General features: G+C 39.5%; 76 protein-coding genes, 2 pseudogenes, 1 riboswitch and 1 other annotated feature. Of the genes and pseudogenes, 26 read left to right on the top strand and 52 right to left on the bottom strand.

Annotated elements, in window-relative coordinates:
* Positions 1-175: 175 nt before the first annotated feature.
* From RU93_RS08085 to RU93_RS08070, 4 genes are all read left to right on the top strand, one after another.
* Positions 176-664: a TVP38/TMEM64 family protein gene (locus tag RU93_RS08085; RefSeq protein WP_071875112.1), complete on the top strand. Its 489-nt coding sequence runs from the start codon at positions 176-178 to the stop codon at positions 662-664.
* Positions 665-681: 17 nt separating this feature from the next.
* On the top strand, positions 682-1,050 hold the full coding sequence (locus tag RU93_RS08080; RefSeq protein ID WP_071875111.1) for an iron chaperone: 369 nt from the start codon (positions 682-684) through the stop codon (positions 1,048-1,050).
* Between the two features lie 127 nt (positions 1,051-1,177).
* Positions 1,178-2,248: an LLM class flavin-dependent oxidoreductase gene (locus tag RU93_RS08075; protein WP_071875110.1), complete on the top strand. Its 1,071-nt coding sequence runs from the start codon at positions 1,178-1,180 to the stop codon at positions 2,246-2,248.
* Positions 2,249-2,258: 10 nt separating this feature from the next.
* Positions 2,259-2,825 carry an NADPH-dependent FMN reductase gene (locus RU93_RS08070; protein ID WP_071875109.1) on the top strand — a complete coding sequence of 189 codons (567 nt, stop codon included), beginning with the start codon at positions 2,259-2,261 and terminating at the stop codon, positions 2,823-2,825.
* A 75-nt stretch (positions 2,826-2,900) separates the two neighbouring features.
* On the opposite strand, the gene RU93_RS08065 is transcribed toward RU93_RS08070, so the two are convergent.
* From RU93_RS08065 to RU93_RS07985, 17 genes are all read right to left on the bottom strand, one after another.
* Positions 2,901-4,283: a M24 family metallopeptidase gene (locus tag RU93_RS08065; protein WP_071875108.1), complete on the bottom strand. Its 1,383-nt coding sequence runs from the start codon at positions 4,281-4,283 to the stop codon at positions 2,901-2,903.
* 149 nt (positions 4,284-4,432) lie between these two features.
* Positions 4,433-5,224, bottom strand: a complete 792-nt coding sequence (locus RU93_RS08060; protein ID WP_071875107.1) for a MurR/RpiR family transcriptional regulator — start codon at positions 5,222-5,224, stop codon at positions 4,433-4,435.
* Positions 5,225-5,483: 259 nt separating this feature from the next.
* Positions 5,484-6,257 carry a DUF1295 domain-containing protein gene (locus RU93_RS08055; protein WP_071875106.1) on the bottom strand — a complete coding sequence of 258 codons (774 nt, stop codon included), beginning with the start codon at positions 6,255-6,257 and terminating at the stop codon, positions 5,484-5,486.
* Positions 6,254-8,008: a DAK2 domain-containing protein gene (locus RU93_RS08050; protein WP_245785389.1), complete on the bottom strand. Its 1,755-nt coding sequence runs from the start codon at positions 8,006-8,008 to the stop codon at positions 6,254-6,256. The genes RU93_RS08055 and RU93_RS08050 overlap by 4 nt, the downstream gene beginning before the upstream one ends.
* Positions 8,009-8,046: 38 nt before the next feature.
* Positions 8,047-8,460: a DUF2177 family protein gene (locus RU93_RS08045; RefSeq protein WP_071875104.1), complete on the bottom strand. Its 414-nt coding sequence runs from the start codon at positions 8,458-8,460 to the stop codon at positions 8,047-8,049.
* A 198-nt stretch (positions 8,461-8,658) separates the two neighbouring features.
* Positions 8,659-9,699, bottom strand: a complete 1,041-nt coding sequence (locus RU93_RS08040) for a GGDEF domain-containing protein (RefSeq protein WP_071875103.1) — start codon at positions 9,697-9,699, stop codon at positions 8,659-8,661.
* Positions 9,700-9,836: 137 nt separating this feature from the next.
* Positions 9,837-10,913 (bottom strand): histidinol-phosphate transaminase, encoded by a 1,077-nt coding sequence (gene hisC / locus RU93_RS08035; RefSeq protein WP_071875102.1) that lies wholly within the window; start codon positions 10,911-10,913, stop codon positions 9,837-9,839.
* A 13-nt stretch (positions 10,914-10,926) separates the two neighbouring features.
* Entirely contained in the window at positions 10,927-11,247 is a 321-nt protein-coding gene (gene hisE / locus RU93_RS08030) for a phosphoribosyl-ATP diphosphatase (RefSeq protein ID WP_071875101.1), read from the bottom strand.
* A complete protein-coding gene (gene hisI / locus RU93_RS08025; protein WP_071875100.1) occupies positions 11,240-11,566 on the bottom strand; it encodes a phosphoribosyl-AMP cyclohydrolase in 327 nt (108 codons plus the stop codon). Before hisI ends, hisE begins: the two co-directional genes overlap by 8 nt.
* Entirely contained in the window at positions 11,563-12,324 is a 762-nt protein-coding gene (gene hisF, locus RU93_RS08020; RefSeq protein ID WP_071875099.1) for an imidazole glycerol phosphate synthase subunit HisF, read from the bottom strand. Before hisF ends, hisI begins: the two co-directional genes overlap by 4 nt.
* On the bottom strand, positions 12,321-13,037 hold the full coding sequence (gene hisA / locus RU93_RS08015; RefSeq protein WP_071875098.1) for a 1-(5-phosphoribosyl)-5-[(5-phosphoribosylamino)methylideneamino]imidazole-4-carboxamide isomerase: 717 nt from the start codon (positions 13,035-13,037) through the stop codon (positions 12,321-12,323). The genes hisF and hisA overlap by 4 nt, the downstream gene beginning before the upstream one ends.
* Positions 13,034-13,642 carry an imidazole glycerol phosphate synthase subunit HisH gene (gene hisH / locus RU93_RS08010; RefSeq protein WP_071875097.1) on the bottom strand — a complete coding sequence of 203 codons (609 nt, stop codon included), beginning with the start codon at positions 13,640-13,642 and terminating at the stop codon, positions 13,034-13,036. The genes hisA and hisH overlap by 4 nt, the downstream gene beginning before the upstream one ends.
* Positions 13,643-14,230 carry an imidazoleglycerol-phosphate dehydratase HisB gene (hisB, locus tag RU93_RS08005; protein WP_071875096.1) on the bottom strand — a complete coding sequence of 196 codons (588 nt, stop codon included), beginning with the start codon at positions 14,228-14,230 and terminating at the stop codon, positions 13,643-13,645.
* The gene (gene hisD, locus RU93_RS08000) at positions 14,227-15,513 is read right to left on the bottom strand and encodes a histidinol dehydrogenase (RefSeq protein WP_071875095.1); all 1,287 of its coding nucleotides are present in this window, start codon (positions 15,511-15,513) and stop codon (positions 14,227-14,229) included. The genes hisB and hisD overlap by 4 nt, the downstream gene beginning before the upstream one ends.
* Positions 15,494-16,159, bottom strand: a complete 666-nt coding sequence (gene hisG, locus RU93_RS07995; protein ID WP_071875094.1) for an ATP phosphoribosyltransferase — start codon at positions 16,157-16,159, stop codon at positions 15,494-15,496. The genes hisD and hisG overlap by 20 nt, the downstream gene beginning before the upstream one ends.
* On the bottom strand, positions 16,152-17,348 hold the full coding sequence (gene hisZ, locus RU93_RS07990) for an ATP phosphoribosyltransferase regulatory subunit (RefSeq protein WP_071875093.1): 1,197 nt from the start codon (positions 17,346-17,348) through the stop codon (positions 16,152-16,154). The genes hisG and hisZ overlap by 8 nt, the downstream gene beginning before the upstream one ends.
* A gap of 215 nt (positions 17,349-17,563) precedes the next feature.
* A complete protein-coding gene (locus tag RU93_RS07985; RefSeq protein WP_071875092.1) occupies positions 17,564-18,373 on the bottom strand; it encodes an aldo/keto reductase family protein in 810 nt (269 codons plus the stop codon).
* A 213-nt stretch (positions 18,374-18,586) separates the two neighbouring features.
* On the opposite strand from RU93_RS07985, the gene RU93_RS07980 reads away from it, so the two are divergent.
* Complete coding sequence (locus RU93_RS07980) at positions 18,587-19,738, top strand: cobalamin-independent methionine synthase II family protein (protein WP_071875091.1); 1,152 nt, start codon at positions 18,587-18,589, stop codon at positions 19,736-19,738.
* Between the two features lie 194 nt (positions 19,739-19,932).
* Here the strand turns inward: RU93_RS07980 and RU93_RS07975 are convergent, their stop codons facing one another.
* The 5 genes from RU93_RS07975 to RU93_RS07955 form a co-directional block, all read right to left on the bottom strand.
* Positions 19,933-20,760 (bottom strand): MetQ/NlpA family ABC transporter substrate-binding protein, encoded by an 828-nt coding sequence (locus tag RU93_RS07975; RefSeq protein WP_071875090.1) that lies wholly within the window; start codon positions 20,758-20,760, stop codon positions 19,933-19,935.
* 91 nt (positions 20,761-20,851) lie between these two features.
* Positions 20,852-21,078, bottom strand: a binding site (T-box leader).
* 178 nt (positions 21,079-21,256) lie between these two features.
* Positions 21,257-22,549 carry a coiled-coil domain-containing protein gene (locus tag RU93_RS07970; RefSeq protein ID WP_071875089.1) on the bottom strand — a complete coding sequence of 431 codons (1,293 nt, stop codon included), beginning with the start codon at positions 22,547-22,549 and terminating at the stop codon, positions 21,257-21,259.
* A gap of 22 nt (positions 22,550-22,571) precedes the next feature.
* On the bottom strand, positions 22,572-23,087 hold the full coding sequence (locus tag RU93_RS07965) for a hypothetical protein (RefSeq protein WP_071875088.1): 516 nt from the start codon (positions 23,085-23,087) through the stop codon (positions 22,572-22,574).
* A 462-nt stretch (positions 23,088-23,549) separates the two neighbouring features.
* Positions 23,550-23,810: a hypothetical protein gene (locus RU93_RS07960; protein WP_071875087.1), complete on the bottom strand. Its 261-nt coding sequence runs from the start codon at positions 23,808-23,810 to the stop codon at positions 23,550-23,552.
* 231 nt (positions 23,811-24,041) lie between these two features.
* The gene (locus RU93_RS07955; protein WP_071875086.1) at positions 24,042-25,520 is read right to left on the bottom strand and encodes a DEAD/DEAH box helicase; all 1,479 of its coding nucleotides are present in this window, start codon (positions 25,518-25,520) and stop codon (positions 24,042-24,044) included.
* Positions 25,521-25,808: 288 nt separating this feature from the next.
* Between RU93_RS07955 and RU93_RS07950 the strand changes: the two genes are divergently transcribed.
* From RU93_RS07950 to RU93_RS07940, 3 genes are read left to right on the top strand one after another with little or no spacing between them, the layout of a single operon-like run.
* Positions 25,809-26,246 (top strand): MarR family winged helix-turn-helix transcriptional regulator, encoded by a 438-nt coding sequence (locus RU93_RS07950; protein ID WP_071875085.1) that lies wholly within the window; start codon positions 25,809-25,811, stop codon positions 26,244-26,246.
* A 40-nt stretch (positions 26,247-26,286) separates the two neighbouring features.
* Positions 26,287-28,050: an ABC transporter ATP-binding protein gene (locus RU93_RS07945; protein WP_071875084.1), complete on the top strand. Its 1,764-nt coding sequence runs from the start codon at positions 26,287-26,289 to the stop codon at positions 28,048-28,050.
* A complete protein-coding gene (locus RU93_RS07940) occupies positions 28,043-29,803 on the top strand; it encodes an ABC transporter ATP-binding protein (RefSeq protein WP_071875083.1) in 1,761 nt (586 codons plus the stop codon). The genes RU93_RS07945 and RU93_RS07940 overlap by 8 nt, the downstream gene beginning before the upstream one ends.
* A 54-nt stretch (positions 29,804-29,857) precedes the next feature.
* On the opposite strand, the gene RU93_RS07935 is transcribed toward RU93_RS07940, so the two are convergent.
* The 9 genes from RU93_RS07935 to RU93_RS07895 all read right to left on the bottom strand — a co-directional run bounded on the left by RU93_RS07935 (position 29,858) and on the right by RU93_RS07895 (position 40,666).
* Positions 29,858-30,775: a prenyltransferase gene (locus tag RU93_RS07935; protein ID WP_071875082.1), complete on the bottom strand. Its 918-nt coding sequence runs from the start codon at positions 30,773-30,775 to the stop codon at positions 29,858-29,860.
* 201 nt (positions 30,776-30,976) lie between these two features.
* A complete protein-coding gene (locus RU93_RS07930) occupies positions 30,977-32,407 on the bottom strand; it encodes a glycoside hydrolase family 1 protein (RefSeq protein ID WP_071875114.1) in 1,431 nt (476 codons plus the stop codon).
* A gap of 28 nt (positions 32,408-32,435) precedes the next feature.
* Positions 32,436-34,325, bottom strand: coding sequence for a beta-glucoside-specific PTS transporter subunit IIABC (locus RU93_RS07925; RefSeq protein WP_211272573.1), 1,890 nt, complete (start codon positions 34,323-34,325; stop codon positions 32,436-32,438).
* Between the two features lie 6 nt (positions 34,326-34,331).
* Positions 34,332-35,174 carry a BglG family transcription antiterminator LicT gene (gene licT / locus RU93_RS07920; protein ID WP_071875080.1) on the bottom strand — a complete coding sequence of 281 codons (843 nt, stop codon included), beginning with the start codon at positions 35,172-35,174 and terminating at the stop codon, positions 34,332-34,334.
* Between the two features lie 346 nt (positions 35,175-35,520).
* Positions 35,521-35,886 (bottom strand): cupin domain-containing protein, encoded by a 366-nt coding sequence (locus tag RU93_RS07915; RefSeq protein ID WP_071875079.1) that lies wholly within the window; start codon positions 35,884-35,886, stop codon positions 35,521-35,523.
* 19 nt (positions 35,887-35,905) lie between these two features.
* Positions 35,906-37,051: a glycerate kinase family protein gene (locus RU93_RS07910; protein WP_071875078.1), complete on the bottom strand. Its 1,146-nt coding sequence runs from the start codon at positions 37,049-37,051 to the stop codon at positions 35,906-35,908.
* Positions 37,052-37,073: 22 nt separating this feature from the next.
* Complete coding sequence (locus tag RU93_RS07905) at positions 37,074-38,039, bottom strand: D-2-hydroxyacid dehydrogenase (RefSeq protein WP_071875077.1); 966 nt, start codon at positions 38,037-38,039, stop codon at positions 37,074-37,076.
* A 15-nt stretch (positions 38,040-38,054) separates the two neighbouring features.
* On the bottom strand, positions 38,055-38,957 hold the full coding sequence (locus RU93_RS07900; protein ID WP_071875076.1) for a sugar phosphate isomerase/epimerase family protein: 903 nt from the start codon (positions 38,955-38,957) through the stop codon (positions 38,055-38,057).
* Between the two features lie 23 nt (positions 38,958-38,980).
* Complete coding sequence (locus tag RU93_RS07895) at positions 38,981-40,666, bottom strand: thiamine pyrophosphate-dependent enzyme (protein ID WP_071875075.1); 1,686 nt, start codon at positions 40,664-40,666, stop codon at positions 38,981-38,983.
* 158 nt (positions 40,667-40,824) lie between these two features.
* On the opposite strand from RU93_RS07895, the gene RU93_RS07890 reads away from it, so the two are divergent.
* On the top strand, positions 40,825-41,583 hold the full coding sequence (locus RU93_RS07890) for an IclR family transcriptional regulator (protein WP_071875074.1): 759 nt from the start codon (positions 40,825-40,827) through the stop codon (positions 41,581-41,583).
* Positions 41,584-41,614: 31 nt separating this feature from the next.
* Complete coding sequence (locus RU93_RS07885; protein WP_071875073.1) at positions 41,615-43,216, top strand: PucR family transcriptional regulator; 1,602 nt, start codon at positions 41,615-41,617, stop codon at positions 43,214-43,216.
* A gap of 107 nt (positions 43,217-43,323) precedes the next feature.
* Here RU93_RS07885 and RU93_RS07880 read toward each other — a convergent pair whose 3' ends face one another.
* Genes RU93_RS07880 through RU93_RS07870 form a run of 3 tightly spaced genes read right to left on the bottom strand, consistent with a single transcriptional unit; the run spans position 43,324 to position 47,654 of the window.
* Positions 43,324-44,562, bottom strand: a complete 1,239-nt coding sequence (locus RU93_RS07880) for an L-lactate MFS transporter (protein WP_071875072.1) — start codon at positions 44,560-44,562, stop codon at positions 43,324-43,326.
* 39 nt (positions 44,563-44,601) lie between these two features.
* On the bottom strand, positions 44,602-47,028 hold the full coding sequence (locus tag RU93_RS07875; RefSeq protein WP_071875071.1) for an FAD-dependent oxidoreductase: 2,427 nt from the start codon (positions 47,026-47,028) through the stop codon (positions 44,602-44,604).
* A complete protein-coding gene (locus RU93_RS07870) occupies positions 47,025-47,654 on the bottom strand; it encodes an NADPH-dependent FMN reductase (RefSeq protein WP_071875070.1) in 630 nt (209 codons plus the stop codon). Before RU93_RS07870 ends, RU93_RS07875 begins: the two co-directional genes overlap by 4 nt.
* A gap of 254 nt (positions 47,655-47,908) precedes the next feature.
* Here RU93_RS07870 and RU93_RS07865 point away from each other — a divergent pair, with 254 nt between their 5' ends.
* Entirely contained in the window at positions 47,909-48,847 is a 939-nt protein-coding gene (locus RU93_RS07865; RefSeq protein WP_071875069.1) for a LysR family transcriptional regulator, read from the top strand.
* A gap of 42 nt (positions 48,848-48,889) precedes the next feature.
* Here RU93_RS07865 and RU93_RS07860 read toward each other — a convergent pair whose 3' ends face one another.
* Positions 48,890-49,816 (bottom strand): FAD:protein FMN transferase, encoded by a 927-nt coding sequence (locus RU93_RS07860; protein ID WP_071875068.1) that lies wholly within the window; start codon positions 49,814-49,816, stop codon positions 48,890-48,892.
* Between the two features lie 290 nt (positions 49,817-50,106).
* Entirely contained in the window at positions 50,107-50,472 is a 366-nt protein-coding gene (locus RU93_RS07855; RefSeq protein WP_071875067.1) for an ACT domain-containing protein, read from the bottom strand.
* 472 nt (positions 50,473-50,944) lie between these two features.
* Here RU93_RS07855 and RU93_RS07850 point away from each other — a divergent pair, with 472 nt between their 5' ends.
* Positions 50,945-51,229 (top strand): hypothetical protein, encoded by a 285-nt coding sequence (locus RU93_RS07850; protein WP_071875066.1) that lies wholly within the window; start codon positions 50,945-50,947, stop codon positions 51,227-51,229.
* 198 nt (positions 51,230-51,427) lie between these two features.
* Here the strand turns inward: RU93_RS07850 and RU93_RS07845 are convergent.
* Positions 51,428-51,613, bottom strand: a pseudogene (locus RU93_RS07845) (family 1 glycosylhydrolase); the annotation flags it as partial.
* Between RU93_RS07845 and RU93_RS11910 the strand changes: the two are divergent.
* The 6 genes from RU93_RS11910 to RU93_RS07815 all read left to right on the top strand — a co-directional run bounded on the left by RU93_RS11910 (position 51,581) and on the right by RU93_RS07815 (position 57,203).
* On the top strand, positions 51,581-51,937 hold the full coding sequence (locus RU93_RS11910; RefSeq protein ID WP_084131296.1) for a dihydrofolate reductase family protein: 357 nt from the start codon (positions 51,581-51,583) through the stop codon (positions 51,935-51,937). The pseudogene RU93_RS07845 and the gene RU93_RS11910 sit on opposite strands and share 33 nt — an antisense overlap.
* Before the next feature lie 133 nt (positions 51,938-52,070).
* Positions 52,071-52,172: riboswitch (TPP riboswitch) on the top strand.
* A 128-nt stretch (positions 52,173-52,300) separates the two neighbouring features.
* Complete coding sequence (gene tenA, locus RU93_RS07835) at positions 52,301-52,966, top strand: thiaminase II (RefSeq protein WP_084131293.1); 666 nt, start codon at positions 52,301-52,303, stop codon at positions 52,964-52,966.
* Complete coding sequence (thiM, locus tag RU93_RS07830; RefSeq protein WP_071875065.1) at positions 52,963-53,781, top strand: hydroxyethylthiazole kinase; 819 nt, start codon at positions 52,963-52,965, stop codon at positions 53,779-53,781. The genes tenA and thiM overlap by 4 nt, the downstream gene beginning before the upstream one ends.
* The gene (gene thiD, locus RU93_RS07825) at positions 53,774-54,580 is read left to right on the top strand and encodes a bifunctional hydroxymethylpyrimidine kinase/phosphomethylpyrimidine kinase (RefSeq protein WP_211272572.1); all 807 of its coding nucleotides are present in this window, start codon (positions 53,774-53,776) and stop codon (positions 54,578-54,580) included. Before thiM ends, thiD begins: the two co-directional genes overlap by 8 nt.
* A 1-nt stretch (position 54,581) precedes the next feature.
* Positions 54,582-55,259: a thiamine phosphate synthase gene (gene thiE / locus RU93_RS07820; RefSeq protein ID WP_071875063.1), complete on the top strand. Its 678-nt coding sequence runs from the start codon at positions 54,582-54,584 to the stop codon at positions 55,257-55,259.
* 471 nt (positions 55,260-55,730) lie between these two features.
* Complete coding sequence (locus tag RU93_RS07815; RefSeq protein WP_071875062.1) at positions 55,731-57,203, top strand: UDP-N-acetylmuramoyl-L-alanyl-D-glutamate--2,6-diaminopimelate ligase; 1,473 nt, start codon at positions 55,731-55,733, stop codon at positions 57,201-57,203.
* A gap of 98 nt (positions 57,204-57,301) precedes the next feature.
* Here the strand turns inward: RU93_RS07815 and RU93_RS07810 are convergent, their stop codons facing one another.
* Genes RU93_RS07810 through RU93_RS07790 form a run of 5 tightly spaced genes read right to left on the bottom strand, consistent with a single transcriptional unit; the run spans position 57,302 to position 63,216 of the window.
* Positions 57,302-58,273 carry a beta-galactosidase small subunit gene (locus tag RU93_RS07810; RefSeq protein ID WP_071875061.1) on the bottom strand — a complete coding sequence of 324 codons (972 nt, stop codon included), beginning with the start codon at positions 58,271-58,273 and terminating at the stop codon, positions 57,302-57,304.
* Positions 58,257-60,143, bottom strand: a complete 1,887-nt coding sequence (locus tag RU93_RS07805) for a glycoside hydrolase family 2 TIM barrel-domain containing protein (RefSeq protein ID WP_071875060.1) — start codon at positions 60,141-60,143, stop codon at positions 58,257-58,259. Before RU93_RS07805 ends, RU93_RS07810 begins: the two co-directional genes overlap by 17 nt.
* 25 nt (positions 60,144-60,168) lie before the next feature.
* The gene (locus tag RU93_RS07800) at positions 60,169-60,990 is read right to left on the bottom strand and encodes a carbohydrate ABC transporter permease (protein WP_071875059.1); all 822 of its coding nucleotides are present in this window, start codon (positions 60,988-60,990) and stop codon (positions 60,169-60,171) included.
* The gene (locus RU93_RS07795; RefSeq protein ID WP_071875058.1) at positions 60,987-61,865 is read right to left on the bottom strand and encodes a carbohydrate ABC transporter permease; all 879 of its coding nucleotides are present in this window, start codon (positions 61,863-61,865) and stop codon (positions 60,987-60,989) included. The genes RU93_RS07800 and RU93_RS07795 overlap by 4 nt, the downstream gene beginning before the upstream one ends.
* 58 nt (positions 61,866-61,923) lie before the next feature.
* The gene (locus RU93_RS07790) at positions 61,924-63,216 is read right to left on the bottom strand and encodes an ABC transporter substrate-binding protein (protein WP_071875057.1); all 1,293 of its coding nucleotides are present in this window, start codon (positions 63,214-63,216) and stop codon (positions 61,924-61,926) included.
* A 184-nt stretch (positions 63,217-63,400) separates the two neighbouring features.
* Between RU93_RS07790 and RU93_RS07785 the strand changes: the two genes are divergently transcribed.
* The 5 genes from RU93_RS07785 (at position 63,401) to RU93_RS07765 (ending at position 69,490) form a co-directional block, all read left to right on the top strand.
* Entirely contained in the window at positions 63,401-64,894 is a 1,494-nt protein-coding gene (locus RU93_RS07785) for a response regulator (protein ID WP_071875056.1), read from the top strand.
* A complete protein-coding gene (locus RU93_RS07780) occupies positions 64,891-66,576 on the top strand; it encodes a sensor histidine kinase (protein WP_071875055.1) in 1,686 nt (561 codons plus the stop codon). The genes RU93_RS07785 and RU93_RS07780 overlap by 4 nt, the downstream gene beginning before the upstream one ends.
* A gap of 277 nt (positions 66,577-66,853) precedes the next feature.
* Positions 66,854-67,534, top strand: a complete 681-nt coding sequence (locus RU93_RS07775) for a TetR/AcrR family transcriptional regulator (RefSeq protein ID WP_071875054.1) — start codon at positions 66,854-66,856, stop codon at positions 67,532-67,534.
* A complete protein-coding gene (locus tag RU93_RS07770; RefSeq protein WP_071875053.1) occupies positions 67,527-68,732 on the top strand; it encodes an MFS transporter in 1,206 nt (401 codons plus the stop codon). The genes RU93_RS07775 and RU93_RS07770 overlap by 8 nt, the downstream gene beginning before the upstream one ends.
* A 17-nt stretch (positions 68,733-68,749) precedes the next feature.
* Positions 68,750-69,490: an alpha/beta hydrolase gene (locus RU93_RS07765; protein ID WP_071875052.1), complete on the top strand. Its 741-nt coding sequence runs from the start codon at positions 68,750-68,752 to the stop codon at positions 69,488-69,490.
* A 119-nt stretch (positions 69,491-69,609) separates the two neighbouring features.
* On the opposite strand, the gene arsB is transcribed toward RU93_RS07765, so the two are convergent.
* Together arsB and RU93_RS07755 are read right to left on the bottom strand one after the other, a co-directional pair.
* The gene (arsB, locus tag RU93_RS07760) at positions 69,610-70,698 is read right to left on the bottom strand and encodes an ACR3 family arsenite efflux transporter (protein ID WP_071875051.1); all 1,089 of its coding nucleotides are present in this window, start codon (positions 70,696-70,698) and stop codon (positions 69,610-69,612) included.
* Between the two features lie 87 nt (positions 70,699-70,785).
* Complete coding sequence (locus RU93_RS07755; RefSeq protein ID WP_071875050.1) at positions 70,786-71,136, bottom strand: ArsR/SmtB family transcription factor; 351 nt, start codon at positions 71,134-71,136, stop codon at positions 70,786-70,788.
* Between the two features lie 211 nt (positions 71,137-71,347).
* Here RU93_RS07755 and RU93_RS07750 point away from each other — a divergent pair, with 211 nt between their 5' ends.
* The 3 genes from RU93_RS07750 (at position 71,348) to RU93_RS07740 (ending at position 74,523) form a co-directional block, all read left to right on the top strand.
* The gene (locus RU93_RS07750) at positions 71,348-72,544 is read left to right on the top strand and encodes a cation:proton antiporter (protein WP_071875049.1); all 1,197 of its coding nucleotides are present in this window, start codon (positions 71,348-71,350) and stop codon (positions 72,542-72,544) included.
* A gap of 118 nt (positions 72,545-72,662) precedes the next feature.
* Complete coding sequence (locus RU93_RS07745; RefSeq protein WP_071875048.1) at positions 72,663-73,073, top strand: universal stress protein; 411 nt, start codon at positions 72,663-72,665, stop codon at positions 73,071-73,073.
* A 22-nt stretch (positions 73,074-73,095) separates the two neighbouring features.
* Complete coding sequence (locus tag RU93_RS07740; RefSeq protein WP_071875047.1) at positions 73,096-74,523, top strand: SulP family inorganic anion transporter; 1,428 nt, start codon at positions 73,096-73,098, stop codon at positions 74,521-74,523.
* 76 nt (positions 74,524-74,599) lie between these two features.
* Here the strand turns inward: RU93_RS07740 and RU93_RS07735 are convergent, their stop codons facing one another.
* The 8 genes and pseudogenes from RU93_RS07735 to RU93_RS07700 all read right to left on the bottom strand — a co-directional run.
* Positions 74,600-75,493, bottom strand: a complete 894-nt coding sequence (locus RU93_RS07735; protein WP_071875046.1) for an SDR family oxidoreductase — start codon at positions 75,491-75,493, stop codon at positions 74,600-74,602.
* 380 nt (positions 75,494-75,873) lie between these two features.
* A complete protein-coding gene (locus RU93_RS12090) occupies positions 75,874-76,206 on the bottom strand; it encodes a hypothetical protein (protein WP_071875045.1) in 333 nt (110 codons plus the stop codon).
* Positions 76,207-76,299: 93 nt separating this feature from the next.
* Entirely contained in the window at positions 76,300-77,553 is a 1,254-nt protein-coding gene (locus RU93_RS07725) for a DUF2399 domain-containing protein (RefSeq protein ID WP_071875044.1), read from the bottom strand.
* On the bottom strand, positions 77,546-81,595 hold the full coding sequence (locus tag RU93_RS07720; protein WP_071875043.1) for a TIGR02680 family protein: 4,050 nt from the start codon (positions 81,593-81,595) through the stop codon (positions 77,546-77,548). Before RU93_RS07720 ends, RU93_RS07725 begins: the two co-directional genes overlap by 8 nt.
* Entirely contained in the window at positions 81,576-82,706 is a 1,131-nt protein-coding gene (locus tag RU93_RS07715) for a TIGR02678 family protein (protein ID WP_071875042.1), read from the bottom strand. Before RU93_RS07715 ends, RU93_RS07720 begins: the two co-directional genes overlap by 20 nt.
* On the bottom strand, positions 82,703-84,178 hold the full coding sequence (locus tag RU93_RS07710) for a TIGR02677 family protein (RefSeq protein WP_071875041.1): 1,476 nt from the start codon (positions 84,176-84,178) through the stop codon (positions 82,703-82,705). Before RU93_RS07710 ends, RU93_RS07715 begins: the two co-directional genes overlap by 4 nt.
* Before the next feature lie 306 nt (positions 84,179-84,484).
* Positions 84,485-85,768, bottom strand: coding sequence for a group II intron reverse transcriptase/maturase (ltrA, locus tag RU93_RS07705; RefSeq protein WP_071875040.1), 1,284 nt, complete (start codon positions 85,766-85,768; stop codon positions 84,485-84,487).
* 896 nt (positions 85,769-86,664) lie between these two features.
* A pseudogene (locus tag RU93_RS07700) lies at positions 86,665-87,093 on the bottom strand (hypothetical protein); the annotation flags it as partial.

The following is an 87,093-nucleotide window of genomic DNA, read 5'->3' as shown; positions in this document are numbered from 1 at the left end:
ATCCGACGACTTTAGTCGTGTGGAGTGTCAAATCCTTTACTGAAACAAGTCATGACCGATTCCGGCAATGAACAAAAGCTGCTCAGTGCCATTCGTTCCTATGGAAGCAAAGGTGTTTTCAGTATCATTGGCTTACAAGCGTTACAGGCGATTTTAGTCTTTGTGCCTTCTGGCAATGGTTCAAATTTTAGCGGGGCTTACCTATGGCGTTTTATGGGGATCAATCATGAGTTTAGTTGGTTTTGCCTTGGGGAACACGGTGATCTTTTTAGGCGTCAAACAGTTCCGCAAAACAGTCGAATTATTCTTTCCGACTCGCCTCAAAGAATCAAAGAAAAAACATGGTTGGCTTGATTTTGCTAAAATCAAAACAATGAAGCGACCCGAAATCTTTGTCTTTTTTTCCTATTTAGTTCCTGGTGTGCCAAATGGTCTTTTACCTTATGTCTTTGCGCAATCAAAAATCAGTTTACCGAAATTTATAGGAAGTCTGACCCTTGCAAGTGTTCCTTCCACCATCATGTGGACTTGGTTAGGAGATTCGGTTTTAAAGAAAAACTATACACTCATCGCGATTATTGTTGCATTATTCGTTCTGATTTTTCTCATTAGCCTCATCTTTAAGAAACAAATTCAAACGCAACTGAAACAATGGATGCAATAAAAAAGGAGGAACTCGCAATGACGATTTTCGAAGACTATTTAGCCACACTTGAAAAAAGTGAACAACGAGAAAAAATGGCGACACTCTTAACGTGGATCGCGCAACACTATCCAGATTTAACGCCGGTCATAAAATGGAAGCAACCGATGTTTATAGAACACGGAACCTATATCATTGGTTTGAGTGCTTCTAAGCATCACTTTTCCCTTTCGCCAGAAGCCAAAACGATTCGTCTCTTTGAAGACGAAATTAAGGCCGCCGATTATGAAACGACCATCAATACGATTAAAATTAAATGGACACAGCCGCTCGATTACGAACTTTTCAAAAAAATGATTGATTACAATCGAACCGATAAAAAAGAGATGACCCAATTTTGGCGCTAACACATGACCCTACGTCGTGTGTTTTTTTAATAAATATTACGTTTTCGAGATAAATTCAATTATTTGCAAAATATTCATATTCATTTTATGATTAGGGCGTTAAACAAAAGAAGGACGTGAATGATTCATGACAGAAAATTTAAACTACATCCCTCAATTTGATGCTTCAAAAGGGCTCGAATTTGGCTTATATACCTTAGGGGATCATTTAGCAGATCCTCACACTGGTACTTTAATTTCCCCGCAACAACGATTGCAAAATATCAAAGAAATGGCGGTTCTAGCAGAACAAGCTGGGCTTGATACGTTTATTGTCGGCGAAAGTCATCAAGATCACTTTGTCACACAAGCACATGCGATTGTGTTAGCTGCGATTGCCGAAGCAACCAAGACAATTACCTTATCGAGTGGTGCCACTATTATCAGTACATCTGACCCCGTACGCGTATTTGAAAACTTTTCGACGATTGATTTACTATCGAATGGACGGATTGAACTCGTTGCCGGACGCGCTTCACGTGTCGGATTATTTGAACTATTAGGCTACGACTTAGCCGATTATGAAGAATTATTTGAAGAAAAATTTGATTTACTTTTAAAACTTAATCAACAAGAAACGATTACTTGGGAAGGAAAGTTCCGTAAACCACTTCGTAATGCCCATATTTTACCGCGTCCCTTGAATAAACAATTACCCATTTGGCGAGCAGTCGGCGGCGGTCCTGGTAGTGCCGTTCGTGCAGGACGCGCGGGCGTTCCCATGTATATGGCGCACTTAGCTGGTGCAGCACAATCCTTTAAATATACGATTGATGCATACCGACAATCAGCCAATGATGCCGGTTTTGACGGCGATCATCTGCCAATTGCAACAGCTGGTTTATTTTATGTCGCTGACACGACGCAAGAGGCATTAAAAGAATACTATCAACATGTCAACGCTGGCTTAGTCTTAACCAACGGCCAAGGATTTCCAAAACAAGCCTTTGCACAAGCACCTGACAAACGCAGTATTTTAAACGTCGGTTCTCCGCAACAGGTCATTGAAAAAATTCTGTATCAGCACGAATTATTCGGACACCAACGCTACATTGCTCAGCTTGATTTTGGTGGTGTTCCTTTTGATAAAATCATGAAAAACATCGAATTGATCGGGAATGAGATTTTGCCCGCTGTAAAAAAATATACCGCAAAGTAGGTAACGCCTTATGAAAATCACCTTACTCTCTGGTTCTGTTGTGGGGACGAAAACCCAAACAACAATGACCATCATGCAAAAAAAAATACAAGAACAATATCCAGAAGCTTCCGTTACGTTGCTTGATTTAAAACAATTAACCCTTCAATTTAGTGATGGGCGCAACTACTTAGACTACACGGATGATACTCGTTTCGTCACGACAACCTTAATGGATTCGGACATTATTTTAATTGGTTCGCCGACTTTTCAAGCGTCTATTCCAGGTACGCTAAAAAATGTGTTTGATTTACTGCCACAAAGTGCTTTTGAAAATAAAGTCGTGGGGCTCGTCATGACAGCCGGTTCTGCCAAGCATTTTTTAGTCGCCGAGATGCACTTGAAACCAATCATTCACTACATGAAAGGAAACTTGGTATCAAACTATGTCTTTATTGAAGAACGAGATTTCCATCAAGCAACGATTGTGAATGACGATGTCTTATTGCGCCTCGATAAACTCATTGAAGATGCGATTGTGTTAACAAAAGCATATAAACAAGTATGGGCCGAACAAGAAGCATCTTACGATTTTTAAGACACATTGATTCTAAACAAATAAAAAGACGCTTGTGCCAAATGAGGATATTCATTTGGCACAAGCGTCTTTGATTTATGATGAGACCACTAAAGCTGCCTCTTGATTTAATAAGTACGGGCGAAGATAACCTAAAGTACTACACATTGGTAACACTTCTTCTTTTAAGTCGATTCCTAGTACCTCTTTCAAGTAACGACGACGTTCTACCATTCTGTCCCATAATTGCGGATATTGAGTTTGAATTTCCGCTCGCAACGACGCATCCGCAAGCACTAAGGTACTTTCTGCCGATACCCCATGATGCTTTGGATGAACCGGAATAAAATCTAATTGGAAAATCATCCCACTTTTAACGGTCGCGTTTGATCCTGAATAAAATGGCGAAGACAACCATTCCTCATCCGCCACAAGATGTCCAGGACACAACTCCCAGCCATGTGTTTTTTGCGGGAAGAACGTATTAAAGGCCGCAAAAAATTCGCCAGCGTTTGCGCCAATTTTTATTTGCTCTAACCAAAAATGATAGGCTGAAAAATAAGGCACCACCATTTCGGTGAAATAGCCTGGATCGACTTGTTCTAATTCTTCTTTTGTCTGAACCGCATAACCACTGCGACTAGACAATCCTCCTTTGTAAGCAACGGTTAACGCTACTTTATCGCCATGGGATAATGTTTTTTCAGTTGGATAAAGGTTCGCATGTGCAAAGCGTTCCCCAAAAGCCGCAATCGTGACAACGGAGTTATATTGACCCTCTTTATTTAATTGATCGCCTACTGTCGTTTCAGAAACACCAACTTCTAATTGATTCATGGCTGCTAAAACGCCATCGGATGCTAACGATGCCCCATACTCATAAAACGCAATTTCATTGGCATTGTTCACGACACGTGCCCCTTCACTTGCATCGATGAATAAAGCTGTCGCATTCCAGACCTTCTCTTCACCCACTACTTCTTTGATTCCAGACACAATCCATTCTGGAATATCAAACAATTGAACAAAATCTTCTAGCTGCGCTGAAAGTAACTTCCAGCCAACTAAACCAACCCGTTCGGATGCATCGATGTTCGCTTCCACTAAGTAATCTTTCATCGTCGCTGTAAAATCCATCGGTTGATTCGGAAGAGAAAAGAACGGGCATTTCACGCCTTTACTTGCAATTCGTGCGTATTTTACTTTATTAACATTTTCATTTCCTAACACAAGCGTGCTTGAACCATCACTATTTAAAACAAGAAGTGCTTCTTCAAAGCGTGGAATAAAGCCGGTTAAATATTCAAAGTTACTTCCATGTTCTTTATCCGCGTAGATTATGAGCGAACTGAATTGGTATTTTTTCATAAGCGCTAAAATTGCTTGCTTTCTTTTCTCAATCGTTTCATCAGATAAAAACACTCGTTTATTTTCATGATCGAATGCCGGTTGTGGAACTTTTTTTACGTCAATTTTCATCTTTTTTTCCTCCTTGAACGTTCGGTGTTGCATGACTGTTGAAAATACTTTTTGACAGTATCAACGGCCATTATGTTAGCCGCGTCATCACACTTACATAAATGAGTATACCAAATCTAAAAAAAAGAAATTGTTCAAATTTTGAACGACTACTTTTTAGGCATGAATTGAAAAAGATAGTATTCTGCAATTAAATCAAATAAATAGGTCATGCCATACTTGCCGTAGACACCCGAAAAATCATTCTCAATATGCTGCTGACTAATCCAGTAAATTTGGTCGTACGTTTGTTTAAAGCGTGGGTCGGTATTTCCCGTAATCAGGATTTTATGTCCAGGCAAGGATTGTAGCCATTGATTGGCTTCCAAGGCAAATGTCCCAGAAGTCGAGACTAATAGTAGCAAGGTTTCTTCATCGACCGCATTTAAACTATTATTCGCCGTATAAATATCAGAAACAACCGAGACAATTTTATTGGCAAACAGCAATTCTTGTTGAAAACGAACCAAATCGCCACTAGAGTTATTCGCACAAACGAGAATAACCCGTTCGTATTGATGAAGCAAAGTCGCAATCTCCCCAATTTGCTCATCGGTCATCACTGTATTGATATCGTCTACCATTGTTTGGATTTCGAAAGAACGCTGCTTTCGATAATCATGAATCGTTGAAAATTGACGATACGTTAAATTACTCGGGAAAATAATCTGAGTAATCGATTGTTTGAACTGGCTGAAATTATCATAGCCAATTCGTTGGCAAAAGCGGCGAACGGCTGAACGAGTCGTATATGCTTGATCAATGACTTCGTTCACTGAAAGATCTTGTACGCGGTCGATATTACGCAAAAGAAAAGCCGCCACCGCGTAATCATTATCTTGCTCACCATTATTGATAATGCCAAATAACGTATTTAATAGCCCAAAATTATTAATATTCATCTAGCACCACCGTTCCTAATCTTCTAATCACTTAAGATTATCTTAGAAAAGCGATTATTTCAAGCAAGACCCTGTTCGTTCATTCAAAAACGATAAGCCACCAACAAGAATGCATATTTAGTTCAAAGGACAACTATTCGCCCCCTTCACGATTGAGAGTTAGAAACGTTTTAAAGACAGAAAAAAGTGTTGAAGAATGATACGAATATCCATCTTCAACACTAACAGTTATAAAATCCTATTTTTTCTATCGTTTCAATTACAACCCTTTTTTTCCAATGATTGGGAAAAATTTGGGTGTTTTACTAGCATAAACTTTAAAATCTTCACGCTCTTTGTATTTCTCTTCAAGTAAAGGCACTCCTGAAACGAATACCAACAATAAATTGATCACAATTGGACTAATGATTAACCAACTATTTCCGAGACCTGTTAGCGAAATCAAGAAGATTCCCCACCAACAAATCGCTTCACCAAAGTAATTAGGGTGTCTAGTCAGTGACCATAAACCATCTGTTAATAGCTTCCCTTTATTTTGTTTATTCTTTTTGAAATTTTCTAACTGTCGATCACCCACTACCTCAAAGTAAAAGCCAATTAACCAAATCATGACACCTAATAGTTGCCACCACTGTAATCCAGTCGTTGCTTGTGTGAAACTATGCATGATTGGTAATGAGATAATAAATAATAAGACACCTTGAAGAACAAATACATTTATGAAAGCTTTTAAATGGACTAAAGTCGTTCCCCAGCTTTTTCGCATATTGACATAACGGTAGTCTTCTGGGCTATTCCAGTTTCTCTTCACTAGATGCCAAAACAGGCGTAGGCCCCAAAGAGATACAAATAACAAAATGATTGTTGTTTGTATGCGTAACTGTCCGCTAACAATCAAACTTGTCCAGCCAACAACCACGAAACCTAATCCCCAAGCAATATCAACGAGTCCGTAATTATTCTTGACTGTCGAAATAATGAACCAAGTGACAAAATAGGCAAGTAAAACCAACGCAACGGTCCAGTAAATCATGCGTTGTCCTCCTTTTTCACAATTCCAGCCACGGCAACACACCCAACGCCAGCACTAATAGCAATAGCCGCTGAACTCTCAACCACATTTACAGTAAGATTCGCTGGTGTTATAGCTAAACGCTTTTTGACGTCTTGTGCTTTTGGCGCATTGTCAGCGTGAGTAATCGCTAGCGCCTCAATCTGATCCTTCTTCAAAAGCGCATTCACTTTCTTCAGAATTTTCTTTTCAGTCCCTTTTTGACTAAACGCAATACCGCTCAATTTACCCTCGCCTTCTGGACTGAGACTGACAATCGGATATAAATGCAAGGCTTGAGCAATTTTTCCTAAACCTTTTGGAATTCGTCCCGATTGAACCATCGGCGCAATATCAGCAACCGCCACATAGATAAAGCAGCGCGCAATCGTATCCTCGACTGTTTGAATGACTTGAGCAAAAGAATCGCCTTTTTTAATCGCTTGAACGGCTGTTTCAACTAGCAATCCTTGAGCAACCGAATTTAATTTAGAATCGATGACCACAATGCGATCTTGCGCCATCGAACGAGCGGTAATCCGTTGTTTCAGTAATTGATACGTTCCACTTAATTTTGAAGAGACCGTGATGACTAAAATTTCCTCATATTTATCTTCTAAAAATGACAATAACGAATCAACACTTTGAATACTTGGTTGCGCCGTACTCAATTTTTGATTGTTTTTTATTTTATCATGAACAATCGAACTATCAATCGTGTATTTATCTAGATAGCTGGCTGAATCGTTTAAAATATTCATCGGTAGCACATGAATTTGCTCTTCTAATAGAAATTCTTTTGGCAAATCAGCAATCGAATCTGTGACAATCGCAATTTTGTATTTTGGCTGTTTTGTGACAGAAAACTGAAGTAACATATCGTCGACTTTTTGATGGGTAATTGTCCCATGCGTTTCTAATTCTTTTAAAACTTCTTGCGGACGATCCGTATGGATATGGACTTTCAGTTGTGACTTACTTCCCGCTAAAATTAATGAGTCGCCTTGTGATTGTAAGTGTTCTTTTAAAAATGGCAACTCAATCTGCACATCTTTTAATAAGAATTCTGAACAATAGCGATGTGTTGGTTCTTCGGTTAAGTACTCCACTTCTGAGAACTCCATCGTTGGCTTCGACATTCGATTGGTTAAAACAGATTTTTTTTCTTTATTACAGTAGGTATCCGTGAACCCTTCGATAAACCGATAAAAACCTTTAGCACCTGAGTCGACTAATTGATTTTTTCGTAACACACTTAGTTGAAATTCTGTTTGTTTGACCGCTTCATACGCTTTTTTCTCAGCAAAAATCAAGGCTTTTTCCAAAGTCCCTTCTTTCAAGAAACGTTCATACAACGATTCAGACCAGACGCGCATTACCGTTAAAATCGTTCCTTCTTTTGGTTCTAACAAAGCTTGATAGGCTTCTGGTACCGCTTTTTCAAAAGAAGAAGCAAAACCTAAGGCATTTTGTTCACCTTGCTCAAACATGCGCGCAACAGCATTTAAATACTGAGCAAAAATAATCCCCGAATTCCCTCGAGCACCTATTAAAGAAGCCGTGGCAACGCTATTTAATGTCATATTTACCGAAGGCGTATTCGGATCAACTCGGTCCAAGATAGCTTGCATCAATGAAGCCAGATTGCTTCCAGTATCCCCATCAGCCACGGGAAAAACATTGATTTTATTTAAATCATCTTTCTCCGCTAATAAATTTAAAGCGCCGCCCATAAAACTATCTAAAACGCGCTGATTGTCTAACTCCTCCACTAAATCTTTCCTCCTCCAAACAATAGGGTGTTTAGCCAATACACAATACCCGATGTCGCACCTGTCACAAATGCTCCCCAGACAAGGTCGATCACTGTCATGGTCACTGGCCATCCTTTAAGCGTTGCTAAATTGGTTAAATCATACGTCGCATAACACATTAGGCCAAACAAAGCACCTGAACCAATCACATACCAAATGTTGCCTCTTTCTATTCCTGGTAATAACACAAAGTATAAAACACCGACGATATACAGCAAATAAAAGATGATAGCAGGGCCCATACGAACTTCTCCGGTTAAATGACCAATAAATTGTTGATACATTTTCTTTGAAACAACTAATAACCAAAACAAATCAAAAACCAAAAATACAGCTGCACTTAACAAATATAAACGGATTACATTCCACATTCCAAACACTCCCTTATCAATTGATAAGTAATTCTAACATATGTTTTTAATGACGGTCTACCAAATTGCTCATTCGCCTCAGTCAGCCAAAGCTGCTGTCTTTTATACTTCTATTTTTTGCCAGTTATCGTTCTTATTTCCTTACGAATCAGGCAACTCTCCTTCTAAAAAAAAGAGATTTTACAACAAAAAAACACGCTAGCGATCCGATTGTAATTGGTTGCGTCCATTATTTTTTGCTTGATACAAATATTTATCCGCTCTTTGTAACGTTTGAGTTAAACTTTCTTCGTTTTGTTGAACTGCCTGACCAATTGAAAGTTGTACGGTTAGGATTTCGCCACCAACACTTACTTCAATATTACCAATCGCTTTTTGAACAGCTGAGATATAAGCCTGAATACTTTCTGGCGATTGATTAAAAAAAAGAATCGCAAACTCATCGCCACCGATGCGATAAATTCGTGTATTTTTCGTTGAGTAATGATTAAAAACAAAGCCCACTTCTTGTAAGATTTGATCTCCAACAGAATGGCCATATTGATCGTTATAATATTTAAAATGATCGATATCAATCATAATAATTGTCGCATCCTTCTCCGATGAATGCTTGTTAATCACTTCACGAAAAGTACGAACATTATGTAATTGTGTCAGATCATCAATTGTCGCGCCAACAAAAATCGTTTGCAATTCTAAAATGACGTAGTTGAGAAAATAAATCAACAGATAACTGACCAAAAGTAACAAGAATAAAATCCCCAATGGTTCCCACACTTTTCCCGTAGAATAAATTGCAAAAGGCGACATGATTAAGGCATTATAAGTAACTAATCCATAGAGCTGCTTATTCGGGCTGACTTTCTTTTCTAAGTAGGTCGTTAAAAAAGGTAAGGTGATTAATAAAACCATCGCTAAGAATAAATTGATCCAAGAGGCGAAGGAGCTGTCCAACATAAAACGACTAATGGCAATGAACAGGACGGCTGGACTCATGACCTTCCATCCTAAATATTTAAAACCTAAAGAAAATAAGACTAACCGCAAATCAAATCGTGTATTGCCAATAATGGTGGCATTGGTCATCAACCAAAAGCCCGCCAACGTCTCAAAAAAAATATAATAGATGATTTGTTTTCGCGTAAAATTTTCTTTATTTAAAGAACTTGGATTTATTTTAAAAATGACATAAATATTTAAAATAATGATACCGATATTAGCTACCAATCCAACTATCATTCATATCCTCCTAAATGAAATACCTGATTAAAACGATTAATTATATTTCAACATTTTTTATCCTCACCTCTATTATAGCGTAAATTTCAAAAAAAAGAGAAAAGAGTATAATCAATTTCGATTATACTCTTTTTTCCTTATAATAATTCTTCTAAAATCGTTCGGATCGCTTGGTTATCTGCTGCATGGCCAATCGTAATCCGTAACCATTCTGGTCGCAATCCTGCCCGTACAATAAATCCTCTTTGCATCAATTGATGAGCTAAGGCTTTACTATCTTGCTTGACATCAAAGAAAATAAAGTTCGCTTGCGAATGATAATAGGGCAATTGTTTTGCTTCAAGGAAAGTTTCCCACTTCGCTAATTCTTCCTGATTGACCGCTACGCTGTGTTCAATAAACGCTTGATCTTCTAAAGCCACAATCGCCGCTTTTTGGGCGATGGTACTCGTATTAAAAGGCGGTCGGACGATATCAAAAGCGCGACTAACTGTCGTTGGAATAATCGCATAGCCGATTCTTAGTCCGGCTAAGCCATAAGCTTTTGAGAACGTCCGCATCACGATGATGTTGGATAGCGTCTCTAGCAGTGGCAAACTCGTTGAAATGGCTTCGTCTGTCACATATTCCTGATACGCTTCATCACTTATCACAAGAACATCTGTCGGTACTTTTTCAATAAACGCGCGAATCAACGACTGAGGAAGGTACGTTCCCGTTGGATTATTTGGATTACACAACCAAATGATTTTTGTTTTTGCGGTGATGGCTTCAAGCATCGCTTCTAAATCCATTTCTCCCGACGATTGTTTTACCGGTACTTTCACGACTTTTGCGCCTTCAATCACTGCATGCAGTTCATATTGTGAAAATGTCGGATCCGCTACAATAATCTCATCCCCCGGGCTCAACAAAGAGCGCGAGATGATTTGAATCACATCATCTAGTCCGGCACCGACAAGAATTCGTTCTTCGGATACTTGGTTCACATTCGCAATCGCTTTTTTTAATGCTTTCGCCCCACCATCAGGGTAATACTCTAACCCGGTCAAAGACTGTGCCAGCGCTTCTTGCACTCGCTGAGAAAAGCCAAATGGATTTTCGTTTGAAGCAAGTTTTACGACCTTATCGAGCTTGAATTCTTTTTGAACGTCTGCAATTGGGCGGCCCGGGACATAGGGACTTAAGCTGGCTAAAGTTGCTTTTTCTTTCATACGTTGATCCTTTCTACAAATCCGTAATCGTCGCACGATCTTTGGTTTGACTGATTTTTCCTTGGCGACTTTCTAACTCGGCCTCGATTTCAGTTAACGAAACGCCTTCTTCCGCTAATAACACAAGGGTATGATAAAATAAGTCAGCTGTTTCGGCAATCAGCTCCTGTTTGTCATGATTTTTTGCTGCAATCACGACTTCTGTTGCTTCTTCGCCGACTTTTTTTAAAATTTTATCAAGTCCTTTTGAAAATAAATACGTTGTATACGATCCCTCTTTGGGCGCGAGTTGACGCGCAAGGATTTCATCATATAATTCCACTAAACTATGCATCTGCATCCACCTCTTTTACCTTTTGGAAAAAACAACTTCTTTCACCGGTATGACAAGCCGCGCCGGTTTGTACGACACGAATAAGTAAGGTATCACGGTCGCAATCGATGTCAATTCGTTTCACCGCTTGCGTGTGACCACTCGTTGCCCCTTTGTGCCAGAGTTCTTGACGCGAGCGAGAATAAAACCAGGTTTGATTCGTTTCGACCGTTTTCGCGTAACTTTCTTCATTCATATAAGCGAGCATTAAGACTTCATTCGTCTGAGCGTCTGTAATAATTGCTGGCACTAAGCCTTTTGAAAAATCGGGTGTAATCATCGGACAACAATCCCTTCTGTCGCTAATGCTTGTTTAATCGCGCCAATCTCTAATTCTCCATAATGGAAAATAGAAGCCGCCAACGCCGCGGAAGCCTGCGTTTGTTTAAAAACATCCACCATGTGCTGCACGCTCCCACAACCTCCAGAAGCAATAACCGGTACATTGACCGCATCGGCTACGGCTTTTGTTAAAGCTAAATCATACCCATCTTTTGTACCATCGCCGTCCATACTTGTCAGTAAAATTTCACCCGCACCAAGATCCACCGCGCGCTTTGCCCATTCAATGACGTCTAAGCCAGTATCGACGCGTCCGCCTTGACTATAAACATGCCAAGAATGCGTTGCTTCATCATATTTCGCGTCAATTGCCACCACAATACATTGATTGCCAAATTTGAGTGCACCTTCTTGAATCAACACTGGTCGTTTTAAAGCAGCCGAATTTAAAGAAACTTTGTCCGCGCCAGCTCTCAGTAATTCTTGCATATCGGCAACGGACTGAATGCCACCACCGACTGTTAACGGAATAAACACTTCCGCAGCCGTTTCACGAACCACATCGACCATCGTTTTACGTTCCTCCACGGTCGCGGTGATATCAAGAAACACGAGCTCATCTGCGCCCGCATCGGAATACGCTTTGGCAATTTCAACTGGATTGCCGATATCTTGTAAATCAACAAAGTTTACGCCTTTGACCACACGACCAGCCGTCACGTCTAAGCAAGGAATAATTCGTTTTGTTAAGGTCATTCGCCCACCTCCACAACATCTGTCATCGTGATATTACCATTGTATAAGGCTTTACCAGAAATCACACCGTACACACCTAAAGCTTTGACAGCTTCTAAATCTTCACGTGAACTAATACCACCAGACGCAATAATTTGTAAATCTGGGACTTTTGCCGCAATCGCTTGTAATTGTTCGAGATTCGGACCCATTAACGTACCGTCTTTTGCAATATCCGTAAAGATAATCGTTTTGACACCAAGTTGTGCCATTTGATCTGCCACGGTTAAATAATCTTGATCCGAAACAGCTAGCCAGCCACGTGTCGCAACGAAACCATCTTTGGCATCAATGCCAACCGCAATCTGATCGCCATATTGTTGGACTGCCTCAGCCACAAACGCGGGATCTTCAACTGCTTTTGAACCGATAATCACACGTGAGACGCCGGCATCAAGGTAACGCGCAACTTGAGCCATTGAGCGAATCCCACCACCTACTTGAATCGGAATCGTAATCGCAGCCAAAATCGCTTGAATCACTTGAAGGTTGGTTAAATCACCGCTTAACGCGCCATCTAAATCCACGATATGCAACGCTTTTGCTCCTGCTTTTTCAAATGCGATGGCTTGCTTAATCGGATCTGGATTCACAACCGTTTCTTGGGCAAAATCGCCTTGATAAAGACGGACACAACGCCCTTCTTTTAAATCAATCGCTGGATAAATAATCATGCTTCCACCACTTTCTTAAATGCTTTGAGTAACGCTTGGCCGACTTCACCACTTTTTTCGGGATGAAACTGCATCCCATATACATGATCCCGGCGCACAATTGCTGGAACGGCTACGCCATAGTCACTTGTTGCTAAGATAAATTCTGGTGCACAATCAACGTAATACGAGTGCACATAATAGACATATTGATCCACGACTGCTTCAGTCAGTGGTTGTGTATGATTCACTTGCAGTTGGTTCCATCCCATATGCGGAATTCGCAATTGGTTTTCTTTTGGAAAAGGCAACACTTGACCTGGAATCAGTCCAAGTCCTTTTGTTTCGCCATGTTCAAAACTCGTGTCAAAAAGCAATTGCATCCCTAAACAAATGCCTAAGAGAGGCGTTCCTTGCGCTACCGCTGCTAAAAGGGGTTCAATCAAGCCACGTTCTTCTAAACTTGTCATGGCTTTTGGAAAAGCGCCCACGCCAGGTAGCACAATGCCTTTTGCCTGCAAAATCAACGCAGGATCGGCTGAGATTACCGTTTCTAGTCTGATTTTTTCAAAGGCTTTACTTAAACTACGGGTATTTCCAGTGTCATAATCGACAATCACAATCATCTATAAAACTCCTTTAGTGGAATTAACCCCTTTAATATTGGGGTTAATGTCAATTGCTTGGCGTAACGCACGACCAAAGGCTTTGAATAACGCTTCGATTTTATGGTGCGTATTTTTCCCATACAAGACTTTTAAATGTAAATTCATTTCGGCATTAAAGGCTAGCGCTTGAAAGAATTCTTCGACTAATTCCGTATCGAAATCACCGACTTTAGGATTTCCTAAATCGGCATCAAAAACCAAATAGGAACGACCACTTAAATCTAATGCGACAAAACCTAAACTTTCATCCATCGGAACATATTCATGGCCGTAACGAGTAATCCCGACTTTATCGCCAAGTGCTTCTTTTAAACACTTCCCGATGACAATCCCGACATCTTCCACCGTGTGATGACTATCGACATCCAAATCACCATCTGCTTGACACTTAAAACTGATCCGACTGTGTCGTGCAAATAAGGTTAACATATGATCAAAGAATCCAACGCCTGTCTGGATTTCACAGACCGGATCGCTTTCGTCTAGTGCTAAATAAATGTTAATCGTTGTTTCCGCTGTTGTTCTTTCTAATGCTGCTTCTCTCATGACAGTTCCTCCTCAAAACGTACTTGGATTGCGCGTGCATGTGCCTCAAGCCCTTCTTCGCGAGCGAGCACCATTACGGCATCTTTTTCTAGAGCGAGCGCTTCTTTCGTATAGGAAATGAAGGCCGTTCGTTTGATAAAATCTTCCACTCCAAGTGGTGAAAAGAACCGAGCTGTTCCACTAGTTGGTAAGACATGGTTTGGTCCTGCTAAATAATCCCCTAAAGGTTCTGACGCATAGGCACCTAAAAAAACGGATCCCGCATGTTTAACCCGACTCAGATGACTCAACGGATCGTTCAGTTGAATTTCTAAATGTTCCGGTGCAATCTCATTCATCAACGCAAATTGTGTCTCGATATCTGCTACGACAAATATAGCGCTATGTTTTTCGATTGCTTGTCTGGCAATTTCCTCTCGCGGTAAGAGTGCTAGTTGCGTTGCGACTTCTGTTTGCACGCGTTGCGCCAAGTCTTGGCTAGTCGTAATTAAAATCGCTCGAGCCAACGTATCATGCTCTGCTTGTGAGAGTAAATCTGCCGCAATAAATCGTGGATTGGCTGATTCATCTGCCAGCACGACCACTTCAGAAGGGCCGGCAATCATATCAATGGCCACTTGCCCGAATAAGATTTTTTTTGCAGTCGCCACGAAAATATTCCCTGGACCCACAATTTTATCGACTTTAGGAATAGATTCCGTTCCATAAGCGAGTGCCGCAATCGCTTGTGCACCGCCGATTTGATAAATTTCATCTACACCGGCAATTTTTGCTGCTGCTAAAATGGCTGAAGGAATGCCTTCTGGTCCGCTTGGTGTTACCATCACAATCTGCTTCACGCCCGCAATTTGAGCCGGTAAAGCATTCATTAAGACGGAAGACGGGTAACGAGCAGTCCCGCCAGGCACATAAATCCCAACGGTTTCCATTGGCAAGACTAGTTGGCCACGAATCACTCCTGATTTTTCCGCATCGACAAAACCCGTTTGCTTTTGCTTTTCATGAAATGAGACAATGTTGGCTTTTGCGAGTTCTAGCGCCTCTATCACTTCAGGCGCCGTTTGCTGAAACCCATTTTCGATATCTGCCGCACTTAATCGGAACTCACTTAACGCCACATGATCAAATTTTTCGGTGTAACGCGCTAAGGCACGATCCCCATTTTCTTTCACATCCGCTAAAATCGCTTTAACAACTTCTTCCACTTGCGCTTCCTCAGATGCTAAGACTTGTTGTGCTAAATATTTTTTTGCAGTCGCTAAATCAGCTTGAACGATTTTCATTCGTAGCACTCACTTTCTTTTGTTGAATATGTTCTTCTAGTTTGTCGACGAGTTGACAAACGGCTTGTTTTTTCCGTTTTAACGAGACTTGATTGACAATTAAGCGCGTTGAGATTGGCATCATTTCTTCAAAAACAATCAACCCATTTTCTCTTAACGTATCGCCGGTTTCAACGATATCCACAATCGCATCGGCTAACCCTAAAATCGGCGCAATTTCAACCGAACCTTCGATTTTAATAATTTCAATATCTTCGCCTTTTTCGCGAAAATAGCGAGCTGCCGTTCGTGGATATTTCGTTGCGATAATTTTCCGCCGATAATCGTTTTCTTCATAATTAGGCGTTGAAGCGACACAAAAATGACACTTCCCGATTTCTAAGTCTAACATCTCATAGTGGTCTCGCTCATCTTCATAAATAACGTCACTACCAACAATCCCGATATCGGCAACACCTTGTTGAACATACGTCAAGACGTCAACGGCCTTCACTAAGATAAATTCGTAATCATCATACGGACTTTCAAAAACTAATTTTCTTTTTTTATTACGTAAAAAATCGCAATTAATCCCTATTTCTTCCAGCAGTTGGATTGTGCCTTGTTCGATACGCCCTTTTGTTAAGGCGATTTTTATTTTACTCATCGCGCTCGCCTCCTTCTAATGAAATGTCTTTCATCTCGTGTTCAAACACATGAAGGACACGCGGAATCTGCCACGTTCGCGCATGTTCAATCGTTTCCTCTAAGCTCGCATGGAGACTTAAACGGGCGAAACGTTCTTTTGCCAATACTTGTTCTGCCAAGGCTAGCGCGTCGTCATCATAGTGAATCAAGACCTCAATGCCTTGAGGTTTTGTTAACTCTCCTTTGCGGTCTTTGATATAAAGCATGCGATCTAAGTAAAAAACCAACCCGACAGCGGGCAGTGGCGCAACCGAAAATTCTGTTAATAAGTCATCATAACGACCACCACTAAAAAAACAATCCGATGACTGATCAGCGTAGCCTTTAAACGTAATGCCTGTATAATATTGCAACTCTTGAACTAACCCAATATCAACCGTGATTTCTTGTTCTGGATAGACTTGGCTAATTTGTTTGATGAGTTGTTTCATTTCAGTTATGCTTGCGAGAATTTTCGGATGATCGGTTAAGGCTTCGACTTCTTCTAAAATATCGATTTGACCAAATAAACGAGGGAGTCGCGAGATTAAAGGATAGAGTGGATGCTGCTGATAATCGACTAAAAAGTCTTGCATCCCCGGTGAGTTTTTACTTTGTAGCAACCATTTAAAGCGTTCTTTCTTTTGATCGGTTAACTGTAACTCTGAAAGAATCGTCTGAAAAATAGCCGCATGTCCCAGTTCAATTTGGAAATCGGTCACCCCGCTTTTTTGCGAGACGCTCACACCGTTGATTAAACATTCGGTTTCAGCTTTTAGTGAATCATAACCAATCAACTCCATGCCTGCTTGAAGTTGTTCATTATATTCACCCGAGTGGCCTTTATTCACTCGAAAGACTTTCCCACTATACGAGAGTTGAACCGGCGGAATCACCCCCGTCGTACTAATTACCCGGCCAATCGGCAATGTCATATCGGGTCTCAACACCACAATTCGTCCTTGATCATCAAAAAAGCGATAACGAGAAGTCGCCTTTTGTGCCATACCATCAAAGACTTCTTCAAACTCAATTAACGGCGTCTCTATACGCTGATAACCCCGGGATGCAAAATGATGGTTCACTAAGCTTTCCAATTGATGACTCTGAACAGCCTCTTTAAATAATTTATCTTTTGTGCCATTTGGCAAGCTACGATTCCATTTCATTTCTTCGTTCACCCCTGATTAGATTTAAATGATAATTAATTAAATGCATAATTAGATTTTACACAGAATATTATGCCTATCCTAGCAATTTTTTAATAAAAAGTAAACCATTTTAAAGGAAAAAAGCTGTTTTTTCTGAAAAAACGAGAACTATTTGCAAATGATGCCCATCACGTCAAAAAAGAGCCTCAACATTCATTGAGACTCTCGTCATTTTATAACTGACCAATCATGTTTCGTTCTTGCTCGGTAAGGGAAAAATCAAAAATAGCGAGATTTTCTTTTTGACGCGTGAGATGATGTGATTTCGGGATGACGATGACCTCTTTTTCAATTTGATAACGTAAAATCACTTGGGCCCACGATTTTCCATAGGCTTGACCAATTTGACTCAATTGTTCTTTTGCTTCAGGGCTGACTCTTGTTAGCGGCCCCCACGCTTCAGGAAAAACGTCATTTTGGAGAGAAAAATCAATGATCTCGTGATTCCACTTTCCTGGATGAGACTCAATTTGATTCACAGCAGGTTTGATTCGAGCACCTGCTAACAAATAGGCTAGTTGTTTTTTATCAAAATTCGAAACCCCTATAGCTTTGATTTTTCCTTGATCGACATAACGTTCTAACACATGCCAGACAATCACCATCTCTTCCAAATTTTCCCAAGGATGGTGAATCAGATAAAGATCAAGATACTCAGTCCCTAAATTAGCTAAACTAAATTCAACAGCTTCCATCACGGATCGTTCACTATTGGTGTATTCCGGTTTTCCCGGTATTTTTGACGTAATAAAGAACGCCTCACGTGGTAAGCCACTTTCTTTGATTGCTTTGCCGACCACTGCTTCATTTCGATAAGCGATGGCTGTATCAAAATGACGATAGCCAACTTCAATGGCTGACAATATTTCGGTCGTATCGCCGTTAATTTCACCCATATATTGATGATCAACTTTCCCAAATGTGTTGGTACCGCTACCAATTATTGGGATGTTTATACCCGTATTTAACGTAAGTTCTCTCATGTACTCTTCCTCCATTGTATGATTCGTTTTTTCCTATTCATTTAGTTTAGCACAATTTGACAAAACAGAAAATTTTGATGGCTTCCCACTCTTTTTCTTTCGCCTATCTATAGTTATAAACTATAACTAGCTCCTATTAATCGATATAAGTCTTTTTCAGTAATCTTTGTTATGCTTAATCCAATCATTTTTACTTATTGGAGGAAAAAACTTATGACAACCGATCGCTTTCAACTCGTTGGGTCGCTCTTACGTCCCGCAAACTTATTAGCCTATAAAAATCAAATTGAAGTCCGCGATGACATTCAATATCCGTTCTATGATGCTTTCGAAGGTTACCAAGAAACCGAAACAAGTGAAATCAAAAAAATCGTCGCACGACAACTGGAAGCTGGTATTCCAGTCATTACAGATGGTGAATACTCACGCTCAATGTGGCATCTGGATTTTGTCTGGGGTTTTGAGGGTATCGAACGCTTTATCGCCGACAATGGCTATACCTTCCAAGATTTTGATGGTGGTATTTACGAGACACGCAAAGATATTGGCATTCGCATTACCAAGCCACTCTCCGGGAAAAATCACCATTTCATTACTTTATTTAAACAGCTGAAAGAACTGGCTGGCGATCATCCCACAAAATTAACCGTTTGGGGTGCTGCACATGCGTTTACCGAATTAGCGATTATGAATGGGATTTACGGAGACGATCAAGTGTACCATACACAAGAAGAACTAAAAGAGGGCTTAATCAAAGCCTATAAAGAATTTCTAGTAGAGTATAAAGATGCTGGCGGTGAAATCATCCAGTTTGATGATTGTTTATGGGAATTATTCTCTGAAGATAACGACCAATCGTTTTTTGCTTCAGGAAAAGAAGGGCTCGAAGAACTGGCGGATACATTCATTGGCATTAATAACGAAATTGCCGATTATGCGCATCAATTAGGACTCAAAGTCTGGACTCATAACTGTCGCGGAAACTACGAAAGTCGTCATGCAGCTGGCGGATCGTACGAGTCCATCGCTGAAAAATTCTTACGTGATCAACATTATGACCGCTTCTTTCTTGAATGGGACGATGATCGTGCCGGTGATTTGACTGCTTTAGCAGTATTAAAAGATCGTCCAGAAGTGGAAGTTGTCTTAGGGTTACTTTCAAGTAAAGTCGCTCACCTAGATGATGAAGCACGCATCTATCAATTATTAGAAAAAGCCAGTACGATTTTACCGAAAGAACGCTTGTACCTCTCCCACCAATGTGGTTTTGCCTCATGTGATTGTGGCAATGAATTATCAGCGGAACAACAATGGGAGAAAGTTGCACAAGGTCAAGCCATTGCCAAAACTTTTTGGAATGACTAATTAAAAACGAGAGAGCACTATCCTAGGCACAGGTAAGTACGTGTGACTAAGATCGTGCTCTCTTATTTGCGGTTTCAACCGAGACTCATTACAGTTAAAAACGATTAAAAGATGACAGAAAAAAATCAGATGGTTATCACCTTGTTTAAGGAGATGGTAACCATCTGATTTTACTGTCGTTTCCTTTGATTCTTCTACCAAACAGGAATACTTGATTTTTTCGAGCTTTCTGCAATGACTTCTTTAACGGCCTCCGTTTGATAAGCTGCCACCACTTTTTGATACAATTCCGAATCTTTTTCTTCTGCGCGTGCGGCGATGACATTATAATACGGTGTCGATGTTTCAGAAACAGGTTCTAAATAAATCGCATCTTCTGTTGGAACGAGTCCTGCATCAACTGCCATGCCGTTATTTACTAATGAAATCGTGACATCTTGGAGCGCGCGTGCTGTTTGATTCGACTCTAATGATTTAAACTCCAACTGTTTTGGATTACTCGTAATATCGGATACGCTCGGTAAATAACCTTTACTTTCGTCAAGTTCAATGAGTCCCGCTGTTTGTAGCAACAATAATGCGCGACTTTCATTTGACACATCATTTGGAATCGCGACCGCCGCCCCGTCTTCCAATTGGGCAATGTCCTCAATTTTTTCAGAATAGATGCCTAATGGATTAAGCGTCGTATACGCAATTGTTGTATTCGTATATCCTGCTTCTTCATTGATATTATCCATGAAAATTTCCGTTAAAGCGGAATGCAAATCAATCGAGCCATCTTCAAGCGCGGTGATAGGTTGGCGATAATCCGTAAATTTCACCAGTTCTAAATGAATATTTTCTTTTTTCAATTCTTTTTGAACGTATTCCCACGGTTCATTAATTTCACCGACGACGCCTAAACGAACCGTTTCTTCCACAACCTCTTCATTTGACTCTTTTGACGCACAACCACCTAGTAGCACCACACTACTCAAAACTGCGATTACGCCAACCACATACTTTAACCTTTTACTCATCTTGCTCCCCCTTGTTTGTTCCGATAATTTCTACTCTTAAATCCTCGTCAAACCAATAAAAAAAGTCCTTTATCAGAAAAAAATATTTCTGATAAAGGACGAGTCATCGTGGTACCACCTTTGTTTGAAAGCAATGCTTTCCTCAACTATCTCCGAAGAAATAGCGTTCGAGATAACGATCGAACAAATCGAAGCGGCTTACCTATCAGCCGACTCACCTCCGAGACCATCTTCATTCTTTCCCCTTTAGTCCCTTTCACCAAACGGAACCTCTCTTCAAAAGTGGATAAAAATTACTCTTCTCTTCATTGGTTTTAGATTAAATTAAGATTAGACTTAACTCATCTTACTAAATTTGTTCTAGGAAATCAATTTTTTTGCTTCAAAATACTGCTGGTGAAGTACGTATCAGTTTCTCAATAAGCCTATTCGCATTTCCCTTATATGATCGTTATTCCTTCCCATAATTTCTTGCCAAGAAAAAATGATGGAATTATTACTGCTTGGCCGATCCATTCCCATGTCCTGCTCGATAATTAGCCGCTTCCTCCACTGTAATCAAGCTAAAATTATTGGGATTTTTGACTTGTCCATAGGTTAAACCACTTTCTACTTTTAAATACTTATATCCTGCAGGAGCTTGGTGCCAACCTCCTGAAACGGTTGCAGCAGGTGGTGACGCATGATTGCTCGCTTGAGATTGAGCTGCTGCTTGTTGTCGCGCCGCTTCTTCCGCTGCTGCTTCACGTAAGGCTTTTTCTTGAGCCGCTTTTTTGGCTGCCTCTTCTTCTGCTTTTTTCTTTGCTTCAGCAATTCGTCCATCACTTTTTTTGCGAGCATCATGGTACGTTTTGTTTGATAAGGTGTACTTTTCTCCTAAATCACCTGGTTGATAATCAATCATTTTTAGTGCTTGATTCAGGATGTCTTTTTCTTTTGTTAATGATTCTTTTTCTTCTGAAATCAAATCTCCTTGAGCTAACAAAGCATCGACTGATTTTACTAGTTCTTTTACCTGTGTCTCATTAGTATCAAAATCTTTTTGTATCGCTGCTTGTTTCTGTTGTAACGACTCAATTAATTTTTGCGAGGCTTCTTTTTGTTCTTTCACGTGTGTCATATTATCAGCATCTTCAAAAAATAGTGTATTTACTTTTTGATCTTGCGTTAATAATTGCTTTTCATCTTTTGAAAGATATTTTTTCTTCAATAATTCTGCTGATGACTGATTGAAACCTTTCAGCTCTTCTACTAATTCAATTAATGAAGATTGATTCAGGTTCATTTTGGTAGTAAATAACGCTACTTCATCTGCGACAGCACGAACAGGGTCTACTTTTTTTGTTTGCGTTAACGCTACTAATCGATCATTAAATTCTTTAATTTGTTGGACATCTTCATCTAAGACAAAGGGTTCTTTACTTTTTTCCTCTAGCTTTTTAAGTTTTTCCGCTAATTTGTCGCTTTCAGATTGAGCTACCCTTGCTTCATTCGCGACTAGATGTTGTTTTACCTCCGCTAGCTGGCTCTCTTCTTCAGCTAACATTTCTCTTATGTTTCGTCTGTTAGATTGCTCTTGTGCTTTATTGATTCGGTCGATTCCAGTTAAAAGTCTTTCGCGATCATCGTTTGAAATAAACTCTGATTCAAACACTTTTTTTATCTGTGTTTCCTGTACTTGATGTTCCTCATAGACTTCTTGATATGCTTGAGCATTCGCGTTAGTGGCAATCGTCCCCGCAGTTAAAAAAGTGAGCGCAATTCCTATTAAGTCTCGTCTTAATTTCACTTTACTTCCCTCCTATCTTTCTCTACAACAAATCTTGTTTGCGCTTTTCGATCGACTCTTTATACCATTGCAAAGACAATTCGACTTCTTCCTCATGTTGATGATCAATCGAAAGATATTCATAGTATTTTTTTATCTCAGTTATCATTGTTTCTAAATTCTCAAAAGCTTTTTCATCATTTGTAAGATCATCATCTTTTAATCTTTTCAGTAACTCTCCGAATTCGTCTGCAAAATAATTCGTCAATTGATAATCAATAAAAAAGACTAATAATTCATGATTCAATATCTCTGGATCATATTTCCTTAAAAAGGTTTTTAAGTGCTGATAATTTTTACCTTCAACTCTAATTCGGGAAGCATAATAAAAAGTGATTCCCATTGCAATAAGGTAGATAAAAAATGGATTCATTCGAACAAAATCACCAAAAACAAACAGACTAGTAACAACGAGTAGTACGAGTGAAAATAAAAATAATTTCCTTTCGTACCGTCGATGTTGTTGATACAACGATAGAATATGATAATACTCACTCACAACAAAATCCCCCCAACTAAATAATATCTTTTTTATCATATCCTTTTCACAAGCACGTGACAATGGCAAATAAAAAATAACGATAATAATTTATCTAGTTTCTACTTTTAAACAAAAGAGGCATCTGAACCTCTTTTACAGGATTCAGATGCCATTAATAATGATATTTATTAATAAGTGTGATCGACATTAGCCATATTTTTTTCTAGTCGTTCATTTTTCTATTTCTTGTACAAAACACATGTGTTGTTAGTCAACTACTGACTGAATAAAACGGAGAATGACTGTCATTTCTTATTTTTATCTCAAATGCCATGTACTTTAGTAAGCTTTTTAATTGATGGGACAAACTATCGTCCACTATCTCCTAGAAAATAGAAGTTAAGAGAATCCTTATGCAGCTAATTTATCACCCATTTCGAATCATCACACTTGATTTGACATACGCCTCACACAGGAAGATTAATTGACCAAATGATTCTTTAAATAATCCTGTACCCCTAATCCTGCTTCATAAATCCAGTAGTGTTCGCCTTCATAAGAAAAATAAATTTGCTCGCTTCCAAAAAATGGTGCTTTATAGAGACAATCAATGCGAGACAAATCTATTTTCCGCTCGATTGCTTGACGGATGCCTTGGTGACTGTGAATAAAAAGTTGGTTATCAGTAATTTGTATTTGAGCGAATAGATAGGTTTGTCCAATTCTAAGATATGTTTGCATGATGAACCCCTCTTTCTCTTAAAGTAATGAAAGTATAACGTATAAAACCGGTTTCAGTGCAAGGTCTATTTGTCACTTTTCTTATTCATTAAGTTTTTATCATTCAAAATCCTCCTCTGATTCTCAGACTGACATTGTCTTTTCCTCCTCTTTCACCTCACTCGTTTAGATGCTAAAAAACAGCAACAAAACCTCTGATAAAAGAGTTTGTTGCTGTTAGCCATTTCTTTCTTAATAACCGTTGCGTAAATCGCGTTCGTATTCACTCTCATTCGAACGGCTGACGCGTCGTTTGCGGCCTTTAATTGGCGTTGACTGAAGCGCTTTGAGGACTTTTTCGCCTTTGCCATTTAATATTTCGACAAATGTGGACACATCCATTAAGTTAATGACGCCAATATCGTCGCCCGTAACACCTTCAACATTACAAATTGCGCCTACTACATCGCCTGGTCGCATTTTTGTTTTCTTACCGGCATTGATATGAATTTTCATGATATCTTCTTTGAAATCTAGCCCTTTTTCTTTACGAATCATTGGGTTTTTTCGTTGTTTTTGTTCAAAGTCTAATCGGTATTTATCCACCGTTGCTCGACTTGGACGAGGAATTTCTTCTAACACATCCCCTTGTGCTTCGCGAATCGCTGCAAATGATGCACGATCACGTGGATTAACTAACGAAAGGGTCTTCCCTTTGTTTTCAAAACGAGCCGTCCGACCAATACGATGGACGTAGGTTTCTGGTTTATCTGGTAAATCGTAATTCACGACGAGCGCAATATCCGCCACATCAATTCCACGAGCAGCGACATCGGTTGCGACCAAGTGACGGAAATAGCCCCGTTTAAAATCATTAATGACTTGGGTACGGTCTCGTTGTTCCATGCCACCATGGAGCATATCGACTTTAATATCCGCGCGATCTAGTTCTTTCATTAACCGTTCGACCATCACTTTCGTATTACAAAAAAGAATACTACTGTCTGGATTATCAACGATTAATAAATCTTTTAAGGTTGCTAATTTATCTTCATCTTCCACGCGAATATATTGCTGGCGAATCCGTTTTTTCGATTGGTCAGTATCCGTGATTTCGACGTATTTCGGGTGTTTCAAAAAGTGCTCCGTTAATTTTTTAACGGCATCTGGCATTGTCGCTGAAAATAAGGCTGTCGTGCGATTTTGCGGTAACTCCTGTAAAATATCTTCGACTTGATCAATGAATCCCATCGCAAACATTTCATCCGCTTCGTCAATAATTAATGTTTTAATTTGACTTAAATCAATCGTTCCTCGTTCAATATGATCAAATAAACGTCCTGGTGTCGCCACCACAATATGAGTGCGTTGCTTTAAATTTTTGACTTGCGTTTGATAAGACGTTTTCCCAAATAAGGCTTCCACTTTCAAGCGTTTGTAACGTCCGATATTAAATATTTCATCTTTAATTTGTGTCGCAAGTTCTCTCGTTGGCGTTAAGACCAAGGCTTGTGGCGCGCGTTCTTCCCAATCCACTAATTGACATAATGGAATGCCAAATGCGGCAGTTTTTCCACTCCCTGTTTGCGAGCGGACAATCACATCTTTTTTATTAAGCAGTAGCGGCAAGACTTCTCGTTGTACAGGGGTTGGATCCGTATATTTTAAGACGGATAGGGACTCTACAATCGATTCATCCAACGGGTATTCTGAAAATCGGTTTTGACTCATTTAATTTAACATCCTTCTATTAAACAAGTTCACAACAGATTTTCTGCGCCTTGCTTAATACTATTATTATTTTTTTCGCTTCAATAGTGTAACACGGTTTACCAAATATTACACGAAAAGGAAATTTTTTTAATGCGAAAATCCCCTATTATTGGCTTTTTCTTCCTTTTTTGGTTGCTTGACACCTCACATTTTCATTTTCTTTCATTTAATTTTTTCATATTGATTGACATTTTTTTCGAAGATAGATAATATAGTTAGTGCGTTAACTATATTAGGAGGATGAACATGGACAATCATCAAGGAGCGCTCGGCTTTCATATCCGCGAATTATCGATTTTATTGAGTCGAAAAATCGATCACGAAGCCATTCAAAACGATATCGAAAATATTTCTCATCCACAGGCAATGGTCATCCATTTTATTTCGAGGAACCATCTACGAGAAATTCACCAAAAAGATATCGAAGAAGAATTATCGATTCGCAAACCAACTGCGAGTCAATTACTTGATCGAATGGAAAAAAGTGGATTGGTTGAACGTCGCGTCTCGTCAAAAGATAAACGTCGGAATCAAATTATCTTAACTGATAAAGCCATCGATAGCGTTAAACAAATCAAACATGTGCTAAAAGATATTGAAAAGACCTTACAGCAAGATTTAACCGAAGATGAAATCGCAACGTTTTTGCAAGTTGTGGAAAAAATGAAAAAAAATATCCAATAATTTTAGTTGATTAAGACATTTTTTAGGAGGAACGACAGTTATGTTTAGAATTTTCAAACGATCAAGTACCGGAGAAAGACTCCTTTTTGTACTTAGCATCATTTTTATCCTAGTACAAGTGAATCTAGAACTTAAAATTCCCTCGTACATGGCTGAAATCACCACTCTTTTACAAACACCAGGAACCGTTACAGCGGATATCTTAAAACCTGGATTTACAATGATTGGGCTTTCGTTATTAAGTTTTGCTTCTGCGATTTTAGTCGGTTTCTTCGCCGCTCGCATTGCAGCCGGATTAATCACTCGTTTACGCCGAGAATTATTTAACCGGGTTACCAATTATTCTACGAACGAAATTCAGCATTTTTCAGTGCCGAGCCTGGTTACAAGAACAACAAATGATTTAACCCAAATTCAAATGTTAATCGCAATGGGACTTCAAGTCATTATTAAAGGACCCATTACAGCCATTTGGGCGATTACTAAAATTTCGAATAAAAGTTGGGAATGGACTGCTACGACAGCAGTTGCGGTCATTTTCTTACTATTTACTATTAGTATTTTAATGATTTTTGTTCGTCCGAAGTTTGCGATGATTCAAAAACTGACCGATAATTTAAATAGCGTGACACGCGAAAGTCTGACCGGACTACGTGTCATCCGAGCATATAATGCAAAAGGCTATCAAGAAGAAAAATTCGAAAAAGCCAATGAAGAACTGACAGCAGTTAACTTATTTACAGGACGCATGATGTCCATCTTAAATCCAGTGATGACGCTCGTTTCTTCCGGGTTGACTTTAGCTGTCTATGTGATTGGTGCGTTTTTAATTCAAAATGCACTGGGTGCCGACAAAATTAGCTTGTTTTCTGATATGGTCGTTTTCACCGCTTATGCGATGCAAGTCGTAATGGGCTTCATGATGATGACAATGATTTTCTTCATCTTACCGCGAGCAATCGTTTCGTCCAATCGGATTAATGAAGTCTTAGACCTCTTTTCTTCTGTGACCTTTACGAAAGAAAAAATGACAGAATTACCGAAAAAAGGAACCGTGGAGTTTAAAAATGTGACGTTTGCTTATCCAAATGCAGCCGAATCTGTGTTAAACGACATTACGTTCACGGCCAATACCGGTGAAACGGTTGCCTTTATCGGTTCAACTGGTAGTGGAAAAAGTACGATTCTAAAACTGATTCCGCGCCTATTTGACACCACTAAAGGTGAAATTGTGATTAACGGTCAAAATGTCAAAAACTTTGACCACGAAACGTTAAACAATATTATTGGGTATATTCCTCAAAAACCAGTCCTTTTTGCAGGCGATATCCGTTCAAACATGGAATTAGGAACGAGTGCCGCTACACCACTTGATGACACTGCGATCTTTGAGGCATTAGAAATTGCTCAAGCCAAAGACTTCGTCGAAAATGAAGAAGGTCAACTTGCAGCCCCTGTTGCCCAAGCCGGCAGCAACTTTTCTGGTGGACAAAAACAACGTCTGGCGATTTCCAGAGTCATTGCCCGTCAGCCTGAAATTTTACTCTTTGATGATTCGTTTTCTGCTCTTGATTATCAAACCGATAAGAAATTACGAGGCATTTTAAAAGAACGTTTGCCACAAACGACTAAATTAATCGTCGCACAACGCATTAGCACGATTATGGATGCGAACTTGATTATTGTTTTAGATGAAGGACGCATTGTCGGTAAAGGAACCCACCAAGAATTACTAAAAGACAACGAAGTCTATCAAGAAATTGCCTATTCACAATTATCGAAGGAGGAATTAGTTAATGAGTAAGAAAAAAGAAACCCAAAGCCATTTAACTTGGGCCAACATCCAAAAATATGCTGGTTCATATACTCTTCCTTTTGTGTTGGCGGTTATTTTTGCAACCATTGGAAGTATTACAACGATTTTAGGTCCTGACCGTTTAAGCGAAATTACTGACACAATTGCCACTGGATTAAGCGGCACAATCGATACAGATAAAATCAAAAGCATTGCGACGTTCTTAGTGATTATTTATCTCATTGGGGCAATCATGACGTACTTACAAGGTTATATTATTACGACGATTACCCAAAATTTCTCTAAAAAATTACGACGTCACGTATCCGAGAAAATTGATCGATTGCCACTACGTTATTTTGATTCACACAAACAAGGGGATACGCTTAGTCGTGTCACAAATGACCTAGATACTGTTGGTCAATCCCTTAGTCAAAGTCTTGCGACGCTTGCACCGTCCGTTACGTTACTAGTCGGTTCAATTATCATGATGTTCAATAGTGAATGGCGTCTTAGTCTAACCGTTATTATCTCTTCTCTCGCAGGTTTTGCGGTCGTAGCGGTGATTTTGGCTACTTCACAAAAACATTTCATCGCGCAACAAGTCAAGCTTGGAGCGATTTCGAGTTATGCAGAAGAAATCTATTCTGGTCATAGCGTGATTACAACTTACAATGCCGAAAAACAAGTGCAAGACAACTTTGAAGAACTAAACATGGATTTATATGGCAGTGTTTGGCGGGCACAGTTCCTTTCTGGAATCATGATGCCGATGATGGGCTTCATTGGGAACTTTGGTTACGTCATGGTCTGTGTGGTCGGCTCGATTTTAGCGCTTAATGGCACGATTACCTTTGGTGTCATTGTTGCGTTTATGATTTATGTTCGTATTTTTACGAATCCATTATCTCAATTGGCTCAAGCTTTTGGGAATTTACAATCGGCTAGTGCTGCATTAAACCGTGTCTTTGAATTCTTAGGTGAAGAAGAAATGACTAATGAAGCGACTAAGACGCGTCAATTAACGCAAACAGATGGACATGTTGTCTTTGAAAATGTTAGCTTTAGTTATAACCCCGATCAAATGATTATCAATGACTTTTCTGTTGAGGCGACACCTGGTAGCAAGATTGCCATTGTCGGACCAACCGGCGCTGGGAAAACAACCATCGTCAACTTATTAATGAAGTTTTACGAAATTAATCAAGGTGACATTCGCATTGATGGCAAATCGATTCACGAGATGAGCCGCGAAGAAGTGCATGATCAATTTTGTATGGTCTTACAAGACACATGGTTATTTGAAGGAACAATCAAAGAAAATTTAATTTTCAACCAAAAAGACGTTTCGGATGAAGCTGTTGTCGATGCTTGTAAAGCGGTTGGCTTGCACCACTTCATTACGACCTTACAAAAGGGCTATGATACGATTTTAGATGATAGTGTGGAACTGTCTGTTGGACAAAAACAATTAATGACGATTGCGCGTGCCTTAATTAAACAAGCACCAATGTTAATTTTAGATGAAGCAACAAGCTCCGTTGATACAAGAACGGAAGAGTTAATTCAAAAAGCGATGGACAAATTAATGGAAGGCAAAACTTCTTTCGTTATCGCTCACCGCTTGTCAACCATTCGCAATGCCGATAATATTTTAGTCATGAACCACGGCGATATTATCGAACAAGGCAATCACGAAGCCTTGATGCGTCAAAACGGCTTTTACGCCGACCTCTATAACAGCCAGTTTTCTAAAGGCTAACAAAAAAAGCAGGAGAATTTATCTCCTGCTTTTTTTCGTGTGCTATCAAAGAACTTAGAACCAATAGGAAAGAACGGTCCCCAAAAAGTAAAGTGTTGGATAGCCAATCATCACGACCGACATCGTTTTTAAGACAATTGGGAACGTCTTTTGTTTATCTTGCAGCGCCATATAAGGAGTCAATCCTCGCATGAGCTTTGGTAAACTCAATCCTAAAAGGAGAACAGTCCATGGCGCAAGCCCTAGAAAAACAACCAGAGGTAAACACAAAAAGCTGATAAGAAGGTTGGCTTTAAGGAACACGGTCGCACGCTTTTTGCCAAGATAATAAACGAGTGTCCGGCGCCCGTTTACAATATCTTCTTCCAAATCACATGTATTATTCGCAATTAAATTGTTGAACATCATGAAAACGAGCGGCAAACAGACAAGTAAAAAACGCAACGCTACTGCCAACGTGAACGGCTCTTGTGTCGAAGCCAGCAAAACATACAGTGCTACTAGCGGGACAAGATAACCACTAGCTAGTGAAGTAATGGTTTCGGCAATCGGTAAACTGTTTAATGGTCTGGGGCCTGTCGAATAGAATAAACCAATATAAAAGCCGATAATCCCTGGAATCACGACCCAGATACTCGTCAACGTGACTAACCACAAGCCAAACAGCGTCGAAAGTGTCATGAAAAAGTAAAAGTAGTTGCGGACGGTTTTCAACGATAAGCCTTCTCGACCAATAATATTCGTCTTTACCTTATACGAATGGTCATCCGAAGCATTCTGGTAATCCATGTAGTTGTTAAAAATATTAACAGCCACATGAAAAAGTAAAATAATGAAAAGATAAATAACAAATGGACCATTTAAGTTAGTGTCAAACTGAAACTGCGCATACGACGCTCCCAGTAAGATTAAAAATAAATTTAAGGGCGCAGTATACACTTCTGCTAATTCCCAAAATTGTTTAAAACGCATGACTCATTCCTCCAAGTTCTCTCAATAGTGCTAGCGTATTATAACATAATCTCCTTGATTTCCCATATTTTAGGCTCAAGGTGACGTCACGCTGAGAATGGACACAAACAACTTTTACATTTCCAAATGTTGTTGGTATTCTACTTCCTACACTTCAAAATCATGAAAAAACTCAGGAGCATTTTCACTCCTGAGTTTGATTTATTTTACCGTGATTGATTGTCCATTTGTTTCAATGACTTCTTTATACCAATAGTAGCTATCCTTTTTATAACGATTCAAGCTTCCACCCACTTCATCGCGATCGACATAGACAAATCCGTACCGTTTTTGATACCCATTTAACCAACTTAATAAGTCAGTGAACGACCATGTACAATACGCCCAAATTTCGCAGCCTTCTTCTGAAGCTTTCATTAATTCTTCAATGTGTTTTGATAAGTACTCAATCCGGTAAGCATCGTGGATCTCTTGAGTATCAGTCAACGTATCAAACGCTCCAAGTCCATTCTCTGAAATCACAATCGGTAAATCATAACGACTGGTGATTTCTTTACATGCATAACGCAACCCGGACGGATCGATTACCCAGTCCCAATCGGTTGTTTTCAAGTGCGTATTCGTTGGATTTTTGTATAAACCTGGAATACCTGTTACTTGTCCGGTTCCTTTTTTACCTGTCGTATTCATCTCGCCATATGGACCGACGCCATCGATTGGATTATATTCAGCTACACTTGTTTGATAATAGTTGACACCCATAAAATCAATCAAAGCTGCTGCTTGTTTCAAGATTGTTTGATCGGCTTCTGTCACGATTGGTGCCACACCTTTTTGTTCTAAATAGTGATAGGCATTTTTTGGATAGCGACCGTAGGCATAGACATCCATCCACCAAAAATTCTTTAAATTATCAAAATCCATTTTTGCCATTGCATGAATCGGATCACTATTCAAGGCGTAACTTGGACTATATGCAAAGCTCGCTCCTATTTTTCCTTCAGGCATGATTTCCTTAAACGCAAGGACTGATTTTGCATGTGCTAGAAAAACATGATGATTCACTTGATAATACATTTTTTCATCGTCAAATTTTCCTGGTGGGTGCATCGCTGTCAGCCAGCCAAAGGTCGTAAAGATGTTCTGTTCATTTATCGTAATCCAATACTTTACTTTACCTTTAAATTGATTAAATAGGAATGTCGCGTAATGGACAAAATCTTCCACGACTTTTGGACTTTCCCAGCCGCCATATTCTTCCACTAAAGCTTGAGGAATATCCCAGTGATATAACGTCACCATCGGTTCAATCCCATATTTCAAACATTCATCAATCAACTCTGTATAAAATTGGACACCCTCTAGGTTCACCTCACCATGACCTTTTGGAAAAATACGGGCCCAAGCAATCGAAAAGCGATACGTTTGCAAACCCATTTCGGCCATTAATGCGACGTCTTCTTTGTAACGATGATAATGATCGACTGCGACTTCGCCCGTCGATTCTTTAAAGGTCTTCCCTGGGATTTTTACAAATTCATCCCAGTTTGAGATTCCTTTCCCAGCTTCTTGAGCAGCCCCTTCGATTTGGTAAGCGGCAGAAGCACTTCCCCATAAAAAAGTATCAGGCATTTGTAATGGTTTCAATTTTGAATCCTCCTTATATAATCGTTAAAATTTCTTCTAGTGCTTCGACATTTCCTTGACGCGCAACCGTAATTTCTAGATAATCATGCGAGTTGGTGATCACAATCGGTGTCGTAATATCATATCCAGCTGCCACAATAGCTTCTAATTCGAAAGTGAGGATGCGATCACCTTTTTTAACTTTTTCTCCTACTTTAACTGCAGGCGTAAAGTATTGACCATTCAAGTTCACTGTCTCTAAACCAACATGAATCAAAATCTCGGCACCATTATCAGTTTTTAAGCCTATTGCATGTCCCGTTTCAAAAAATACATCAATCGTTCCATCACAAGGTGCGACAACTTCGCCTTTTGTCGGCACAATCGCCAACCCTTTTCCTAATAGTTCTCCAGCAAAGGTTTTATCATTGACTTCACTTAGTGGGATCACTTTTCCGGCCATTGGACTTTCTAACTTGTTGATTTTTGTTAAAGTGGAAATTGTCCCATTTTCGATTTCTTCTTCATAATGATCATCGACGATATCTTCAAATCCAATTAAATAAGTTGCAATAAATGACACGACAATCGTGACCGCAGCCGTAATTAAAATATAGAGTAACGAAATGGGACGATCTTTTTCTAAGTATTGTGGGATCGTAATCAAGGCTGGTGTTGCAACACCAAAAGCTTTTAATTCAAAGAATCCACCAACTAAACCACCACTAATCGCACCAATTGCTGCACCGAGCATTGGTTTTTTCAAGCGTAAGGTTACGCCATATAAGGCGGGTTCTGTAATACCCGCTAAAAGGGCAGAAAAAGCAGAAGAGCCAGCAACTTGTTTTAAATCTTTATTTTTCGATTTAATCGAAACGGCTAACGAAGCAGCACCTTGCGCCATGTTCGAACAAAATTCCGCAATGCAGATAAAAGCCTCATAACCTGTCGTCGCAATAATGCTTAATTTGATTGGCGTAAAGGCATGATGCATACCAGCCATTACGATAAACGGATAGACCCCTGCAATCAAGCCAACTGCCACTAACCCTAGCGCATCATGAATCCCATAAATGAAGGAAGACAAGGCATTTCCTAAAATCGAGCCAATTGGTCCGACAACCGTCATCACAATTGGGGCGGTAATTAACATAACTAACATTGGTTTTAAGAAGTTTTTAGTGACGTTCGGTGTGATACGATCGACAAATGGTTCAATATAAGAAAGAAGCCACACTGATAAAATAATCGGAATCACGGAATACGCGTAAAAAGCATATGTCACAGGAATCAATCCAAAGAACGCTAATGTCTCGCCAGCGTCTTTTGCATTCGTTGTTAACGAAACAAAATTGGGATGTAAAATAATAAGTGCTAAACTCGCCGCGTAGTAGGCGTTCGTTTTAAATTTTTCAGCTGCTGACATGGCAATCAAGACAGGCATAAAGTAAAAGGCGCCATCACCAATAACTGACAACAATTGATAGGTTTGACTCGACTCTGTTAACCAACCAATCATTGGTAACACTGTCAATAATACTTTAATCATCGCCGCACCAATTAAGGCTGGAATCACTGGTGCCATACAACTAGAAATCACATCTAGAATGGTGGAAAAAGGATTCATTTTGCTTTTATTTGGTTGTGGTGTGTTTGCGGTCTCACCTCCAAAATGACCGAGCTTGATGACTTCTTTATAGACGGCATTGACCTCATTTCCGATGATGATTTGGTATTGGCCACTTTTTTTCATGACGCCTAAGACACCACGAATTTGTTCAACTGCTTGATCATCCACTATTGTTTCATCTTTTAAGACAAAACGCAGACGTGTCATACAATGAACCACGCTGACGATATTTTCTTGACCGCCTAATTTAACTAAGATTTGTTCTGCTACTTTTGAAGCATCCATTGTAACCATCCTTTTCTATGACTGAATTTGCGAATTCTTCGTAATTTTTTCAATATGAAGAATTAAGTAAAGTTGTTCATCTGTATTTAACGAATAATGATAATGTTTTTGTAAGTAGTGATCAATTTTGACGACACATTCATAACTCGCCGTGTATTTATTTCGAAAAACTTCAAAAATATCATCACTCTCACTGACATAAACTTGGCCATCAATGATTCGTTGGGCAAAGAATTTTAAATGCGTGACGAAACGATGATAATAAATCGAATCTTCATTAAACTCCATCCGAAACGTATATTTAATCATATTAATAATTTCTTGCATGAGCTTCGACATGTCGTTAATATCCACTAACTGATCCAATTGGCCATTAACCAAATGTTGTGCAATATACGCGGCTTCGTCTTCAATAAAGGTTAGACCAAACACCGCTTCAATCTCTTTTAACGCCATCAAACCGGTTTCATATTCATCTTTAAATAATCGACGAATATCCATCAGTAAAGGATTCTTGACTTCAATTCCCTTTTTTAGCCGTTCAATTGCACCATGAATGTGCTCCGTTAAAGAGACATACACAATATCATCGATTTTTTTATCGTATTCTTTTTCAAGAATAAAAATAATGCGTTCCGTAATTTCTAAATACTCTTCGGAAATATCTGAAAAAACCGCTTTAAATCGTTCGTTTATTTTTGAATCTGACGTTGAAAATATTTTATAACGTCCTTTTAAATCAGCCATTTGGCCATTCTTCTTACCAAAGGCTACCCCAATTCCCATCACAATCACTTCTTGTCCTTGTTCATCGTAAGACAAAAAAGCATTGTTGTTTAACACTTTCACAATTTTCATTTCTCCACCTCCTTCAACTCGCGATTTTAACCGCTTACTTGATTTCCGTATTATTTTTTAAAATAAAGTTTGCTCTGATACCTAAAAAAGCAACGCATATACGACGTTAAGGGTTTCATTTCTCTTTTTAGACAACAAAAAAACAGGCACCACAGAATAAGCCGTCTTCCTTTCTTAAAAAGGAAACGTCTTTTTCTGAGGTTTTGCCTGCTTTACCAGTTACAATCCTTATTTTCTAGACCTATGTTAGCATAGTTGATTTCACGATGCAAGAGGTGAAAATGAGAAATACCGCAAAATGGTTTTCGTTTTTCTATTGCTCTAAGAGAAGTGACGACTGTAAATCCTACTCGTCATCAAAACAAATGAGGTCCATTGGCATCGGTCCTGCGACACCGACAAAAACAAAATCTTCATCGCCGGTATTTTTCATCCCATGTTGTTCTCCTGGGTATGAGATGACCATATCGCCTTTCGTAATGGTCACTTCTTTACCTGGCTCTGGGAAGAAAGTACCCGTACCTTTTAAAACAATCCACAAATCATCTGACGTTGTATGTGCATGCGTAAAGACACTTTGTCCAGGTTTTAAACACCAAACGGCACCCGCTGTTTTAGGCGTTTCATAAAAAATGGTTTTCTTTCCTTCTTGTTCACAAAATTGACTAACTTCTTCTATTCTAAATAAACGGCGATTTAACATCGTCTCCATTCAAATCATCCTCTCATTTTTATTGAAATAATTGTGCAAAACGGAATAATTGTTCTGCTGTCGCTTCAATTGCAGCGAGTGTCGTTTCTTTACTTAAAATCTCACGTTCGCTCGCAATCCGTTGAATCGTAGGGAAATAGGCTTGAATTCCCTGGTTGTTACTTTGCCTTGCCTCTTTTGAAACCCCACCGGCTAGAGCAATGACTGGCTTATTGTATTTGTCAGCTAATCGAGCAACAGATACCGGGACTTTCCCCATCAATGACTGCGCATCAAGTAAGCCTTCACCCGTCACAACGAGGTCGCTCGTTTGAATCTCCTCTTCCAAATGAAGATGGCGTGCAATTTCATCAAATCCTGGGACAATCGTCGCCTGTAAGTAACTAAGAAAAGCAAAACCAACGCCGCCAGCCGCTCCAGCTCCGGACTCTTCTTTCATCGTTGTTTCCGTTGCTTCTTCGGTTAGCCGAGCAAAACGTTGGAGTAACGCATCGATCGTCACTTGGTCTGAAGCTTTCACTCCTTTTTGAGGACCGAAAATAGCGGTAGCTCCTTGCTCCCCACAAAGCGGATTGGTCACATCGCTAGCGATGACAAACTTACAATCGCTTAGTTCCGGGAAGATTTGGCTTGCATCAATGCTAGCTAATCCGTCTAAATCCTTTAAACGATAACCCAGTTCACGACCAGATTGATCCAAAAAGCGTACGCCTAACGCATGTAACATCCCAATACCGGCATCATTTGTGGCACTCCCCCCAAGTCCAATGACAAAATGACGGGCTCCTTCTTGAATGCACTGCTTGATCTTTTCTCCTAAGCCATAAGTCGTCGCCTCCCAAGGACTTAGTTTCTCTTTTTCCACGAGGGTAATCCCGGAAGTCTCGGCAATCTCAAGTACGACTTTTTTCGCGATTTGCCCGTGTTTCGCCAAGACTGTTTGACCAAGCATGGGCCCCTGAACAGTACTTGTTTGAATCTGTTCGGAAAAGCGATGGAAAATCGCATCAATGGTTCCTTCACCGCCATCGGCAATCGGTAAGACGCTAATTTCAGGTTGGGACTGCTCGCGATAGGCCGCCTCAATCCCTTTTTTGGCGGCTTTCCCTGCTTCTATTGACGTGACACTTCCTTTAAAGGAGTCCATTACGATAACGATTTTCACATAAATTCCTCTTTTCTATTGTTTAGTCATTTACGACATTGACAGGGTTCCCCGCGATAAATGCGGTCGCATTTTCCACGGCAATCGCCATCAAACGACTGCGTGCTTCTTTTGTCGCCCAGGCAATGTGCGGTGTAATAATCATATTTTTAGCAGTGAGCAAAGGATTGTCTGCCGTAATGGGTTCTTGTGAAACGACATCCACAGCTGCTGCTCCAACTTTACCCGCATTCAAGGCTTGTGCTAGATCTGCTTCATTGATTAATGGTCCCCGCGATGAATTCACAATCATCACGCCATCTTTCATTTTCGCAATATTTTCAGCATTAATCATTCCTTGTGTTTCAGGGAAAAGTGGACAATGTAAACTAATCACGTCTGAACGCTCAAATAGTTCATCCGTTGTGACAAATTCAACGTCCTCTTGTGTTGAATGAATCGCATGTTGTTGGTCGACTGCGATCACGTTCATGCCGAAAGCTTTTGCTATTTGTGCGACCTGCTGCCCAATTCGACCATATCCGATAATGCCTAATGTCTTATTGAGTAGTTCTACTAAAGGATAGTGCCAGTAGCACCAATCCGCATTTTTTTCCCAATCGCCATTTTTGACGCTCATCGAATGTTCCCCTATATGGTGGCACATCTCGAGTAGCAAAGCAATTGTAAACTGTGCGACCGCTTCCGTTCCGTAGGTGGGGATATTCGTCACCACAATGCCTTTTTCTTTCGCGGCTTCAACATCAACAACGTTATAACCGGTGGCCAAGACCCCAATGTATTTTAAGTTTGGTGCTGCATCAATCACTGTTTTGCTTAGTGGCGTTTTATTGGTCAACACGATCTCCGCATCGCCAATGCGTTCAATCAATGCTGTTTCCGCTAGTTTACTACGATCATAAACCGTTATCTCCCCAAGTTGTTCAAACCCGGACCAGGATAAATCTCCTGGATTTTCAGTATACCCATCAAGTACAATGATTTTCATTTTTCTTTTCCTCCTCTAGTCTTCTAGTAAAGCCCAAGCTCGACGAATCACACGTTTTGTTTGTGCGACAATCACATCCGCATCTTCCCCTTCTTGTGGGAGCACTTCAAACGAAAGGATCATTGGTGATGCTTGATTAAAGAGTCCTTCCTGTTTACATACTTGGAAAAAATCAAGTAATTCAGGAACATCATTGGCGCTATTTGGGAAGCCAAAACGCGGATGTAAATCGCCATATGCTTGACAACCTGGCTTTACGACCGCATTGCCAATATGCAAGTGTGTAATATAAGGACGCGTTGTTTGAATCACAAATTTACTTGTTTCATAAGTCGTTGGAAAATGCGAAAGATCGACAATTAGACCAAAGTTTGGACAATAGGTACGAACGTCACCTGCAAAGCGTGCGGCTAGTGGCGCTGGACCAATTAGTGCTTTTTTATCCATATCATAGTCGAAAACTTCTAGCTCAACCATCATGTTTTTTGTTGCGGCATAACGACAGACGTTAACCGTTGTTTTTAACAACTGTGCATACGCTTGTTCTTTTGTCGCTTCTTCCCATTTCCCTGATAAGAAGGCGATTCCTTTGGCACCTAAATATTCTGCTTCATCGACCGCTTCGAGTAACGTTTGTTCGGCTTTTAAGCGCCCTTCTTCATTTAAGTCATTCGGATTTAAGCCAGGTCCTAAGAGACGCGGCTGTGCACCGTAACCAACGCGTAGTCCTGAATGAGCCAATAAATCTCTGACTTCTTTTCGGATGGCATCATCTTTAATTTGTGTGATTTCAATCGCTCGAAAGTCGGCATCGCATACTACTTTTTTAATTGTTTCCACTAAATCATAGTCTTTTGGTGGAAAACTCATCCATTGAATGAGTCCCAAATCAACATATTTTTCTAATTGTGCATTCATTTTCTTTCGTCCCTTTCTATTTTTTACTCTGTTTTTTCAGGTGCAAAACTACGAATATTGTCTAGCGCGACACCCATGTCACATAATTGTTCTGGCTCACAAATCGCATCGATTACATAACTTTGATTCGAAGCCACAGCTCTCTCCAATGCGGCTCTGAGTTCTGTTGGGGTAAAGACCCGTTCACCGATACAACCATATCCTTCAGCAATTTTTACATAGTCGATTAAACCTGTTTGGTTATAAGGCATATCGACACCATATTCAAAGCCATAAGCCATTTTTTGGTTTTGACGAATCAACCCTAAATAGGCGTTGTTTACGATAACGGTAATAATTGGTTTGTTATGAGCGGCTGCAACCGCAATTTCTTCTCCCATAAAAGTGAACCCAAAGTCACCTAAAACATTTACGCTAATCGCTGTTGGATCTGCCACTTTTGCCCCAAATGCAGCCGGTACTTCAAAGCCGAGCGTCCCGGCACCACCCGAAGGTAAGTAACGACGCGGACGATTAATTTGTTGCAATTGGCCACTCCAAATTTGAGTAATGCCACAACCCGCTGTAAAAATCGTATTCTCATCAAACACTTCATTTAATTCTTGGAAGACACGATGTGGAATCATTGGAATTTGGTTATAGTTTGTTTCGCGTGCCAGTTCTTTTCTTAATTGTGGTAACGATGCGACATCCAAGCGTTGTTGATCCCCCATCTTACGTTCTTTCACCAATGCATTTAATTGTTCTAACGCATATTGTGCATCCGAAACAATCCCTAAATCCGGTTGAAAAACTTTCCCAATTTGTGTGGCTTCAATATCAATATGAACAAATTGACGACCTCGACGATAAACTTCTAAATTCCCAGTATGACGATCGGTGAAACGATTACCAATCCCGATAATTAAATCGGAATCGAGAAAAACACGATTGCCAATTGGTTGCCCGACTTGAATACCCGCATGTCCAGCATTGAGTGGATGATCGATTGGTACGCCACCTTTTGCCATATACGTTTGAATAATCGGTAGTTGCAAACTTTCGGCAAATTCAATCAGGGCTTGTTCTGCTTTTGCTAAAATAACACCACCACCCATAATAATTGCTGGTGACTGGGCTGCTTCAATCATGTCTAACAGCGCATGCAATTCATCAATAGCTGCCTGTGGTTTTGAAACCGTTAATGGCTCGTATTGATTGATATCAAAATCAATCTCAACTTGTTGAATATCAAGCGGCAAGTCAATTAAGACTGGACCAGGACGACCAGAACGCATCAGGTGAAACGCTTCTTGCATGATTTTTGGAATTTCTTGGGCATCTAGTGGACAATACACTTTCTTACAAACGGTTGACGCAATGCTGACCATATCGACCGACTGAAAAGCATCTTGTTTTAATTGCCAACTATTCGCTTGTCCAGTAATCGCCAATACGGGAATCGAATCTGCAAAGGCGGTGTAAAGCCCCGTTACGAAATTCGTTGCACCCGGTCCTGACGTACAAATCGCCAACGCAATGTCATGTTTTGCGCGATAATAGCCGTCTGCTGCGTGGACACAGGCTTCCTCGTGTCGCATACAATAATGATTCATCGAGATTTTCTCCATATATTTATAAACTGGATTAATCCCCGCCCCTGGAATTCCAAAGGCATCTTTTATTCCTTCTTTTACCATAATTTGTACAATCGCTTCTGCTGCTTGCATATTGTTTCCCCCTTTTTCGTTTCACTATGTGGTATTGCGTTTCATTTAAATGCATGTTATCATATTCACAAATATTTTGTCTTTGTGTGCTTGGCCCAATCTTTTTTGCTATTTTGGTTCCGCTTGCACAAAAACATGAAAGGAGTGTCTTTTCCTCATTGAATGAGAAAAAAGTCAAAATCAATCAATCCGTGCAAAAAACCTTTTTAATTATCGAAACACTGCATGCTTACGCTCGTCCCATTTCTTTACTTGATTTATCTCTTCAGACGAATCTGCCTAAAGCAACACTTTCACGTTTTTTATATACCTTAATGACGTTAGGTTATGTCGAACAAGATTCTGAAACCCTTTTTTACACCTTAACGAATAAATTGCGCCATTTAACACAAGAAACTGATCCCAATCAGCGTTTGATCGAACAACTACACCCGTTACTGTTCCATTTATCGACTACCTTGATGGAAGCCACCTCTTTATCGATTCGCGACAACACAGAAATCGTCTATTTAGATTCACTTGACAGCCAGGAACGGCTACTGACTGTCACGCAAAAAATTGGTAAACGAGCGCCACTTTACTGTACGGGCGCTGGGAAAATGTTTTTAGCCGAAATTTCGGAGCAACAACTGAATGATTATTTAGCGACAACCGCATTAGTACCCCTGACACAAAATACCTTAACAGAGCCACTTGCACTCAAAAAAGAACTCAAAAAAATCAAGGAACAACAATTCGCCCTTGATCAAGAAGAGTGTGAACTTGGTGTGTTTTGTATTGCCTTACCGATTCGTAATCAACAAAATAAGTTGCTTGCGACTGTTAGTATTTCATTACCGACCATTCGGGTGAGTCAAAAGCGAATCGAAGAAGTCCTATCGTATGCGCAAAAAGAAATTCAATCTATTTTTGTTTAAGAGCCATTAAAATCAAAAAAGAGGGATCCCCATGAAAACATTACATGATCTTTTACAACAACCAGCCTTTGCTGATTTAACCATTTTAACGACAGAAGCCAGTTTAAGGGTGCCAATTGTCAATGTAGATATTTCAGAAACACCTGACATTGCCTCATTCATCGAACCGCATTCCTTGCTACTGACAACTGGCATGGCGTTTAAAGACGACGAAGAAGGACTTTGTCAACTGATGAACAGCTTAAAAAAATTACCTTGTGCCGGTATGGCGATTAAACTGAATCGTTACATCCCAACATTAAGTACGCGTGTTTTAGACTATGCCAACCAACTAGACTTTCCGATTTTACAAATTCCGGATTCACTTACGCTTGGACAAGTTTCTTACAAAATCTTAAGCACGATTTTAGAGGATCGAACGGAAGAACTCTTTTTTTCGATGGAAACACAGAAAAAATTTGCTAATATGCTATTTAAAGGAGCCACGTTACCGAACTTAATTGAACAACTCAGCCAGATGGTCGAGCAGCCGATTTTACTCTTAGATCCGTTTGGCCACCTGACTTCGACGAATCGCTTTGACAGCATCTCCTCTATTGAGACGACTAATGTCAAGGCAGAAATGATGGACACATTATTACATCATCAGCAAAAGAGAAGCAAGGATTCCTTAACGTTCACCTTAAGTTCCGCAGAAACTGTTTCGGTCTCTGTTTTTCCGATTCAATCCGAATATTATTTACCTTACTTGTTAATTATTTTTGATAACAATCCAGCACCACAAAACGTTTCACCATTTGTTATTCAACAGGCACTCGTTATTTTGGCCTTAGCTATCAATAAAGAACAAGCGCTCAAAAATAAACAACGACTGGCGCAATTAAATTTATTCCAACAGCTCTTACAAACATTACCAACAAACGATTTACCTGAACTTTCTAGCATGTTGCAGGCGAACCAGTCGAATTATTATCGTGTGGCACTCTTACAACTGTTGCCGAACCAAAGCCAAACCTTTTATCCCAGTCAAATCGACGAATATGTCTATGAGTTAGTGGAACAAGTACTAGCTGAAAGCAATCCGACCGCACGAGTGCTCCCGACCGATCAGCCTTATCATCTTGCCTTGCTCTTTCGCAACAGTTTAGCTTTGCGAGAATCACTCATTTGTATTCAAGAGAAACTTGAACACTTTATTAACATAAAAAGCGCGTTAGGCGTGGGTGAGCCGGTCAATCAGTTTTCTTTATGTCACTTTTCCTATAAAGAAGCACTCAGCGTATTGGAAAATCATGTCGTTAGTCCCGGAATTCGCTTTTACGATAAACAAAAAAGCATTCATCGGATTGCCGAGAATGTCTCAAAAGAAGAAATGGCTTATTTTTGTGAATCGATTTTAAAAGAATTGGCTTATCCAACCAATCCAACAGATCTCGAATTACGGCGAACGTTAGCCGCTTATTTAGATAGTCAATGTAAGATTGTTGAAACGGCCGAAAAAATGTTTTTACATCGCAATACGGTTCATTATCGCATTAAGAAATGCCAAAACCTATTTGATGCACCAATTGATTCTCCTGAACTGTCGTTGCAATTACGCGTCGCTCTTTATTTGTCTCAGCCAAATGATTAAAATCGAACGTTTTGATATCAAGAAATCCCAAAAAAGCCTAGAAAATGGAAGAGACAACCATTTTCTAGGCTTTTTAGCATACAACGAAACAGACAACGATGTAAAAATTAATTCGCTTTGTTGATAGCGATTACTCGTTTTTGTGCACGTTTTAATTGAATATAAGTCAGATTAAATCCGACACCAATCAAGGCCACCGCGATTGCCACGTAAAAGGCTTTTGTAAAATCACCATTATTGGCTGTCGCAATTCCTGCGGCTACTTTTGGCGCGAAAAAGGCAGCTGCGGAGTACCCACAGAAAATAATACCATAGTTAACACCTTGATTCACCGGACCGTAGTTTTCTAGAACCATTGGCGGGAAGACACCCATAACCCCACCAAAACATAATCCTAAAATCATAATCCCAATCGCAAATCCTACTTGCGAAGAGAAAGAAGTCAAAATAATAAACGCGAGAATGACCATTCCAAGAATAATCGACAAGGTATGATTACGACCTAATCGATCAGAGACGGTTCCCCAAACGATACGTCCGGCACAATTACTAAGAGAATATAAGCTGACGTACATCGCCGCGGTAGTCGCAGATAATTGGAACATTTGTTGACCAATGACCGACGCATTAGCTGCAATCATCAGACCAGAAAACGCACCGGTAAAGAGCATTAAAAAGATCAGATAGAAAAAGGGAGTTCGGAGCATCATTTTCCAATCTTTGTTGATCAGTCCTTGATTAGTTTGATGTTGTGGCGGCACCCATCCTTCCACTTGATAACCTGCAGGTGCTTGTTTAATAAAAATAACCGCAATCGCAATGATAATCATATAAGAAAATCCTAATGATTTAAAGGCTGTGAGTACATCAAAGCGTTCGATTAACGCATTACCGATTGGTGCAGCAATAATCGCTGCACCGCCCATACCTGCCGTAATGATTCCAGAGGCTAACCCTCTTTTATCAGGGAATAATTTAATCGTATTACTCAAGCAAGCAGAGTAGGCCAACCCTTGACCTAAACCACCAATCAAACCATAAGTGAGATAGAGCATCGTTGGGCTCGTAGCAAAACCAGTTAATAAAAAGCCCAGTCCAAACATCATTCCCCCAATGGCGATGGACCATTTTGCGAATCCTTTATCCGTTAAAAATCCGCCCAAAATCATTGGGACTGGCGCGATTGCCGAATTAATCGTGAATGCTAGCATAATTTCCGTCATCGTCCAACCTTGTGAGGCACTTAAGGGACCTGCGAAGACACTAAAAGCATAAATCGCTCCCGTGCAAAGCAATACTGCCGTTGAGGCAATTAAGACTTGCCAACGGTTAATGTTCTTGTTCATATTTTTCCTCCATTGCTTTTTTAGTTGACTGTGTCGATCTTATTTTGTTAATTCTTGGACCGCTGTTTGACCGGCAATCCGTCCAAACGTAAAGATATCAGTCAGTGAGTTACCACCTAAACGATTCCCTGCGTGAATACCACCCGCGACTTCTCCCGCTGCGTATAATCCTTCAATGATTTGACCTTCAGTATTTAAAACGTGGGTCTGTGTATCAATTTTTAAGCCACCCATTGTATGATGAATCGCTGGTTTTCTTGGCGTCGCATAAAATGGTGCAACAGCTACTTTTAAATCAAAGACATCTTTACCAAATTCAGGATCAAAGCCATTATCCACACAAGCATTATAAGACGCAATCGTTGCCTCAAACACATCCGGATCAACACCAATTTGACGCGCTAGATCTGCCAAAGTCTCAGCTCTAAATAATGTTCCCGCAGCAACTTGCTTATCAATTTTTTCTTGCGTAGTATTGTAAGCAGTCTTCTTAATTTCGTCATCGGCAATTAAATAGAACAAGCCGCCGTTATCAATCGCCGCTTGAGTTAACGCATCGCGACTACCGTATTCATTGACAAACCGTTTCCCTTTTTGATTGACCATAATAAAGTTTTGTGGTGGTACTTGTAAGCCGCTAAATAAAGCGCCTGTTTCTGGATCTGAAACGGGCATCATTTGTGAGAAGCCCATACCGACTAAATCGGCGCCAACACTTTGGCCTAAAATAATTCCATCGCCGGTAATCGCTGGCGAGTTCGACGTTTTAATATCATCACTAATTTCGGTCCAGTACGTATTGTATTCTTTTAACATTTGCGTATTTGCGCCAAAACCACCGGAAGCTAAGACAACTGCATCGCTGTGAACGGTGATTTTTTGACCATTCATTCCTGTCCCGATCACGCCGACAATTCGACCATTCTCACAAATTAATTCCTTGACCGCCGTATCGGTAATAATCACACCACCGTGACGTTCAACAAATTGTTGCAAGGCAGAGACATAGGCATACCCTTCGCTTTTTAGCGGTTTGTGTCCCCGACGCCATAAAGCACCTACCGGCATCGTGACATCCGATTTATCAAATTCAACCCCGATTTCTTCGAGCCATTCAAGCGATTCGAGTCCTTTATCCGTCAAGATTTTCACTAAATCATATTGACCATAAATCGTATTACCAAATTTATCTTTACGTTTCCCACCTAGATACGTTTGCATCCGGTAGAACAGTTCGGAATCAAATAAATATTCCTCCTCGTTTTTCGTTGCTTCAAAGTATGCTGTTACTTGGGCTTTTAATAGACGGAAATCCTCCAAATACTCTGCATCAATCGTTGCTTCATCAGTCGCAATCATCTCTTTTAGAGCATGACGTTCGCCTGGAATTGCCGCAAAGGTATTTTGCCAATTCGGATTCGCCGCATTCATCGGGCCACCCGTGCGAACGGTATTACCACCAACTGCTGGGAATTTTTCCACGACAATGACGCTTTTGCCTTCTTGCAAGACTTTTGCAGCAGCAGTTAAACCAGCCCCACCGGCACCAACCACAACCACATCCGTATGGTATTCCATGTCTTGCGTGTTTAAGGCACTTGCTGCTTTCGGACGTTTACGTAAAATATCCGGATTTGAGCCCGCCATTTTAATGACTTTCGCCACGCCATCAATCACGCCGTTACTCGTCACCGAAGCTCCCGAGATAATATCGACGTTTAAGGTTTGTCCTTCAATGATTTGTTTAGGAATTCGTGTAAATACCACATCCGCAATCCCTTGTGATTCTCCTGATGTATCAATGTCAATCGCTTCAATGCGATTATTATCGATCCGAACGACCATTGGGATTTCTCCATTATGCCCAGGTGTTGTGACTGTAAACTCACCAGAAGTTAAAGCAACTTCTTCAGGTTCCGCTAAGACATTCACGACTTGAGTAAAACGTAAAAAGCGCCAGAAACAACTCTCTAGAAAATCAATCGTCCGTTCTTCTTTCAAATCACCCTCTGGTGTAAAAGCATGATGCGCATTGCCTAGTAAAAATTCGTAGCCAGGCATCACTGTTGCGTTCACACCCGGTGCATCAAGTACTTGACGTAAATGAAGTTGTGCACGCGAAGATCCTTGAACATCATATGACGCGCCTACAATCATGACAGGTTTGCCATCGAGCGGGTGTAAATTAAACGATAACCACTCTAGAATACTTTTTAAAGCGGAAGGGATCGAATGATTATGTTCTGGTGTGGCAATAATCACGCCGTCTGCTTCGGTAATTTTTGTGTTAAACAGTTGGATAATCTCACTGTTCGACTGGTCATTGGATTCATCAAACAATGGCACATCCGTTAATTCTAAAATTTCAATTTCAGCTTGATGACTGAAATGTTTTTGCATAAAGGTTAGTAACATTCGGTTATATGATTTGTTAGCATTCGTTCCGACAATTCCGATAAATTTCATGCGATATCCCCTCCATCTGCGCGTTGTTCCCAAGTGAATTGTTGTTTTTTATCCGCTTTAAAGCGATGATCTTTGGTTAATTGATTCGTAATTTCAACGAATAACTGGAATTCTTCAAAACATTCTTCTAATTCTTGCACCTTATCTGGGTCAATTAAGTTTCCTTCTTCGTCAAAAGCACTTAGCGAACGACCCAATAAAAACTCTGAACTCGGCATAATTCGTGCTTTTAATTCTGGTGAATCTAAAATTTGACGCAAATGGGCTTGTGCACGGGAAGATCCAAGCGCTCCATGAGATGCACCGACAATCATCACCGGTTTGTCAATTAACGGACGAGTCGTATACGATAGCCATTCCAACGCGCTTTTTAAGGCCGCGGTAATCGCATGATCATATTCAGGTGTGCTAATAATGACCCCGTCAGCTGCCACGATTTTATCCGATAATGCTTTCACTGCCTGAGGAGGCGTCCGATCTTCGGGTTCGTTAAAGGCAGGTAAATCTTTAATCTCACATACCTCAATCGTTACCCCTTCGGTAAAATGTTTTTGGATGAATTGCAATAATTTTCGATTCGTCGATTCATAAGATGAATTCGTGCCGACAATACTTATAAATTTCATATTCATACTCCTTTTAATTGTGATTTATCGAGCAATAATTCCTAAAAAAAACATTTTTAGCGCCTTTTCCTTTTTAAAAAAAATTAAACTAAAAGAAAAAAAGGCGAAAATCATTTATTAAAAGCATTTATTGCTCGCTCATCTCTTTGATTAGTAGATTACCTTAGAATTTTTATATTGTGAAATATTTATTTAATTATCAAGTCATAACAAATTTGTTATAATGAAAACAAAAAAAGAAATGAGGACTACCGATGGCCTTTGATTCCGCCAATATGTTGTATTACCTCGATATATTACTGAAGCATGGTAATTTTACGAAAGCCGCCAAAGACTTATATATTTCACAACCTTATCTAACGCAATTGATTAAGCGAACTGAAAAAGAACTCGACATCACCATTATTAATCGTCAAACTTCACCCTTACAATTAACTGAAGCAGGACGCTTGTATTATCAGTACTTGTATACACTTGAAGCCGAACAAGATAAATTCCGCAAAAAAATTTCGCAGTATTCATCGAACGAACAGCAGGTTCTTCGTTTAGGCGTCTTATCCAGTTTAGGCACTTTTTTAATTCCGTTATTTTTACCAGACTTTGTTCAAAAACATCCCAATATCAAAGTCGAATTACATGAAGATACACCCGCTAAGAATGAAGAAAAATTGTTGAGCGGCGAGATTGATTTTTTTATTGGCCAAAATCCAGAAACCATCTCACCGAATTTAACCATTCACCCATATGGGAAACATCGCTATTATGCGGTTATTCCAAAATCATCGCCTTTTTATCAAGCGAAAACCTTTCTTTTAGAAGAAAATAGTCTCTCCATCAAACAATTACTAAAAGAAAAATTAATCTTAACCACGCGCGGTTCGGCGATTCGAAAACAAATCGATTATTTAATCCAGCAACACAAGATCGACCCCACAATTGTCTTAGAGAGTAATAATATTTTTACCGTCGTTGAATTGGCAATTAATAACGCCGGGATTACCTTCATCCCAGAAAGTATTAAAGTGAATCCGCAGCCAGATAAATTTAATCTCTATCCGATTCCGTTAAAATTGCTGTCGTTAGATTATTTCATTGCACATCAAGCTACTCGAACACTGATAGCCGAAGAAAATGCCTTTATCCAACTCTTTTTAACGAATTTAGCAAAGGATATTGTCGTCCAAAAAAAATAGGAAAAGAATGCCAAGTGAATTCTTTTCCTATTTTTTGTTATATTATGTACGAAATCTTAATCCTTGCGTGTTTGCCGTGCGTCCGTCGGTTGTAATCACGATTCCTTCAAGACCTGGTGTCGCTTCGACTTCTCGAATGATTGTTGTCGCTTCGGTTCCAAATAAACGAGTCGTCCAAATTTCTCCTACGAGTGATTCTTGTGAGACAATCGTAAGACTCGCTAGTTCCGACTGTACCGGGAAACCTGTTTGACTATCAAAAATATGATGATACGTTTTTCCTTGCCATTCAAAAGTCCGTTCATAGATACCAGAAGTCACGACTGACTGATTTTTGATAAGCAGCGTCGCCACATAGTTGCCTCGCGGTAAAAAAGGATTTTGAATACCAATTCGCCAGTAGCCATCTGCGTGATGCGGCGCCTCACCGAATGTCAAAATATTCCCACCTAAATTAATAAACCCTGCACTTGCACCCTTTTTCTTGAACAAAGCAACGATTTTATCGGCAAAATATCCTTTGGCAAGCGCCCCCAAATCAATCGACATCCCGGCTTTTGCTAAATACACTTCTTTTGTTTCACTGTTTAAATGGATATCATTTGGATCAATCAGTGCCAAGCACGACGCTATTTTCTCTTTCGACGGATACTGTGCATCCGCAAAACCAATTCGCCAAGCATGGACTAAAGGACCAATCGCAATGTTTAAATAACCATTCGGAATCAGACTTTGTTCTTTCCCAATTTGAATTAATTCAAATAAATCATCCTGTACCTTCACCGCTGCAACGCCTGCTTGTTGCGTTATTTTCATTAACTCAGACGTTTTATCATTGGCGCTAAAGCGTTGCTCATAATCGATTAATGTTTGTTCCGCTTGCCCCAAGATATCTTCCTTTTGATCATGTTCAACCCACAGTTGAATTTGTGTACCCATTAAATAAAGTGTTTTTTTCTCAATCGCCATCTACATTCAGTCCTTTATCCATCGATTCCTTTGTTTCTCATTCCTTGATTATAAGCGAAAAAAAGAAGATACGCGAATGATTATCAGTAGAGGTGATTTCCGTTACATCAAATAACAACAAGATGAAATCAAAACACTGAGTTTTCATAAAGCTAAAAAGAATCAAATCCCTGTTGATTTCGGAGTTTGATTCTCGACTTTTGATGAACATCCCATTCAGAAAAAAATATCGATTTTGAAGGTAAGCAATCTTTCTGAATAACGGTTCTCGCAATCCATGTATTAAATAACTAAGCTACATGATACCCATTCTGTTTTAAGATGTCAGCCGCTGCATCAAAGTCATGACGCTTCACTAAAATATAATCAGTGTTATACGTCGAAATAGCGAATATGCTAATAGTAGCTGCCGCTAAGAGAGAGGCTATTTTAGCTAAAATTCCAACTAAGCTAAAATCTAAAACTCCTTCAATCTTAAATCCTTGCCAATCATCTTCGCGCGATACCGTTATTGACGGAACATTTCTTGTAGGTAATACGACAGACAATTCATCTTCTGTTTTCCCTAAAAATAATGGTGTCACCGATAAATCAATATCAGATAGATTTTCTACTTGTATAACCGATAACGGCATATCTAATTTTTTTAATTCCATCTATTTTCACCTCTCTTTTATCATGATATCACGTTAAATTCATTTTTTATGAGACTATTTTTTTACGAACGCCATCCTTAACTAACCGTTCAGGCATGATTTTGGACCGTTCAGGGTAAAACGGATTATTTCGAATCCATTTATGCTAAACTGAATAAAGGGTTTCGTTCGTTACTATTCGATACAACATCAAATGATTCATTAAAGAAAGAGTGATCGGATTGTATAAAAATGGCAGAAGTATACCGAATCTCATCCTTACGCTCGTGTCTTTATCGTTGCGATAGTAGCTAGTCTAATTGGCATGACAGCGGAATATTTACTAAATAACGCGTTTGTTATTGGAGGATTTTGGACAATGTTAATCCTTGTTATTGGTCAATTACTCATCATCAAAAAAAGAAATAAAAAGAAATAGAATCTCTTTTTTACAATTTAATTCTATTTCATATTTTACTGGAGGTGTTCCATAATGAGCAAAGAAATAAGGAAAGTTTATATTATAACAGCCACTCAGTACGCTATTTACCTGATTTCATTACTACTCGCTTACTTTAATAGCGAGATTTCTTCAAACTGGGCTTTTTATCTATTATTAATCGGAATATTGTTAGGTAATTTTATTCCAAGCAAGTATCGATCAAATTTCTTTTCTACCGACCCTGGTTTGTTCTTAAAAAATCATACAAGACGTTTCGAAACTATCATAGAAATGCCCATTATAGCTATCATCATTTTCACAGTATTATTTTTATGATAACATAACAGTATGAATAAGAAAAAATCATTTCCATAAATCGATGCTATTAGAATGTTTTTGATTATTTTGCTTAATCTAAGAATCATTATGTGAGATAAAGAAGCGTTTCATTATAGTTAAAAGAGGAGCTCTGACAACCGTCACAGCTCCTCTCGTTTTTATGAATAAACACTTTTTAAATTTTATCGTTTTTGATTAAATCTGTTCGCCGTTACTTGAGATGACTTCTTTGTACCAATCAAATGATTTTTTCTTATAACGAGCCATATCGCCGTTCCCTTCATCATCTAAATCAACATAGATAAAACCATAACGTTTCGACATTTCGCCCGTTGAAGCACTCACAAGATCAATACAGCCCCATGGGGTATACGCCATCAAAAAGGTCTGACTCACCCGCTATTTGAATTTGTTTCAGCTGATATTCTGACGTTCGTTTCGCAGCTGCCAAAAGACAAAAACACATGGATTGTCGGTGGCAACACTTTAGTCGCACCATTACTCGATGCCCAGCGGATCGATAAAATTTACCTCCAGATTGCACCCGTTTTGTTAGGTGCAGGAATTCCATTGTTTACGCAAAAAGAAGGGGTACAACAATTCACCTTACTCGAAACGAAACAATATGGACAATTTGCTGAATTAGTCTTAGAGAAGCTGACACGCCCAGAACAAGAGAATGATGCTTCAGTTAAAAAAATATGACCGTAACCCTTTAAAAATGACTCGTTTTTACGGTTATCGTTAAGGGGTTTCTTTTCTCGTCATTTTTTCTTACAACAACAAGAGCCTTCTCTTGCCTTTAGATGGTCGCTGTCTTTTATTTGTGTTACAATAAAAATGTTACTAGGGGTGTCTTGAAAAAAAGACTGAGATGCGAATGGCAGACCCTTTGAACCTGTAAGTTCATGCTTGCGTAGGGAAGTTGACAAAAAATTCGAAAGGGCTGTTTTTTTGGCCTATTCTCTTTTTTTGAATACACTGTTACGCCATGCCTGATTTAGAGGAATGGCGTTTTTTTGTGTGTTGTCACAGCTAGTAATCATTCAAAAACGAGGAGGAAAAAAGATGTTTTCAAAAGAATTACATGAAGCAACCCAATCGATCTGGCAACAAAGTAAGGATCATCCTTTTATCCAAGAATTAGTAGCGGGCTCTTTACCAGAAGAAATCTTCCGTTATTACTTATTGCAAGATTGCTATTATCTCATTCAATTCGGCAAGGCTCATTTGTTGTTGGCGGAAAAAGCTGATGATCCGATATTTAAAGCACTCCAAATCCAAAATGCGCAAGGATTAGAAGAATCTGAAGTGAGTGTGCGTCATGATTTCTTTCAACAAATGGCCATTACGCCAGAAGAATACGCCGCAACCCCGATTGCGCCAACCGCCTATCATTATACGAGTCATATTTACCGCTTAATCCAAACGGAAAATCCGGCCATTATTTTAGCAGCATTACTACCATGTTATTGGTTATATCAAGAAATTGGGGAGCATTTTGCGACTGTTGGTTCGCCTCACCCAATCTATCAAACGTGGATTGAGACCTATCATAGTCCTGAGTTTAAGCAAATGACGCAAACGCAAATTGATTGGCTCGATTTTTTTGCTGAACGAGCCAGCGCTGAAGAAAAAAAGGCCATGAAAGAAGCCTTCATTATCAGTAGTTATTTAGAACTACAGTTTTGGGAAATGGCTTATCAAAAAGAAAGTTGGGGGATGTCACGATGAATGTCACGTTAATCGAACAGGTCAGACAAATCAATCCATTGGTCCATACAATCACAAATTTAGTCGTAGCCAACGATAGCGCTAACGGATTACTAGCGATTGGCGCTTCGCCGTTTATGTCAAATACCGTCCGCGAAGTCGCAGAAATCCAAACATTTAACCACGCGCTCGTCTTGAATATGGGAACCATTAATGACGAACAATTAGAAGCCATGCTGCTGGCAGGCAAAGCGGCTAACCAAAACAATAAACCCGTAGTGATCGACCCAGTTGGTGCGGGTGCGACTCAATATCGTAAACAAGTTATCCAGGAATTACTTGAAGAAATCAAGCCGACACTCATTCGAGGAAATGCAGGGGAGCTCGCCAGTTTAGCAAATGTCGCGTGGCAAGCTAAAGGAGTAGATGCAGGCGTGGGAAGTGCCGATGTCCAGTCCATCGCCGAAATCGTTGCACGTAAGTACGAATGTCTCGTGTTTATTAGTGGAGAAACCGATATTATGACCAATGGAAGCAAAACCTATTTGAATCACCATGGGACCCCGCATTTTACCAGTATGACCGGGAGTGGTTGCTTATTATCTTGTGTGTGTGGCGCATACTTAGGTGTCTTAGATGATCCTTCCGCCGATGAATTACTGGATGCCATTATCGTCGCAGGAACACTTTATAGTCTAGCGGGACGACTTGCCGCTAAAGACTTTAATGACCGACAAATCGGCACGTTTCGCAAGAACTTACTCGATCAACTTTCGGTAATCGATGCGCAGACACTTAGAGCATTTAATAGAGAATGGAGTGAGCATCATGAATAACTACCCGCAAGCCCTGACCATCGCTGGTTCGGATAGTGGCGGTGGCGCCGGCATTCAAGCAGACTTAAAAACGTTTCAAGAACGGCGCGTTTTTGGGACATCGGTCATCACCGCGATTACGGCGCAAAATACACGTGGCGTCCATGACATTTTGAATGTCCCTCTCGCGACGATTCATAGTCAACTCGAAGCCGTGGCAGATGATTTTCAGATCCGCGCCGTTAAGACCGGCATGTTAGCCAATGCCGAGGTCATGGAGCATGTGGTTGCTCATTTACAGCGCGCTCATTTTGGGCCATTAGTGGTGGATCCGGTGATGATCGCTAAAGGTGGCGCGTCTTTATTAGCAAGTTCTGCGATGGATGCTTTAAAGACGCAATTAATTCCGTTAGCAACGGTCATCACACCCAACTTGCCAGAAGCGCAATGGATTGTTGGATCCCCTCTTACGACGAAGGCAGAAATTGAAGAAGCCGCTAAAAAAATCCAACAATTAGGCGCAAAAAATGTCATTATTAAAGGTGGCCACCGCTTAGACGTTAGCGATGCGACTGATTTTTTACGCTTGGAAAACGGCGACAGTGAATGGTTAAGCAAACCACGTGTGGCGACAAATCGCACCCACGGAACCGGTTGTACCTATTCCGCCGTCATTACTGCTGAACTTGCCAAAGGAAAGAGCGTTTCAGAGGCTGTTCATCTAGCAAAAGATTTTATTCATCAGGCAATTAGCACCCCAATTGACGTCGGTCATGGTCACGGGCCTGTCAACCACTGGGCTTATCGAGAGGAGGCATAACATGAACGCGTTTCAAGCAAACAAACTCGCCCTCTATTTTATCGCCGGCACACAAGATCTCGCGCCGAATCAAACCCTTCCGGAGTTACTGGAAAAAGCGATTCGTGGAGGCATTACCGCCTTTCAATACCGAGAAAAAGGACCAAACAGTCTAAAAGATGCGCATGCCCTCGAAGAAATGGCACGGACACTTCAAGTGATTTGTCGCAAGCATCAAGTGCTTTTTTTCATTAACGATGATTTAGAGTTAGCTTTAACCATTCAGGCAGATGGCGTCCATGTGGGACAAACCGATCAGCCCATTCAAGAAGTGATTGCGCGCAGTGCAGGTCAGTTGATGATTGGTCTATCCTGTCATCAGTTGGCCGAAGTTCAAGCTGCTAATGACATCCCAGAAGTGGACTACGTTGGCATCGGTCCCGTTTTTAAGACCTCTTCTAAAAGCGATGCCGAACCACCACTTGGGATTGAGGCACTTCATGTATTAGCCGCAGTGAGCACAAAGCCTGTAGTGGCAATCGGTGGGTTGACTCCACTAAATATTTCAGACTTTGATTTCAATACAATCACCGGCATCGCCCTGATTTCGGCGCTTACGCAATCCGATGACATAGCCCAAACACTAAATTTATGCCATCAAGCGATGCATTTAGTGGATTGTCAAACACCTAGTGAATAAACGTGTCACAGATTACGATAACTAATTATTATTTTTGTACTCAGAACCTTTTTTCATCTTCCCTCTCTCACGTCTCACTTTTTTGAGAGAGGGATTTTTGATTGCTTTATAGGATTCAGTAGGACTCGTCACCCCCTTCAATATCAGACCAAACAAAGTTACGATCGAATAGCGATATTTGCGTTAATGGCTGAATTAGTATAGGATGAGTGAAAGCGTAAGCGGTAGAACGGCTACGAAAAAGCCTTCTACTAGCAATTACAGAACTCATTCATTTCAACAAACCCACGTTGTAAAATCCATTGATTATTTCTGCTCCTCACCTCGCAAAGAGGGAACTTCTTCGTTTTACTCGATTATCTACGACTCATCTTTTTATGATTTTCTTACACGTACGACCGTCTCATTGTCAATTAACCCATTAGGTAAACACATTCAATGAACTGTTTCAAAAAGAAGAGGAGAAACATCATGATACTTTCAGAACTCATTTCACCCTGTCTCGTAAAAAATGACTGGACACAGATTCAACACACACCCATCCGACACATCACGCAATATATTGAAGAAGTGACAACCGATTCATTATTTGTTTGTATTAATAATACAAAATATGATGGACACGATTTTATTAGTGAGGCCTTGGCACAAGGTGCACGGGCGATTATTGTCGATCATCTCCCACAAAATGGCGTACTCGGACCGTTTATTGTCGTCTCTGATACGAACAAAGCCTTAGCACAAGTTGCTGCCAAATTTTACGACTACCCAAGTCGCGACATGGTTTTTTTAGGCGTCACGGGAACAAATGGCAAGACGACCACTACCTTTTTAATTCATGAAATCCTCCGTCGATCAGACCTTGCTTGCGGCTTAATTGGAACCATGTACAATCAGATTGGCGATCAAAGAATTGCGACACCCAACACTACCCCGCATACCGTACAATTGCAAAAACTGATTGCGCAGATGGCACAGGAAAACATGACGCATTGTGTCATGGAAGTCTCTTCTCATGGCTTAAAACAAGAGCGCGTTTTAGGAATTGACTTTAACGTGGCGGTCTTTACGAATCTAACCCAAGACCATTTAGATTTTCATGACTCCATGACCGACTATTTTGAAGCGAAAAGCTCGTTATTCAGTCGACTCGGTAACGGTTTTTCTGACAAAGTGAAAGCAGCCGTTATCAATCTTGATGATCCAGCTGCCGAAGCTATCATCGCGTTAACCCCTAGTAATATTTTGACTTATGGTTGTAAAGGCCAAGGCGATATCCAAGCGAGTCAGATTGTGATTGCGACATCGGGCACTCAATTTACGTTATCTTTGTTTGATCAAAAATGGGCCGTTTCAACGAAAATGATTGGGCTTTTCAACGTTTATAACTGTTTAGCGGCTTTTGGCGCAGGGGTTGCTATCGGACTGAATCCGACGCAAGTCATTGCAATCATCGAAGGCATTGCTGGCGTGAGAGGCCGCTTCGAATCGGTTCCTAACACAAAAGGCATCACGGCAATTGTTGATTACGCCCACACTCCGGATGCTTTAATTAATGTCTTAAAAACAGCGAAGTCGTTAACCAAAGGAAAGATTTATTGTGTTGCGGGTTGTGGTGGTAATCGTGACCGCGATAAGCGACCCAAAATGGCTGAAGCAGTCCTGAAGTATGCCGATCATGGAATCTTTACGAGTGACGATCCGCGCACAGAAGACCCGCATCAAATTATCACCGACATGATTGAACACCTCTCGCAAAACCATTACGAGATTGAGCTCGATCGTAAAAAAGCAATTGAAAAAGCCTTGCGGATGGCCAGTCATGGCGATACCGTACTCATCGCTGGGAAGGGCCACGAAACCGAACAAATGATTGGCACAACAGCCTTTCATTTTGATGATCGCGAAGTCGTCAATCAGTATTTTAGTCGATTGACTTTATAACAACGACCATTCATTGACGAATACTCAAAAAACCGCACACCCATTTTAACGGTGTGCGGTTTTGTCCTGTTTCCATTAAGCACAAACGGCTGTTTTAATTACAAACGTTCGGCATTGACATTAATTTTAAAACGAAACGCATGATCTTCTTCTGCGCTGATTTCATAGGCTTTTTCGATTCCGCTTGACCAACTATCGATGCCTCCGACTCCTCTGACCGCACCAAAAATAGTTAACACTGTACGGCGAGCAATCGGTAATTCATCTTGATGTAAGGCATTTTCAAGTTCAAAAGGCGTATACGGCAAGCAACTAAAGGCGAAGTTCTCATCGACTTTTTCAAATGAAAGACTAAAATCATCTATCTGACGATTATTTGGATTTAACGTGGTATTACGGGTAATGCGTAACGACTGTGTATCCATGTGCATCCCACACTCTTGCGGTACTAAGTAAGGTGTCACCGGTAACCCTTCAATTGTATATTCTCCAGGAACGCCGCCTTTATAGCGGTCTGGATAGGTTTCGCCCGATAACCCAACGTACGTAAATGATTTGGCTGGGGTTGGCATGATAAAGCGTAGTCCAAAGGCTGGTAATCCAGGAAGTCCCTCTTTGCCTTTATACGTCGTCGAAATCGTAATATCACCCGTTTCGTCCACCGAATAACTCACATAAACAAGCGTAGAAGGAATCGTATTCGTTTGGAACGTATACGTGATTTCAACGGTGTTTGCCATTTCAAGATGACTGTATTGATTGTTCGTTGGTGCATCTGGAAAGGCGATAACTTCGTGATTAACTTTGATTGTTTTATCAATACATTTAGGGAATATATCGGCTCCTAACCAAACCGCCGAGTCCGTTGAAAATTGATAACCGCGATCATTGTCCGTTGTCGCCCGCCAAAAGGCAACTTTGGGCTCACGGTATAACCATTCCCGGCCATTTACGAAGAGGGACTCTAGCCCATTTTTTTGGTAACTAAAGATATAATGAAAATGATCTCCTTTTACGCCGAGATTCACATCCCCAAAGATTAATTGAAGTTTTTTAGTTGTATTTTCCATAAAAATAACTCACCTCCTGCATTGCTGGTTTTTCTGTTCGATCGGCAAAGACAATCCCATTGCCCGAAAATTCATAATCAGATGGTTTATCATCAAAATCCCCACCGTAACGCAACACGTTTCGTTTCGTGTATTCATCGTAAACGTATATCGCTTGGTCAATAAAGTCCCAAATATAGCCACCATGATAGTTCGGAAACTCATCTAACAAGGCCATATAAGAATCTAAGCCCCCCATAGAGTTCCCCATATCATGCATGTATTCACACAAGAGATATGGTTTTTTCGGATTATTCCCTAAGTAAGCTCTGACTTCATCCGGTGATGCGTACATCCGACTTTCAACATCTGAGACCGTGTCTTCATACTGCTCTCTTTCCACATAAACGCCTTCGTAATGCACGAGACGATCTGGGTCTTTGGCTTTAAAGTAGGCATTCATTTTTTCTAACACATCGCCCACGTAGGATTCATTTCCTAATGACCAGAATAAAATCGATACATGATTTTTGAACGTTTCGTAAACATTTACCGCTCGAGCTAACGTATTTTTTTCCCAATACGCATCGCTTCCAGGCACATTATAAGAAGGCTCAAACGCCCCCATTTTTTGCCAGGTTCCATGCGTTTCTAAGTTGGCTTCCGCCATTAAATAAATCCCTGCCTCATCACATAATCGATACCAAGGCATTTGATTTGGATAATGCGATGTCCGGACAGAATTAATATTGTTTTTCTGACAAATCGCAATGTCTTGTTGCATGTCTTCAAGTGTTACAGAGCGTCCGCGAGACGGATTCCACTCATGACGATTAACCCCATTAATGATTAAACGTTGATTATTTAAATAAATCATGCCGTCTTTAATTTCGATTTTTCGAAAGCCAAATGCTTGCGGAATCCATTCAATCAATTGCTGATGATGATCATAGACTTCTAACGTCGCCTCATATAAATTTGGCTGGTGATTATCCCACAACTGCGGTTTTTCAAGCGTCACGCCTGTAAAGAGCATTTCTTGGGCAACCGGACTTTCTTGTTCACACAGAACATGCCCAGCCGCGTCACGAATGACTAGTTTAACGATTGCATCTTCGAGCACATTTTGACAAGTTAAGCGAAGCGTCACATCGCCTGTTGTGAAATCATCTGATAGCTTCGCGTGTAGCGCTAAATCTTCAATATGAACACGTGGTTTAGCGAGCAACGTCACATCGCGGAAAATACCAGAAAAGCGGAAGAAATCTTGATCTTCTAAGTACGAAGCCGAACTTCTTTTAAACACTTGAACACTTAAACGATTCGTGCCCGTCACTAAGTATGTTGTGATGTCAAATTCTGTTGGCGTAAACGAATCTTCGGAATAGCCAATCAAATGACCATTTAACCAAACATACATCGCCGTTTCGACCCCGTCAAAGCGAATGGTGAACGTCTCACCGTTTTCTAGTAAGGTATCATTTACAACAAAGTCTTTGATGTAAGAGCCCACCGTGTTGTCTTCACCTGTACTAAAATGACTCTGCTCTTCCTTCGAATCAGAAAAATTCGGTCGACGGAAAATCTTGCCATCCCAAGGATACATCGTGTTAATATAATGAATATTGCCGTACCCACTCAGTTCAATATGCGCAGGCACTTCAATCTCACCAAACGATTCACAATCGTAATCCGCAGCATAAAAACCTTGCGGGCGCTCTTGCGGGACATCAGAAAAATGAAAACGCCATGTCCCATTCAAACTTTGTTCAAAAGAAGAACCTTGCGTTATTTCTTCTGGCGATAAATACCACTTGTGGTCGCTATGAGCTGCGACCGTTCCTTTTTCATACACGCGTGGATCATCGAGCCACGCTAATCTTTTTTCCATGATTATTTATTCCTCCGCTTCACTATTATTTAATCGAACCAACCATTCCTTGGACAAATTGTTTTTGTAATAAGAAGAAAATTAATGCTGTCGGTAGTGTCGCAATGACAATCCCACACATCATCATCCCGTAATCAGGCGTGTAAGATGCCCCCATCGCGGATAATACAAGTGGTACTGTTCGTTTGTCTGGTGATTGTAACGCCACTAACGGCCATAAATAGTTGTTCCAGCTACTCATAAAGGTAATAATCGCAGCCGCTGCATACGTATTTTTCGCAGAAGGCATATAGACTCTGAAGAAAATATCGAGTTCATTTAAGCCATCTATTCTTGCCGCTTCAATCAATTCTTTTGGGAAAGATTTAATATTTTGGCGGAAGAAGAACATCAAGAATGCCGTACACACCGTTGGTAAAATCACGACGGCAAAACTATTGATTCCTAAGAACGTGCCATTTAATTGACTGAACATTCGATAAAGTGGAATCATTAACGCTGCAAAAGGAACCATCATCGACAAGAGTAAAATATTAAAAATGCGATCTTTCACTTGTGTCCGATAGATTTCAAAACCATAACCGGCCATTGAAGAAAAAATTAACGCCAAGACAGTTGTAATGACAGCTATCATTGCTGAATTAAAAAGCGCTCTAGTAAAGTTCAAATCGGATTGGAATAAATTCGTAAAGTTGATGACGAATTGATCCCCAATTTGAATTTTCCCAGCCGTAATATCGACTGCCTTATTCGTCATCCCTAAAACCATCCAGACGAATGGGAAAATTGAAACAAAGGCCATGATTGATAAAATAACATATTTTAAGATAATTGAGAACTTTCTCATGCGTCCTTACCTCCTAATTTCAATTGTAGGAATGATAAAATGACAATACAAATCACAATTACAAAGGAAATCGCCGCCGCGTAACCAAAGTCTGGCGTGAATTTATAACTGACATTGTAGATGTATTGTGAAAGTGTCGTCGTCGAGTTTGCTGGACCACCATTGGTAATATTTTGGACTTCATCAAACAATTGTAACGTCCCAATAGTAGAAGTAATTGTTGTAAATAAAATAATCGGTTTTAAATTTGGAATCGTAATTTTGAAAAATTGAGCTGTTTTTGATGCGCCGTCAATATCCGCAGCTTCATACATACTTGGATCAATATTTTGCATACCTGAAATGAAGAAAATCATATTATAACCAACCCAACGCCACGTAATCGCGATAATGATTAAAGCTTTTGCCCAAAAGGGATCCGTTAGCCACTGAATCGGTTGATCAATTAGCGATAAACTTTGTAAGACATTATTAACCAAACCACTCGTTGAAAACAAACTCTTCATAATCAATGAATAAGAGACTAATGACGTAATACATGGTAAGAACATTGCCGTTCTAAAAAAACCTTTAAATTTTAATGATTTATCATTTAAAATATTGGAAATAACGAGTGCTAAAAAAATCATAATCGGTACTTGAATAATCAAGTACGTAAACGTATTTATAAATGCTTTCTTAAAGGTTGAGTCCGTAAGCATTCTACGATAGTTTCCGATTCCATTAAAATGCATATCCAGCGGCGTCCCCGTTTGGAATGACGTAATTAATGCTGAAACCATTGGTAAAAATACTAAAGCCGTGATTAAAATAATCGGTAAAATAATGAAACCATTGCCGTTGCCTAATAATCGATTTTTCTTTTGATTAATCATATTGTATCCCCTCCTAAGAAAAAGAAACTCGCGAAGAATCACGAGTCTCTTTGGCTGTTTAATTTCCTAATTGCGACTCTACTTGTTTTTGAGCTGAATCTAATACCGTATCCATATCAGCACCATTAATAATTTCTTGGAAACTCTCTGTTAAAATCGATTCAATTGCGTACGTATCTTGCCCGTAGTTTACTGAAGGAATTTCTTCTGACCAGATAGAAAAATCTTCAAATACTTTTTGTCCGCCGTAAAATTCGCTACCTTGTTGATATTGTTCTGTTTCTTGAGCCGCTACCATTGTTGATACTAAACCAATTTCTTCTGCTAATGTACCCATTAGTTCTTTGTTTGTTGCAAACGTTATGCTTAAGAAATCTTTCGCTGTTTCTTCACCAGCAACGTCTTTAATCAAGTACCAACCTGCGCCTCCAAGACTTGATGCATTTACTGAATTCGCATCGTTTGCGATACTTGGAATTGGAGCAATGCGCCATTTACCAGATTGATCTTCAGCACCTTTAATCGTACTTGAATACCATGATCCTGTTGGGGCAGTTGCTACTGTACCAGATTGAACAGCTTGTACGCCGCCATCCCAATCTGAAACGAGTTCAACGAGTTGCTCATTGATTAACGTTGCTAAAATATTTAAACCATATTTTAAGGCTTCATTGTTATTGATTGTGACTGTTTTACCATCTTGATCGGTATACCATTTACCAGCTGATTGCATCATCACACGAGCTGCTCCTAAATCACTTGGATCAAGGTGCATAATTGGTCGTCCAGTTTTTTCTTTCACATCACGGGCAATCTCAACAAATTGATCCCAGTTAATGTTCTCTAAATCCGCTTCTGTATAGCCCGCTTCCTCTAAATAATCAGAGCGGTAAAATAATCCCGTTACGCCACTATCAAAAGGTACTCCATAAATTTTATCGTCGACTTTATTGACTGCAAACTTATAACTAGAAAAATCATCTTCGCTAACGATGTCCGTTAAATCCCCAAATGCATCAGGATAAGAAGTTAAGTAACCTTGAATGCGATAATCTTCAATCAGGACAATGTTCGGTAATCCATCCGTACTACCTGAAGCTAAACTCGTATTTAATTTTTGGACAATATCATCTTGTGACATGGTCACTACTTCAACGGTCGTATCAGGATTGTCTTTCGCATAAATCGCTTTTGCTTCGTTAGCCGCACGAATATTAAATGTTTCATCCCATGCCCAAATCGTGACTTTGTCTTGCTCTTGCGCTGTTGAATCACTGCTACCCCCACTACTACAGCCAGCTAACGTAATCAGTGACGCTGCTACCAAAAGACCTGCAAATATTTTCTTCATTGTTAATCCCTCTTTCCTTATTTGTTAAACCAAGCATACTTCTTTTTGAAAACGGATACAATACTTCGCAAGCGCTTACCAATATATTTACAAAAATCAAAAAATAATACCAACTGGCTATTTTGTATTCAAGAAATTCAGTGCTATAATGACGATATTCATTGTGACAGATAGGGAGGATAAGATGGAACGCTATACAACTATCATCATTGTAGATGACGAATTAAGTATTCGCCAAGGGATTAAAACAATCATGAATTGGGAGTCAGAAGGATTCCAAGTCATCGCCGAAGCCGAAAACGGCGCCGATGCCTTAATGAAAATTAAACAGCAGAAGCCAGATATTGTCTTAACAGATATTAAGATGCCGGTGATGGACGGTATTACCTTACTGCATCAAATGAAAGAAATCGCCCCTGAGACAGCCTGTTTAGTCTTAAGTAGTTTCGATGATTTTCCGACTGTCTCTAATTCCTTTAAAAATGGTGCCGTCGATTATATTTTAAAACCAACCCTGACGAAATCAATTCTCTTAAAACATTTAAATGACATCAAACAGCAACAAACTCAAGTTCAAACAAACGCGCCAGTCGAGACCATCGAAACGGACTTAGCGCGTTATTTAGCGAGCTTTTCCAAAAATCCAAGTACCAATCTAGAGGAATACTTTCATGAAGGACCTTGTTTTTTGATGCAGACAACGCGAAGTTTCTTACCAGATCACCGAACCTTTCATGCGTTTGTTGCCAAGGGTGAAGCGATCGCAGAAATTGAATCTTTGATTGCGTACGCTATTGACGAACAACAATTTGGTGTTGTGATCCGGTTGACAAACGCGCTCGCGCGAGAGACTGTCATTAAACAATTCGCGCAACACACTCCTGCTCTGACGATGATTGCGAGCCAATTTATCACAGATACGACGGCCTTGCAGCAAGCCTATCAAACCATTACCAAGGAAATCGATGCCCAATTGTTCTTTTGTTCTAAACAGCAAATTTTGAAAGCAGAAGATTTTGTGGCGATTAACGACTTAAAATCATTAAATGCAACGTTGTTTTTAAAGGAACTCGTTGATCACAATTACTTGGAAAGCCTGACACGTATTGATGCCTACTTCGCTCGCCTCATCACGTCACACGTAGAACCCATTTCGATGAAACAAGAAGCAAATAATATTTTTTATACGCTCCTTTCATCGATTGAAACACACTATGATCCGCGTGATTTCCGGACGATTAAATATGAATTTTTACAAAAAATCAATAGTTGTGTTTTCGCTGAAGACTTCCAAACCTACCTAAGTGAAACACTGGATAAAATAAAACAACTCATTGCAGCAACGGCTCATTCAGAAGATCCTGTTTTAATGAACATTAAAGAATACATTGATACCCACTATCATGAAGCCTTATCGTTAGCCGACCTAGCGGAAAAATTTCATTTTAATTATCATTATTTATCGGTCGTTCTCTCTTCCTTTTTGAACATGAGTTTCTCAGAGTACTTAAATAAAATTCGGATGAACGCGGCCAAAGAACTCTTACTGCAACAACATTTACCGTTATCGGAAATTAGTAAAGCGGTCGGTTATTCGGATTTAAGTTATTTTTCTAAAATCTTTAAAAAGGAATTTAAGATTAGTCCATCGAAATACAGAAGAGAGATGAACTTATGACGCATTTAAGGAAGCTCTTAGCACAAAAAGAAATCTTTATTCGTTTATTTTTACTCTCTTCAACATGTACTATGATTGTTTGTACCTTAATCATTGGCGTTATCGTCGCCCGAGCGCAAAACACGTATACAAAATCTTATATTCAGTCCAACGATATCGTCTTACAAGCCATTGAAAAAGACTATACGAATCTCTTACAAAATATTAACCAAGTGTTTGAATACTTGGACAATCAACCGATCATCGAACAGTTTTTAACCGAAGACGAAATGACTGCCGCATCGATTATCGATTTAAACCGTGAATTAAGTGATATGGCATCGCTGTTTCAAAATATCCCTTCCAGTCTTGTTTTAATTGGAACAAATGGCCGGACGTTCTATCAAGACAATTACGTCAGTAAATACCCAGCCAGCGAGTTGTTAGCATCAGACTTAATGGCCTCATTTAATGAAACGGCGGCTTTAAATCAAGTCTTATTTTTAAATGGTTCGTTAATCTCTGAATCAAATGAAGAACCGAGCATTATTTATTCCAGAAAATTAACGGATGGAACGAACGTCTATGGGTATGCACTCTTTTTTATCAAAGAATCGCAATTTAGTGCGATTTATACCGAAAAACTCGATCGCTCACTCCATCAAACAACGATACTCAATCATGATGAGGTCATTGTCTCTTCTACCTTAAAAGAAACGATTGGCACGCACGCCACAAAAACAGACTTTCAAGGTGCTCAAACCATTAATTTAGGGAGTTATCCGTTTGTATTGTATGACACCATTAACGAATCGGTTTTAATTAAACGAATGAATATCATCCAATTAGCCTTAATTGTCTGGTTGTTAGGATTAGTCTTTTCCTTTATTTTTTCTTTCTTCTTATTCAAAAAAGTCACTTCGCCAATTTACATGTTGATTGACAAAATTTCGAATATTACAGAAGATAATTTCTCCAATCAAATCGAAATTGCTGGAACGTACGAAACGAAACAATTAGGAAACGCCTATAATTTAATGCTTGAGAATATCAATAGTTACATCGATAACCTCATCCGGATGGAAAAAGAAAATCACTTAATCAAAATCAAAAATTTACAAATGCAAATCCATCCACATTTTATTTATAATACGCTCACGGCCATCAAAGTGTTGATTTGGCAAAATCAAAATGCCAAAGCGGAGGAAGCCATTCAATCGTTTATTCATTTAATGCAAAAAACGTTCGATAAACGAGAAGCCATTCCTCTTGGAGAAGAACTCAAAATCAGTCAGGACTACGTTAATTTATTACGAATCCGCTATGGCGAACGAATCCAGACGACGTTTTACTCCGACGACACGTATCATCATCTGTTACTACCAAAATTAATTATTCAACCGATCATCGAAAACTGCTATATTCATGCTTTCCCTCAAAATCAAAATGGAATTGTCTCGGTCTTTACGCGAGTCCACCAAGATATTTTGTATATTGAGATTATCGATAATGGCGTTGGTTTTAACCAAACTACGAAAAAGCACGAACATTTTTCTAGCATTGGCATTGAAAATATTGATTATCGACTTAAATTATTATACGGCGATGACTACGGCGCCTTCATCGAATCCCAAGTCAACCAAGGAACCGTCGTCACCATCAAAATCCCCGCGCAGCAAGCCGAACCGGCGAGTGATTTGTAGCGATTATAATGATTGGGATAGTAAAAAGGGTCTCAGAAATAGAGTGATTACACAAGTTAGACTTTTGGGGAGAGATTTTATATCTCTCCTTTTTTGTGTTGAAAATAGTTAGATAAATTATCGAGTCTTCGTAAAGCCATGGTTTTTCTTAAAAATTATCTCGATTTTTTGTATCCGCTTACTTGTATTATTTTTTTGTGGTGATATAATCAATATCAAGGTGATAGTCAGACTATCACTCCTAATAAATCACAATCAGGAGGCGGCTATCATCGACTTGACAGAAAAAAGAAAACTCGAAAATAAAGAACAAATGGATAAAAAGAAAGCTCTCGTTTTGGAAGCGGCATTAGAAGTATTTATCGAAAAAGGGATTGAAAATACTAAGATGACTGACATTGCACAACGAGCAGAAGTCGGCGTGGCATCGGTTTATCGCTATTTTCAAACGAAAACAGAAATTGTCATTGAAGTGGGTATTTTGTATTGGGAAAAAGAAATCAATCGTTTCTATGCCCCCTTTTCAGAAAGCGCTTATCTATCGCTGAATGGCATACAAAAAGTGAGTCGTCTACTGGATGTCTTTATCGAAATATATTTAAAAGATCCAGGTTTTTATAAATTTATTGAAGAATTCGATAATTTTGTCGTGAAAGAAAAAGTCCCGGCTGAACGTCTTGCCACGTATGAACAAAAGATTTTAGCTTTGATGCCAATTATGTTTGAAGCACTCGAGCAAGGAAAAGAAGATGGGTCAATCAAACCTTCGCTTCAAACCGCCGAATTTTATATGACGATTACGCAAACCTTCATTAGCTTGGCCCAAAAACTCATTTTACGAAATATCATTTTAGAAAGCGACCAGCATTATGATCGTAAAAACCAATTAGAGTTAATCAAAAAAATGGCGTTAAGTTATATCGATAATCAAACTTTTGGAGGGAATGAAGATGAATAAAAAATTTGCACCGTACATTATTGGCTTGCCGAACTTAGGCGTGGGATTGTTGTGGGCGATGAATATGACGTTGATTCCGATGTTAGTGGCGACCTTTAACGTCTCGAATTCAAAAGCCGCACTCTTAATTACCATGGGGTCGTTCACCGGTATTTTCGTACAATATTTATCGGGTTTACTCAGTGATCGCTCGAATTTTAAAATGGGCCGGCGTAAACCGTTTATGATTATGGGATCCGTGGCCACGACCATTGCGATGTGTGCGATGCCATTTGCGGGTAGCTACTGGACACTGTTTGTCGTGGCCTTCTTCTTTTATTTTAGTTTGAACTTTTATCAAGGACCTTATTATTCACTGATTCCGGAAACCGTTGATGATTCACAACTAGGTTTAGCCAATGGTTTTTCTAAAGTCGTCAGCGTACTAGGCGGTGCTTTTATCTTTGTGATTGGTCCCAGACTTTGGGCAAGCGAAAGCGTCTTAAACAAAAACCACGCCCTGCCGTTTTTTGTCAGCGCCTTGCTCGGGATTTTTACCGTCATTTTAACGATTGTATTCATTAAAGAAAAGAAAGTCCCAAAAGCAGATACAAAACAAAAAATCGCCTTTGATTTTTACAAATTCCCGTCAGCGATGAAATTATTCCTTGGTATCTTCTTTATTTATATGGGATACGGCGGCATTACGCCTTTCTTTGTTAAGTATTGTGTGCAGTATTTAAATTTAAGTGAAGGAACGGCGAGTTTTTCCCTTTTACTCTTAACCATCACAGGCGCCCTCTTTGCGTACCCGCTAGGTGTCTTATCCGATAAAATCGAACGCAAAAAGGTGCTCGTCTTTGGGACATTACTCTTTGTGGTTGCCTTGTTCTTTGGAATTTTTGTCAAAGAAACGATGGGTCTTTACCTCATGATGAGTGTCATCGGCATTGGTTTTATTGCCATTCAAGTGACTTCCTACTCGATTTTAGCGGAAGTCGTACCACCTGAAAGACTAGGAGAATTTATGGGCATTTTTAATTTCTTCGTCTCTTCTTCGCAATTTATTTCTGGCAATTTAATGGGCTTACTCCTTGACCGGGTCGGCTATCAAGTCTTCTTCCCATTATCGATTGTGTGGCTGACGATTGCGAGTGTCATCTTATACTTCAGTCGCATCGAAAAAATCGGGTTGCAAGCAACACCGGTCACAAAATAAGAAGGGAGGAAAACAGCATGACTACGATACCACTGAAAGAAGCTTTCTATTTTAAAGGAGGCGACATTGGTTGTTTACTCATACATGGCTTCACTTCCACTCCCGCTGAACTCAGAGAATTAGGCGAACGCTTGCGCGACAAAGGCTACACAGTCTATGGTCTACGACTAGCGGGTCACGGGACGACCTTAGAAGAGTTTGAACAAACCACTTATCAAGACTGGATTCAATCCGTCGAACTTGGCTATCATAAATTACAAACCATTTGTAAAAAAATCTATGTCATCGGTCACTCGATGGGCGGGGTGCTCGCGTTACATCTCGCTGAAAAACATGCCATTTGTAAGATTGTTTTGTTAGCACCCGCGATGATTAATAAAGACAAGAAAACACGCTTTGTTCCGATGATTAAACACTTCCTGAAATATACCGAGTGGGAAGCAACCGAACGACCGGTAGAAGAAAGCCAGTACTTATTAGGATATGCGAAAATTCCTTTAGCCAGCGTTCACGAATTACTCAACCTTCAAAAAGAAACAGCGCGCCAGTTACACAAAATTCATGTTCCGATTTTGATGATTTATGCTGAAAACGATCAAAGCATTGACTTAAAAGGGATTCACCTCATCGAAAAAAAGGTGTCGACAACCGCCATTCGTCACGTCTCCTTAACAAAATGCGGTCATAATTTAACCGTTGAATGCGAAAAGGAAACGGTTTTTGAAAACGTGCTGACATTCGTCGACGGCCATTGTTAATACAACAAAAAATAGTTGGTCCCGCTTAGTAAATCAGCGGGCCAACTATTTTTTATCGTTACTCTAGCAGACTCTTTTCAAACGAACAGTTCCATCATCTCTATCAGGTCTTTCAAGCGTTACTTTTTAAATGTGACGCTCTTATCCACAGTTGAAACAGTCGCTTGATCAAACCAGCCAGCGGTTTGATTAGCAATTTTTACGAGTAATAACATCACGGGGACTTCAACTAAGACACCGACCACCGTTGCGAGCGTTGCACCCGATTGTAAGCCAAATAATGAAATAGCCACGGCTACCGATAATTCAAAGAAATTACTAGCGCCAATCATGCCCGCCGGTGCCGCAATCGCATGCGGCAATTTCCAAAAACGTGCCCAGACATAGGCGATAGCAAAGATAAAGAACGTTTGCAGTGTTAACGGAATCGCAATTAAGACGATATGCAGTGGATTACTCAAAATACGTCCACCTTGGAACGAGAAAATAATGAGAAGCGTTAGGAGTAGACCGATAATAGTCACTTTATCAAATTTTTTCAAAAAGACCGTTTCAAAATAAGCAATTCCTTTTTGTTTGACGACGAACATCCGGGTGATAACCCCTAGCAATAACGGAATAACCACGAACAAGACCGTCGATAAAATCAAGGTATTCATCGGGACCACAACGTTTCCGACACCTAACAAGACCGCCACAATTGGGGCATACAAAGCTAAAATAATTAAATCATTCACCGCAACTTGTACCAACGTATACGCTGGGTCGCCCTTCGTCAAATAACTCCAAACAAAGACCATCGCCGTACATGGCGCCGCACCGAGTAAGACTGCCCCTGCTACATATTCTTGCGCTAAGTCAGGTGCAATCAATCCTTTAAAGACGACAAAAAAGAAAAAAGCAGAGATCGCATACATCGTAAAGGGTTTAATCAGCCAATTGACTGTACAAGTAATGATTAAGCCTTTTGGTTTCTTAGCTGCACTGACAATACTGGTAAAATCGATTTTTAACATCATCGGATAAATCATTAACCAAATTAAAATCGCGGTTGGAACCGAGACTTGATAATACTCAAACTTTCCTAAAGTCGTCGGAATGACTGGAATATATTTTCCAATCATTACTCCGACAATCATACAGAGTGCCACCCATACTGTTAAATATTTTTCAAAAATCCCCAACCCTTTTGCTTTTTCTTGTTCCATTTTTATTCCCCCGTTCTCCAATTGATAGATAGACGTTTTTCTATCTATAGTCCAAAAAAAATACTGTGACAGTATTTTTCATTGTTGTTATCGCGTAACTTTTTCTTTCGATTGGTTCGCGCATGCCTCGTTTTTCTCTTCCATCTCATGACAAATACAATCACGCTGATTTTGCAGTAACGTCTCAAGAATGGCGGATAACTCGCTCATCTTCTCCAGGTTTAAAGAATAATGATGCCATGTGCCTGATTTTCTGGATTGCACCAAACCGGCTTGCATTAATACTTTCATATGATGCGATAACGTTGGTTGCGTAAAATCAAAATAAGCCAAGATATCACACGCACACTGTTCTCCACACGAAAGAATATCCAAAATTTGAACTCTCTTAGGATCGCCTAACGCTTTAAAAATAGTAGCGGTTAATTCGTAATCCACGCTTGCCCCTCCTTATATAGATGTTTATCTATGTATAATATAGCGACTCCTCTCTTACTTGTCAACAAAAAGAAAAAAGCACTCCGAACACTATTAGCATGAATGAACCATACGATTTTTCCCCAATTGTCAGGATAAAACTGTTACACTATGATTGACTGTTTTGAATTGCGTATATGTACTTATCATTAATGAAAAAAAGGAGGAAAAGATGTTAGTTAGTATGTCATTGGTTATTTTTATCGGATTACTTTTAGGGAGTTTGGCAAAAAAATTGCATTTACCTTCCTTAATAGGATTATTATTTACGGGGATTCTCTTAGGTCCTTCGGTGCTCAATGTGCTTTCCGATCGTTTCCTTGCACTCTCGTCTGAACTACGAACGGTTGCGTTAATTGTCATCTTGACCCGTGCCGGACTATCGTTAGATTTAGCTGACTTAAAGAAAGTTGGTCGACCAGCCATCTTAATGTGCTTTGTGCCGGCTGTATTTGAAATTATTGGAACGACCCTTTTAGCGCCATCGCTCCTTTCTATTAGCGTCTCAGAAGCCTTGCTTTTAGGAAGCGTCATTGCCGCCGTTTCTCCAGCAGTGATTGTGCCGCGGATGATTCACTTAATGAAGCAAGGTTATGGACAAGAACAACGCATTCCACAAATCATCTTAGCAGGCGCTTCCGTCGATGATGTGTTTGTGCTCGTGTTATTTACAGCCTTTTTAGGACTGAATGATGGTGGCACGTTTTCCGCTATCGCGTTCACACGAATTCCCATCGCAATTTTTTCTGGAGCCTTCCTGGGCCTTGCCGTCGGTTATTTCCTCGTGTACGTTTTCAACCAGTTTCATATCCGAGATTCTGTCAAAGTCCTGGTGATGTTAGCCACCGCTTTTTTATTAATGGGGTTAGAAACGGCTCTCGCAAGTTCGTTCCCATTTTCTGGAATGTTGAGTGTGATGGGCGTTAGTCTGATGATTTTCCGCAAGAAACGGCCGCTTGCCGAACGTTTATCCCTCAAATTCAATAAAATTTGGATTCTAGCGGAGATTTTCTTATTCGTCTTCGTCGGCGCAAGTGTGGATTTATCGTACGCCTTTTCAGCGGGCATTGCGCCACTCGTCTTACTCGTCCTTGTTTCACTGATTCGCATGCTTGGCGTACTCGTCGCATTACTCAAGACGTCACTATCCCGCAACGAAAAACTCTTTTGTATGATGAGTTACTTACCAAAAGCGACCGTTCAAGCGGCGATTGGTTCGATTCCTTTTTCAATGGGCTTAGCTAGTGGCGAAATGATTTTGACCGTCGCCGTGCTTTCCATACTCGTGACCGCTCCCTTCGGTGCCTGGCTCATCGATCGTTTTTATCCCGTGTTATTAGAAAAAACGCCACCGCTAAAATCAAGATGAAACACTTGTCAGTCACGCCAATTGGGAATGGCTGACTTTTTTTACAGTAATAGATATTTTATGCTACTATAAGGAAGTATTTTTCACGAAAAAGAAAAAAAGGAGAGGAGTGAAACAAATGAAGAAGATACTCATCGCCTTTGATGGCTCGGAACATGCGGTAAAAGCCGTCCAAGAAGCAAAGAACTTACGCGTTGGTTTTCCTGATGCAACGGTGACGATTCTCAGCGTGTTAGACGTCGCCAAAGCCAAAGACCAAGCACTCGATTTTACGACCAGTGCCCAAGAACGCAAACAGGCACGCATCGATCATGTTAAACAACAACTAAACGGTCAAATGAGCGACTGCACCATTACCGTTTTGATTGGGGATCCTGCAACTGAAATCATCGAGTATACTAAAAATGAATCCTATGATTATTTAATCATTGGCAGTCGCGGTCTCAATGCATTACAAGAATTCGTGCTGGGTAGCGTCAGCCACAAAGTCGTTAAACACGCAACGCTACCTGTACTCGTTGTGAAATAAATAAAAGGAGTTTTTTCACGAAATGATCTTACAATTTAATAGAAATGAGTGGTTTGGCAATATCAAAAATGATATTTTAGGCGGTCTCGTGACTTCCATCGCCCTCATTCCCGAAGTCATCGGGTTTGCCATTATTGCGGGTGTCAATCCGATGACTGCTTTATTTGCTTCTTTCATTACGCTAACTGTGACTTCAATTACTGGTGGACGTCCTGCGATGGTCTCAGCCGCTGCAGGTTCCATGGCACTTGTCATGGTAACCTTGATTAAAACTCACGGACTAGAATACATGATTGCCGCAACCATTTTGACCGGTATTATTCAATTAATCTTAGGGTACTTAGGGATTCATCAATTAATGAAATTCATCTCTAAACCCGTCATGTTAGGTTTTGTTAACGCGCTTGCCATTCTCATCTTTTTGGCACAAGTACAACAATTAGACAACAAAAATCTCGCAACGTACGGCATGGTCGGTGGCACGATTGCCTTGATGTATCTTCTACCTAGAATCACCAAGGCCATTCCACCAGCATTAATTGTCATCATTGCGATGACCATCATCTCACTGAATCCAGTCTTTGGACTCCAAACCGTGGGCGATTTAGGCGATATGAGCGGTGCCTTGCCCTTTTTAGGATTACCGAGCGTGCCCTTTACCTTTGAAACGTTAAGAATTATTTTCCCAACAGCCTTAGCCTTGTCAATGGTGGGTCTCATCGAATCACTCTTAACATTACCTTTAATCAATGATATGACGGATTCCACAGGTGACAACCAACGCGAAGTCAAAGCACAAGGACTTGCCAATATCGTGACCGGCTTCTTTGGTGGACCAGCAGGTTGCGCGATGATTGGCCAAGCTGTCATTAATGTTAAATCTGGCGGGAGAAAACGACTGTCGACTTTAACAGCAGGTCTTTCGCTACTGCTTATGATCGTGGCGTTAAAAGGAATCATGATTCAAATCCCAACTGCCGCGTTAATCGGAATTATGATTACCGTCGCCTTTGAAACATTCGACTGGCAAAGCGTTAAAACTATCCGCAAAAACTCTCTCGCAGAAACAAGCATTATGCTGGTAACCATCGCCATTGTCGTCTATACGCATAACCTTGCCATCGGGATTTTTGCTGGCGTCCTACTAAGCATGATTGTCTTTTTTGCCAAAGCATCTACATTAGAATTCAGCGCACAAGGTGACACTATTGAGATTAGCGGTCAATTATTTTTTGCTTCTGCTGCGTCGTTTATCGCCTATTTCGAAACAAACGACTTGCAACAAGTCACAACCCTCGATTTATCACGCGTCCATCTCTGGGATGAATCCGGTGTTGACGCCTTACATACAGTCATTGATCTGTACGAAAAAAACAAGCAACCATTAACGATAATTGGCGTGACCACAACCAATGAAAAGTTAGTTGAACGCATCGCCGCTTTACGTTAATCCGTCGCTATCTAAAAAAAGACAGCCAATCCTTTTCTTATTAATAGAAGAGAATTGACTGTCTTTTATTTATATTTTATAAATCAATCGCTTGGCCACCCGTCACGCCGTATATTTGCGCCGTGACATAGCTTGCATTGTTAGAAGCTAAAAAGACATAGACATGTGCCAGTTCAACCGGTTGACCAGCACGGCCTAATAACGAACTTTGACCGAAGTCTGGAATCGCACCATCTGGTTGACCATCATCTAGTTGCAATGGCGTCCAAATAGGTCCTGGCGCCACACCATTGACCCGAATGCCTTTTTTGGCAAATTGTTTCGCTAAACTAATAGTAAAACTAGCAATCGATGATTTGGTTGCCGCGTAATCCATCAGATTGTCGCTTGGATCATAGGCTTGGACCGAAGTCGTCGTAATAATCGCGCCACCAGCTGGAAGATGCGGCTCTGCTGCTTTGACTAAACCAAACATCGAGATAATATTCACGGTAAACGTGTCTTTAACTTGTTTCAACGACAAATCCGCAATCGTATCTTGCGAAATTTGTTGTGCCGCATTTAATACGAGTGTATCAAGCCCACCAAGTTCAGCGACTGTTTTTTCGATAATTTCTTCATACTTCGACTCATCACGTAAATCATACGGCAGTATGACTGCTTTGCGTCCCGCCTTCGTGATATAATCCGCCACTTCTTGGGCATCAGGTTCTTCCCCAGGGAAAAACTGAATCGCCACATCCGCCCCTTCGCGCGCATACGCAATGGCTGCCGCACGACCAATACCAGAATCGCCTCCGGTAATCAGGACACGACGATTTTCTAACAAGTGATTACCAACATAACTCTCTTCGCCACAATCGGGCGCAGGTAGCATATCTTTTTGCAAAGCAGGCGTATCTTGTTCCTGATCTGCAAATTTACTAGGGTGATACAACGTTCGTGGATCCTTTAAAATAGGTTCATTCAATGTATTTCACTCCTTCGTTTTGGTAATTCTAGTGTAGTATACTTTTTTTTAGATTTGAAGAAAAATGCTTGCGACCGTTTTCAAACCCATCTACACCAACAAAATCCCAAACGAACAACCGCGCTTCCTTCCCGGTTCATCAAGCCTCAGACGAAATAAGACACTTCCGATTTTTTATTGGAAGTGTCTTAAGATTTTCTTAAAGAATTGAATTGAAAAAGTCAGGAATCGAATCAGATATGCCGCTACTTTCCATCATGAGTAATCAGATTTCCGCTTAGCATTCGCTTCTTATCCCATCGCATTATCGGACACGTTACTGTCACTTAAAAGAATGGATTCTTACATGAACTTACAGCACGGTGATAATGAAGACTGATTTATTTATCACACTTAATGTTAATATTCGTGCTTTTAAGAAATAACAATAATGATAACGCAGCTATAAAAAGGATAACACTCAAATCCATATTTTTATTATTATTCACTAAAGCAATCGAAGAAATTACAGTAATAAATAGAAAGAGAATGCTGAAATAAAAGGAATTTTCTTTTGGTAGTTCTCGCCACTTTAAAAAGAAAAAGAGTGATAAAATCGACGGGAAAAATATACTACCAATGTTATCACTGATACTGTTACTCAATATAGAAACAACGCCGATTATTGTAATCAATAAGAATAGACTGCTCAAATAAAGATATTTATTTTTCATTTTTGATCTCTCCATTCTTTATTTTTGATACGCAAATATTCTTTTTGGATGTGAATTATACTGATTAACACTAAACATTGTAGGACCTAATTTTTAATTTTGCATTTTTTCATTAATTTCAGTTAAAATAATATCCAAATAACCTTCTTGATATGCTTTTATATGACTGATTTCCATTTTTTCTGCAATTATTTTTAACTCTTTATTGTTTATTTTCTGAAGTTGTTTTAATTGTTGGGGTAATAATTTACTTAATTGCTTTCCTACTTGATAACTTTCTAATGACATTCCGATAGTTTGAGCTTGCTCTGGAAACATTTCAATTACTTTTTGAGCCATTAGTAGTCCTTCTGGATCCAAGTCCCCACTATAATATAACTTCACATTATTTTCACTTAATTTACGTAAAAGCTGCCAAACAGCATATGTGAATTGACCACTCGAACAAATAATTGCAATTTCAGGAACAAGTTCCAGTAACACCGAATATACCGCTGAATTTTCAATAATTAAAACTTTGTTACCATGACCAGGATAAATACTATCCATACGCAAAATTTCCTTCAACGGAACATTCCAAGTAACGCCTTCACTCCAAGCATTCCGCCACATTTGACTAATTATCTTGTTTTTTTCAGCAACTAAACCGCGTACCGAGACAAAGTTATGGATATCATCTCTTAATAACTGAAATTCATTTAATATTATATTTTTCTCTTCGACAATGGATATTTTTTTGTCATTCTCCGTTCTCCGAGAGAGAGCAGTTAACATCTGTAAAAGCAAGCGTCCACCCATCTTTGTTTCATCGAAGAAATGCGTATCGCCGGTTTGTTGATAAGCAAAAAAAGGTAACCGAGTCCATTCTTCGGGTAATTGCTTTAGAGCTTGTGAAACAGCCTCAAAAACTTCAAAATCCCCGCCTAAATCTTCGTGCCACTGCGTCAGCTGTTTCACATTTAACTTTTCACTAAACAATGGATCAATTTGATCCAACCGGGTAACAAAATTAGCGTATCGGACGCGCTTTTCTTCTTCGACATCTATTTTTAATTGCAGTGGTTTTTTCGTTACAAATACGACGAATTCTGTAAGCGACCATTCTAATAGGCTATTTTTCAGAGCTTGTTCAAACGATTCTATACTAATAGTTTTTCTGCTTTGCCATTCCCATTCCGTAATTCCTAAAAAACGACGTAAGGCCTCATCACTCTCATTCCTGAATAACTGACGTCCAACAGATAATCCGAAGCTGCCTTTTGAATAATAACGTCTTGCCAATTCTTGACCTAATTTCCGGAAAACTGGTTGGTTTAAAAACTTTTTTGCCTCAATTAAATTATCCATAAGTTTGCTCCGGCAAGAAATGTTTCGTTTGCCCATCCCAATGATAACGAATTGGTGTTACTAGATTCGTATTTTGTGGTCGTAGCAATTCATAAATCATTAGACTTGAAACGGTCGGATAGTCACCAAACAATGCTTGTGAATTCATAACATAGTTAAAACCTAATTCCTCACAGGCTTCGAACAAATCGGAAATATTCTCATCATCAATTCCAGCAAAAGCTTCATCCAAAGTAATTACCCGTGGGCACCATTCTTCAGCATCTAAGTAGCGAGAATAAACAGCTGCAAACAATGGCAGATACATCGCAATCGCTTTTTCCCCACCACTAAATTTATTGAATTGCGAATCACTCAAAGCTTGAGGACTGTAGCCTTCATTTGCTCGCTTGTACTTCATCTCAAATTGAAACCAATCACGATAGTCGAGTGCTTGGGTGATTGCTTGGAAAAGCGTCGTTTGCTCATCTGTTTGCTTTGCAGAAAATTCCTGTGCGTAATAAACTTTTTCTTGGAAATGTTGGGCAATCGCCTGACGATCAGCTTCAGATAAAATTTCAACCGGTTTTTGTAATAGTTCAACTAATTTCGCCGTCCCTAAATCATTAGCATTTTCGCTTGTTACTGGTTTCCATTGGATACTTAGCGTAAGCCCTGATGAGTTTTTTCGACTCTTTAACAGCTCATTCATTTGTCCAACCCACTGTAACGATTGTTGAATACGACTACGCAACACTTTTCCGACAGATTCTAAGATTATTGTTTTAAACAATTTCTCATCTTCTTTTTTCGATAAATCTTGTAGTATCATTTGCTGACTGACTAGTTTATCAAGTAATTCAAATGTGCTATGATTTTGATTATCTGCAACAAAGATCGGTTCTTTATAATGATTATACTGTGAAAAATCTCCTAATCTCTTCTCAATTTCTTCCGGTAATTCAACATCAATGTTACTTAAAATTTTCGGTTGATAATTCCCGAGTTGATCAACAATAAAATTAAACTGGCGTATGACACGATCAGATAAGTCACGCAATTTCACATTATCTTCTGGTAAAGCGACCTCTTTCACTCGTGAAAGTAAGTCATCTGTAACGAAACGTTTGTTACATAATTGATGCCAATAAGCTTCTTGAAATTGATTCTTTTCTAGTTGAGCTTCTTGCATTTCTAACTGGGTATAATTAGTTGCAATCACCCCCGTCAATCTTAATTCCTCCTTACGCAAATCGATTAGTTGGCTTTCTCGTTCTTTTTGCTCGTCCTTCGCCCGTAATAATTGTTGCTGAAGCTCTTCTACGTTGACTAATTTTTGTTGTTTCAAATTTTCTGCTATTACGCGTTCTTGTTTCGTTATTTCCGCTGAAATCTCTTTTATTTCATGTTGTAACTCATCGATTTCTTCTTCCAAACTAGCAATCGTATCACCCAGTGTTTCGATGTTAGGCTTTTTTGCTAAGTGTAGCAAATAGTTTTGATACGCATCATTTAAATTAGATTCATAGTTTTGAGCATAAACAATCGCTTCTTGATAAGCATCCTGAGTTAAATTAAGACCAAATTTTGTGGACTTTTTATGTAAGTCAGTACGTAATAGCATCAAGCTTTGCTCTTTTTCATTTCGTTCAGTTTTCTTACCTGCTTGTTCCTTGCTTTTTGCTTGCAGTTCCAAATTAAGACGACTTAAATAGGCTATACTCTGATAGACTTCGGTACCAAGTGGAAAAGTATGATAATCGGTAAGCATTTGTTGTTCTAGTTGAATTAATTTTTCGATTTCAACTTCAATTTGAGTAATATCTGTAACTAATTGTTCCAATTCTATTTGCAAAAGATCAAGCATTTGTTGACGATAACGTTCTTGACTTGCAGCCCCAATATAGGAAGCTTGATAATTTTCTGGCATCGCTCCAATTAAGTTAGTAACTTGATACTTGCCATCTGAAAAAATGGTTGGATTCCCATCACTTATTTCATCATATAGAATACTTTGAATGACATCTGCAACAAGTGGCTGCAACTGTGTCGGTGTTTCTGGGCTAACGATTAAATAGTCAGCTAGCGTTGAGCCAAAGAATACCGGTTTTGGCAAAATTTGTAAATCGCTAGCTAGTGTTAACCCTTCACTTGACACAACTGAATCTAAAATCCCAGAAGCGTAGAGCGCTCCTTCAATTCGTTGTTGTTGCTCAACGGTTACCTCCTTCATAAAATCGACACTTTGGTAAAAGCTAACGTATGATCCTCTCTTATTTAATCGTTCACGATTTTTCTGTCGATCCGCTGTTTGAAACGGTTCTGGTGTTTTTTTATTTTCCCATTCCAATCTTTCGTTTATCTTTTCTTTTTGCTTTTCTAAGAGTCGCATACGTTGATTTTTCAATGGAATTATCTGATGTTGATTTTCTTCACGAGCCAATTCGTAACTTTGTCGTATCGGTTCTAGAATATACTCTTCGCGAATTTCTTCTTCTAATAATTGATCCATTCGATACAGCAAATCATTCGATTTCACTATATCCACTTCAAAGTGTGCTTGTTGCCGCCAGTTTTCAAATGCTTGTTTCCAACTTTCGATCTCTGCTTGGCGAGTCTGCTGCCATTGACGAATATCACGTTGCATTTCATCCACTTGCTGCTGTAAATTAGCAACTTCACGCTCAACTAAAACAAATTGCTCCTTTAGTGCATCATATTTTCGTAAATCTCCTTGAATCTCTTCTAGCTGTCGTTTTTTACGTTGAATTTCCTGTTGCCAATAACGATAATCTTCATCACTAATCTGAGTGCGCATTTTATTTGCATAAGTCGCATCAAATTCTTCTAATCGTAAGTAAGTCACGTACTGTTCATTATCAATTAAGTAGTCATCTAACGCTTTTAAATACGCCAATACTTGTACTTCTTGTTCCTCAAGTTGTTTTTTTTGTTCGATTATCCGTTCTTGCTTTTGCTCAACTCGTTTACTATTTTTTGTAAATTGAGTTTGTAACACATCGAGTTGTTCTTGTAATTCTTGCCCTCTTTGAACTAAATTCATTCCTTCATGTTGATTCAACTCTAGAATACTTTGATTAAGTGCTATTAATTGACTTTGATGATCCTCAATCGTTTGCTTGGTTTTTTCTAACGTTCGTTCTTCTCGTTGAATAGTTCGTTGTTTCTTCTGATTTTCCGATGTTAAATGTTCGACTTCTTGCTTTAATGCAAACCATTTACCAGCAATTTGACCATTATGTTCTTGTTTAAAACGGCCATACAATTTCGTAAACTGCTTTAAGTCTTTAATTTCATTTCCCAAATCTTCCAAGCGATCACGATGTCCATCTAATTGTTCAATTGTTTTTGATAAAGTTAATAATTCATCGTCTTTTAATTTTGGTAAAGAATCATGTAAAATTTTATAAATAACAGAAGGCTTAAAATCCCGTGATAATTTAGGATTTCTTAAATTAATTAATAACTCAATGAGTTCTTCAAATTGCTCGATATCTTCGAAACCAAAAATACGCTCATTTACAAACAATTTATAGGCGCGTTGAGTCTCAAAAACGCGTCCAATACCAGCTAAACGATTCGTCAATTTCCGTTTGGTATTGGGAATGATTTCATTTTTCCGTGGTTCTTCATAGAGCTCAAAATCAATGCCGATACGTTGATTATTTTCGATTGTAAAAAACCATTTCTTTAGCGTTCCACCACGTTTAGCATACATGCCTATTCCAACTGTTAGATATTCTTCACGGTCTATTCGTTTCACTTCTAAAAACAAATAACCTGTACCTTCATCACGTTCTGAGACTCCTTTTTCACCTAGTAAATAATCCAACATTTTACGATCTTGAGACCCAAAAGAATCCAAACGTCCCGCACGCGTATCCCCATCTAGAAGTACTGGAAATAAACTCTGCATGGTCAGTGATTTCCCTGAACCATTCGTCCCTCTGAGCAACATCCTACCATCTGAAAACTCAAAAATTTGATTTTGATAATACCAAAAATTTAATAATCCGACCCGATTAACGATCCACTGTTTCATTTAATTTCTCCATTTCTGCAATTAAGCGACTCATTGGCGGTAAAATTGCGATTTGTTGTCCCCGCACTTCCAGCAATCCCCAATCACTTGCTCTTTCTAATAAGACATCTCCTAGCTGGGAGAGAGGCATTTCGTTGTATTCTTTTGACCAATATTCTTGGTAACTGCCTTGTAAATCTAATAATAAATGAGACCATTTCATCTGACTAATCGTTAGAACCCCATAGCTTGATGGATCTAATTCTGCCTTGCGAATCAATGTCGCTAGTTGAATCAACACATCATCAATTACTCGCCGACTTGGAAATACTTCTTTAAAAGATTCGCGATGCTCTAAAGTAAGAGCCGCATAATCCCGATATAGTTCAAAACGAAATTCTGTATTGTTTTCGATATACTCTTCCATCCAATGATAATAATTTCTTAGACGATTAAAGACTTCTTCATTTTCTACTGTCCGTTGAATCGCAGGCTCCAACATCAGACGTTGATATAACAGTTGATTTTCTTCTAGATTCTGACTTGATTGCAACTCTAGCCAAAACGTATCAAAATCTTCATATTGAGTATAGGATTGTGGTGCCCTGGCTAAAAAAGCGCGCGTTTGCTGCGTTGTTTGAAACAAAACTTCTTGGTTTGCCTCAGAGTGACTAAATCCATCCGTATCGCCTTGAATCGTTTCAACCAAAGATAATTCAAGCATTTTCTTTAAAACACGGACCAATGATTTGCGATGATTGTAATTCTGCCAATCAATCGATAATTCTTCAGGAATTAATAAACCTAAATCACGGACTAATTCATTTAACATAAAGGGAGTTCCTTCTTCAAGGTCTTCAACATACGCCATCGCACAACAAAACAGGGTGTAATCAAGCGTTGTCTGAAATCCAATCGATCCCATCCACTCTGCCAAAACCTGTGGGCGCTTCAGTAATTGAATATACTGGGGACGGACGATTAAATTCATGCCAAAGCGTTGTCGTAATTCTTTTTGTAATGCCAGCTGATTTCGGCGCAAAAAAGCATAATCTTCTGGTTGTTGATTACGAATAATCCAAAAATTTTCAAATAATAATTTAAACGCACGACGTAACTCATCGGAACTCATCTAATCTTCCTTTCCATAATGACTTGTGGTAACTCTAAAAGACCATCTTCACACGAGACTTGAATTCGAATCGCCATATCAATATGAATCATTACTTCAAAGTCAAGCTCTGTCATGATTTTATGTTCAATAACCGTCTGCTCTTTCACTTGACTTGGTAACTGAAGTGCCATAGCTTTACTAATCCACTTCAAAAATACTTGACGCGACGTGCGATCTAATTGCTTAATCTGACTAAAATCGAGCCGGTCATTTTCGAAATATTGACCGATTTTTTGTTGTTCTTCCGCTAGTTTCATTTGATATTCTTGCATTTTAGTCAACTGTCGTTCATGATCAATTATAATCCTTTTCTCTTCGGATTTTGCTCTTCTGCGTTGTCCACGTGGACCAAGCAACAATGTCGCTGGCTCCAGTGACCAGCTTTCCGAACGATTATTCGTCGCTTGACTTGCCTCACTAACAAAAAAATGCCGCGTGTGATCTAATCCAAAGATTCCAGCATACATTTTCTTGGCTTGTTCTAATTGATTCGTCTGCCCAAACCATTTGGCTAATTGTAAATAATCTTTTTTTCGACTTTGATATTGATGAACTTCTTGTCCGTAGTAATAAATTAAACCGGTAATTTTAGCAATCATTTGATCTGTTTGGTACATCAAGTTATCATATTCACTCGGGCGCTCAGAAGACCCTGCAAACCAATTTTTTAAAGCCAAAAACTCACCAGCAACTTGTTCTGCCACCTCTGCTTGATTCATCCCATCAAACGTTGGAATCTCTAACTCCTTTTGATATAACCACCCTACCAAAGGCGTTTGGACAATCGTTTCTAACGCCGTAACTAGTGATTGAAAATTATAGCTTAAACTCTGAACATGACTAATAAAGTTACGCAAATAATTTACGAAACGATCTTTATACACTAAAAAGGCTTCTGTTTTCATGCGACTATCGACTTCTGGACTCGTGATATAGCCAATATAATTCGCCGTATCTGCTCCCACTTTGCGAAACGCTTCGCGAATACTTGGCCAAACAGTACAATTTACTCCGTTTGAATCAATAAATACTTGCAACAATTCTAATAGCTCACGAAAAACTTCTTCATCTAATGCTCCACGTGCTGCGTGTTTTTGGTTTAATAATTGATAAACCATTTCTTCAACCAAAACACCTTCTTCTGTAATCTGATATCGAAAATTTTTATTCCGGTATTCTTCAATCGAACGAATTTGGAAAAACTCTTGTTGCTTTTGTAGATTTCCCCAAATAACCAAACTTTCCAAATCTTGATCCATTTCTATCTCACCATACTCTAGCGAGAAGTTTTCTTGCATCATTTGAATTAGTTCGGGCCGATAGGATGCCCCTTGCATTTGACGATGTCGTTTATAAAAATAACGCATAATTGTACGATACCGCTCTACATTACCTACGGTTAAATAATTAGCTTGTAGAATCTTATCCATTTATACCTCCTATAAAATCGTTTTCTTCATTTGATTGTAACATGATTCATCCTATTCAGAAAAAGGAAATTGATAATCTTATGTTTGATTAAAAAAAGGAATTAAACAACTTGATTTAATCATTAACTGATTATTCGACCTCTCACACCATCGTACATCAATTCAAGAATTTGCTTGAAACTTTAATATGTTTTAGTTTTCCCCATGCCGGGCAAACTAATCGAGTAGGAGAATAATCATTAATTGATTATTCGTCCTCTCACATCACCGTGCGTACCGATCGGTATACGGCGGTTCCGTTTTATACTAAACATGTACTTTATTATAATGCGTTACACAAGAGACTAATCCAAATTGGCTTAGTCTTTTATTTGTAATAGTCGTTGTCAGAACCCAGGAGTAGGCCATACGGGTGACACCTTTGCTAGTATGGCTATTTTTATAAGCATCATACTTATTCATACCTAACTTTATTAGGTTCTTTCGTCGATTCTTGGCTGTTTTCCACTTACACCAAATACACATTCTGAGACGAAGCCTCAGATGAGAGTCAATCCCTATTAGCACTTTCTTCATCGAACCGATTCTGTAATAGTTTATCCAACCTCTAATGACTTGGTTTAATCTCATTACTTGTGTTTTCGTATCGATACTCCAATTTTTACGGGTTAAGATTTTAAGTTTGTATTTGAAATTTTCAAGAGATATTTTATGAGGTTTCGATTTGTAACTCTTGTCTTTAAAATCTTGGTAGAAACCAAAACCTAGAAATTTAAATTCTGGGTCATCTGGTTTTACAATTTTAGACTTCGTACTATTCACGATTAATCCCAATTTTCCCTCGATGAATTTCGTAACTGAACGCATGACTCTTCTTGCGGACATTTCACTTTTAACCATAATAATACAGTCATCTGCATAACGAACGAAACGGAGGTTTCGTTTCTCGAGTTCCATATCGAGTTCATTAAGCATGATATTACTGAGTAAGGGTGAGAGATTTCCTCCCTGCGGTGTACCAATGGGTGTTGCTTGAACAGTCCCATTAATCTGTACGCCGCTAACAAGGAATTTACGAATCAACGAAATCACATCGCCATCAGGAATCGTTCTGGCAACGAGATTCATCAGACGGTCATGATGTACCGTATCAAAGAAACGCTCAAGGTCGATATCTACAATCCAATCATATCCCTCATTGAAAAATTCTAATGCTTGAGTAATCGCCATTTGTGCTTGTCGATTAGGACGGAATCCATAACTATATTTGCTAAAGTGTTTATCAAATATGGGCGTTAATACTTGTGAAATTGCCTGTTGAATCACACGGTCTTTGACCGTAGGAATTCCTAGAAGGCGGACACCGCCATTTGGTTTTGGGATTTCTACTCGAAGGACAGGTGAGGGCTTATATTTTCTTTGACGAATTTCCGTAATCATTTCTTCTTTATTTCGAAGTAGATAAACACCTATTTCATCCGTTGTCATACCATCAATCCCTGCGACTCCTTTGTTTCGTCTGACTTGTTCGTATGCCGCATTTAAGTTATCTCGATCCAAAATGCGGTCGAGTATATTCCTTTCATACATGTTTGTTATTTCCTTTCTTTCCCGTAAAGTCGGTATCCACTTTCTCGTCTCTTGACCAGTGGTCTTTTTCCTCTTCCAAAATTGATTTCCATAACGATAAAACGGTTCAGCCCTTCGCTCTTCCTAACTTTCATTAGTTGTCTTCACTACTACGGCTTCTGCTGACTTCTCATGGCTCAGTCTTGCATCACTACAAGGTTTTGGAGTAAGCCTATGAGACCTCCCCAGTTAAGGTGCGAACTCTTTTTCTCCATCTATCTGCCATATCTACATCACACGATTGTTCCATTAGCTATTGGACTTCAGTTTCTTTTGCAACCTTATCTTCGTGCACTGCCTCCTATATGATTTCTGTTCGTCAGACCAGAGATTTGCCTCGAGCTTCCTTCAGATTCCGCATCGCTACGGACACCTTTGCTTTTAGCTATGTGCTTACCGCTAATGGGTCACACTCAGGACTTTCACCTGTTAGAGTTCGCCCATGCTGGGCGAACAAAAAAGCTCAAAACATTGAATTAACAATATTTTGAGCTTTAATATTATGACTATCCCACTGACCCTTCCAGCAAAAGGTTAGCTTTTCTAAGAGCTTCTGATAAACTCTAATCGTTGGTATAACATCGTTGGTATAACAGCATTCTATTTTTTTAGTGGTGCTGCGAAATTCTGATAATTTTTGTCAATTGTAGTTAGTTTTGATTTAGTTTCAACCTGTTTTAACTAAAAAAATATGGATATTTTGGATAATTTTTAGTAAGAAATTGCGAGCTGGAACGAATACTAAAAATCATTTCTGAATTAACTTATGCTCAAGATAACTTAGCAAGATTATCTTGAGCATTTTGTTACCACTACATTCTCTCAAAAACATCTAACAAATTTCAAAGAATATGTTTCTAATTATTCAATAGTTCCTTTATCTTTAAATACTCAGCAATATTGTCATGATCTGGGAAAATAGTTTTTTGATTAATACCTAATCTGTTCAAACTCCTAAATATTTTTTCTTTATCCGTGATAATAAACTCTACATCACTATCAACTTTTGAAAAGCCTATGTATTCACTAGTCTCATTCGCCACTCCTCTATAATGGGGCAATTGATAAAGAAATGTTCCCTCTTGTGATTTCATACGCTCAAATTTTGCTGATGGTTGAATAGAAATTAATGGAAAAACAACATGTGATCCAACTTCATATGGGGTAGAAAATTGATTTAAAAAACTATCTACCATGTTACGGCTCTGCTGATTAATAGCCAGTAAGATAATCACTGCAAGTCTATCTGACTTTCCGGCTCTATAATATATGGGACTGATGAAATT

Source organism: Enterococcus aquimarinus, from assembly GCF_001885765.1.
GTDB classification, from domain to species: Bacteria; Bacillota; Bacilli; order Lactobacillales; family Enterococcaceae; genus Enterococcus_I; species Enterococcus_I aquimarinus.
The sequence above is the reverse complement of the archived record's forward strand: the minus strand, read 5'-3'. Positions and strand labels throughout refer to the sequence as shown.

Excerpts from the sequence above, each read along its gene's own strand:
- RU93_RS08085 (WP_071875112.1), top strand. The coding sequence starts at position 176 with ATGGTTCAAATTTTAGCGGGGCTTACCTATGGCGTTTTATGGGGATCA.
- RU93_RS08080 (WP_071875111.1), top strand. The coding sequence starts at position 682 with ATGACGATTTTCGAAGACTATTTAGCCACACTTGAAAAAAGTGAACAA.
- RU93_RS08075 (WP_071875110.1), top strand. The coding sequence starts at position 1,178 with ATGACAGAAAATTTAAACTACATCCCTCAATTTGATGCTTCAAAAGGG.
- RU93_RS08070 (WP_071875109.1), top strand. The coding sequence starts at position 2,259 with ATGAAAATCACCTTACTCTCTGGTTCTGTTGTGGGGACGAAAACCCAA.
- RU93_RS08065 (WP_071875108.1), bottom strand. The coding sequence starts at position 4,283 with ATGAAAATTGACGTAAAAAAAGTTCCACAACCGGCATTCGATCATGAA.
- RU93_RS08060 (WP_071875107.1), bottom strand. The coding sequence starts at position 5,224 with ATGAATATTAATAATTTTGGGCTATTAAATACGTTATTTGGCATTATC.
- RU93_RS08055 (WP_071875106.1), bottom strand. The coding sequence starts at position 6,257 with ATGATTTACTGGACCGTTGCGTTGGTTTTACTTGCCTATTTTGTCACT.
- RU93_RS08050 (WP_245785389.1), bottom strand. The coding sequence starts at position 8,008 with ATGGGCGGCGCTTTAAATTTATTAGCGGAGAAAGATGATTTAAATAAA.
- RU93_RS08045 (WP_071875104.1), bottom strand. The coding sequence starts at position 8,460 with ATGTGGAATGTAATCCGTTTATATTTGTTAAGTGCAGCTGTATTTTTG.
- RU93_RS08040 (WP_071875103.1), bottom strand. The coding sequence starts at position 9,699 with ATGATAGTTGGATTGGTAGCTAATATCGGTATCATTATTTTAAATATT.
- hisC (WP_071875102.1), bottom strand. The coding sequence starts at position 10,913 with ATGAAAGAAAAAGCAACTTTAGCCAGCTTAAGTCCCTATGTCCCGGGC.
- hisE (WP_071875101.1), bottom strand. The coding sequence starts at position 11,247 with ATGCATAGTTTAGTGGAATTATATGATGAAATCCTTGCGCGTCAACTC.
- hisI (WP_071875100.1), bottom strand. The coding sequence starts at position 11,566 with ATGATTACACCCGATTTTTCAAAAGGCTTAGTGCCAGCAATTATTACA.
- hisF (WP_071875099.1), bottom strand. The coding sequence starts at position 12,324 with ATGACCTTAACAAAACGAATTATTCCTTGCTTAGACGTGACGGCTGGT.
- hisA (WP_071875098.1), bottom strand. The coding sequence starts at position 13,037 with ATGATTATTTATCCAGCGATTGATTTAAAAGAAGGGCGTTGTGTCCGT.
- hisH (WP_071875097.1), bottom strand. The coding sequence starts at position 13,642 with ATGATTGTGATTGTCGATTATGACACTGGAAATACCCGTAGTTTAAGT.
- hisB (WP_071875096.1), bottom strand. The coding sequence starts at position 14,230 with ATGAGAGAAGCAGCATTAGAAAGAACAACAGCGGAAACAACGATTAAC.
- hisD (WP_071875095.1), bottom strand. The coding sequence starts at position 15,513 with ATGAAAATCGTTCAAGCTGATTTAGCGACTGCAAAAAAATATTTAGCA.
- hisG (WP_071875094.1), bottom strand. The coding sequence starts at position 16,159 with ATGAGTAAAATAAAAATCGCCTTAACAAAAGGGCGTATCGAACAAGGC.
- hisZ (WP_071875093.1), bottom strand. The coding sequence starts at position 17,348 with ATGAAATGGAATCGTAGCTTGCCAAATGGCACAAAAGATAAATTATTT.
- RU93_RS07985 (WP_071875092.1), bottom strand. The coding sequence starts at position 18,373 with ATGAGAGAACTTACGTTAAATACGGGTATAAACATCCCAATAATTGGT.
- RU93_RS07980 (WP_071875091.1), top strand. The coding sequence starts at position 18,587 with ATGACAACCGATCGCTTTCAACTCGTTGGGTCGCTCTTACGTCCCGCA.
- RU93_RS07975 (WP_071875090.1), bottom strand. The coding sequence starts at position 20,760 with ATGAGTAAAAGGTTAAAGTATGTGGTTGGCGTAATCGCAGTTTTGAGT.
- RU93_RS07960 (WP_071875087.1), bottom strand. The coding sequence starts at position 23,810 with ATGCAAACATATCTTAGAATTGGACAAACCTATCTATTCGCTCAAATA.
- RU93_RS07955 (WP_071875086.1), bottom strand. The coding sequence starts at position 25,520 with ATGAGTCAAAACCGATTTTCAGAATACCCGTTGGATGAATCGATTGTA.
- RU93_RS07950 (WP_071875085.1), top strand. The coding sequence starts at position 25,809 with ATGGACAATCATCAAGGAGCGCTCGGCTTTCATATCCGCGAATTATCG.
- RU93_RS07945 (WP_071875084.1), top strand. The coding sequence starts at position 26,287 with ATGTTTAGAATTTTCAAACGATCAAGTACCGGAGAAAGACTCCTTTTT.
- RU93_RS07940 (WP_071875083.1), top strand. The coding sequence starts at position 28,043 with ATGAGTAAGAAAAAAGAAACCCAAAGCCATTTAACTTGGGCCAACATC.
- RU93_RS07935 (WP_071875082.1), bottom strand. The coding sequence starts at position 30,775 with ATGCGTTTTAAACAATTTTGGGAATTAGCAGAAGTGTATACTGCGCCC.
- RU93_RS07930 (WP_071875114.1), bottom strand. The coding sequence starts at position 32,407 with ATGCCTGATACTTTTTTATGGGGAAGTGCTTCTGCCGCTTACCAAATC.
- RU93_RS07925 (WP_211272573.1), bottom strand. The coding sequence starts at position 34,325 with ATGGTTACAATGGATGCTTCAAAAGTAGCAGAACAAATCTTAGTTAAA.
- licT (WP_071875080.1), bottom strand. The coding sequence starts at position 35,174 with ATGAAAATTGTGAAAGTGTTAAACAACAATGCTTTTTTGTCTTACGAT.
- RU93_RS07915 (WP_071875079.1), bottom strand. The coding sequence starts at position 35,886 with ATGGAGACGATGTTAAATCGCCGTTTATTTAGAATAGAAGAAGTTAGT.
- RU93_RS07905 (WP_071875077.1), bottom strand. The coding sequence starts at position 38,039 with ATGAAAATCATTGTACTTGATGGGTATACTGAAAATCCAGGAGATTTA.
- RU93_RS07900 (WP_071875076.1), bottom strand. The coding sequence starts at position 38,957 with ATGAATGCACAATTAGAAAAATATGTTGATTTGGGACTCATTCAATGG.
- RU93_RS07895 (WP_071875075.1), bottom strand. The coding sequence starts at position 40,666 with ATGCAAGCAGCAGAAGCGATTGTACAAATTATGGTAAAAGAAGGAATA.
- RU93_RS07885 (WP_071875073.1), top strand. The coding sequence starts at position 41,615 with ATGAAAACATTACATGATCTTTTACAACAACCAGCCTTTGCTGATTTA.
- RU93_RS07880 (WP_071875072.1), bottom strand. The coding sequence starts at position 44,562 with ATGAACAAGAACATTAACCGTTGGCAAGTCTTAATTGCCTCAACGGCA.
- RU93_RS07875 (WP_071875071.1), bottom strand. The coding sequence starts at position 47,028 with ATGAAATTTATCGGAATTGTCGGAACGAATGCTAACAAATCATATAAC.
- RU93_RS07870 (WP_071875070.1), bottom strand. The coding sequence starts at position 47,654 with ATGAAATTTATAAGTATTGTCGGCACGAATTCATCTTATGAATCGACG.
- RU93_RS07865 (WP_071875069.1), top strand. The coding sequence starts at position 47,909 with ATGGCCTTTGATTCCGCCAATATGTTGTATTACCTCGATATATTACTG.
- RU93_RS07860 (WP_071875068.1), bottom strand. The coding sequence starts at position 49,816 with ATGGCGATTGAGAAAAAAACACTTTATTTAATGGGTACACAAATTCAA.
- RU93_RS07855 (WP_071875067.1), bottom strand. The coding sequence starts at position 50,472 with ATGGAATTAAAAAAATTAGATATGCCGTTATCGGTTATACAAGTAGAA.
- RU93_RS07850 (WP_071875066.1), top strand. The coding sequence starts at position 50,945 with ATGAGCAAAGAAATAAGGAAAGTTTATATTATAACAGCCACTCAGTAC.
- tenA (WP_084131293.1), top strand. The coding sequence starts at position 52,301 with ATGTTTTCAAAAGAATTACATGAAGCAACCCAATCGATCTGGCAACAA.
- thiM (WP_071875065.1), top strand. The coding sequence starts at position 52,963 with ATGAATGTCACGTTAATCGAACAGGTCAGACAAATCAATCCATTGGTC.
- thiD (WP_211272572.1), top strand. The coding sequence starts at position 53,774 with ATGAATAACTACCCGCAAGCCCTGACCATCGCTGGTTCGGATAGTGGC.
- thiE (WP_071875063.1), top strand. The coding sequence starts at position 54,582 with ATGAACGCGTTTCAAGCAAACAAACTCGCCCTCTATTTTATCGCCGGC.
- RU93_RS07815 (WP_071875062.1), top strand. The coding sequence starts at position 55,731 with ATGATACTTTCAGAACTCATTTCACCCTGTCTCGTAAAAAATGACTGG.
- RU93_RS07810 (WP_071875061.1), bottom strand. The coding sequence starts at position 58,273 with ATGGAAAATACAACTAAAAAACTTCAATTAATCTTTGGGGATGTGAAT.
- RU93_RS07805 (WP_071875060.1), bottom strand. The coding sequence starts at position 60,143 with ATGGAAAAAAGATTAGCGTGGCTCGATGATCCACGCGTGTATGAAAAA.
- RU93_RS07800 (WP_071875059.1), bottom strand. The coding sequence starts at position 60,990 with ATGAGAAAGTTCTCAATTATCTTAAAATATGTTATTTTATCAATCATG.
- RU93_RS07795 (WP_071875058.1), bottom strand. The coding sequence starts at position 61,865 with ATGATTAATCAAAAGAAAAATCGATTATTAGGCAACGGCAATGGTTTC.
- RU93_RS07790 (WP_071875057.1), bottom strand. The coding sequence starts at position 63,216 with ATGAAGAAAATATTTGCAGGTCTTTTGGTAGCAGCGTCACTGATTACG.
- RU93_RS07785 (WP_071875056.1), top strand. The coding sequence starts at position 63,401 with ATGGAACGCTATACAACTATCATCATTGTAGATGACGAATTAAGTATT.
- RU93_RS07780 (WP_071875055.1), top strand. The coding sequence starts at position 64,891 with ATGACGCATTTAAGGAAGCTCTTAGCACAAAAAGAAATCTTTATTCGT.
- RU93_RS07770 (WP_071875053.1), top strand. The coding sequence starts at position 67,527 with ATGAATAAAAAATTTGCACCGTACATTATTGGCTTGCCGAACTTAGGC.
- RU93_RS07765 (WP_071875052.1), top strand. The coding sequence starts at position 68,750 with ATGACTACGATACCACTGAAAGAAGCTTTCTATTTTAAAGGAGGCGAC.
- arsB (WP_071875051.1), bottom strand. The coding sequence starts at position 70,698 with ATGGAACAAGAAAAAGCAAAAGGGTTGGGGATTTTTGAAAAATATTTA.
- RU93_RS07750 (WP_071875049.1), top strand. The coding sequence starts at position 71,348 with ATGTTAGTTAGTATGTCATTGGTTATTTTTATCGGATTACTTTTAGGG.
- RU93_RS07745 (WP_071875048.1), top strand. The coding sequence starts at position 72,663 with ATGAAGAAGATACTCATCGCCTTTGATGGCTCGGAACATGCGGTAAAA.
- RU93_RS07740 (WP_071875047.1), top strand. The coding sequence starts at position 73,096 with ATGATCTTACAATTTAATAGAAATGAGTGGTTTGGCAATATCAAAAAT.
- RU93_RS12090 (WP_071875045.1), bottom strand. The coding sequence starts at position 76,206 with ATGAAAAATAAATATCTTTATTTGAGCAGTCTATTCTTATTGATTACA.
- RU93_RS07725 (WP_071875044.1), bottom strand. The coding sequence starts at position 77,553 with ATGGATAATTTAATTGAGGCAAAAAAGTTTTTAAACCAACCAGTTTTC.
- RU93_RS07720 (WP_071875043.1), bottom strand. The coding sequence starts at position 81,595 with ATGAAACAGTGGATCGTTAATCGGGTCGGATTATTAAATTTTTGGTAT.
- RU93_RS07715 (WP_071875042.1), bottom strand. The coding sequence starts at position 82,706 with ATGAGTTCCGATGAGTTACGTCGTGCGTTTAAATTATTATTTGAAAAT.
- RU93_RS07710 (WP_071875041.1), bottom strand. The coding sequence starts at position 84,178 with ATGGATAAGATTCTACAAGCTAATTATTTAACCGTAGGTAATGTAGAG.
- ltrA (WP_071875040.1), bottom strand. The coding sequence starts at position 85,768 with ATGTATGAAAGGAATATACTCGACCGCATTTTGGATCGAGATAACTTA.